Annotated in this window: 122 protein-coding genes, 1 tRNA gene and 1 pseudogene (1 of these 124 only partly in view); 57 read left to right on the top strand and 67 right to left on the bottom strand. The window is 66.5% G+C overall.

All coding sequences use genetic code 11. The annotated features are described in order from the left end of the window. The 15 genes from lysW to C5B90_RS07505 form a co-directional block, all read right to left on the bottom strand. On the bottom strand, positions 1-85 hold the start of the coding sequence (gene lysW / locus C5B90_RS07580; protein ID WP_004045057.1) for a lysine biosynthesis protein LysW. The gene continues 95 nt to the left of window position 1, outside the view; 85 of the gene's 180 nt are visible here — the first part of the coding sequence; the start codon lies at positions 83-85; the stop codon falls past the left edge of the window. Between the two features lie 326 nt (positions 86-411). Next, the gene (gene argH, locus C5B90_RS07570) at positions 412-1878 is read right to left on the bottom strand and encodes an argininosuccinate lyase (RefSeq protein WP_115880321.1); all 1467 of its coding nucleotides are present in this window, start codon (positions 1876-1878) and stop codon (positions 412-414) included. 1 nt (position 1879) lies between these two features. Next, positions 1880-3097, bottom strand: coding sequence for an argininosuccinate synthase (locus C5B90_RS07565; RefSeq protein ID WP_058568776.1), 1218 nt, complete (start codon positions 3095-3097; stop codon positions 1880-1882). Between the two features lie 484 nt (positions 3098-3581). Then, positions 3582-4796: a cation:proton antiporter gene (locus tag C5B90_RS07560; RefSeq protein WP_115880319.1), complete on the bottom strand. Its 1215-nt coding sequence runs from the start codon at positions 4794-4796 to the stop codon at positions 3582-3584. Further along, complete coding sequence (locus C5B90_RS07555; RefSeq protein ID WP_115880317.1) at positions 4796-5281, bottom strand: cation:proton antiporter regulatory subunit; 486 nt, start codon at positions 5279-5281, stop codon at positions 4796-4798. The genes C5B90_RS07560 and C5B90_RS07555 overlap by 1 nt, the downstream gene beginning before the upstream one ends. Positions 5282-5347: 66 nt before the next feature. Further along, positions 5348-5956, bottom strand: a complete 609-nt coding sequence (locus C5B90_RS07550; protein WP_115880315.1) for a dolichol kinase — start codon at positions 5954-5956, stop codon at positions 5348-5350. A 6-nt stretch (positions 5957-5962) separates the two neighbouring features. Further along, a complete protein-coding gene (gene glyS / locus C5B90_RS07545) occupies positions 5963-7747 on the bottom strand; it encodes a glycine--tRNA ligase (protein ID WP_115880313.1) in 1785 nt (594 codons plus the stop codon). Further along, positions 7740-8594 (bottom strand): CBS domain-containing protein, encoded by an 855-nt coding sequence (locus C5B90_RS07540; protein ID WP_115880311.1) that lies wholly within the window; start codon positions 8592-8594, stop codon positions 7740-7742. The genes glyS and C5B90_RS07540 overlap by 8 nt, the downstream gene beginning before the upstream one ends. Before the next feature lie 132 nt (positions 8595-8726). Continuing rightward, a complete protein-coding gene (locus C5B90_RS07535) occupies positions 8727-9305 on the bottom strand; it encodes a hypothetical protein (protein ID WP_115880309.1) in 579 nt (192 codons plus the stop codon). A 61-nt stretch (positions 9306-9366) separates the two neighbouring features. Next, positions 9367-9810 carry a hypothetical protein gene (locus C5B90_RS07530; protein WP_115880307.1) on the bottom strand — a complete coding sequence of 148 codons (444 nt, stop codon included), beginning with the start codon at positions 9808-9810 and terminating at the stop codon, positions 9367-9369. A 2-nt stretch (positions 9811-9812) separates the two neighbouring features. Then, complete coding sequence (locus tag C5B90_RS07525; protein WP_115880305.1) at positions 9813-11147, bottom strand: ABC transporter ATP-binding protein; 1335 nt, start codon at positions 11145-11147, stop codon at positions 9813-9815. Next, on the bottom strand, positions 11144-12223 hold the full coding sequence (locus tag C5B90_RS07520; protein ID WP_115880303.1) for an ABC transporter ATP-binding protein: 1080 nt from the start codon (positions 12221-12223) through the stop codon (positions 11144-11146). Before C5B90_RS07520 ends, C5B90_RS07525 begins: the two co-directional genes overlap by 4 nt. Beyond that, the gene (locus C5B90_RS07515) at positions 12220-13659 is read right to left on the bottom strand and encodes an ABC transporter permease (protein ID WP_115880301.1); all 1440 of its coding nucleotides are present in this window, start codon (positions 13657-13659) and stop codon (positions 12220-12222) included. The genes C5B90_RS07520 and C5B90_RS07515 overlap by 4 nt, the downstream gene beginning before the upstream one ends. Before the next feature lie 6 nt (positions 13660-13665). Further along, positions 13666-14715 carry an ABC transporter permease gene (locus C5B90_RS07510; protein ID WP_058568765.1) on the bottom strand — a complete coding sequence of 350 codons (1050 nt, stop codon included), beginning with the start codon at positions 14713-14715 and terminating at the stop codon, positions 13666-13668. Between the two features lie 212 nt (positions 14716-14927). Then, entirely contained in the window at positions 14928-16766 is a 1839-nt protein-coding gene (locus C5B90_RS07505; protein ID WP_115880299.1) for an ABC transporter substrate-binding protein, read from the bottom strand. 237 nt (positions 16767-17003) lie between these two features. On the opposite strand from C5B90_RS07505, the gene C5B90_RS20790 reads away from it, so the two are divergent. From C5B90_RS20790 to C5B90_RS07485, 5 genes are all read left to right on the top strand, one after another. Beyond that, complete coding sequence (locus C5B90_RS20790) at positions 17004-17171, top strand: hypothetical protein (RefSeq protein ID WP_004973981.1); 168 nt, start codon at positions 17004-17006, stop codon at positions 17169-17171. A gap of 84 nt (positions 17172-17255) precedes the next feature. Beyond that, the gene (locus C5B90_RS07500; RefSeq protein WP_004973980.1) at positions 17256-17675 is read left to right on the top strand and encodes a PPC domain-containing DNA-binding protein; all 420 of its coding nucleotides are present in this window, start codon (positions 17256-17258) and stop codon (positions 17673-17675) included. A 2-nt stretch (positions 17676-17677) separates the two neighbouring features. Continuing rightward, positions 17678-22774, top strand: a complete 5097-nt coding sequence (locus C5B90_RS07495) for a DNA polymerase II large subunit (protein ID WP_115880297.1) — start codon at positions 17678-17680, stop codon at positions 22772-22774. Between the two features lie 580 nt (positions 22775-23354). Beyond that, a complete protein-coding gene (locus C5B90_RS07490; RefSeq protein ID WP_115880295.1) occupies positions 23355-23642 on the top strand; it encodes a rubredoxin-like domain-containing protein in 288 nt (95 codons plus the stop codon). Positions 23643-23712: 70 nt separating this feature from the next. Next, complete coding sequence (locus C5B90_RS07485) at positions 23713-24609, top strand: ketopantoate reductase family protein (RefSeq protein ID WP_115880293.1); 897 nt, start codon at positions 23713-23715, stop codon at positions 24607-24609. A 23-nt stretch (positions 24610-24632) separates the two neighbouring features. On the opposite strand, the gene C5B90_RS07480 is transcribed toward C5B90_RS07485, so the two are convergent. The 3 genes from C5B90_RS07480 to C5B90_RS07470 form a co-directional block, all read right to left on the bottom strand. After that, positions 24633-26174 carry a sulfatase gene (locus C5B90_RS07480; protein WP_115880291.1) on the bottom strand — a complete coding sequence of 514 codons (1542 nt, stop codon included), beginning with the start codon at positions 26172-26174 and terminating at the stop codon, positions 24633-24635. 78 nt (positions 26175-26252) lie between these two features. Continuing rightward, positions 26253-26630, bottom strand: a complete 378-nt coding sequence (locus C5B90_RS07475; protein WP_115880289.1) for a NifU family protein — start codon at positions 26628-26630, stop codon at positions 26253-26255. A gap of 44 nt (positions 26631-26674) precedes the next feature. Next, complete coding sequence (locus C5B90_RS07470) at positions 26675-26992, bottom strand: DUF5783 family protein (protein WP_058568757.1); 318 nt, start codon at positions 26990-26992, stop codon at positions 26675-26677. 182 nt (positions 26993-27174) lie between these two features. Between C5B90_RS07470 and C5B90_RS07465 the strand changes: the two genes are divergently transcribed. Continuing rightward, positions 27175-27651, top strand: coding sequence for a DoxX family protein (locus C5B90_RS07465; protein ID WP_115880287.1), 477 nt, complete (start codon positions 27175-27177; stop codon positions 27649-27651). 177 nt (positions 27652-27828) lie between these two features. On the opposite strand, the gene C5B90_RS07460 is transcribed toward C5B90_RS07465, so the two are convergent. Further along, positions 27829-28050, bottom strand: coding sequence for a hypothetical protein (locus tag C5B90_RS07460; protein WP_004065778.1), 222 nt, complete (start codon positions 28048-28050; stop codon positions 27829-27831). Between the two features lie 405 nt (positions 28051-28455). On the opposite strand from C5B90_RS07460, the gene C5B90_RS07455 reads away from it, so the two are divergent. Beyond that, the gene (locus C5B90_RS07455) at positions 28456-29214 is read left to right on the top strand and encodes a TrkA family potassium uptake protein (RefSeq protein WP_199517446.1); all 759 of its coding nucleotides are present in this window, start codon (positions 28456-28458) and stop codon (positions 29212-29214) included. Between the two features lie 60 nt (positions 29215-29274). Then, positions 29275-30105 carry a polyphosphate kinase 2 gene (gene ppk2 / locus C5B90_RS07450; protein WP_115880285.1) on the top strand — a complete coding sequence of 277 codons (831 nt, stop codon included), beginning with the start codon at positions 29275-29277 and terminating at the stop codon, positions 30103-30105. On the opposite strand, the gene C5B90_RS07445 is transcribed toward ppk2, so the two are convergent. The 5 genes from C5B90_RS07445 to hemC all read right to left on the bottom strand — a co-directional run bounded on the left by C5B90_RS07445 (position 30102) and on the right by hemC (position 35614). Beyond that, positions 30102-31577, bottom strand: coding sequence for a DHH family phosphoesterase (locus C5B90_RS07445; protein WP_115880283.1), 1476 nt, complete (start codon positions 31575-31577; stop codon positions 30102-30104). The genes ppk2 and C5B90_RS07445 overlap by 4 nt on opposite strands. 136 nt (positions 31578-31713) lie before the next feature. Then, positions 31714-32907 (bottom strand): MFS transporter, encoded by a 1194-nt coding sequence (locus C5B90_RS07440; protein ID WP_115880281.1) that lies wholly within the window; start codon positions 32905-32907, stop codon positions 31714-31716. Position 32908: 1 nt separating this feature from the next. Then, entirely contained in the window at positions 32909-33652 is a 744-nt protein-coding gene (locus C5B90_RS07435) for a uroporphyrinogen-III synthase (protein WP_115880279.1), read from the bottom strand. Next, positions 33649-34539, bottom strand: a complete 891-nt coding sequence (gene cobA, locus C5B90_RS07430; RefSeq protein WP_115880277.1) for a uroporphyrinogen-III C-methyltransferase — start codon at positions 34537-34539, stop codon at positions 33649-33651. Before cobA ends, C5B90_RS07435 begins: the two co-directional genes overlap by 4 nt. 1 nt (position 34540) lies before the next feature. Then, positions 34541-35614 (bottom strand): hydroxymethylbilane synthase, encoded by a 1074-nt coding sequence (hemC, locus tag C5B90_RS07425; RefSeq protein ID WP_199517466.1) that lies wholly within the window; start codon positions 35612-35614, stop codon positions 34541-34543. Positions 35615-35738: 124 nt separating this feature from the next. On the opposite strand from hemC, the gene C5B90_RS07420 reads away from it, so the two are divergent. Then, on the top strand, positions 35739-36128 hold the full coding sequence (locus tag C5B90_RS07420; RefSeq protein ID WP_115880273.1) for a hypothetical protein: 390 nt from the start codon (positions 35739-35741) through the stop codon (positions 36126-36128). A 111-nt stretch (positions 36129-36239) separates the two neighbouring features. Beyond that, positions 36240-36419 (top strand): chitin synthase, encoded by a 180-nt coding sequence (locus C5B90_RS07415; protein WP_233511915.1) that lies wholly within the window; start codon positions 36240-36242, stop codon positions 36417-36419. A 36-nt stretch (positions 36420-36455) separates the two neighbouring features. On the opposite strand, the gene C5B90_RS07410 is transcribed toward C5B90_RS07415, so the two are convergent. From C5B90_RS07410 to hemB, 7 genes are all read right to left on the bottom strand, one after another. Beyond that, positions 36456-37793, bottom strand: a complete 1338-nt coding sequence (locus tag C5B90_RS07410; protein ID WP_115880269.1) for a glutamate-1-semialdehyde 2,1-aminomutase — start codon at positions 37791-37793, stop codon at positions 36456-36458. Between the two features lie 117 nt (positions 37794-37910). Then, positions 37911-38615 carry a type II CAAX prenyl endopeptidase Rce1 family protein gene (locus tag C5B90_RS07405; RefSeq protein WP_115880266.1) on the bottom strand — a complete coding sequence of 235 codons (705 nt, stop codon included), beginning with the start codon at positions 38613-38615 and terminating at the stop codon, positions 37911-37913. Positions 38616-38795: 180 nt separating this feature from the next. Further along, positions 38796-39167, bottom strand: a complete 372-nt coding sequence (locus C5B90_RS07400; RefSeq protein ID WP_004973960.1) for a P-II family nitrogen regulator — start codon at positions 39165-39167, stop codon at positions 38796-38798. A gap of 3 nt (positions 39168-39170) precedes the next feature. Further along, positions 39171-40541, bottom strand: a complete 1371-nt coding sequence (locus C5B90_RS07395; RefSeq protein ID WP_115880264.1) for an ammonium transporter — start codon at positions 40539-40541, stop codon at positions 39171-39173. Positions 40542-40920: 379 nt separating this feature from the next. Next, positions 40921-41280, bottom strand: coding sequence for a P-II family nitrogen regulator (locus tag C5B90_RS07390; RefSeq protein ID WP_004973958.1), 360 nt, complete (start codon positions 41278-41280; stop codon positions 40921-40923). Then, the gene (locus tag C5B90_RS07385; RefSeq protein ID WP_115880262.1) at positions 41277-42695 is read right to left on the bottom strand and encodes an ammonium transporter; all 1419 of its coding nucleotides are present in this window, start codon (positions 42693-42695) and stop codon (positions 41277-41279) included. The genes C5B90_RS07390 and C5B90_RS07385 overlap by 4 nt, the downstream gene beginning before the upstream one ends. Positions 42696-43039: 344 nt before the next feature. After that, positions 43040-44023, bottom strand: coding sequence for a porphobilinogen synthase (hemB, locus tag C5B90_RS07380; RefSeq protein ID WP_115880260.1), 984 nt, complete (start codon positions 44021-44023; stop codon positions 43040-43042). A gap of 103 nt (positions 44024-44126) precedes the next feature. Here hemB and C5B90_RS07375 point away from each other — a divergent pair, with 103 nt between their 5' ends. Next, on the top strand, positions 44127-44639 hold the full coding sequence (locus tag C5B90_RS07375) for a DedA family protein (RefSeq protein WP_115880258.1): 513 nt from the start codon (positions 44127-44129) through the stop codon (positions 44637-44639). Positions 44640-44717: 78 nt separating this feature from the next. Here C5B90_RS07375 and C5B90_RS20785 read toward each other — a convergent pair whose 3' ends face one another. Together C5B90_RS20785 and C5B90_RS07370 are read right to left on the bottom strand one after the other, a co-directional pair. Further along, positions 44718-44882, bottom strand: coding sequence for a DUF6757 family protein (locus C5B90_RS20785; protein ID WP_004045157.1), 165 nt, complete (start codon positions 44880-44882; stop codon positions 44718-44720). A 75-nt stretch (positions 44883-44957) separates the two neighbouring features. Beyond that, positions 44958-45752, bottom strand: a complete 795-nt coding sequence (locus C5B90_RS07370) for a PHP domain-containing protein (RefSeq protein WP_115880256.1) — start codon at positions 45750-45752, stop codon at positions 44958-44960. A 132-nt stretch (positions 45753-45884) separates the two neighbouring features. Between C5B90_RS07370 and C5B90_RS07365 the strand changes: the two genes are divergently transcribed. After that, positions 45885-46169, top strand: coding sequence for a hypothetical protein (locus C5B90_RS07365; RefSeq protein ID WP_058827939.1), 285 nt, complete (start codon positions 45885-45887; stop codon positions 46167-46169). 131 nt (positions 46170-46300) lie between these two features. Here C5B90_RS07365 and C5B90_RS07360 read toward each other — a convergent pair whose 3' ends face one another. Next, on the bottom strand, positions 46301-47308 hold the full coding sequence (locus C5B90_RS07360; protein WP_115880254.1) for a DUF5784 family protein: 1008 nt from the start codon (positions 47306-47308) through the stop codon (positions 46301-46303). A gap of 156 nt (positions 47309-47464) precedes the next feature. Between C5B90_RS07360 and C5B90_RS20780 the strand changes: the two genes are divergently transcribed. Continuing rightward, the gene (locus tag C5B90_RS20780) at positions 47465-47641 is read left to right on the top strand and encodes a DUF5786 family protein (RefSeq protein ID WP_199180556.1); all 177 of its coding nucleotides are present in this window, start codon (positions 47465-47467) and stop codon (positions 47639-47641) included. 28 nt (positions 47642-47669) lie between these two features. Here C5B90_RS20780 and C5B90_RS07355 read toward each other — a convergent pair whose 3' ends face one another. The 3 genes from C5B90_RS07355 to C5B90_RS07345 all read right to left on the bottom strand — a co-directional run bounded on the left by C5B90_RS07355 (position 47670) and on the right by C5B90_RS07345 (position 50352). Next, positions 47670-48365 carry a hypothetical protein gene (locus C5B90_RS07355; protein WP_115880252.1) on the bottom strand — a complete coding sequence of 232 codons (696 nt, stop codon included), beginning with the start codon at positions 48363-48365 and terminating at the stop codon, positions 47670-47672. Between the two features lie 76 nt (positions 48366-48441). Continuing rightward, positions 48442-49374 carry an NAD(P)H-binding protein gene (locus C5B90_RS07350; RefSeq protein ID WP_115880250.1) on the bottom strand — a complete coding sequence of 311 codons (933 nt, stop codon included), beginning with the start codon at positions 49372-49374 and terminating at the stop codon, positions 48442-48444. 93 nt (positions 49375-49467) lie between these two features. Beyond that, complete coding sequence (locus C5B90_RS07345; RefSeq protein WP_115880248.1) at positions 49468-50352, bottom strand: YkgJ family cysteine cluster protein; 885 nt, start codon at positions 50350-50352, stop codon at positions 49468-49470. 117 nt (positions 50353-50469) lie between these two features. On the opposite strand from C5B90_RS07345, the gene C5B90_RS07340 reads away from it, so the two are divergent. From C5B90_RS07340 to C5B90_RS07330, 3 genes are all read left to right on the top strand, one after another. After that, the gene (locus tag C5B90_RS07340; RefSeq protein WP_004045177.1) at positions 50470-50673 is read left to right on the top strand and encodes a hypothetical protein; all 204 of its coding nucleotides are present in this window, start codon (positions 50470-50472) and stop codon (positions 50671-50673) included. Positions 50674-50754: 81 nt separating this feature from the next. Next, positions 50755-52653 carry a helicase C-terminal domain-containing protein gene (locus C5B90_RS07335; protein ID WP_115880246.1) on the top strand — a complete coding sequence of 633 codons (1899 nt, stop codon included), beginning with the start codon at positions 50755-50757 and terminating at the stop codon, positions 52651-52653. Positions 52654-53058: 405 nt separating this feature from the next. After that, positions 53059-53253, top strand: a complete 195-nt coding sequence (locus C5B90_RS07330; protein ID WP_008091125.1) for a UPF0175 family protein — start codon at positions 53059-53061, stop codon at positions 53251-53253. A gap of 129 nt (positions 53254-53382) precedes the next feature. Here the strand turns inward: C5B90_RS07330 and C5B90_RS07325 are convergent, their stop codons facing one another. Both C5B90_RS07325 and C5B90_RS07320 read right to left on the bottom strand, forming a co-directional pair. Continuing rightward, on the bottom strand, positions 53383-54513 hold the full coding sequence (locus C5B90_RS07325; RefSeq protein WP_115880244.1) for a 60S ribosomal export protein NMD3: 1131 nt from the start codon (positions 54511-54513) through the stop codon (positions 53383-53385). Positions 54514-54590: 77 nt separating this feature from the next. Then, entirely contained in the window at positions 54591-55229 is a 639-nt protein-coding gene (locus tag C5B90_RS07320; protein ID WP_115880242.1) for a phosphoribosyltransferase, read from the bottom strand. Between the two features lie 122 nt (positions 55230-55351). On the opposite strand from C5B90_RS07320, the gene htpX reads away from it, so the two are divergent. From htpX to C5B90_RS07290, 8 genes and pseudogenes are all read left to right on the top strand, one after another. Then, positions 55352-56233: a zinc metalloprotease HtpX gene (htpX, locus tag C5B90_RS07315; RefSeq protein ID WP_115880240.1), complete on the top strand. Its 882-nt coding sequence runs from the start codon at positions 55352-55354 to the stop codon at positions 56231-56233. Between the two features lie 6 nt (positions 56234-56239). Next, positions 56240-56845: a hypothetical protein gene (locus C5B90_RS07310; RefSeq protein WP_058827930.1), complete on the top strand. Its 606-nt coding sequence runs from the start codon at positions 56240-56242 to the stop codon at positions 56843-56845. 275 nt (positions 56846-57120) lie between these two features. After that, positions 57121-57363 (top strand): annotated as a pseudogene (locus C5B90_RS07305) (IS110 family transposase); the annotation flags it as partial. Between the two features lie 75 nt (positions 57364-57438). Further along, positions 57439-58512: a hypothetical protein gene (locus C5B90_RS20290; RefSeq protein ID WP_148708207.1), complete on the top strand. Its 1074-nt coding sequence runs from the start codon at positions 57439-57441 to the stop codon at positions 58510-58512. Positions 58513-58648: 136 nt separating this feature from the next. After that, a complete protein-coding gene (locus C5B90_RS20285; RefSeq protein WP_148708206.1) occupies positions 58649-59026 on the top strand; it encodes a hypothetical protein in 378 nt (125 codons plus the stop codon). 497 nt (positions 59027-59523) lie between these two features. Then, complete coding sequence (gene radA, locus C5B90_RS07300) at positions 59524-60555, top strand: DNA repair and recombination protein RadA (RefSeq protein WP_115880238.1); 1032 nt, start codon at positions 59524-59526, stop codon at positions 60553-60555. Positions 60556-60747: 192 nt separating this feature from the next. After that, positions 60748-61893, top strand: a complete 1146-nt coding sequence (locus tag C5B90_RS07295) for an NAD(P)/FAD-dependent oxidoreductase (RefSeq protein WP_115880236.1) — start codon at positions 60748-60750, stop codon at positions 61891-61893. 10 nt (positions 61894-61903) lie between these two features. Next, on the top strand, positions 61904-62317 hold the full coding sequence (locus tag C5B90_RS07290; RefSeq protein WP_115880234.1) for a DUF1641 domain-containing protein: 414 nt from the start codon (positions 61904-61906) through the stop codon (positions 62315-62317). A 45-nt stretch (positions 62318-62362) separates the two neighbouring features. On the opposite strand, the gene sufU is transcribed toward C5B90_RS07290, so the two are convergent. The 3 genes from sufU to sufS all read right to left on the bottom strand — a co-directional run bounded on the left by sufU (position 62363) and on the right by sufS (position 64834). Further along, entirely contained in the window at positions 62363-62791 is a 429-nt protein-coding gene (sufU, locus tag C5B90_RS07285; protein ID WP_004968864.1) for a Fe-S cluster assembly sulfur transfer protein SufU, read from the bottom strand. 72 nt (positions 62792-62863) lie between these two features. Further along, positions 62864-63451, bottom strand: coding sequence for a mechanosensitive ion channel domain-containing protein (locus C5B90_RS07280; RefSeq protein ID WP_115880232.1), 588 nt, complete (start codon positions 63449-63451; stop codon positions 62864-62866). A gap of 108 nt (positions 63452-63559) precedes the next feature. Next, on the bottom strand, positions 63560-64834 hold the full coding sequence (gene sufS / locus C5B90_RS07275; protein ID WP_233511935.1) for a bifunctional cysteine desulfurase/selenocysteine lyase SufS: 1275 nt from the start codon (positions 64832-64834) through the stop codon (positions 63560-63562). A 209-nt stretch (positions 64835-65043) separates the two neighbouring features. Between sufS and C5B90_RS07270 the strand changes: the two genes are divergently transcribed. Then, entirely contained in the window at positions 65044-66090 is a 1047-nt protein-coding gene (locus C5B90_RS07270; protein ID WP_115880228.1) for a PAS domain-containing sensor histidine kinase, read from the top strand. Between the two features lie 39 nt (positions 66091-66129). On the opposite strand, the gene C5B90_RS07265 is transcribed toward C5B90_RS07270, so the two are convergent. After that, positions 66130-66432 carry a DUF424 domain-containing protein gene (locus tag C5B90_RS07265; RefSeq protein WP_004968868.1) on the bottom strand — a complete coding sequence of 101 codons (303 nt, stop codon included), beginning with the start codon at positions 66430-66432 and terminating at the stop codon, positions 66130-66132. 1 nt (position 66433) lies between these two features. Next, on the bottom strand, positions 66434-67174 hold the full coding sequence (locus tag C5B90_RS07260) for a tetratricopeptide repeat protein (protein WP_004968869.1): 741 nt from the start codon (positions 67172-67174) through the stop codon (positions 66434-66436). Between the two features lie 91 nt (positions 67175-67265). On the opposite strand from C5B90_RS07260, the gene C5B90_RS07255 reads away from it, so the two are divergent. Together C5B90_RS07255 and thpR are read left to right on the top strand one after the other, a co-directional pair. After that, positions 67266-67883, top strand: coding sequence for a histidine phosphatase family protein (locus tag C5B90_RS07255; protein WP_115880226.1), 618 nt, complete (start codon positions 67266-67268; stop codon positions 67881-67883). Between the two features lie 26 nt (positions 67884-67909). Continuing rightward, a complete protein-coding gene (thpR, locus tag C5B90_RS07250) occupies positions 67910-68464 on the top strand; it encodes an RNA 2',3'-cyclic phosphodiesterase (RefSeq protein ID WP_115880224.1) in 555 nt (184 codons plus the stop codon). A 6-nt stretch (positions 68465-68470) separates the two neighbouring features. Here thpR and C5B90_RS07245 read toward each other — a convergent pair whose 3' ends face one another. Beyond that, positions 68471-69412, bottom strand: a complete 942-nt coding sequence (locus C5B90_RS07245; protein ID WP_115880222.1) for a DMT family transporter — start codon at positions 69410-69412, stop codon at positions 68471-68473. A gap of 175 nt (positions 69413-69587) precedes the next feature. On the opposite strand from C5B90_RS07245, the gene C5B90_RS07240 reads away from it, so the two are divergent. The 6 genes from C5B90_RS07240 to ftsY all read left to right on the top strand — a co-directional run bounded on the left by C5B90_RS07240 (position 69588) and on the right by ftsY (position 72801). Continuing rightward, positions 69588-69740, top strand: a complete 153-nt coding sequence (locus C5B90_RS07240; protein WP_004045214.1) for a 50S ribosomal protein L39e — start codon at positions 69588-69590, stop codon at positions 69738-69740. Positions 69741-69743: 3 nt separating this feature from the next. Then, on the top strand, positions 69744-70022 hold the full coding sequence (locus tag C5B90_RS07235) for a 50S ribosomal protein L31e (protein WP_004045216.1): 279 nt from the start codon (positions 69744-69746) through the stop codon (positions 70020-70022). A gap of 3 nt (positions 70023-70025) precedes the next feature. After that, positions 70026-70691 (top strand): translation initiation factor IF-6, encoded by a 666-nt coding sequence (locus C5B90_RS07230; protein ID WP_004973930.1) that lies wholly within the window; start codon positions 70026-70028, stop codon positions 70689-70691. An 81-nt stretch (positions 70692-70772) separates the two neighbouring features. Beyond that, positions 70773-70949: a 50S ribosomal protein L18Ae gene (gene rpl18a, locus C5B90_RS07225; protein ID WP_004973929.1), complete on the top strand. Its 177-nt coding sequence runs from the start codon at positions 70773-70775 to the stop codon at positions 70947-70949. Next, entirely contained in the window at positions 70949-71416 is a 468-nt protein-coding gene (gene pfdA / locus C5B90_RS07220; protein ID WP_115880220.1) for a prefoldin subunit alpha, read from the top strand. The genes rpl18a and pfdA overlap by 1 nt, the downstream gene beginning before the upstream one ends. Positions 71417-71442: 26 nt before the next feature. Then, positions 71443-72801 carry a signal recognition particle-docking protein FtsY gene (gene ftsY, locus C5B90_RS07215; RefSeq protein WP_115880218.1) on the top strand — a complete coding sequence of 453 codons (1359 nt, stop codon included), beginning with the start codon at positions 71443-71445 and terminating at the stop codon, positions 72799-72801. 36 nt (positions 72802-72837) lie between these two features. Here the strand turns inward: ftsY and C5B90_RS07210 are convergent, their stop codons facing one another. Together C5B90_RS07210 and C5B90_RS07205 are read right to left on the bottom strand one after the other, a co-directional pair. Beyond that, positions 72838-73455, bottom strand: coding sequence for a LysE family translocator (locus C5B90_RS07210; RefSeq protein WP_115880216.1), 618 nt, complete (start codon positions 73453-73455; stop codon positions 72838-72840). Between the two features lie 33 nt (positions 73456-73488). Next, positions 73489-74463 (bottom strand): D-2-hydroxyacid dehydrogenase, encoded by a 975-nt coding sequence (locus C5B90_RS07205; RefSeq protein ID WP_115880214.1) that lies wholly within the window; start codon positions 74461-74463, stop codon positions 73489-73491. 99 nt (positions 74464-74562) lie between these two features. On the opposite strand from C5B90_RS07205, the gene C5B90_RS07200 reads away from it, so the two are divergent. From C5B90_RS07200 to C5B90_RS07185, 4 genes are all read left to right on the top strand, one after another. Next, positions 74563-75957: a signal recognition particle protein Srp54 gene (locus C5B90_RS07200; RefSeq protein ID WP_115880212.1), complete on the top strand. Its 1395-nt coding sequence runs from the start codon at positions 74563-74565 to the stop codon at positions 75955-75957. A 128-nt stretch (positions 75958-76085) separates the two neighbouring features. Then, positions 76086-76667 (top strand): magnesium transporter, encoded by a 582-nt coding sequence (locus C5B90_RS07195; RefSeq protein ID WP_004973922.1) that lies wholly within the window; start codon positions 76086-76088, stop codon positions 76665-76667. Next, positions 76668-77228: a magnesium transporter gene (locus C5B90_RS07190; protein ID WP_115880210.1), complete on the top strand. Its 561-nt coding sequence runs from the start codon at positions 76668-76670 to the stop codon at positions 77226-77228. It abuts the gene before it with no gap. Between the two features lie 65 nt (positions 77229-77293). Beyond that, on the top strand, positions 77294-78310 hold the full coding sequence (locus C5B90_RS07185) for a nucleoside recognition protein (protein WP_115880208.1): 1017 nt from the start codon (positions 77294-77296) through the stop codon (positions 78308-78310). Positions 78311-78354: 44 nt separating this feature from the next. Here C5B90_RS07185 and C5B90_RS07180 read toward each other — a convergent pair whose 3' ends face one another. Together C5B90_RS07180 and C5B90_RS07175 are read right to left on the bottom strand one after the other, a co-directional pair. Then, a complete protein-coding gene (locus C5B90_RS07180; protein ID WP_115880206.1) occupies positions 78355-78771 on the bottom strand; it encodes an RNA-binding domain-containing protein in 417 nt (138 codons plus the stop codon). A 2-nt stretch (positions 78772-78773) separates the two neighbouring features. Further along, entirely contained in the window at positions 78774-79343 is a 570-nt protein-coding gene (locus tag C5B90_RS07175) for an AAA family ATPase (protein ID WP_115880204.1), read from the bottom strand. Between the two features lie 137 nt (positions 79344-79480). Between C5B90_RS07175 and C5B90_RS07170 the strand changes: the two genes are divergently transcribed. From C5B90_RS07170 to C5B90_RS07155, 4 genes are all read left to right on the top strand, one after another. After that, positions 79481-79858 carry a YccF domain-containing protein gene (locus C5B90_RS07170; protein ID WP_115880203.1) on the top strand — a complete coding sequence of 126 codons (378 nt, stop codon included), beginning with the start codon at positions 79481-79483 and terminating at the stop codon, positions 79856-79858. 57 nt (positions 79859-79915) lie between these two features. Then, positions 79916-79989 (top strand) — tRNA-Arg (locus C5B90_RS07165). A gap of 347 nt (positions 79990-80336) precedes the next feature. Then, positions 80337-80612 carry a hypothetical protein gene (locus tag C5B90_RS07160; protein ID WP_115880201.1) on the top strand — a complete coding sequence of 92 codons (276 nt, stop codon included), beginning with the start codon at positions 80337-80339 and terminating at the stop codon, positions 80610-80612. A gap of 57 nt (positions 80613-80669) precedes the next feature. Beyond that, complete coding sequence (locus C5B90_RS07155) at positions 80670-80873, top strand: hypothetical protein (RefSeq protein WP_115880199.1); 204 nt, start codon at positions 80670-80672, stop codon at positions 80871-80873. 186 nt (positions 80874-81059) lie between these two features. On the opposite strand, the gene C5B90_RS07150 is transcribed toward C5B90_RS07155, so the two are convergent. From C5B90_RS07150 to eif1A, 5 genes are all read right to left on the bottom strand, one after another. Next, a complete protein-coding gene (locus C5B90_RS07150) occupies positions 81060-81473 on the bottom strand; it encodes a hypothetical protein (protein ID WP_115880197.1) in 414 nt (137 codons plus the stop codon). A 314-nt stretch (positions 81474-81787) separates the two neighbouring features. Next, the gene (thsA, locus tag C5B90_RS07145; protein WP_115880619.1) at positions 81788-83449 is read right to left on the bottom strand and encodes a thermosome subunit alpha; all 1662 of its coding nucleotides are present in this window, start codon (positions 83447-83449) and stop codon (positions 81788-81790) included. A 249-nt stretch (positions 83450-83698) separates the two neighbouring features. Next, the gene (locus C5B90_RS07140) at positions 83699-84241 is read right to left on the bottom strand and encodes a KH domain-containing protein (RefSeq protein ID WP_004973911.1); all 543 of its coding nucleotides are present in this window, start codon (positions 84239-84241) and stop codon (positions 83699-83701) included. Between the two features lie 93 nt (positions 84242-84334). Continuing rightward, complete coding sequence (rio1, locus tag C5B90_RS07135; protein WP_115880195.1) at positions 84335-85192, bottom strand: serine/threonine-protein kinase Rio1; 858 nt, start codon at positions 85190-85192, stop codon at positions 84335-84337. Between the two features lie 89 nt (positions 85193-85281). Beyond that, a complete protein-coding gene (gene eif1A, locus C5B90_RS07130; protein ID WP_004045248.1) occupies positions 85282-85572 on the bottom strand; it encodes a translation initiation factor eIF-1A in 291 nt (96 codons plus the stop codon). Between the two features lie 105 nt (positions 85573-85677). Between eif1A and C5B90_RS07125 the strand changes: the two genes are divergently transcribed. After that, entirely contained in the window at positions 85678-85857 is a 180-nt protein-coding gene (locus C5B90_RS07125; RefSeq protein ID WP_115880193.1) for a hypothetical protein, read from the top strand. A gap of 21 nt (positions 85858-85878) precedes the next feature. On the opposite strand, the gene C5B90_RS07120 is transcribed toward C5B90_RS07125, so the two are convergent. After that, complete coding sequence (locus C5B90_RS07120) at positions 85879-86697, bottom strand: alpha/beta hydrolase (RefSeq protein WP_115880191.1); 819 nt, start codon at positions 86695-86697, stop codon at positions 85879-85881. 87 nt (positions 86698-86784) lie between these two features. Then, positions 86785-87771, bottom strand: coding sequence for a tyrosine--tRNA ligase (locus C5B90_RS07115; RefSeq protein WP_115880189.1), 987 nt, complete (start codon positions 87769-87771; stop codon positions 86785-86787). Between the two features lie 20 nt (positions 87772-87791). Here C5B90_RS07115 and C5B90_RS07110 point away from each other — a divergent pair, with 20 nt between their 5' ends. After that, positions 87792-88172 (top strand): ATPase, encoded by a 381-nt coding sequence (locus C5B90_RS07110; RefSeq protein ID WP_199517445.1) that lies wholly within the window; start codon positions 87792-87794, stop codon positions 88170-88172. An 81-nt stretch (positions 88173-88253) separates the two neighbouring features. Continuing rightward, the gene (locus C5B90_RS07105) at positions 88254-88466 is read left to right on the top strand and encodes a hypothetical protein (protein WP_115880187.1); all 213 of its coding nucleotides are present in this window, start codon (positions 88254-88256) and stop codon (positions 88464-88466) included. 29 nt (positions 88467-88495) lie between these two features. Here the strand turns inward: C5B90_RS07105 and C5B90_RS07100 are convergent, their stop codons facing one another. Beyond that, positions 88496-90562, bottom strand: a complete 2067-nt coding sequence (locus C5B90_RS07100) for a DUF460 domain-containing protein (RefSeq protein WP_115880185.1) — start codon at positions 90560-90562, stop codon at positions 88496-88498. A gap of 188 nt (positions 90563-90750) precedes the next feature. Here C5B90_RS07100 and C5B90_RS07095 point away from each other — a divergent pair, with 188 nt between their 5' ends. Both C5B90_RS07095 and C5B90_RS07090 read left to right on the top strand, forming a co-directional pair. After that, positions 90751-91737 (top strand): prohibitin family protein, encoded by a 987-nt coding sequence (locus tag C5B90_RS07095; protein WP_115880615.1) that lies wholly within the window; start codon positions 90751-90753, stop codon positions 91735-91737. Between the two features lie 8 nt (positions 91738-91745). Next, positions 91746-92090, top strand: coding sequence for a hypothetical protein (locus C5B90_RS07090; RefSeq protein WP_115880183.1), 345 nt, complete (start codon positions 91746-91748; stop codon positions 92088-92090). 42 nt (positions 92091-92132) lie between these two features. Here C5B90_RS07090 and C5B90_RS07085 read toward each other — a convergent pair whose 3' ends face one another. Continuing rightward, positions 92133-93011 carry a PhzF family phenazine biosynthesis protein gene (locus tag C5B90_RS07085; protein ID WP_115880181.1) on the bottom strand — a complete coding sequence of 293 codons (879 nt, stop codon included), beginning with the start codon at positions 93009-93011 and terminating at the stop codon, positions 92133-92135. 49 nt (positions 93012-93060) lie between these two features. Continuing rightward, positions 93061-94008, bottom strand: coding sequence for a ribonuclease Z (gene rnz / locus C5B90_RS07080; RefSeq protein ID WP_199517465.1), 948 nt, complete (start codon positions 94006-94008; stop codon positions 93061-93063). Positions 94009-94149: 141 nt separating this feature from the next. On the opposite strand from rnz, the gene C5B90_RS07075 reads away from it, so the two are divergent. The 3 genes from C5B90_RS07075 (at position 94150) to C5B90_RS07065 (ending at position 96290) form a co-directional block, all read left to right on the top strand. After that, positions 94150-95175: an AAA family ATPase gene (locus tag C5B90_RS07075; RefSeq protein ID WP_115880177.1), complete on the top strand. Its 1026-nt coding sequence runs from the start codon at positions 94150-94152 to the stop codon at positions 95173-95175. Then, entirely contained in the window at positions 95176-95778 is a 603-nt protein-coding gene (locus C5B90_RS07070) for a protein sorting system archaetidylserine decarboxylase (protein WP_115880175.1), read from the top strand. 65 nt (positions 95779-95843) lie between these two features. Then, entirely contained in the window at positions 95844-96290 is a 447-nt protein-coding gene (locus tag C5B90_RS07065; RefSeq protein ID WP_115880173.1) for a hypothetical protein, read from the top strand. Positions 96291-96308: 18 nt separating this feature from the next. On the opposite strand, the gene C5B90_RS07060 is transcribed toward C5B90_RS07065, so the two are convergent. Together C5B90_RS07060 and C5B90_RS07055 are read right to left on the bottom strand one after the other, a co-directional pair. Then, positions 96309-96518: a hypothetical protein gene (locus tag C5B90_RS07060; protein WP_115880171.1), complete on the bottom strand. Its 210-nt coding sequence runs from the start codon at positions 96516-96518 to the stop codon at positions 96309-96311. Between the two features lie 121 nt (positions 96519-96639). After that, positions 96640-97596 (bottom strand): methyltransferase domain-containing protein, encoded by a 957-nt coding sequence (locus tag C5B90_RS07055; protein WP_115880169.1) that lies wholly within the window; start codon positions 97594-97596, stop codon positions 96640-96642. Between the two features lie 158 nt (positions 97597-97754). Between C5B90_RS07055 and C5B90_RS07050 the strand changes: the two genes are divergently transcribed. From C5B90_RS07050 to C5B90_RS07035, 4 genes are all read left to right on the top strand, one after another. Beyond that, entirely contained in the window at positions 97755-98066 is a 312-nt protein-coding gene (locus C5B90_RS07050; RefSeq protein WP_008091202.1) for a DUF5658 family protein, read from the top strand. A gap of 58 nt (positions 98067-98124) precedes the next feature. After that, a complete protein-coding gene (locus tag C5B90_RS07045) occupies positions 98125-98694 on the top strand; it encodes a TATA-box-binding protein (RefSeq protein ID WP_058826874.1) in 570 nt (189 codons plus the stop codon). Between the two features lie 82 nt (positions 98695-98776). Next, complete coding sequence (locus C5B90_RS07040; RefSeq protein WP_115880167.1) at positions 98777-99154, top strand: hypothetical protein; 378 nt, start codon at positions 98777-98779, stop codon at positions 99152-99154. A gap of 21 nt (positions 99155-99175) precedes the next feature. Then, positions 99176-100144, top strand: a complete 969-nt coding sequence (locus C5B90_RS07035) for a CPBP family intramembrane glutamic endopeptidase (protein ID WP_115880165.1) — start codon at positions 99176-99178, stop codon at positions 100142-100144. A gap of 29 nt (positions 100145-100173) precedes the next feature. On the opposite strand, the gene hisG is transcribed toward C5B90_RS07035, so the two are convergent. Then, positions 100174-101019: an ATP phosphoribosyltransferase gene (gene hisG / locus C5B90_RS07030; protein ID WP_115880163.1), complete on the bottom strand. Its 846-nt coding sequence runs from the start codon at positions 101017-101019 to the stop codon at positions 100174-100176. A gap of 77 nt (positions 101020-101096) precedes the next feature. Here hisG and C5B90_RS07025 point away from each other — a divergent pair, with 77 nt between their 5' ends. Further along, a complete protein-coding gene (locus C5B90_RS07025) occupies positions 101097-102197 on the top strand; it encodes a peptidase (protein WP_115880161.1) in 1101 nt (366 codons plus the stop codon). A 24-nt stretch (positions 102198-102221) separates the two neighbouring features. Here the strand turns inward: C5B90_RS07025 and C5B90_RS07020 are convergent, their stop codons facing one another. Together C5B90_RS07020 and C5B90_RS07015 are read right to left on the bottom strand one after the other, a co-directional pair. Then, the gene (locus C5B90_RS07020) at positions 102222-102734 is read right to left on the bottom strand and encodes a winged helix-turn-helix transcriptional regulator (protein ID WP_004045277.1); all 513 of its coding nucleotides are present in this window, start codon (positions 102732-102734) and stop codon (positions 102222-102224) included. Then, positions 102731-103075, bottom strand: coding sequence for a hypothetical protein (locus tag C5B90_RS07015; RefSeq protein WP_058568349.1), 345 nt, complete (start codon positions 103073-103075; stop codon positions 102731-102733). Before C5B90_RS07015 ends, C5B90_RS07020 begins: the two co-directional genes overlap by 4 nt. A 163-nt stretch (positions 103076-103238) precedes the next feature. Here C5B90_RS07015 and C5B90_RS07010 point away from each other — a divergent pair, with 163 nt between their 5' ends. Continuing rightward, a complete protein-coding gene (locus tag C5B90_RS07010; protein WP_115880159.1) occupies positions 103239-104531 on the top strand; it encodes an amidohydrolase in 1293 nt (430 codons plus the stop codon). Positions 104532-104604: 73 nt separating this feature from the next. Here C5B90_RS07010 and C5B90_RS07005 read toward each other — a convergent pair whose 3' ends face one another. Further along, complete coding sequence (locus tag C5B90_RS07005; protein ID WP_004045280.1) at positions 104605-104916, bottom strand: helix-turn-helix transcriptional regulator; 312 nt, start codon at positions 104914-104916, stop codon at positions 104605-104607. 98 nt (positions 104917-105014) lie between these two features. On the opposite strand from C5B90_RS07005, the gene C5B90_RS07000 reads away from it, so the two are divergent. Further along, positions 105015-106301 (top strand): adenosylhomocysteinase, encoded by a 1287-nt coding sequence (locus C5B90_RS07000; RefSeq protein ID WP_115880157.1) that lies wholly within the window; start codon positions 105015-105017, stop codon positions 106299-106301. Between the two features lie 43 nt (positions 106302-106344). On the opposite strand, the gene C5B90_RS06995 is transcribed toward C5B90_RS07000, so the two are convergent. Together C5B90_RS06995 and C5B90_RS06990 are read right to left on the bottom strand one after the other, a co-directional pair. Further along, positions 106345-107028 carry a hypothetical protein gene (locus C5B90_RS06995; protein ID WP_115880155.1) on the bottom strand — a complete coding sequence of 228 codons (684 nt, stop codon included), beginning with the start codon at positions 107026-107028 and terminating at the stop codon, positions 106345-106347. A gap of 60 nt (positions 107029-107088) precedes the next feature. Then, a complete protein-coding gene (locus tag C5B90_RS06990; RefSeq protein WP_115802708.1) occupies positions 107089-107421 on the bottom strand; it encodes a multidrug efflux SMR transporter in 333 nt (110 codons plus the stop codon). 121 nt (positions 107422-107542) lie between these two features. On the opposite strand from C5B90_RS06990, the gene C5B90_RS06985 reads away from it, so the two are divergent. After that, complete coding sequence (locus C5B90_RS06985; RefSeq protein WP_115880153.1) at positions 107543-108331, top strand: TrmB family transcriptional regulator; 789 nt, start codon at positions 107543-107545, stop codon at positions 108329-108331. Positions 108332-108408 lie beyond the last annotated feature (77 nt).

The following is a 108408-nucleotide window of genomic DNA, read 5'->3' as shown; positions in this document are numbered from 1 at the left end:
CGATGATTTCGCCGACTTCGACGTCGGCCGGCAGCTCGATTTCCTCTCCGCTCAGCGGGTCTTCCGCGGTGATGGTGTCGCTCATTACATCCGTGGCTGGTCGACGGATAGTATTAAAGCCGTCGAAAATTACGCGCCAAAAATTAATGTAAAGAAGTCTCTAGCGGGTGTTATCTGTCGAATCGGCCGACAGTACGGGTCGACCGAACGACGCGTCGAGCTTGGGTGCCACGCTCACTCGACGCCGGAGACGGGACCGGTCGTCGGACCGGTCGGCCCGTCCCCCGCGTCGGGCGCGGTCGTCGTCGTCGCCGCGGTTCCGGTCGGGGTCGTCGGAGGCCCGCGGCCGGGAGTCGCGGCGCGGCTGCTCGCGGTCGTCGGAGCAGGCCCGCGGGCGTCGCGCCTGTGGACTCAGACATAGCTCGAAACCTCCTCGTCGAGACCCTCGGCGGCCGCCGCGAGCGAGTCGCGCGCGTCGGCGACGGCGGCGGTGTCGTCCGAGAGCTCGTCGCGGGCCGTCGAGAGCGTCGCCTCCACGGCGGCGGGCGCGGGCCCGCCGACCGAATCGCGACTCGCCACGCTCTCGGTCGGGTCGAGCGCGGCTTCGACGGCCTCGGCTGTCACGTGTGTAAAGAGTGACTCACCTAATACGTCCGTAGCGACGGCGTCAAGTGTTGCCACGTCGGGCGTTCCCTCGGAGCGGGCGGCCGCCTCCGCGACGACCTCGTGGGCCGTGCGGAACGGGAGGCCGGCCATCGCCAGCAGGTCAGCCACGCCGGTCGCGGTCGAGAAACCGTCGCCCGCGGCCGCGGCGAGTTCCTCCTCGGGCCACGTCGCCGACCCGACTGCGCCGGCGGCCACCGCGGCCGCCTCGGCAACGTCGTCGACGGTGCGGAACGCGTGTTTGTGGGCGCGCTGGAGGTCGCGGTTGTACGCGCGCGGCAGTCCCTTCAGCGTCGTCAGGAGGCCGGTGAGTTCCCCGACGGCGTCGCCCGCGACGGCGCGGACGAGTTCCATCGTGTCGGGGTTCTTCTTCTGCGGCATGATAGAGGAGGTCGACGAGTAGTCGTCCGACAGCTCGACGAGCCCCTTGTTCGAGAATATCACGAGGTCCTCGGCGAGGCCGGAGAGCGTGACCGCGTGGGTCGTGAGCGCCGACAGCGTCTCCGCGAGGAAGTCGCGGGTCGCGGAGGCGTCCATCGAGTTCTCCATCACGCGGTCGAAGCCGAGCAGGTCGGACACGAGTTCGCGGTTCACGTCGAAGGGCGTGCCCGCGAACGCCGCCGACCCGAGCGGCGACTGGTTGATGCGCTCGTACGCGCACATGAGGCGGGCGCAGTCGCGGGCGACCGCCCGTTCGTACGAGCACAGGAAGTGCGCGACCGTCGTCGGTTGCGCGGGCTGGAGGTGCGTGTAGCCGGGCATCACCGTCTCGGTGTGTTCGGCGGCCGTCTCGACCAGCGACTCGCGCAGGGCGAGCGCCGCGTCGAGGGCCGAAAGCACGTCCTCGCGTAGGCGGTAGCGGATGCAAGTCGCCACCTCGTCGTTGCGCGAGCGGGCGGTGTGCATCTTCCCGCCGTCGGGGCCGACGATGTCGATGACGGCGGCCTCGATGGCCTCGTGGACGTCTTCGCCGCCCGAAAGCGAGTCGTGGCCCGCGGCCTCGACTTCGTCCAGCGCGGCGAGAATCTCGCTCGCGACCTCGGACTCGATGATGTCCTGCGACGCGAGCATCACGACGTGCGCCCGGTCGACGGCGAGGTCGGCCTCGAAGATGCGTTCGTCGGCCGCGAGGCTCGACATGAACCCGCGGGCGGGGCCGCCGCTGAAGCGGTCCCGGCGGATGACGCCCTCGGAGTCGCCGTCCTCGCCTGCCATCTTACTCGTCGCTACCGCCGTCTGCGGCGAGTTCGGGCTTCTGCTTCTTCGCGCTCTGGTTGGCGAGACGCGCCTGGAAGCCGTGATACTTGGCGACGCCCGTCGCGTCGGCCTGCTCGATGCCGTCGACCGTCTCCGTGTTGAAGGAGGCGGCGGACTCGGAGTAGGCGGCGTACTCGGACTCGCGGCCGACCGGGCGGGCCTGTCCGCCCTCGAACTTGATGGTCACGGTGCCCGTGACGCGCTCTTGGGTCTTTTCGAGGAAGGCGTTCAGCGCGCCCACGAGCGGGGCGTCGATGAGGCCCTCGTAGGCCTTCTGGGACCACTCGTTGTCCACGGTGGCCTTGAAGTCACGCTCTTCTTTCGTGAGGACGAGCCCTTCGAGCGCCTCGTGGGCGTTCAGGAGCGTCGTCGCGGCCGGGTGCTCGTAGTTCTCGCGCACCTTGAGGCCGAGCATGCGGTCTTCCATCATGTCCGTGCGGCCGACGCCGTGCTTGCCGGCCTTCTCGTTGAGAAGCGAGATGAGTTCGAGGGGTTCGAGTTCCTCGTCGTCGACGGCGACCGGGTAGCCGTCTTCGAACGTGATTTCGATGAGTTCCGTCTCGTCGGACGGCTGGTCGGTCCACTCGTAGATGTCCTCCGGCGGGACGTAGCCGGGGTCTTCGAGGTTGCCGCCCTCGATGGAACGGCTCCAGAGGTTCGTGTCGATGGACCAGACGCCCTCGTTGCCGCCCTGTACCGGGAGGTCCTTCTCGGCGGCGTACTCGATTTCCCACTCGCGGGTCATGCCCATCTCGCGGACGGGCGCGATGACTTCGAGGTCGGAGGCGCGCCAGACCGCCTCGAAGCGGAGTTGGTCGTTACCCTTGCCCGTACAGCCGTGGGCGATGCCGTCGCAGTCCTGCTCCTCTGCGAGTTCGAGGATTGCCTTGGCGATGACCGGACGCGCGAGCGCGGTGCCGAGCGGATAGCCCTGATAGTCCGCGTTGGCGCACACCGAGTCGAGACAGAGCTGTGCGAACTCCTGTTTCGCGTCGACGACGTAGTGTTCCAGCCCGAGGGCCTCGGCCGTCTCGTAGGCCTCCTCGAACTCCTCTTCCGGCTGGCCGACGTCGACGGTGACGCCGACGACTTCGTCGTATCCGTACTCCTCTTCGAGAATCGGGACGCAGACTGTTGTGTCGAGTCCGCCCGAGAACGCGAGTGCGACTTTCTTCATGTACTCGTCTGTGGCGGGGACATACAGATAAATTCTTTGCATTCAATCTGTGAAATTAAGTGGTAGAGATGCCTATAGGCACGAAAATGGAAGATTAGAGATTTCGACGTGTCCCGAAGGAGATGATGATTGTGGCCCTAAAGGGCCCGTCGTCGGGGTCGGACAGCCGCGGCTCGCAGCGGGGCAAAAGTGGCGAAAGTGCTGCGAGTCGCCATGGTTGTGAGACGCTACGATGTCGTCCCTATTAAACGCTTCCGGCGGCGCAAACCTTTCCTCAGTCGAGCAACTCCCCGGCGAGTTCGACCAGCAGTTCGTTGTCGACGAGCGCGACCACGAGCGCGATAATCGCGAGCGCGACGACTGCGATGATGAGCCACTCGATAAGGGTCATAGCACCCGCAACGTGACGACTCCTCGGGTAAGTGTTCTGTGGCCGGTCGGGTTGGTCGTCGTCGGTGGGCCGAAAACGCCGCGCCGGGACGAATTAGGTGCTCTCAGCCGAGGTTTCGCTGTCCGCCGCGCCGCCGCGGAAGACGAGTCGCTCCACGAGGTCCGACCGCTGCATCAGCACCGTCCCGAGCGCGCTCATGACGAAGACGTAGCCGACGGCGAACGCCGGGATGATTTCGCGCATCACCGGCGTCGTGCCCGCGGCGGCCAGCGCCGCGATGACGAGCGAGAACTCGCCGCGGGGGACCAGTCCGACGCCGACCCGGAGCGACCGGTGCGCAGAGAGGTCGTACGCCCGGCCGCCGAGGTAGCCCGAGACGACCTTCGACGGCGTCGAGAGGACGACCGCGATGACGAGCGGGACGGCGGCCGCCGCCAACAGCGTCGGGTCGGTGCCGAGGCCGATCCAGAAGAAGAACACCGCGGCGAACACGTCGCGGACCGAGACGAGCAGGTGTTCGAGTCGCTCCCGGTGGCCGCTCGTGGAAAAGCCCATGCCGACGAAGAACGCCGCGACGGCCTCGCTCACCCCGAGCGCGAGCGCCGCACCCGAGATGGGAACGACGACCGCGAGCGCCCGCAGGACGAACGCCTCTTCGTTCTCCACGTCGAGGACGCGGGCGAAAAGCGCCGTCCCGTATTGGACGGCCACGAACAGGAGTCCGAGGAAGCCGAAGGCGATGGCGAGCGACCGACCGATGGCCGCGACGCCGCCGTCGCCGCCGAGTACGAGCGAGGTGACGACCGCGAGGTAGACCGCGATAGCGAGGTCCTCGAAGACGAGCGTCCCCAGAATCGGCTCCGACTCGGGGTCCGCAATCCACCCGAGGTCGATGAGCGTCTTCGTCACGATTGCCGACGACGAGATGTAGACGATGCCGCCGAGTAGGAGCGACTCGACCGGTGACCACCCGAGGACGAGACCGATGGCGACGCCAATGGGGAGGTTCACCGCGAGGTCGATGACGCCCGCGCGGCCGATTTTCGCCCCCGACGACCGGAGTCGGTCGAGGCTGAACTCCAACCCGAGGAAAAACAGGAGGAGGACAATACCGAGTTCCGCGAGAACCGTCACGACCTCGCCGTTCGGGACGTAGGGGAGCCCGACCCGCCCGGCGACGTACGGTCCGGCGACGACACCGCCGACGACGTACAGGGGAATCACCGACAGGCCGAGGCGGAGCGCGACCGCTCCCACGACCGCGAGGACGACGAACAGGTAGCCGAATTCGAGGAGCGCCGCCGCCATCAGGTCCCTTTGACGAGCGCCGTGAAGTCGCGGCAGGCCGCTTTTGGACCGATGACGACGAGCGTGTCACCGGCTTCGACCATCGCGTCGCCGCCGGGCGAGGCGACGACCTCGTCGTCGCGTTCGATGGCGATAACCGACGCGCCGGTCGCCTGCCGGAGGTCAGACTCGCCGAGCGTCTTGCCCGCGATGTCGGAGTCCGCGCCGACCTCGACCCACTCGATGAGCGTGTTGTCGCCGAGGAGCGTCTCGATGTCCTCCGTCTGGACCGGCTGGAAGTACGCGCCTTCGAGGAGCGTCCCCACCTGTCGGGCCAGCTTGTCGGTGAGTTCGAACAGCTTTTCGGAGTCGCTGTCGGCGCTCGCGCGCCGGAACACCTCCCGCTTGCCGCTGTTGTGCGTCACGATGACGAGCCGGGAGCCGTCGCCGAGTTCCACCTCGTGTTTCTTCCCGACGCCCGGAAGGTCACTCTCGTAGATAGTCATGACTGTCCGATTCGTGGCCGACCGAAATAAAATCGCATCACGGACCGACGCCCGAACGCCGACCGCTTACGCGACGCCGACCAGCCAGAGCGTCCCCGCGATGGCGACGCAGGCGACCGGCGGAATCGAGACGTTGTCGTCGATGACGTAGCCGGCGACGACCGGCTTTACCCCGTCGGCCAGCGTCGCCCCGGCGGCCCCGGCGGCCGCGGCGAGGCCGCCCGCGACGACCCCCGAAACGGGAATCACGAACGGCGCGGCGAGGACGAAACAGACGGCGAACATCACCGCGAGCGTCCGCACCGATTTCAGTTCGCCGACCGGCGCGGAGCCCATGAGGCCGCTTATCGGGTCGCCGATGGTGAGCATGAGCATCCCCGGAATGGCGACGTGCGGGTCGAACACCAGCGCGACGGCGGTCTGGCTGTAGACGTACAGCGCGTAGCCGGCGACGTTGTCCTGTTCGTACTCGCGGGTGAGTTCGTCGTAGACGGCCCACTCGAGGCCGCCGAACAGTCGGAGCAGTTCGAGGACGCTGACGACCGCCGTGAGGAAGACGAACAGATACCCGAGGGTACGCCACTCGACCAGCCCGAGGAGGTACAAAAGCGGCATCCCCGAGCCGCTCGCGTGGACCAGTCGCCGCTTCACCTCGGCGGTGTTCGGTCGCCCCACGGCGGATTACGCCTCGACGACCTCGTTCTCGTCGAGCACGTCGTCGAACGAGGCGGTGCCGGCGCGCAGGCCGACGAGCGTTCCGACGAGGTCGTCGACGGGCAGTCGGACCTGCTTGCCGCTGTCGCGCTCGCGGATGGTGACGGTGTTCGCGCCGTCGCCTTCGAGCCCGTCGCGGTCGATGGTGATGCAGAACGGGGTGCCGACCTCGTCCTGTCGGCGGTAGCGCCGACCGATGCTACCCGAGTCGTCGTAGACGACCGCGAAACCGGCCGCGCGGAGTTCGGCGGCCACGTCGTCGGCGAGGTCGACCAGTTCGTCGACGTTGCTCACGAGCGGGAAGACGCCGACGTTCGTCGGCGCGACCGAGGGCGAAAGCGAGAGGTAGCTCCGCGCCTCGCCGTCGACCTCGTCGGTCTCGTACGCGTGCGCGAGGAGCGTGTACACCGTGCGGTCGATACCGAACGAGGGCTCGACCACGTGCGGCGTGATGTGTTCGCCCGCCTCGGTCTGCGTCTCGACCGAGAAGTTGGCCACGTCGGTGTCGACGGTGATCTCCTCGCCGTCGATGTCGAGGGTGACCTCGTCGGCGTCGAAGGCGTCGGGGTCGCGCTCAGCGAGCGTCTCCAGCGCCTCGGCCACGTCGGCGGCCTGCGCGCCGAACTCGGGGCCGAGCGTCGCCATGTCGGGGTCGACGACGGCGCGCTCGACCGTCTTCGGCTCGTCGTACTGCTGGAAGACGGTGAAGTCGTCGTCGCCGTACTCGCCGTGCTTCGAGAGGTCGTAGTCGCTCCGGTACGAGAAGCCCGCGATTTCTATCCAGTCGCCGTCGACCTCGCTCTCGGCGTCCCAGCAGTCCGAGGAGTAGTGGGCGCGCTCGCCCGCGAGGTGCTGGCGGAAGCGGAAGCGGTCCATGTCGACGCCGACCGTCTCGTACCACTCCTGGGCGATGCCGAGGAAGTAGCCGAGCCACGCGTTGCCGATGACGCCGTCCTCGACGGCCTCGCCGATGGTCGTCTCGACGTAGTCGCCGTCGTCGGCCTCCTGCTCGGTCGCGGGGTACAGAAGCACCTCTACGTCCTCGACCGCTGAGAGGTCGGCCTCGTCGCGCTCGGGGTCGATGAAGTGCTCCAGTTCGGCCTGCGTGAACTCGCGGGTACGGACGATGCTCTTCCGCGGCGAAATCTCGTTGCGGTAGGCGCGACCGACCTGCGTCACGCCGAACGGGAGGCTGTTGCGCGCGTACTCCTTGATGCGCGGGAACTCCACGAAGATACCCTGCGCCGTCTCGGGGCGGAGGTAGCCGGGCGTCGAGGAGCCGGGGCCGATGTTCGTCTCGAACATGAGGTTGAAGTCCTCGACCGACTGGCCCGCGAGGTCCGCGCCGCAGGTCGGACAGACGAGGCCGAGGTCGGCGATTTTCTCGGCCGCCTCCTCGGGCGAGAGCGTCTCAGCGTCCTCGAGGTCGGAGTTGTCCTCGATGAGGTGGTCCGCACGGTGGGACTCGCCGCACTCGGCGCACTCGACGAGCATGTCGTCGAAGCCGTCGAGGTGGCCCGACGCCTCGAAGACGGGTTCGGGCATGATGGTCGGCGCTTCGATTTCGAGGTTGCCCTCCTGGACGGCGAAGCGCTCGCGCCACGCCTCCTCGACGTTGGACTTCAGGGCCGCGCCCTGCGGGCCGTAGGTGTAGAACCCGCCGACGCCGCCGTAGGCCTCCGAGGAACCGAAGAAGAAGCCTCGGCGCTTCGCGAGTTCGGTGAGTGCGGCGGACTCGTCGCCCTCACTCATACAGCGCCTCCAGCAGGTTGATGTCGCGGACGATGCCGATGAGTTCGTCGCCGGAGACGAGCGGAATCTGCTCGATGTCCTCGCGAATCATCGTCTGGGCGGCGTCCTTGGCGGTGGCGCGCGTCGGGACGCTCACGAGGTCGTCGGTCATGAACTTCGAGACCGGTTCGGCCGGAATCTCGACGTTCCGGGTCGGGATGTAGCGGTTGCCGACCGCCTTGATGCCCTCCCACATCCACTCGTCGTCCTGGTTTGCGACCGAGTCACCGGTGCCGGCCTCGCCTTCGACGACGCGGGCGACCTCGATGATGTCGACTTCGGTCACGATGCCGGCCAGCGAGGCCTCGTCGTCGAGGACAATCGCGTAGGGCACGTTCGCGTAGAATATCTCGCGCTCGACGATGTGTAGGGGGACGTCGACGTACGTCGTGTTCACGTCGCGGGCGGCGAGGTCGCCAACCTCGGTCTCGCCGTCGATGTCGCCGCGGGCGATGGCCCGGACCACGTCGGTGACGGTGAGGATGCCCTCGATGGCGTCGCCGTCGACGACGGGGAGTCGGCGCGCGCCCTCCGAGACCATCGTCGCGGCCGCCGCTTCGAGGTCGTCGTCGGCGCCCGCGGTCGGAACCTCGCGGACGAGCACCGCCAGCTGGTCCTCGTCGGGGTGTTCGATGAGGTCCTCCCGAGAGATGAGGCCTCGGTACTTCGTCCCCTCGTCGGTCTCTTTCACCACAGGAACAGAAGAGAACCCACGCTCTTGGAGGTATTCCAGAACGTCGTCGCGCGTGCCCGGCAGGGACACCGTCACGACCTCCTCACCGCGGGTCATCGCGTCGGCTACTTTCATACACCCGCTTTCTTCCCCCCGCCTAATGTACTCTGCGAACGCTTTCGCCTCGTTGACAGGCGTCCGCCGCCGCTCGCGGGGGTCGGGTGACAGTCGATGCGCACACGGCGCAGAAGTAGAACGGCTCTCGACTCAGTTCTCGTCGCCTTCGTCCTCGTCGTCGCTGTTCGGCGCGTACCGCCGAATCGCGTCGAGATTGGGGAAGAACTTCTCGGGGTCGTCGTGTTCGACGACGCCCACGACCGTGCCGTCGAGTTTCTGGAGGTAGGTGTACATCTGTCCCTCCTCGACGGCGACGGTCGCACACTCCAGCGCCTCGCGGAGGTCCCACGCGCCCGCGAGAAAGATTGCGGTCTCGGCGTCCGGCGAGAACAGCGCCGTCACCATGTAGACGCGGCCGTCGTTCTCCGCGCGGTACACCTCGTACTCGGGGAACGACGTCGCTTCGAACAGGTCGGCGACGGTCTCGGCCTTGTCGCCGGGGATGACGTACGCGAGGCCGAACGCCCCCTCGTCGCCCTTGCCGCTGGAGGGACCGAACGGACCGCTGTCGCCCGCCGGGATGCGGACCGTCTCCCATCCGTCCGCTTCGAACTCGTCGGCCATCGCTGTCATGTCGTCGAGCGTCGCGCCCCACGCCTCGCGGCGGCGGTCCGCCTCACCGGCGATTCGTTCGACATCGGGCGTCTCGTCGTCTCCGAGTTCGGCCATACCAGTTCTGGACGACGTATATGGTAAAAGGCATCGAAGGCCACGGGGGACCCCGAGGCGGTCAGTAGTTGATGCCGAAGACGACTTCCATCGCGTACGAAGTCGCGAGGATACAGACCGACGCGAGGAGGAGCTTCACCCCGCTCGACGGCCGCTCGTCGCTGTTCGCGGGTCGCAGTCGCGGTGGGAGTACCGCGTCGAGCGCGTTCCCGACGAGCTTCTCGACGCCGACCGGTTCGTCACTCCCCGAGAACAGGCCGCCGTCGCTGCCGCCGTTTCCGTTCTCGTTTCCGCTCTTCCAAGCCGCCTTCGGGCGGACTTTCAGCGACGCGTAGCCGAACATGGCGAACCCGAGAAAGAACATGAGCCACTTCGCGCCGGGCAGTCCGTTGCCGGCGAGCGTGCTCACGAGGGCGGTCACGACGAACACCACGCCGGTGAGTGAGACGGCGTAGACCACGGCGTCGATGGTCTTGACGCCGAAGCGGCGTGGGTCGAACTCCATGGCTATTGGACGAGCGTCTCGAAGACGGTCGCCGGCTCTTCGTACTCGGGCTCGTGGCGGTGACAGAGGCTCAAGCGACCCCGGTTACCGACCGAAAGCTGGTCGGGTCGCTCGTGGTCACAGACGCTGCCGAACTCCTCGCGGAGGTAGGCCCGCGCGGCGTCCTCGTCGTCGTTTTCGGCGTAGTCGGCGGCCTCGCGGATGTGCGACATCACGTCCGAGGGCACGTCCAGTTCGCCGAACAGTTCGGGGATGATTTCGTCCATCCCGGCGCGGTGGCTCTCGCGGCCGAGCAGTTTCCGGACGCGGTCGCTCAACGAGGGGTCGGCCCGCGAGCGCTCCCGAAGAACCTCGCGGAAGACCTCGATGCGCTCCCAGAGCTCTGCGTCCATGTCTCTGTACGCCGCCGGGCGAATCTTCACCGGACAGCGCGTCGAGAACGGACAGCCCGCCGGCGGGTCGCGCGGGCTCGGCGGCGTCCCGCGGAGGGTGATGCGGTCGCGTTCGATAGTCGGGTCTGGCTCCGGAATCGACGACAACAGCGCGTGCGTGTACGGATTCGCTGGCTGGTCGAACATCTCGTCGGCCGGCCCGATTTCCATCATGTTGCCGAGATACATCACGGCGACACGGTCGCAGATGTGGCGGACGACGGCGAGGTCGTGGGCGATAAACAGGTACGTCAGCCCGAACTCGTTTTGCAGGTCTTCGAGCAGGTTGAGAATCTTCGCCTGCACGGACACGTCGAGCGCCGACACCGGCTCGTCGAGGATGATGAACTCCGGTTCGAGCGCGAGCGCGCGGGCGATGCCGATGCGCTGGCGCTGGCCGCCCGAGAACTGGTGCGGGTAGCGGTAGTAGTGCTGTTCCTGCAGGCCGACGGTTTCGAGCAGTTCGCGGACGCGCTCGCGGCGTTCGGACGGCGTCTTCCAGTCGTGCACGTCGAGCGGTTCGCGGACGATTTCGCCCACGGTCATCCGCTCGTTGAGGCTCGAATCGGGGTCCTGGAACACCATCTGTACGTCCTTGCGGAACTGCTTGAGGTCCGAGCCGGACAGCGTGGTGATGTCCGTGCCGTTGAGTTTGACCTCGCCCGCGGTGGCCTCTTCGAGGCGCATCAGCGTGCGACCGAGGGTGGACTTCCCGCAGCCGGACTCACCGACGAGTCCGAGCGTCTCGCCGCGCTGGATGTCGAACGAGACGCCGTCGACCGCTTTCACGGGGTTGCTGCCGAGGAAGCCGCCGTCCTCGTAGTACGTTTTGAGGTCGTTGACCTCGAGGATGGTGTCTCCGCGCGCCTCGGTGCTCCGCTCTTCTTCGGTGGATGTCGTACTCATCGCGTGTCACCTCCGCGCTGTCCGCCCTCGCGGTGGACGGCGACCGCCTCCTCAGTCGGGAGGTCTTCGGGGTACAGCAGACACGACGCTCGGTGGTCGTCCGCGTTGTCGCCCACGTCGACGGGGACGGGGTGTACCGTGTCGCACTCGGCGAACGCCTTCGGACACCGGGGGGCGAACCGGCAGTAGGTCGGGTCCTCGTTCGGCGTCGGCACGTCGCCCTCGATGGTCGCGAGGCGCTCGTCCTCGTCGAGCCCCTGTCCGGGGATGGAGTTGAGAAGCCCCTGCGTGTAGGGATGTTTCGGCGACTCGAACAGTTCGACGACGGGTGCGCTCTCGACGATTTCGCCCGCGTACATCACGTTGACGCGGTCCGCGATTTCGGCGATAACGCCCATGTCGTGAGTGATGAACATGATACCGAGGTCGCGTTCCTCCTGAAGCTCTTCGAGGAGTTCCAGAATCTGCGCCTGGATGGTCACGTCGAGCGCCGTCGTCGGCTCGTCGCAGATGAGCAGTTCGGGGTCGCACGCGAGCGCCATCGCGATGACGGCGCGCTGGCGCATCCCGCCGGAGAACTGGTGAGGATACTCGCGGACGCGACGGTGCGCGTCCGGAATCCCGACCGCTTCGAGCAGTTCGATGGCCTCTTTCGTCGCCTTCGACCCGCTCAGTCCGCGGTGGAGGCGAAGCGCCTCCTTGATCTGGTTGCCGACCGTGTAGACGGGGTTCAGACTCGTCAGCGGGTCTTGGAACACCATCGCGATGCTGCCGCCGCGGATGGAGCGCATCTGCTTCGGCGATTTGTCGAGGAGATCCTGGCCGTCGTACATGATACGGCCGTTCTCGATGCGGCCGGGCTTTTCGACCAGCCGCATGATAGAGCGGGCCGTGACGGACTTGCCGGAGCCGGACTCGCCGACGATACCCACGGTCTCGCCGCGGAAGATGTCGAACGAGATGCCGTCGACCGCGCGGATGACCTCCTTGTCCGTATAGAACGACGTTCGGAGGTTCTCGACGGAGAGCAGCGGTTCGCCCTCGGTGCGGGTCGAACTCGCCTGGTCGGTGCTCATGCGCCACCTCCCGTGGCCGCGGCCTCGTCACCGGTGTCTGCCTGCGGGTCGATGGCGTCGCGGATGCCGTCGCCGAAGGCGTTCAGGCCGGTCACGACGAGCGTGATGAGGAGGCCGGGAACCAGCGAGATGTGCCACGAGGGGCTCGCGACGTACTGCTGGCCGTTCGCGATGAGCCGGCCCCACTCGGGGGTCGGCGCGGTGATGCCGAGCCCGAGGTAGGAGAGCCCGGCGACGCTGATGATGATACCACCGAGACTGAGCGAGGCGTAGATGAGCATGTAGCTGAACACGTAGGGGGCCATGTGCTTGCGCATGACCTGCGTCGGCGTCTGACCGAACGACTTCGCGGCGTCAATCCAGTCCTGCTCGGACACCTGGAGCGCTGGCCCACGTATCGACCGCCAGATGAACGGCCAGTAGACGATACTGAAGATGAGGATGATGAGCACCGCGCCGTCGTACAACTCCCTCACCCAGGTGTTCTGGAAGATGACGAGCATCAAGATGAGGACCATGATGACCGGCAACGCCTGTATCGAGTCTGAGACTAACACCGTCGCCAAATCAGCCAGTCCCTTGTAGTACGCCGTTATCATGGCCAAGCCGAGGCCGATGAGGCCGGCGATTCCCATGGCGACGACGGCGATGGTCAGGGATATCCTGGCCCCGAACACCACCTGTGTGAATAAGTCCTTCCCGTTTGTCGCCGTGCCGAACGGATGGAATCTGCCGAAGTCGTCGTACGTCATCGGCGCGACGTTCTCGTCGCCCGCTCCCTGCGACCCGGAGCCGAGGTTGGCCTCGCCGACGAGGACGGTCTCGACGCTCTGGGTGTCTTCGCTCCAGTAGCTGACCTCGTAGTCGTACGGCTGGAGGATGTTCTGCTCCATCGTGGTCGGACCGAGCGCGGGCGCGAATACCGCCATGACCACAAACGTGATGACGATAATGAGCCCGAACTTGCCCCAGGAGTGACCCCGGAAGCGGTTGACCACGTCGTCCCGCGGCGTCCAGTCGACGCGGCGGTAGTGACGGCGGAACCGCTTGTAGCCGTTCCACGCCCACGCCAGCACCGCGAAGGCGTACGCGTAGACGAACGCGACGCGGATGGCCCACGCGACCGCGGGCGAGAGCCCGAGGAACGTGTTCTCGTAGCCCGTGCCGTTCCAGTAGCCCTGGTTCGGAATCACGTCGCGGGAGACGAGCGTCGGAATCGCGTCGAACGCCGCCTGCAGCGACTGGACGGCGGACGCGCCGGGGTCACCGGGGATGAGGTTGACGACCACGCCGGCGACGGCGCCGACGACTTGGAGGATAGCGCCCAGTTCGACGCCGATGAGGACTGCACCGACGGCGGCCCAAATCAGCGCGGGCTGGGGGTTCTCAGCGACTCGTTGTCGGAGCGGAATTTCGGTTTCGGTTGTCGTGCTCACTGTGATTCACCCGTCGTACCCGACGCGCGGGTCGATAATCGTGTACAGGAAGTCCTGTAGGATGTTCGTGCCGACCAGGATGAGGATGAAGATGAACATCAGCGTCCCGATGAGCGGCAGGTCCCCGTTGATGGCTGCGTTGAAGAACAGCCAGCCGAGGCCGTTGATGGCGAAGACCGTCTCGACGAACACTGACCCGCCGAGAAGCAGGAACGCCTCGCCCGTGATGATGGGCACGAGCGGGATGAGCGCGTTCCGGAAGATGTGCTTCCAGACGAGCGAGCGCCCGGAGACGCCCTTCGCGCGGGCGGTCTCGACGTAGTTCGAGTTGATGGTCTCGAGGACGGCGGTGCGGCCGATACGCATCTCGTTCCCCATCGACGCCGACCCGAGGACCAGCGCGGCCGGAGCGATCTGCTTCGTCGCTCGGATGAACGACTCGGTCCACCCGCCGGGGTCGGCGAGGAACTGCTCGACCGGTGACTGGAAGAAGCCGAGCGCCGGCGGCGTGACGACGTTCGTCCTGACGATCCACGTCTGCCACGTGAACAGGCCGTTCGTCCACGTCCCGAGCTGCGAGAGGGCCGTGACGAGCATGATGGCCAGCCAGAAGTTCGGCATCGCGCGCCAGACGATTCCGCCGAAGGAGGCGGCGTAGTCCGAGGGCGTGTTCGGGTTCAGCCCGGCGTAGAAGCCGAGCGGAATCCCGACGAACAGCGCGATGACGACCGACCAGAAGCCGAGCCAAATCGTCCGGGGCGCGTAGATCTCGATGAGTTCGTACGCGGTCGTCCCGGGCGCGATGACCCACGACTGGCCGAGTTGGAAGGTGAACAGGTCGTACATGAAGTCGAGGTACTGACTCCAAAGCGGCTGGTTCAACCCGAGGTTCGTTCGAATCTGTTCTGCCGCCTGTGGGTTGTATTGCGTCCCCAGAATCGCCGAAACGGGGTCGAGTGGCCCCAGGCGGATGAGGGCAAACGTAATTGTCGTCCCGAAGATGACGACAGGAATCGACATCAGTACCCTGCGGAGGAAGTACTGCCATCGACTCATGGCATCACCTCGCAGACCGTTCGAGCGGACATTATTGTACTGGTTTAATGAGTGGTATGGATATGTCTTGCGCTTCGAAGTCCTAATGTCGCAGTTTCAGCAACTCTACTGCCAGATTATAGTATATAGTTGGAACTAATTGTACGCTTGTCAAAAATAACCGGACGTTTCGATTGAGACGGGACGCGAGGGCGCGTCCGTACTACCCGGTCTTACCGGTTGAGGGTGACGTTGTTGAGCTTCTGGCGGCTCGGACCCATGCCACCGAACGGCTCGATGTTCACGGTGTCGTACCAGAACGTCTCGTCCTTGCGGTTGTAGATGGGCAGCATCGCGACGTCTTCCCAGTTGGCCGTCTCGATGTCGACGTAGGCCTCGTCGCGGATCTGCTGGGCCTCGTCGGTCGGGGCCGGGTTGTTGACGACCTGCTGGTAGGCGTCGGTCGCCTGCTGGTAGGCGTCGCCGTTTTCGGCCGTCCAGTTGACGTACGAGATGGGGCCCTGCTTGGACGTGTCCGTCTGCGGCGGGTTCAGGAGCTGCAGGAAGTTGTCCGGGGCCGGCCAGTCGGCGATCCAGCCGAGGGTGTACGCTTCGAGCTGACCGTTGCGGCCGCGCTCGAGGAGCGTCGAGAAGTCGGCCTTCTGAATCTGCATGTTGATGTGGGCGGACGCGAGCTGGTCGCGGAGGATGCTCGCCATCTCCTCCCACGTGTTGGAGTTGTACTGGGTCCACTGGACCTCGAACTTGTTGTCCTCACCGTAGCCGGCTTCCTCCATGACTTCGCGGGCGGCCTGGATGTCCGTCTCGTCCGCGTTGTACGGGTATTCGGAGTCGATGAGTTCGTTCGCGGCCTGCGCGCCACCGGGGAAGATAGTCGGCGGCGTGAAGAGCTGTGCGGGGGAACCGCGGCCCTTGAAGACCTCCGAGACCATCTGACCCTGGTTCAGGACGTACGCGAACGCCTGACGGACCGGCTTCGGGACCTTCTCCATGTTGAAGCCGACGTAGAAGATCGACAGCGTCGGGACGCCGACGTAGTTGAGGGTCTTCCCGTTGCGGACGGGACCGTACTTACCGATTTCACGACCGTACTCGTCGGTCGACTCGACCTGAACGAGACCGGGGTCGTACTGCGCGGTGGGCAGTCCGAAGTAGTCCGCGTTCTCGTTCATCGCGTAGTTGTAGCGGGCCGTGTCGTCCTCGATGACCTGCCAGCGGACGTTGTCGACCTGTGCGACCTGTCCGTAGTAGTCGTCGTACTTGGAGACGGCCGCGGCGGTACCCTGCTCCCAGAAGGCGAACTCGAACGGACCCGCGCCGATGGGGTTGTTCGAGGCGAACTCGGTGTACTCCATCTCGCCGTCGTAGCCCTCGACGTCGCCGAGGACGCCCTCGGGGAGGGCGGCGAACGAGGTGTAGGCGAACATCTCGAGGGTGTCGTGGAACGGCTCGGAGAGGTTGACGACGAGTTCGGTCTCGGTCTCGCCGACTTCGACGCCGAGCGAACCGGGGACGTAGCTGTCTTCGTCGTCCGTCTCGTGTTCCACGCCGACGGAGTCGAGGATGAAGTAGGCGCGGCGGCTGTTCTCGGAGGCCGCGAGGCGCTCCCACGCGTAGATGAAGTCGGACGCGGTGACCGTCTCGCCGTTGTGGTAGGTCGCGTCGGCGAGCTGGAACGTGTAGGTCGTGAAGTCGTCGGAGACCGTGTAGTCCGCAGCGAGCTCGTTTTCGACCGTCGGCAGGGCGTTCGGGTACGACATCAAGCAGTCGAAGACCTGCTGGATGATGATGCCCGACGACGTGTCAGTCGCGGCGACGGGGTCCATCGTCGTGATGGTGCCCGAGAGGATGCGGTTGAAGACCGACCCGGACAGTTCCGTGCCCGTGTCCTCTTCGGTCGTCGTCGCGGTGGTGGTCTCATCGCCACCGGATTCGGTCGTCGTCGTCTCTTCACCGTCACCGCCGGTACAACCGGCGAGGGCGGCGGCCGTAGCGGCCCCACCCGTTGCCTTCAGGAAACGGCGACGCGAGAGTTTGTTAGTGTCTGGCATTCGAACCAATCTTTCCGGGCCGCGTGGATAAACTTACCGTATTCGATTTGTTTGATATAGTGTAGCGTGGAAGGGATGTAGTTCCATACCTAAGAGGCGAAAACTGCCACGAGAATCCCCAGAGAACTCGTTTTACATTTTAAACCACTTTTCGGGACGACAGAATCGGGTAACGGGGGGTCCCTCTCGGCCCGCCGTTTCGGTCCACTTATATAGGGGTGTCACTATGTATCATACATGACGCCGGATGCGACGGCTTCCGTCGACGACTCGGGCGCCGAGGTCATGGCCTCGGTGGATCGCTCTCAGACGGGCCAGCGTCTTATTATCGCGGACATCTCCCGCGATGACGCGTGGCTCGCTGCTGACGTAGCCGACGCACTCGCACTCGACGAGTGGCGATAATCGCTCCGGCCCCGTAACCCCGCCGCCGGACGCCCGGCGGCCAGACCATTCACATTTTAGTCCGACTCGCTCGTGGTACGTTGCATGAACGCTCGAGCGGTGACGGTGAGCGAGGAGTACCTCGCCCGCCTCGAACACGGTGCGGACTGGCGCGAGGAGATCGAGGAGTTCTGCGCGCGCAAGGACATCGAGTCCGCGTGGTTCAACGCCATGGGTGCCGTCCAGGACGCCGAACTCTGGTTCTACGACCAGACGGACCAGGAGTACCAGTCCGTGACGTTCGACGAGCCGCTCGAAGTCGCCGCCTGCGTGGGTAACGTCGCGCTCCTCGACGGCGAACCCTTCGCACACACGCACGCAATCCTTTCTCGGCGTAGTGGGCAGTCGCTCGCCGGACACCTCGACTCTGCGACCGTCTTCGCCGGCGAAGTGAACCTCCGCGCCTTCGAGGAACCGCTCGAACGCGACCACGACGCGGTGACCGACCTCGACCTCTGGTTGTAACCGTGCGCGAGGAGGACTCCCGGTACTTCCGTCGCATCGAAGCCCGCCTCGACGAGGCGTTCGACCTCGCGGAGGCCGCGAAGGCGACGGGGTACGACCCGAAGACCGAAGTCGAGATTCCGGTCGCCAAGGACATGGCCGACCGCGTGGAGAACATCCTCGGCATCGACGGCGTCGCCGAGCGCGTTCGCGAACTCGAAGGCGAGATGTCCCGCGAGGAAGCCGCGCTCGAACTCGTGACCGACTTCGTCGACGGCAACGTCGGGGACTACGACTCCCGCGAGGGCAAAGTCGAGGGCGCGGTCCGCACCGCCGTCGCCCTCCTCACCGAGGGGGTCGTCGCCGCGCCCATCGAGGGCATCGACCGTGTCGAAATCCTCGAAAACGACGACGGCACGGAGTTCGTCAACGTCTACTACGCCGGCCCGATTCGCTCGGCGGGCGGCACCGCACAAGCGCTCTCCGTGCTCGTCGCCGACTACGCCCGGTCGCTTCTCGACATCGACGAGTACAAGGCCCGAACCGACGAGGTCGAGCGCTACGTCGAGGAGATTAATCTCTACGACAAGGAGACCGGTCTTCAGTACTCGCCGAAGGACAAGGAGTCGCGCTTCATCGCCCAGAACATGCCCATCATGCTCGACGGCGAGGCCACGGGCGACGAGGAGGTCTCGGGCTACCGCGACCTCGAACGCGTCGATACCAACTCCGCCCGCGGCGGCATGTGTCTCGTCATGGCCGAGGGTATCGCCCTCAAGGCCCCGAAGATTCAGCGCTACACCCGCCAACTCGACGAGGTCGACTGGCCGTGGCTTCAGGACCTCATCGACGGCACCATCGGCAAAGACGACGGCAAGGCCGCGAAGGCCGACGACGCGGGAGACGACGGCGACGAAGCCGACGACGCCGAGGGTGACCCGGACGCAGACGCCGGCGACGCCGAGGGCGACGCGCCCGACGGACCGACCCGCGTCGAACCCGCGACCAAGTTCCTCCGCGACCTCATCGCGGGCCGCCCGGTGTTCGGCCACCCCTCCGCGCCCGGCGGCTTCCGCCTCCGGTACGGCCGCGCTCGCAACCACGGCTTCGCGACCGCAGGCGTCCACCCCGCGACGATGCACATCGTAGACGACTTCATCGCCACCGGCACGCAAATCAAGACCGAACGCCCCGGGAAGGCCGGTGGCGTCGTCCCCGTCGACTCCATCGAGGGGCCGACGGTCAGACTCGCCAACGGCGACGTGCGCCGCATCGACGACCCCGAGGAGGCCGAGGAACTCCAGAACGGCGTCGAGAAGATTCTCGACCTCGGCGAGTACCTCGTCAACTTCGGCGAGTTCGTCGAGAACAACCACTCGCTCGCGCCCGCCTCGTACGTCTTCGAGTGGTGGATTCAGGACTTCGAGACGACCGAGGCCAACGTGCAGGCGCTCCGCGACGACCCCGCGGTCGACCTCGAAGAGCCGTCGGTCGAACAGGCCCTCTCGTGGGCGACCGAGTTCGACGCCCCGCTCCATCCCACCTACACTTACCTCTGGCACGACATCTCGGTCGAGCGGTTCGACACGCTCGCCGACGTCGTCGCGGCCGGCGAGGTCGTCGCCGCCGAAGCCGACGGCGGCACGGCCGCCGCGCTCGAACACGACAACGAACCCGAGCGCGGACTGCAGGGCACGCTCGTCCTCGACAACACGCCCGAGATTCGGGAGGCGCTCGAACACCTGCTCGTCGCCCACCGACAGACCGACGAGACGCTCCGGGTTCCCGTTTGGCGACCGCTCGCCCGGAGCCTCGGCCTCACTGACGACCGCGAGCGGACGTGGGAACTCGATGACCTCTCCGAGCACGCCCGCGAGTGGGACGACGGCGACAACGCCGTCGAGGCTGTCAACGAGGTCGCACCGTTCACCATCCGCGAGCGCGCACCCACCCGTATCGGCAACCGCATGGGACGCCCGGAGAAGTCCGAGCGCCGCGACCTCTCGCCGGCCGTCCACACGCTGTTTCCCATCGGCGAGGCCGGCGGGAGCCAGCGCGACGTGGGCGACGCCGCCAGACACCGCGGCGAGTCCGGCAAGCGCGGCCAGATTTCGGTCCGCCTCGGCCAGCGTAAGTGCCCCGACTGCGGCGCGTTCGGGTTCAAGTCGAAGTGCCCCGACTGCGGCGGCCACACCGAACCCCACTACGAGTGCGACGACTGCGGGTCCGTCATCGAACCCGACGAGTCCGGCCGCGTCTACTGCGAGCGCTGTGAGTGGGACGTCGAGAGCGCCGAGTGGCAGGACATCGACCTGAACACCGAGTACCGCGACGCCCTCGAACGCGTCGGCGAGCGCGAGTCGTCGTTCCAGATTCTCAAGGGCGTGAAGGGGCTCACCTCGGCGAATAAGACGCCCGAACCAATCGAGAAGGGCGTCCTGCGGGCGAAACACGACGTGTCGTCGTTCAAAGACGGCACCGTCCGCTACGACATGACCGACCTGCCCGTCACCGCGGTCCGCCCCGAGGAACTCGACGTGACCGCCGACCACTTCCGCGAACTCGGCTACGAGACCGACATCGACGGCGAACCCCTCCGGTTCGACGACCAACTGGTCGAACTCAAAGTACAGGACATCGTCCTCTCGAACGGCGCGGCGCAGCACATGATGCAGACCGCCGACTTCGTCGACGACCTCCTCGAACAGTTCTACGGCGTCAACCGCTTCTACGAAATCGAAGAGCGGGACGACCTCATCGGCGAACTCGTCTTCGGGATGGCTCCCCACACCTCCGCCGCGGTCGTCGGCAGAGTTGTCGGATTCACGACCGCCGCGGTCGGATACGCCCATCCGTACTTTCACGCCGCGAAACGTCGGAACTGCTTCCATCCGGAGACGAAGGTCTGGTACCGAGACGAGACCGACCAGTGGCGATACGACGAGGTTCGAACGCTCGTCGAGAAGCGGCTCGATGACCCGGAGACCGACGACTTCGGGACGCTCGTTCAGGAGCTGGACGGAGACGTGTACGTTCCGTCTCTAACTAGAGACGGCCGAGAGACGGTCAAACCGGTCGAAGCAGTCTCTAAGCATGTCGCACAGGACCACCTCGTCCGCATCGAGACCCGTGGCGGGAGAGAACTAACGCTCACCCCGGACCACACGGTGATTCGAGCCGACGACAGCGGATTCACGCGGATTCCCGCGCACGACCTTGACGAAGGCGACGTGCTTCCGTCGCCCAAGCGCGTCGACATCGACGCGGACCCGGCCCAGTTCGACTTGCTCGATGAGTTCCTGAACGGCGAGTCGATACCGGCCGAAGACCTGATGATTCGGGGGCTCGGTGCGGACCGAATCCGGTCGCTATTCGACGAGCATACGGAATCGAACGGCTACCTAAAACCGGTCGCTGAACTGCTCGGACGGAGCGATTCGACGGTTTACAACTGGGTCTCTCGCGACAGCGTTCCGGCATCGGTGTTCGTGGAGGTTCTCGGAGACACCGAAACGGTCGTCGACGCGCTTCCGCGTGAGATATCTCTCGGCGTTCGTCGCGATACCGCGACCGTTCCGAGAGTGCTCGATATCGACGAGGCGTTCGGAACTGTACTGGGATACTACGCCGCAGAAGGATTCACGAGAACGTCGCCTGGAAACTGCTACCAGACGACTATCTGTATTCCGGACGAACTCGCCCGCGAACGCATCCTCAATACAGTTAACGAAGCTCTCGGCGTCGACGCGTTCGAGGAAAACGAGTGGAAAGTCACGGTTTCGAGCCGACTCGTGCAGTCGCTGTTTGCGGACGTCATCGGATGCGGGTCGCGCGCCGAGGACAAACGCATCCCGGGCTCGATACTCACCGGTCCCAAGCCAGTTCTTCGGTCCTTCCTGTCGGCGTACTTCTCCGGCGACGGAAGCGCGTCTTCGGACCGTGTGGAAGTTCGCGCACACACCGTGAGCGACGACCTCAAACGCGACCTCGTTGCCGCGCTCAAACGCTTCGGCATCGCCTCGAAGACCTATTCTGAGCGCCGAACACCACAAACAGGTGCGGTGGCGGAGTTCTACGACGGAGACGGGGTCCCGACGTTCGACTCGTGGGTCCTCAAACTCACGTCGGAGAACGCGGTTCGATTCGCCGAGGAAGTCGGTTTCCACCTCCCTCGAAAGAGCGAGGCGCTGGCGAACGCTCTCGACGACACGGACATCCGAAGCCAGCGTCTCTTCTCGGACGGCGGGGACACGTGGCTCGACGAAGTCGTCTCGGTCGAATACCTCGAAAGCGATATCGACCACACTTACTCGTTGACCGTCGAAGACACCAACTCGCTGGTCGCCAACGACCTCCACGTCGCACAGTGCGACGGTGACGAAGACTGTGTCATGCTCCTCATGGACGGTCTTCTCAACTTCTCGAAAGAATACCTCCCCGACAAGCGCGGCGGGCAGATGGACGCGCCGCTCGTCATGTCCTCGCGCATCGACCCCTCGGAAATCGACGACGAGGCGCACAACATGGACATCGTGCGGCAGTACCCCCGCGAGTTCTACGAGGCGACCCTCCGGATGGAAGACCCCGACGACTGGGAAGACGAGGTCACCATCGCCGAGGAGTACCTCGGAACCGACCGCGAGTACACCGGGTTCGACCACACCCACGACACCACAGATATCGCCGCCGGACCCGACCTCTCTGCGTACAAGACCCTCGGGTCGATGATGGACAAGATGGACGCCCAGTTGTTCCTCGCGCGGAAACTCCGGGCGGTCGACGAGACTGACGTGGCCGAGCGCGTCATCGAGTACCACTTCCTGCCGGACCTCATCGGGAACCTCCGCGCCTTCTCGCGACAGGAGACGCGGTGTCTCGACTGCGGCGAGAAGTACCGACGGATGCCGCTTTCGGGCGACTGCCGCGAGTGCGGCGGCCGGGTGAACCTCACGGTTCACCAGGGCTCCGTGAACAAGTACATGGACACCGCGATTCAGGTGGCAGAGGAGTTCGACTGCCGCGACTACACGAAACAGCGCCTCGAAGTGCTCGAAAAGAGCCTCGAATCAGTCTTCGAGAACGACAAGAACAAACAGTCGGGCATCGCGGACTTCATGTAGTCTAGGTCGGTTTTTTCCTCCAGGTTTTGCGAGTCGAGCGGAGCGAGACTCGGAAAAAGTGGAGAACGAGCAGTCGGGTATCGCGGACTTCATGTAGTCTAGCGGTCGGTTTTTCCTCCAGGTTTTGCGAGTCGAGCGGAGCGAGACTCGGAAAAAGTGGAGAACGAACAGTCGGGCATCGCGGACTTCATGTAGTCTAGGTCGGTTTTTTCCTCCAGGTTTTGCGAGTCGAGCGGTGTAGCCGCTCGCGAAACCTGGCCTTCGACCCGCACAATTGGTCTCTAATGAGCTATTCCTGTTAATCTCTCTCAGTATCGTACGTCACTCGCTGACTCTGCTCACTAGTGTCCCTTCTAGTGTTTCTCATGCGCGCGCGAGACCCCAAACTACCTCGTCTCCGTTACCGCCGACCCAGCACTCGTAGCGAGGATACTGAGCCACGAGCGGCATAGATTCAATTCTATATCGCGGTATCTGGTTTATTATTTATACTCGCCCCGTGAGTGGCCGAACCTTCTGCAAGCTCTCGTCACCGGTTCGGCCGTTCCTTTTTATCCGCTTGCGCGACGAATAGTCACATATGGCTGACGAGACACAGCCGACGGTGGGAATGACGGTGTACGCGGAGGACGGAACCAAACTCGGGAGCATCCGCGGTTTCGACGACGACGGCTTCTTCGTGACGACTCGCGACGGACTCGCCGGGATGTCCGTCGAACACGAGCGCGCCGGCCACGAGTTCGGCGAGGCCGAGTTGATGTGGCGGTGCAGCGACTGTGGCGAGATGGGTGACCTCGACGGGCTCCCCGACACGTGCCCGAACTGCGGTGCCGAGCGCGAGAAACTCTACTACTGGACCGAGGACTGAGAGACGTCCTCGATTCGACCGCCGCGCCGCGAAACTCGTTATTTTTGTCGTCCGCCGAGTACGGATAGCCATGCGAATTCTCGTCTTCGGCGCGGGCAGTCTGGGCACGCTCGTCGGCGGCCTCCTCGCGTCGGTCCACGACGTGACGCTCGTCGCCCGCGACCCGCACGCGGCGCGGGTGTCGGCGGCCGGGCTCGATATCGTCGGTGCCGAGTCGGCACACGTCTCACCGGCCGCGACGACGACCGAGACGGGCCACTCGGCGGACCTCGCACTCGTTACCGTCAAATCGTTCGACACCGCAGCGGCGGCCGACGCGCTCGCCGACTGCGACGTGGGCGCGGTGCTGTCGCTTCAAAATGGGCTCACCGAGGAGACGCTCGTTTCTCGCCTCGATGCGCCGGTTCTCGCGGGGACGGCGACCTACGGGGCGCGGCTCGTCGAACCGGGTCGCGTCGAGTGTACCGGCGTCGGTCGGGTCGTCTTGGGAGCGCTCGACGGCGGGCCTGATGCACTCGCGGAGCGCGTCGGCAAGGCGTTCCGAGACGCGGGGCTCAACACGCTCGTCGCCACCGACATGCCGAGGCGGCGCTGGGAGAAACTCGCGGTCAACGCCGGAATCAACGCGGTCACCGCGCTCTCACGGGTCGAAAACGGCGCGCTCGCGGGCGACGACGCCGGTGAACTCGCACACCGGGCGGCCCGCGAGACGGCCCGAGTCGCCCGATTAGAGCGCGTGTCGCTCCCGAATCGCGTCGCCCGCGAGGCGGTCGGCCGGGTGGTCGAAAAGACCGCCGCGAACCGCTCGTCGATGTTGCAGGACGTCGCGGCCGAAAAGCGGACCGAGGTCGACGCTATCAACGGCGCGGTGGTCGATATCGCCGCCGAACACGGCTTCGAGGTGCCGACGAACCGGACGCTCGCGGCGCTCCTTCGGGCGTGGGAGCGAGGAGCAGGGATACGCTAAGCGAGTAGCCCCGGCTTCGGTCGCTATTCGAGGTAGCCGAGGTCGCGCAGTCGGTCCTGTGTCTCGTCGTCCATCTGGTCTACGGAGTCGTCCGACACGTCGGTGTCGAGCGCGTCGGTCCACGCGCCGCCGATGGCGTCTTCGAACTCCGCGAGGGCGGCCTCCGTCTCGGCGACCGCCTCATCGTCTGAGTCGGCGACGTTCTCGGTCTCGTCGGGGTCGGCGTCGATGCGGTAGGCCTCGTCAGGGACGCGGTCGATTCGGACGTACTTGGCGTCGACCCGTCGCGCCGCCCGCATCCGGGAGTAGAACCGCGAGTCCTCGGGGAGTTCGATGCCGGCGCTCGCGGCCTTCTCCTCCAACTGCTTGAGTTCGACCACCGGACGAGAGTACTCGACGAAGGCGTACTCGCCGTTTCGGCGCTGACCGGGGTCGTCGTTCGCCGCGCGCGCGAACTCCCGGTAGTCGGCCGACAGGAGCGAGCGCGTGCGGTCGAGGGCGACCGCGTCGTCGCCGGGGCTCGCGGGCTCGCCGCCCTCGACGCCGAGCGAGTCGAGGACCGTGTGGTAGAGGTCGACCAGTTCGACCTGGTCGTCGCGGCGGTCCGCGCCGAGGTCGGGGTGTTTGACCATGAGTGGGACGTTGATGAGCGGGTCGTACAGGCAGAACTCGTGGCCGTAGAGGCCGTGTTCGCCGTGGAGTTCGCCGTGGTCGGCGCAGACGACGACCATGGTGTCGTCCCAGCGGCCGGTCTCTTTCAGGTGGTCGAACAGCCGGGTGAGTTGGTCGTCGATGTGGGCGATTTCGGCGTCGTAGAGCCCGCGGATGTCCTCCCACTCGTCGTCGCCAATCTCGTAGGCTCCGGCGTTGTACTCCTTGGAGTTCTGGCAGACCTCGGTCGAATCGACGCCGGGCGCGAAGCGCTCTTTGTACTCCTCGGGCGGGTGGTACGGCAGGTGCGCGTCCATGAGGTTGACGAACGCGAAGAACTCCTCGGAGTCGTCGACGAAGTCGATGGTCTGGTCGATAACCGCGGGTGTCTTCGAGTCCGCGCCCTCGCCGCCGGCGAGATACTCGTGGGCGGTGTTGCCGAGGCTGACGAGCTTATCCGCGAGCGTCCGGAGCGCGTCGCTGTCGTTCATCGTCTTCCACGCCTTCGCCAGCGGGCCAGACAGGAACTCGCCGGGCATGACCTCGAAGAAGTTGTCCTGCTCGGCGAAGCCGTCGGTCAGGTGCGTGTAGGGCGTTATCCACGCATTCGAGGAGTAACAGGCGGTGTCGTAGCCGGCCGCCGAGAGCGTCTCGGCGAGGGTCGTCGCGCCTTCGAGGTAGGGGTTCTCCTGGTCGGCCCCGTGTTGGCTCGGGTACATCCCGGTGAAAAGCGAGGCGTGGACCGGGAGCGTCCACGGCGCGGGCGCGACGGCCTGCTCGAAGACGGTCGCCTCGTCGGCGAATCGGTCGAGCCCCGGCGTCGTCGGGCGGTCGTAGCCGTACGGCGTGAGGTGGTCCTTCCGGACCGTGTCCATGACGACGAAGAGGACGTTCTCGGGCGACTCGGCAGTCATACCCGAGGGTGGGGAGTAGTCGCCGATAAAACTCCTGTTCTCGGTCGACGACGGGACGAAACCGTCCGAAACGCCGACTTAGAACGGGGCCTGCGGGCCCTGGTCGTCTTCGATGTCGGTCGTGTCGTCGCTGGTGTCGCCGGGGAACGACGGACTGCCGCCGCGGCTGTCGCCGCCCATCCCGTCGTCGCCGCCCATGCCGGTGTCGGCGTGGACTTCGTTGATCTCGGGAATCTCCTTGACCATGCGGGTCTTGATGGCCTGGATGGTCATCGGGGAGATACCGCACCCGGAGCAAGCGCCACCGAGGAGAACGGTGACCTCGCCGGTCTCGCGGTTGAGGTCGCGGATGGCCGCGCTGCCGCCGTGCATCTGGATCTGCGGGAAGTTCCGACGGAGGAAGTTCACGACACGCTCTTTGAGGTCGTCCTCGCCGTCCTGCGTCTCCGTGCTCATGCACGCGGCTTCGAGGTGAACGTGCTTAGGCCTTTGGTTCGGGGTTACGCCTCGACGCCGAAGACCCGCCGAAGCTCGCCTTCGATTTCGTCGACGTAGCGGTCGAGGACGGCGTCGAGCTCGTCATCGTCGATTTCGACCGCAGTCAGTCGTTCGGCGGGGTTCTCGGGGAGCTGTACGGAGAAGTCGCCGTCCTCGTAGAACGGCTCGGACTCGTTGAGAATCTGCTGGTCGACCCCGTGGATGAGCGACGAGTCGAACTCGTCGTTCATCGTCTCGAAGGCGTTCTTGTACGCGCGCTGGAGTTCGGGGAAGTAGTTGGCGTACTTATCCTCGAACTTCTCGGGGTCGAAGTCGGTCATACTCGGAGCTTTCGCGCTCTGAGCAAAAAATCGGACGATTGGTCGACGCGCTTCTGAGGCCGGTCACGTCGATGTTACCTGAGACTTTTCTGTCTGTTAGATAAATATGATAATGTATGGAATTAACATACAATCTAACGTACAAAACAATCCCCCGTGCAGACCTCGGTGTGTGGTAGTCGATGGATCGGAAATCTGCTGCCACGTCGGCGACCCGGTGGAGCCCGATATTTATCCGACTCGCGCTGGGTATCCCGATGGTCGTCTCCGGTTTCGGTAAGGTCCTCGCGGTCGGGCCGAAATCGATGGGAATCCCCGGCTTTTCGGGTTTCTTAGCGAGTCTCGGCGTCCCGCTGCCGACAGTCGCAGCGTGGGGCGTCGGCCTCCTCGAACTCGTCGGCGGACTGTTCTTGCTCATCGGTCTGCTCGTTCGCGTTGTCGGCGCTCTCGTCGCCGTCAACATGACCGTTGCGACGGTCCTCGTCCACCTCCCGAACGGCTACCCGGCTTCCAGCGGCGGCGTCGAACTGACCCTCTCGCTGGCGCTGGTCGCGGTCGCAGTCGCCCTGAGCGGACCGGGCTCGTTCTCGCTCGAACGCGCGCTGTTCGACGGCGAACTGCTCACAGACGGTGCGAACCCGGCGACACAGGCGGACTAAACCAAAGACGCACCCGATTTTTCTGGTACTCCCTGCCGACGTGGACGTTGACTCGGTTGGTCACGCTCGCCACCTCCGATTCTGTATAGCAACCACTGATTTATTGCAGACGCTCGGCAGAATCACGATTCTACGAGGAGAGCGACTCAGATACAGAAATTTGAGTGACGCGGGGCGTCACTCGATGAGCGGGCTGTCCACCCGCGCGGCGGAGAGTTCGCTCGCCGCGAAGATGGACGCAAGCTCGGTTATCAGTTCGTCGTACGACTCGTCGTCCTCGCGCAGCGCGTCGAGTCGCTCGACGGTTCGACGGTCCAGTTCGACCGTCTCTGTTTGTACCTCCGGTTCGTAACCGACCGGGTAGTCGTATTCGGCCTCGTTCGAGTTGGCAGTCGCCATCGTTCACCCCACTCCGGCATGCGTGCCGGTGCCATGACATACACAACCATCCGATATGAGGATTTCGCGGATTTCGACCCTGAACCGAACGCGAGCGCAGTCTACACTCGGACGTTCCCTCCCCCATCTCTGGCTACAATAAATCGTATTCTGCTATATCGAATTGTTCTCGAATCCGAATCAGGGAGTCATAGCCAGAATATTGGGTTGTTTAAGGACAAACGATTTTATACTCGGAAGGTTGTCGAACATTGGCAAGATGTTCGAATATACATTCAAACGCGAGTCAAATATCTCTGAATGTGGACAGACTAGCAACCGAGAATCGTCAGGCCACCCGGTTCGCCGCGATTGCGGGCCGCACGAGCCAGACCGGTCGCGCTCCCACGAGGTGTCCGCGCCCCCGTGACGTACGACCGCCGCATTCTCATCGACGCGCTGGCGCACAGACCGTTGCTCCGGCGGATGGTCCGGCCACTCGTCGCAGTCGCGGCGTTCGTCGTCGCCGGCGTCGGCGGGTTCAGCGCCCTCGCCGGCGCGTCCCTCGTCGACGCGGCGTTCTGGCTGCTCGACCCGACCAGCATCGAACTCCACTACCAGACACACGAGGGGCCGGCGACGCTCGTCAAGGCGTACGCCATCGTGATTCTCACCGGCCTCATCGGAACCGGACTGTGGGCCGGCGAGACGTTCGTCTCCGCGGCCTTCGGCGGACAGATACGCGAGGAACTCGACCAGATGAAACTCCAACGAGAGATAGCGGAACTCGAATCGCACGTAATCGTCTGCGGCTACGGAACTTTCGGGAAGACGGTGGCGGCGCGGCTCCGCGAGATGGGCCGCGACGTGGTCGTCGTCGAGAGCAAGGAGACGCAGTACCAGCGTGCGCTCGACGCGGACCTGCTCGCGGTCGAAGGCGACGCCCGCCGCGAGGACAGACTCACCGACGCGGGCGTCGAACGCGCCGTGACGGTCGTCGGCGCGATTGACGACTCCAAGGTGAACATCCAAATCGCCATCGCGGCGAGTCGGCTGTCCCCCGACGCCAAACTCGTCGTCCGCGCGGGCGACCAGATGGACGAGGCGCTCGCGCGCCGCGCCGGTGCCGACGAGGTAGTCGTCCCGGAAATCGTGAGCGGCGAGCAGGTCTGTTCGGAGCTCTGAGCCGCCGCGCCGACTCCGTCTTCCCGCCTGCTATTTGTTCACAGCGCACGCAGTTCGCCTATGCCCACTGACAAACCTCGCTACAACGACGAGGGCGTCCTGAAGAAGAAAGACTACAAACGCGAGTTGAACCGCCTCCAAGAGGAACTGGTGAAACTCCAGTACTGGATAAAAGAACACGACCTCCGGGTCTGCGTCGTTTTCGAGGGCCGCGACGCCGCGGGCAAAGGCGGCGTCATCAAGCGCATCACCCGCCGGCTCAACCCGCGGGTGGCGCGGGTCGTCGCACTCGGCAAGCCCACGGAGCGAGAGCGCGGTCAGTGGTACTTCCAGCGATACGTCGAACAGCTTCCGACGGAGGGCGAGATGGTGCTTTTCGACCGGAGTTGGTACAACCGCGCGGGCGTCGAGCGGGTGATGGGCTTCTGTACCGACGAGGAGTACGAGGAGTTCCTGCGGACCTGCCCCGAGTTCGAGCGGATGCTCGTGCGGTCGGGCATCATCCTCGTCAAATACTGGTTCTCCATCAGCGACGAGGAGCAGGAACGGCGGTTCCAGAAGCGAAACGAGGACCCGAAGCGCCGCTGGAAACTCAGCCCGATGGATCTCGAAGCGCGCTCTCGGTGGGCAGACTACTCCGAGGCCAAAGACCGGATGTTCGAACACACCGACGTCGAGGACGCGCCTTGGCACGTCGTCAACGCCGACGTGAAGCGCCACGCGCGACTCAACTGTATCTCGCACTTACTGGACCAAATCGACTACGAGGACCTGACGCCCGACCCTATCGAACTCCCGTCCCGACAGGACGACACCGGGTACGAGCGGCCGCCGATAGACAGCCAAAACTGGGTGCCGGCGAGGTTCGGTGAGAATCCGGTCGACGATTAGTCCGAGTCCTCAGCCAACTGCTCGCCGACGATGCGGTCGGCCTCGGCGATGAACGCCTCGACTTCGCCCTTCGGAATCGTCGCGCCCGCGGCCACGTCGTGGCCGCCACCGTCGCCGCCGACCGACCGCGACGCCTCACGCATGACTGCCGAGAGGTCCAGTCCGTCTCGGACCATCACGTACGACCCGCGCGAGGAGACCTTCACCTCGCCCTCTTCCGTGTCGGCGAACGCGAGGACGGGAATCCCGCTTCGGGTCGCGTTGGTGCCGACGGCCATTCCGGCGACGATGCCGACGATGGTCTCGCGTATTTCGTCGCCCGCGTCGAACCACTGGAGGTTGTCTTCGACGCGGACGCCGTGTTCCTTCACCCACTGGAGGCCGTTCGAGAGGTTCTTGCGGTGGTTCCGAAGGAGCCTGCGCGCCCGGTCGAGCGCCGCGTCGCGCTCGCCGAGACAGACCGCGAGGCCCACGTCGGCGCGGTCGTAGCGCGCGGTCGCGTTCAGGAGCGTCGAGAACTCGCTCACGTCGCGGAGTTCGGTCCCCTCCTGCTCCCGAGAGAGCACGTAGGTCGTCCCCACGAGGTCGTCGATGCGGGAGGCGGGCACGCCGCTGGCGATGGCGCGGCGAATCAGGGCGCTGGCGAGCGTCTGGCGCTCGTCGCCGGTCAGGTCGACCCACCGCTTCCACTCGCCGTCGTCGTCGCGGCAGGGAACGTCGAGTTCGGTCAGGAACTCGATGGCTCCGGCCTCGTTGTTCGAGATGCCGGGGATTCGAACGTCGGTCGCGTACTGGAGCAGTTTCGGGAGCGCGCGGGTCTGGCGGCCGTAGATTCGGAGGTCGGTGCCCTCCTCGACGACGCCGGCTTCGACGCCCTCGTCGACGATGCCCGCGTTGGCCCCGCGGAGTTCGCCGTTCGTGTCCTGCATGTCGCCGACAGCGCCGACGACGGCGAGCGCGGCGAGGTCGCGGTTGTCGCCAGCGTGAGACCCCGTCTCACGAGCGGACGGGCTGTGCCCGTCAGCGCTCTCGGGTTCGAGCGCCCGCGCGAGGACGTAGCTCGCACCCGCCCCAGAGAGTTCGCTCGCGCCGTTGAGACCGAACCGAAGTGGGTTGAGGTGGTGGTCGGTCTCGACGCCCTCGGCTGGCTGGTGGTGGTCGGCGATGACTGGGTGGAAGTCGCCCGCCGCCTCGTACTCGGCGATGATGTCGAGTTGGCCGCTTCCGAAGTCCGTGAACAGCACGGTGTCGTAGTCGGTCGCCGCGATGTCGGCCACGGCGGCCTCGTCGAGTTGGCGGCAGAACACCGTCTCGAAGGGGATACCGGCGCGTTCGAGCGCGGTCGAGGCGATGCCGGCGCTCGTCAACCCGTCGGCGTCGATGTGCGAGGCGAGGAGCACCCGGTCGGCGTCGCGGAGGCGGGCCGCGCAGGCCGCCGCGTGCTCTGTGAGTTCGGGGACGGGTCCGTCCATTGGTGTGGTACTCACGCCCTCTCCGGCATAAACGCTGGCAGTTCGGGCACGGAACCCCTTCGTTTCCACTCCAGTTCGACGGCAAACATACGCGCTCTTGCCGCGGCTTCGGCGATAAAGGCTCGTCTCCCGGCCCTCAGATTCGCCGTCTGACAACGAACAGGAGGACGGTCGCCAGCACCGTCGAACCGGCGACGAGCGCCCAACCGGCCCCGTAGCCCGTCGACTCCACGACGAAGCCGAAAAGCGGCGGGGCGACGAGGCCGCCGACGTTGAGCGCGGTCTGGCCGCCGGCGGTCGCCGCGCCGATGTCACCGTCGTCGACGACGCCGCTCAGACAGGAGTAGAAGACGCCGGTCGAGCCGTGGATGGTGAGGCCGAGCGCGACGAAGACGGCGATGGTGAGCGCGAACGAGCCGCCGGTTCCGACGAGGAGCGAAAAGAGCGCGACCGCGCCGGCCAGTTGGACGAGTGCGACGGTGGCCGCGCCGCGGGCCCCGCCGAGGCGGTCCGCGAGGCTCCCTGCGCCGATGCGTCCGACGCTTCCGGTCACCTGCGTCGCGGCGAGGACGCCCCCGGCAAGGGCGGGGCCGGTCCCGACCACGTCCTGCACGTAGAGGACGGTGTAGCCGAGCATCGAGAAGATGGACGCGCCGATGAACAGCCCGGCGGCGACGAGCGCGACGTAGGCGCGGTTGTCGCCGAGCCCGGCGAGTCGGGGGCGTTCGAGCCGGCCAGTCCCCGGATTTCCGCGGTAGCGCGTCGCGAAGACGAGCGCGTAGCCGGCGGCGAAGACGCCGATGACCCAGAAGCCGACCTGCCACGCGGCGACGACGGCGACGCCGGTGACGATGAGCGACGACGCTCCGCTGCCGACGGTGACGCCGACCTGTTTCAGCCCCATGGCGAGGTTCTTGCTCCCGGCGGGCGCGGCCGCGACGATGCCGCGGTTCGACGCCGGCATCGCGGTCGAGTAGGCCGCCCCGAGGAGCGCCACCGTCACCAACAACAGGAGGTACGACGGCGGCGCGAACGTGACGCCGACGAGCGCGACCGACAGCGCCAGCAGGCCGACGACCATGACGGGCTTTTCGCCGTAGCCGTCGACGGCCGCGCCGCTGGGGAAGAGAAACACCGTGTAGCCGAGCAGCCCGGCGGTCAGGAACAGTCCGACCAGCGACTCCGAGACCGAAAACGCGTCGCGGACGAAGCCGGTCGCCGCGAAGATGGCGTAGTAACAGAGGCTCGCGGCGGTCTGCCAGCCGGCGACCGAGCCGACGTCGCGCCACGAGCCGTCTCTCGTCTCGGCTTCCGCCTCGGCTCCCGTCACGTCACTCGTGGTACGTCGGCGCGGCGGTCTCGACCGCGGCGACCGCGAGCGCTTCGAACGTCGCCTCGTCGGGGACGACGGTCACGTCGATGCCGTGGGACGCCGCGGTGTCGCGGGTCGGCGGTCCGATTGCGCCGACGACGGCGTCGTTCAGGCCGGCGATGGCCTCCTCGCGGACACCGCGCTCCGCGGCGGCGTCGAGGAAGTGTTCGACCGTGAGCGACGAGGTAAAGAGGGCGGCTTCGAGGTCGCCGGCGGCGGCCAGTTCGACCGACTTTCCGGCACCCTCGGGGCGGACGAGTCGGTAGAGTACCGTCTCGTGAACGTCCGCGCCCGCGTCGCGCAGGCCGTCCGTGAGGACGGCGCTGCCGTGGTCGCTCCGGGCGACTTCGACCGTCGCGCCGTCCACGTCGGGCGCGAGGTGTTCGACCAGTCCGGCCGAGGTGTACTCGTCGGGGACGCGGTCGACTGTCCAACCCACTTCGCGGGCGGCGTCGGCGGTCGCGGGGCCGATACAGCACAGCACCGCGTCGCCGGGGTTCCAGCCGGCCTCGTCGAGGAGTTCGACGCCGGTCTTGCTCGTCAGGACGACGAACTCGCCGGTCTCGGGCGTCGCGCCGGTCGGCTCGATTGCGAGCATCGGGTCGGGGACCGGGGTCGCGCCGAGCGAGTCGAGGAGTTCGACGGCGCGCTCGATGCGGTCGTCGTCGGGGCGGAAGACGGCCGCGCGGACCTGCTGGCTCATTCGTCTCCTCCGGCACCTCCCGCGCTCGTGTCGGCTTCAGCGATGGCGTCCGCGCCGCCGCCCTGCAGGAACTGCTTGACGCGGTCGCGGGTCGCCGCGACCTCGCCGATGACGGTAATCGCGGGCGGTTCGATGTCGGCCTCGTCGCGCACGTCGACGATGGTGTCGAGCGTGCCGGTGGCGACGCGCATGTCGGGCCACGTCGCTCGCTCGATGAGGGCGACGGGCGTGTCGCCGTCCATCCCCGCCTCACGGAGTTCGGCGGTGTACAGCGGGAGTTTGCCGACGCCCATGAGGACGACGAGCGTCCCGCCGGTCGCGGCGAGCGCGTCCCAGTCGACCGCGGACTCGTCTTTCGTCGGGTCCTCGTGGCCGGTGACGAACGACACCGACGAGACGTGGTCGCGGTGGGTGACGGGGATGCCCGCCGCGCCGGCCCCGGCGACCGCCGAGGTGATGCCCGGCACGACTTCGAAGGGAATCCCGTTGTCGGCGAGGTGTTCCATCTCCTCGCCGCCGCGGCCGAAGACGAACGGGTCGCCACCCTTCAGGCGGACCACGTCCTTGCCCTCGCGGGCGAGTTCGACCAGTCGGTTGTTCGTGTACTCCTGTGGGGTCCACTCACCGCCGGCGCGCTTGCCCACGTCCTCGCGCTTCTCGGCCGGAATCATCCCGAGAATCTCCGGGCCGGGGAGCTTGTCGTGGAGCACCACGTCGGACTCGTCGATGAGGCGGGCGGCCTTCATCGTCAGCAGTTCCGGGTCGCCCGGGCCGCTGCCGACGAGGTGGACCGTGCCGACGCCGTCGCCGTCGGTCGCGTCGCCGTTCGACTGCGCGCCGGTCGACCGCTCGTCCGCCGTTTCGGATTCCGCGTCGTCGGCCGTCATCTCACTCCTCGGCCTCCTCGCGGGCGGCATCGACTAACTGGCCGGCACCGCGGTCGCGCAGGGCCGCCGCGAACTCGCGGGCGGCGTTGGCGTGGTTGCCGACGGGGAGGTCCCGAGAGGTCTTGATTGACTCCGAGCCGTCGGTCGCCAGCACCTGCACGTCGACGTGGACGTGTTCGCCCTGCAGGAGGGCGTGGACGCCGACCGGGGCGATACAGCCGCCGCCGAGTTCGGCGAGGATGGTCCGTTCGACGGTCGTCTCGACGCGGGTCCGCGGGTGGTCGAGTTTGTCGTGGATGAGGTCGATGACCTCCGAGTCCGCGGCGGTCACGGCGATGGCTCCCTGTCCGGGCGCGGGGACGAACGTCGTCCGCGGCAGGCGCTCGTAGTTCACCTTCTCGGTGAGGCCGCTGCGCTTGAGTCCCGCCTCGGCGAGGACGATGGCGTCGTACTCGGTTTCGACCTTCCGGCCGAGCGCCTGCCGTTCGAGTTCGGTGAGTCCCTCGAACCACTCGTCTGCGGTCTCGTCGAACGCCTCTTCGTGGTCGGTCTTTCCCTTCTTTTCTTGCCGCTCTTTGTCGTTTTCGACGCGGGCCTCGTGTTCGCGCTGGAGGTGCGTCGCCAGCAGTTTCTCGATGCGGGTGTCGACGTTGCCCCGGAGGGGCTCGACTTCGAGGTCCTCGCGGTAGTTCAGCAGTTGGGCCTGCCGGCGGAGCGACGACGTGCCGACGACGGCTCCCTCCGGTAGGTCGTCGATGTCGTGGCCCTCGGCCGTGACGAGCACGTCGCCCGCCGGCGCGCGCTCGGGAACACCCGCGACGACGAGGTCGGCGGGCTTCTCGGTCGGCATGTCTTTCATCGAGTGGACCGCGGCGTCGACCTCGCCGTCGAGGACGCGCTCGTCGAGCGCGCGGACGAACGCGCCGGTCTTGCCCAGTCGGTGGATGAGTTCGTCCTGAATCCGGTCGCCCGTGGTCTCGACTTCGACGAGTTCGACGTCGAGTCGGCGGCCCGCGAGCGCCCCCTGCACGCTCGCGGCCTGCGCGCGAGCGAGCGCCGACCCTCGCGTCGCCAAGCGAAGTGTTGTAGTCATACGCGTCAGTCCGGTCCCCGCGTTGAAAAGCCCTCCAGTTCGCTCCCGCGCGTCGGGTCGAACCCGAACGGAAGACCGATACAGTCCCCGCGCGACGACCCGGACGATGTCCGCCCTCGATTCGGTCGTCCGGCAGGTCGGCGACTTCGTCGTCGTCGCGCTCCTCCTGTTCGGCCTGACCTCGGTCGTCGCGCCCCTCGACCTGTTTCTCTCGTCGGTCGGCGTCGAACCGCCGTGGTTCGCCGGCCTCGTCGCGGCCGCGCTCATCGCGCTCGCGCTCCTCCTCGCGCGCCCCCTTCGCCTCCGTCTCGTCGCCCGCGTCTGGGGTATCGGCCTCGTCGTGACCGCCGTCTGGATTCCGCTGTTAGTCCTCCTCGAACTCCAAGGAAACCCAGTCGGTATCCTCGTCTCGTGGGCGGTCTGTCTCGGCGCCGGCGTCGCCCTGACCTACCCGCCGCTGTGGCGGGCGGCCGAGGCGCGACTGCGGGCCGAGTGAGTCGCGTTCGCGCCGGGTCGCAGTCGCGCGAGCGACCGTCGCTCGCACGGCCGAACCGCGTTCGTATCGCAGTGCCGAACAGTTATCCGCCTTCGCGGCGACGCCTCCGACGTGAACAGGCCCCTCCGTCTCGCGCTCACCTTCGGCGTCGCGTTCGTCGTCGCGCTCCCGCTCGGATTCATCTTCGCGCCGGACCCGACGGGGGTCGTCCCGCTTTTCCTCACCGTCGGACTGGCCGCCGTCCTCGGACTTCCGGCGTACCTCGGGCTCTCTCGGGCGATAGCGTCGTAAAAAAGTTTCTTCGGCGGGTCGCCGGTCGGGACGCGCCTACAGCGCTTGCTTGTACGCTTCCAGCGTCTCCTCGATATCCTCGTCGGTGTGGGCGTAGGAGACGAACTGCGATTCGAACTGGTTCGCCGTGAGGAACACACCTTGGTCTTTCATCTCCTGCCAGAAGACGCGCTCCCAGCGGTCGGTCTCCGCCTTCGACACGTCCGCGCCAGTCTTCGGGCAGGCGTCGTAGTTGGGACACGACTCGACCTGCGCACAGCCGTCGGCGCAGGCGTCGGCGCGCTCGGCCGTCCCGTGGCGCGTGAACACCGTCTTGAACATCGAGTCCGTGCCGACGACGGTGTACTCGGGGGCCTGGTCTTCGAGGATGTCCGTGATGCCCGACCGAAGCTTCTCGCCGAGGCGGTTGACGTGTCCGTACACGTCGTTTTCGGCGGCGTACTTCAGGTACTCGTGGCCCGCGGCCATCGTGACCGGGTGACCCGAGAAGGTGCCCGACTGGAACACGTCGCCGCCGGGGGTGAACTGCTCGACGAGTTCGGCCTTGCCGCCGACCGCGCCGACGGGGAAGCCGCCGCCGATAATCTTCCCGAACGTCGTGAGGTCGGGCGTGACGCCGAACTTGCCCTGCGCGCACTGGAGGCCGCCGACGCGGAAGCCGGTGATGACCTCGTCGAAGATGAGGAGCGCGCCGTGTTCTTCGGTCACGTCGCGGAGGGCTTCGAGGTAGCCGTCGACCGGGTGGACGATGCCCGTGTTCGCCAGAATCGGCTCGGTCAGTACCGCCGCGATGTCCTCGCCGTGTTCCTCGAACACCTCGCGGACCGTCTCCTCGTCGTTGAACGGGACGGGAATGGTGTGGTCGGCGAACGACGAGGGGATGCCGGGCGTCGAGGGCTTCGCGCCGCCGGGGCCGCCCTCGACGAGCGTGGACTCCTGTGCGCCGTGGTAGCCGCCCTGCATGACGACGATTTTGTCGCGGCCGGTGACGCCGCGGGCGAGGCGGACCGCCGAGACGGTCGCCTCCGTGCCGGAGTTGACGAACCGAAGCATCTCGACGGAGGGGACGTGTCGCGCGACGAACTCGGCGTGTTCGACCTCGATTTCGGTCGGCGCGCCGTACATCGGCCCGGCCGCGGCGTGCTTCTGGACCGCCGACTGGACGGGTTCGGGGGCGTCGTGGCCGTAGAGCAGCGGCCCGTAGCCCAGCACGTAGTCGACGTAGCGGTTCCCGTCGGCGTCGATGACGTGCGCGCCGTCGCCGCGCTCGACGAAGAACGGGTACGGTTGCGTCGCCCGGACGGAGGAGTTCACGCCGCCGGCGAGCACGGACAGCGCGCGGTCGTACAGCGCCCTTGACTCGTCGTGGTTCATGCGCGCCGGTTCGACCGCTCGCGGGAAAGACCTTACTGGGTCGGCCGCACCTGCCACCGGCGAACCAGTAGACGACACGGCCGGCGTGAACTGTCGGGCGTCGGGACTGCGGCGGACCTACCGCGCCGTCCCGTCCGCGGCGGCCTCAGCGCCGTCGTCGTCGGCCTTCTCCACCGACCCGGCCACGAGCAACCCGACCGCGTCGTTGAGCGCGTGGATGCAGGCGAGCGCGACCACGTCGCGCACGAGAAGGTACATGACCGTCGTCAGGAGCGCGGGGACGGCGATTCTGGCGACCGCGCCGCGCTCCCAGCCGACGGCGTGGCTCGCGGTGAACGCGGCGAACGAGACGCCGCCCGCGAGAAGCGGGCTTCCGGTGAGTTCGAGGAGTCGCTCGACGGCGTAGCCGTGGAACAGCACCTGCTCCGTGACGCCGGCGGTCCCGGCCACGAAGAGTCGGTGTCTGACCGACAGCGAGGCCAGTCCGGTCATTCCCTCGTCGAGACCCCCCACGCCGAGTCGGTCGAAGACGGGCGTCGTCACCGCGTTCGCGGCGAACAGGACGAAGACGCCGCCGCCGACCACCGCGACGAACGCGAGGGGGTCCAGCGAGCGGCCGGTCATCGAGGACAGCGGTCGCCCCTCGACGACGAGGACGTAGCCGCACAGGAGGGCGAAGACGGCCCACTTGTTCGCGTCGCTGACGAGGAGGTCGGCGCGGAGGTCGTCGGGTTCGGAGAGATACCGGTCGGCGAGCAGTCCGGCGACTGCCATTCCGAACAGCGCGACGGCGAGTCCGCCGAGGACCGCGACAGTCACCACGTGGAGCCACCGCTCATCGTCACGACGCTCGGTGCGGAGCGGAAAAACGGTTTCGCGTGGGTTCGGCTCTCGCCCCGCGAGGGGCCACCGGTACGTTCGACCGAACCGATATAACCTCGTCGCCGGTCGGAGCGACGGACGCGGAGACGGTACGAGAACCGCCGACAGAGAATGAGCGGCTCAGACCGCGTCGCGTCCGGTCTTGCCGGTACGGACTTGGACGGCGCTCTCGACGGGGAAGGTGAACACCTTCCCGTCGCCTTTCTCGCCCGTGTGGGCGGCGTCGGCGATGGCGTCGACCACGTCGTCGGCCGGGATGTCGGCGACGACGCATTCGACTTTGACCTTCTGGTGGAGGTCGACGGTGTACTCCTCGCCGCGCCACTGGCTCTTCTTCGCGGGCTGAGAGCCGCGGCCGGAGACGTTGGTGACGGTGAGCGACGGCGCGCCGATTTCGGCGAGCGCGGTTTTCACGTCCGAGAGCTTGTCGGGGCGGATGACGGCCATGACGAGTTTGATGTCGCCGTCGTTCGGAAGGTCGGAATCACTCATGAGTTAGTCCTCCCGGCCCGTCGTCATGAATCCATCCCCGCTCGGGACGCCGGAGCCGTCGGTGCGGATGCCGGTGTCGGCATCGGGCGACCCGAACTCGGGGTAGGTGTCGACGCCGTGCTCGGCGGTGTCGAGGCCCTCGCGCTCGTGGTCCGAAGAGACGCGGACCTGACCGATGGCCCGGAAGCCGCCGAAGACGACCGCGGTCGCGGCGAACGTCCAGATAGCGATGACGCCGACGCCGATGACCTGCGGGACGGCGAGCGAGACGAAGGACGCGCCGTCGTGCCACAGCGGGACGGCGAACACGGGGTAGAGGAGCGCGCCGAGGATGCCCGCGGAACCGTGAACGGGGAAGACCGCGCACACGTCGTCGATGTGGAGGCGCTTTTCGACGAACTCGAAGACGACCGGGAGCTGCGCGCCGGCGAGGAGGCCGACGACAAGCGCGCCCGGCCAGACGATGTCGTCCGCGATGGCGGTGACGCCGACGAGCCCGGCGAGGAGGCCGTTTGCGACGTAGAGCGTGTCGACCTTGCCGGTCTTGTACATGGCGACCCCGCCAGCGCCGATTGCGCCGGCGGCCATGCCGAGGGTCGTCACGAGGGCGACGCGGCCCACGAAGGCGAACGAGCCGAGCGTGACCGCGCCGTCGGCGTACGCGAGGGGCGCGGCGGCGGTGCCGACGTTGAAGCCGTACCAGCCGAACGCGAGGATGAGCGTGCCGAGGACGGCGAACGTGATGGAGTGACCGGGGATGACGTTCGCCGTGCCGTCGGGCTTGAAGCGGTTCATGCGCGGGCCGATAATCCACGCCGCGGTGAGACCGGCGATACCGCCCATGCCGTGGACGATCATGCCGCCCGCGAAGTCGTGGAAGCCGAGGGCGTCGAGGAAGCCACCGCCCCAGGTGAAGCCGACGACGACGGGGTAGATGACGCCCGCGATGAGGATGGTGTACGTGAGGTACGCGCGGAGCCGGGCGCGGCCCGCCACGGCACCGGAGACGATGGTGGCGGCGGTCATGGCGAAGACGGCGCCGAAGAGCCAGTCGACCCACGCCGTCGTCGCCGAGGCGTCGGGCGCGTAGAGGCTCATGAACGCCCCGGAAATCGTCGTCGCGGGGCCGCCGGTGAAGGCGGCGACGATTGACGACACGGCCGCGCCGAGTAGGAAGAACACGATGACGCCGATACTCCACGTCAGCAGGTTCTTGGTCAGTTGGTTGGCGACGTTCTTCGCGCGGACCTGCCCGGCTTCGAGCATGGCGAAGCCGGCGTGCATGAAGAAGATGAGGAACGTGACCGTGAGGACCCACACGAGGTTCACGGCCTCGACCACCGAAGCGAGGTCGGCCTGCAGGGGTGTCAACATACGATGCCTCCGACGAACAGTTCGTGCTGTGAAGTTGGACAGTCGTTCATATTGGTGCTCGATTCGCGACCGAATGTCTCGCGAACCATGAGAGATGCTATCTACAGACGTTCATATAACGGTTCGCGTTGACAAACGTCTACAAAAGGGCGTTCTGAGAGACGTATGTCCGATATAGGATGATGTATGTGTTGTATAAGGACGTAAGGCTAGCACTCAGTAAACAAATGTTGCCACGCAATCCTACGAATGTAGTGTAGGATTAGTAATAGGAATAGTTCGGGTCGTTCGTCAAACCCCAGTCGGGTGCGCACTCACGCGGGCCGCGGCGGGAGTGGCAAACAGAGACTTCGAGTCGGTTTCGGTCGTTAGTGCGCGCTCAGACTGCCGGGTTGCCCTCCTTACCGGTGCGGACTTGGACGGCGCTCTCGACGGGGAGGACGAACACCTTTCCGTCGCCTTTCTCGCCCGTGTGGGCGGACTCGGCGATGGCTTCGACCACGTCGTCGACGGGAATGTCGGCGACGACGCACTCGACTTTGACCTTCTGGTGGAGGTCGACGGTGTACTCCTCGCCGCGCCACTGACCTTTCTTCGCGGGTTGGGAGCCGCGGCCGGAGACGTTGGTGACGGTGAGCGACGGCGCGCCCGCCTCAGCGAGCGCGGTCTTCACGTCCGAGAGCTTGTCGGGGCGGATGATGGCCATCACCATCTTGATGCCCTGTTCTTCGTCGCTCATTGGCTGTCACCTCCGTTGGCTTCGACAGCTTCGTCTTCCGCGACGCCACCGTCGGTGCGCACGTTGCTGCCGCCGTCGGTCGCCGTGGGCGAGCCGAGCGCGCCGTCGGGACCCGCGTCGCCGACGAATTCGGGGTAGACCGAGACGCCGTGTTCGCCGACGTCAAGGCCTTCGACTTCCTCTTCTTCCGAGACGCGGAGGCCGAAGGCGGCGTCCGCGATGGCGAAGACGACCGCCGAGGCGAGGATGGTCCACGCGGCGATGACGACCACGCCGATGACCTGCATCACGAGTTGCGTGCCGGAGAAGCCGCTAACTGCGAAGACCGGGATGAGTGCCGTGCCGACCGCGCCCGCGACGCCGTGGACGGCGAAGACGCCACACACGTCGTCGATTTTGAGCGAGTCGACAGTCCAGCGGTACGCCGGCAGGACGATTGCGCCGCCGAGCGCGCCGAGGATGAGGCCGCCCCACCACGTGACGTGGGGGACGGCGCCGGTGACTGCGACGAGACCGGCGAGCAGGCCGTTCGCCATCCAGAGGGGGTCAGGCTTGCCCTGGTAGCTCGTCGAGACGATCATCGCGGCGACCGCGCCGGCGCCCATGCCGAGGGTCGTCACGAGAGCGACGCGACCGAGCGCGGCACCCATGAACTCCAGACCGCCGCTTTCGGTGGTCGCGAGGACCGTCGCCTGCGTACCGACGTTGAAGCCGTACCAGCCGAACGCGAGGATGAGCGTGCCGAGGACGGCGAGCAGCATCGAGTGGCCCGGGATGGGCTGGCTGTCGCCGTTGGCGTCGAAGCGGCCCTTACGCGGGCCGACCATCTTCGCGCCGACGAGGCCGGCGATGCCGCCGCACATGTGGACGACGGTCGCACCGGCGAAGTCGAGGTAGCCGACACCGAGTGCCGCACCGATGTAACCGCTCCCCGAGAGGAGGCCACCGGACCACGTCATGCCCTGCACGACGGGGTAGATGAACCCCGTGATGGTGGCCGCGAAGACGATGTACGCGCGGAAGTCCATGCGTTCTGCGACCGCGCCGGAGACGATGGTGGCGGCGGTCATGGCGAAGACGGCTCCGAAGAGCCAGTCAATCCACGCGCCGGAGTCGCCGATGTACGAGAACGCGGCGGCGACGTCGAAGCCGCCGGGCGACGTGAGGCCGCCGACGATTGTCGCGACCCCCGCGCCGACGAGGAAGTAGACGAGCACGCCGAGCGCCCAGTCGGTCATGTTCTTCATCAGTACGTTGCCCACGTTCTTCGCGCGTACCTGCCCTGCCTCTAAGAGCGCGAAGCCCGGCTGCATGAAGAAGATGAGGAACGAGACGACGAGGATCCAGACGTAGTTGACCCCCTGCGCGATAACGCTCGGGTCGACCTGTAGTGGAATCACGACTGCCCACCCCATGCGGTCACGAGTGACCGTTCAGCTACTTTTGCTCCGTATCCGTGTGGATTCTGGTGCTTCATCACGGTTCGGCTTCATGGTGAGTTAGTACATAAAGTGTGGGGTTGATTTTGTCAAATTTAGTGGGGCGTAATACCACAACTGCACAAAATAGGCTAGAATATTACGCATATAAGGTTGTATATCGTCCAAGGATTTTGAGATTCTCAGACGTTCTGTGGACGAACGTTCAGGAAAATGTTGCCTGACAAGTGTGTTTTGGCCGTGCGCACCGCGGTATCGTGTCACGTAGTTCGGCGTTCGAACTGACGGGTTCGGGGCGTTCGACTCGCCCGGTCGTCACCTCAGTCGAGCTGCTCCGCCACGCGCTCCGCGAAGTACGTGATGATGAGGTCCGCACCCGCCCGCTTCATCGACAACAGCGACTCGCGGGCGACCTCGTCGAGGTCGAGCCAGCCCTTCTCGGCGGCGGCGTGGAGCATCGCGTACTCGCCGGAGACGTTGTAGGCGGCGACCGGGTGGTCGTACCCCTCGCGGATGGCGCGGATGATGTCGAGATACGGCAGGCCCGGTTTGACCATCAGCACGTCCGCGCCCTGTTCCACGTCGAGCGCGACCTCGCGTAGCGCCTCGCGGGCGTTCGCCGGGTCCATCTGGTAGTGCCGCCGGTCGCCGAAGGCGGGTGCGCCGTCGGCCGCGTCGCGGAAGGGACCGTAGAAGGCGCTCTCGTACTTCGCGGCGTAGGACATGATGGGAACCTCGTCGCGGCCGGCGTCGTCAAGGGCGGCGCGAATCGCGCCAACCATCCCGTCCATCGAGGCCGAGGGGGCGACCATGTCCGCGCCCGCCTCGGCGTGAGAGACGGCCGTCTCCGCGAGCAGGTCGAGGGTCGGCTCGTTTTCGACCGTCAGGGTCGGGTCGTCCTCGGCGTGGTCCTCCAGCACTCCGCAGTGACCGTGGTCGGTGTACTCGCACAGACACACGTCCGTGATGACGTAGGCGTCCGTCTCGGTGGTGATGGCGCGGACGGCCTCCTGTACGACTCCGTCTCGCGCGTACGCGAGAGTGCCTTCGGAGTCTTTCGACTCGGGGATGCCGAAGACGATGACGGCCTCGACGCCCGCCTCGCGGACCTCGGCGACGCGGTCGGCGGCCTCAGCGACCGGCACGCGCTCATGACCCGGCATGGACTCGATGGGGACGCGTTCCTCGGTCGTCGCGTCCACGAAGACTGGCGCGACGAGGTCCGTCGCGTCGAGGGTCGTCTCCGAGACGAGCGGGCGAATCCCGTCGGTTCGAAGCCTGCGGGGACGGTCGGTGAACTCCATACGCGGAGTTCGGTTGGCGGCGGCAAAATGCCGTCGCTCCCGTCGCTTCGCGCCGCGTTATCCAAACCATAATGAACACGATGCCGCTCAAAGCACACAGGACATGAGCGCCTTCACCGCCCAACTCCCCGCGTTCCTCCGGGACCTTCTCGCGTCGGACCTCGCTCTCGTCGCCCTCTTTTTCGTGTTCGTGCTGGAGGGCGCGATGCTCCTCTACGTCGCGCCGAGCGAACTACTCGTGCCCGGGGCGCTGGTGCTGGTCGGCGAGCGGCTGCTGCTTCCGATTCTCGGCGTCGCCGTCCTCGGCGCGACGGTCGGTCAGGTCGCGCTGTTCTTCGTCGCCAAGCGGGGCGGTCGCGAGTACCTCCTCTCGCGGTCGTGGTTTCGCGTCAGCGAGGACTCCCTCGACCGGTTCGACGGCTGGTTCGACCGTTGGGGGCCGGTCGTCGTCCCGCTGAGTAACGCGATGCTGTTCACGCGCGGGATGCTCACCGTCCCGGCCGGCCTCTCGGGTATGTCGGCGAAGCGGTTCGTCGCCCTCTCGGCGGCCGGAACCATCGTGTTCGAGAGTGTGCTCGCGGCGCTATACGTGTTCGGCGGCCAGGTGCTCGCGTGACCGACTGCTCCGTCGCGGAGAACGCTCGGCGTCGCGGGGTAGGAAGGCGTTAGTGGAGGGACACCTGCTGACCGGCCGCTACTTTGTTCGATTAATGTCGAGTTTTTCCTTCAGGGCGGCGAGTTCCTCGGATTCGGCGAGTTCCTCGACCCGCTTGCGGAAGTGTCGCTCGCAGAGACCGACCTTAATGTGGTCCTTCTCTGCGGCGTATGCGGCCTCACGGTCGCAGTAGTGACACTGCATACCCCCCCTTCAGTTCCGATAGGATTTAACTCTACGCCCCACGGCACATTCGGAGTTATTCACGGACTAACACGGTTAGAGACCGTCTACCGCCGCGGCGAACCGAGCGAAGTCGGCCGCCGGCGGCCCGGCGCGGCCGAGCGTCTCGTCGTGGGCGTCGCTCCCGCCCGTGGCGAGCAGGTCGTAGCGTTCGATGGCCTCGTCAACGAGGTCGCGGTCGACCGCGAAGCCGTAGGGGTAGTAGCGTTCGACGGCGTCGAGGTCGGCACAGAGGTCGAGCGCGCCGGCGGGGTCGCGGTAGCGAAACGGGTGCGCGAGGCCGACCACGTCGCAGGCGTCTCGCAGGGCCGCAACGCCGTCGTCGAACGTCGGGAGTTCGCGCGCGACGTAGCAGGGGCCGTCCGCGCCGATGAGTTCGTCGAACGCCCCTTGGTAGTCGTAGGGTGCGTCGCTGGCGTCGACGGCGCGGGCGACGTGCGGGCGACCGACGCCGTCGTGGATGTCGATGTCGAGGTCGGCCCCGGTCTCCGCTTCGACCGCCGCGACGATTTCGCGGGCGCGCTCCACGCGGTTCCGCTGGAGGCGTTCGACCGTCTCGACGAGGGCGGGCCGCTCTCTGAGACCGTAGCCGAGGAGGTCGACCCGGCGGTCGCCCGCGTCGACGCGCAGTTCGATGCCCCGGACGATGGTCACGCCGTCGCGTTCGACTACCGGGGCGTCGAGGTCCGGGTGGTAGCGGTCGTGATCCGTCACGGCCACCACGTCGACCCCGCCCGCGCGGGCCGCGTCGGGGAGCGCATCGATAGTGAGCCGGCCGTCCGAGGCGGTCGTGTGGAGATGGAGGTCCGCGACCGGCGGGCTGTCGTCCATGCCACGTGGTCGGGGCGAGGGGGAGACAAACGTTGCGCCCAGTATATCATTAAGGACGATTAAGGACTACAAAGGCACTAAACAAATACATGGAAAATCATTAAGAATAGTGACGACACAGCTGTGGGTGTAATGCGCCTGAACGGACTCGGCGACGCCATCGATCGCCACGAATACCCGATTAGCTCGACCGACTTCGCCCAACGATACGGCGACGAAGTAATCGAGCTCCAGAACGGTCAGGAGACTGTCGCACAGATCCTGGCCCGTCTCGGCGACGAGACGTACACGTGCCCGCAGGACGTGCGGGACGCCCTCTTCACCGGCGTCGGCCACGAGGCAATTGGTCGTCGATACTACAGCGACCGCGACCCGTCCCCGCTCGGTGAGAACGGCCCCGAGATGGTCTCGTTCTGAGGCCGGCTCTCGTCTCGTCTCGATTTTTTCCTTTCTGACTGCGACCCGCGAGCCACCGGCTCAGGGTCGGATTCGGCGTCCTCGACCGCGTGCCCGCGATGTGGCCGGTCCACAACCGGTCAGAACGAACGTCAGTCAGCGAGCCACGGCAGGTCCACCGGGACCGACCCCTTCGAGTAGCCTTCGACGTGCCCAGACGGGCGGAGGCGGAACACGACGGCCGGCCGGTGCCGCACGTCGGGTTTCTCGCCCATGATGGCGGACCAGTCGTCGTCGGGGAACGACGAGCAGTCGACGAACAGGGTCACGCCGCCGCCGTGTTCGGCGAGCTGCCCCTCGCCGTTGGTCTTGGTCTGCGCCGTGTCGCGGATGGCGGCGATGGGGTTGCTCACGGAGCGTCGGTTCGGCGGGAGGGGGCGCGTCACCTCGATGAGCGCGCCGCCCGCGGGGGTGTTCTCCGCGCGGAAGTCGATGGAGTGGCCGGTCGTCACGGCGATTTCGGGCGTGATGTCGTACCCCGCATCGTCGAGGAGGTACGCCACGTCGAACTCGCCCATCGCGGCGGCCATCCGTATCGGGTCGAAGTACTCCGAGGTGCCGAGCTTTCCGGCCATGACCTCGCGGTACTCGTCGAGGACGCCCGTGGCGAAGAACGACTCGTAGAACTCAAGGGCCTCCTCGCGGGTCGCGTCGGGGAAGCCCGCGGCGTGGTCGTGGAAGAACTCGCGGGTCGTCTCGCGGCCGTCCTTCGAGAGGAACACCGGGAGAAAGAACCACGAGAGGTGCGGATAGGGCTTCAGCCACGGTGACTGGTCGAACAGCTCGGCGATGAGTTCGCGCTGGGCCCACCGGGAGACCTCGAAGGGAGCCTCGTCGAAGCCCTCCTTGTCGGTCCGCCACAGCGAACTCGGCGTCTCGGTGTTGCCTATCCAGTAGGCGTGGTCGTCGGTCCACGCGAAGAGGGCGGTGTCGCCGTTGTCCATATCGAACCGACGGGCCTCGTACCCCTCGGGCGGTGCGTACCACGGTGCACCCATCTCGGCGCCGAGGTTGGCGTCGAGCGGCTGGAGGATATCGCGGGCTATGCGCGAGTCGTCCCAGCGTCCGGGGGCGTAACGAAAGCGAAGCGGGCGTGCCACACACGGTGTAGTTCGGCGATTGTTTTTACCCTTTCCTGCCTCGGGGCCCGTTTTCGGCTGTTCCCTACCCCTTCTGACCCCCGCCCGGCTGAGTATCACGATTGTGAACTTCTCCGATAGCTATATGTGCCACACTCCCACATGGTAAGTCGAACCATGTCAATGGGGGCATACGACGAAGCCGAACACGAACGCCGCGAGCGGATGACGAGCCAGGTCGAACCCGGCACCGACGACGACCGGAAGACCTACCGCGGCAGTATCGAGTACGACTCCGGCGACTCGACCGACGCGCTGCTCGAACAGTTCAAGCGGATGAAGTCGGACGACTGACCCGTAACTTCTCCTGTTCCTGCGTACCTCACGTCCTCGTTAGCGCCGCCGCCGTCACCGAGACGCCGGTCACGGCGACGACGTGCCCGCCGACCGCGAAGAGGAGCACCGGCTGGTCCGCGACGAACGGGAGCAACAGCACCTGCGCGACCGCGAAGCCGACGTTCAGGAGGTTCACCCGCCTGACCGTCCTTGCGGTCGGGCCGTCGAACCGATAGCGGACCGCTCCCCAGAGGCCGACGACCGCCGCCCACCACGACGTGCCGATTCGGTAACAGAGGTCCCAAAGGACGAGCAGCGTCAGGTAGACGACCACGACCGGCGGTTCGGGGCCGAACAGCGTCGTCATGAGCGGCGTCCCCGGCTGTCGCGGGTCGAAGACGAACAGATGCGTCACGAGCGCGACGAACGCGAGTACGCCCAGGACGACCTCGATGCTCGACCCGAACAGCAGGCGTCGATAGGGCGCTGGAACCCTCGCGGCGCGGGTCCACTCGCCCATGCGGAGCATCACGACGCTCCCCGCGGCCGCGACGACGATGGCCGCGGTGCCCGCGACCGCCGCGGTCCACAGGTCGTACACCCACGCGAAGAAGAGCACCGCGACCTCGAAGACGGCGATTTGGAGGGCAATCGCCCCCGCCTCGCCGATGTTCACGCCCGGGAGCGCGCCGACGATGCTCTCGTACACCCACGTCTCGCCGTACTCCGGGGCGTCGTTCATATCCCACCCCTACGGCCCCGCGGTATATCAATCGCCGCCGCGCTCGGGGCGCGCGGGCGGGCGGTTCGTGTCCCGCTCACGTCGGGGTCGTCGACGCCGGTTCGACGGCTTGCTCCCGCATCTCGCGCTCCTCGCGGAGCGCCCGCTCGACCGCGGCGTCGAACGGCGTCTCGTCCACCTCGACGATGTCGCGGATGCGGTCGTCGCCGACGACGACGGGGTTTTTCAGCCCCTCGATGAGCGGACGGGCGACCCCCGTGTCCACGTCGGTCACGAGACCAATCCAGTACGACGAGAGCCGCGGCGTCAACACGGGCACGGCGACGATTCGTGGCGCGTGGCCCAACTGCGCGCCGACGCGCTGGAGCATCTCTCGGTAGGTGAGCACGTCCGGGCCGCCGATTTCGTAGGTCTCGCCCGTCGTCTCGGGGTGGTCGAGGACGCCCGCGAGGTAAGCAACCACGTCGGCGATAGCGATGGGTTGGCACCGCGTTTCGACCCACTGCGGCGTCACCATGACCGGGAGACGCTTGGCGAGTTGCCGGACCATCTCGAAGCTCGCGCTCCCTGCGCCGACGATGATGGCCGCCCGGAGCGTCGTGAGGTCGGGTAACCCCGACGCGAGGATGTGTTCGACCTCGCGGCGCGACCGCAGGTGCGGCGAGAGCTGGTCGCGGTCCTCGCCGAGGCCGCCGAGGTAGACGATTCGTCCGACTCCGGCGGACTCGGCGGCGTCGACGAAGTTGCGGGCCGCGAGCCGGTCGCGCGCCTCGAAATCACCGCCGGAGTGCATCGAGTGGATGAGGTAATACGCCGCGTCGATACCCGCCATCGCGGGGGCGACCGTCGCCGGTTCGAAGATGTCGCCTTCGACCACGTCCACGTCCGGCGGACCGTCGTAGCGCGCCGCGTCGCGGACGAAGACGACCACGTCGTGGTCGGCGTCGAGGAGGAGAGGCACGAGGTGCCGGCCGACGAATCCGGTCGCACCGGTCACGAGCACTTTCATGCCGTAAGGTAGCGCCGCTCACGATGTTAACGTATCGCCCGTCCGACCGGCAATCGGCTGTCCGCGGCCCGCCCGTCGCTCGCCACCCGCGACTCAGTCGTCGCCGCGCACCACGTCCCAGCCGGGCGTTTCGGGCGCGCCGCGAGCGACTTCGACCTCGTCGGGGTCCGGTGCGTCGTCGGCCGCGCTCCCGAGGCGACCGGCGACCGCGTCCCACGCGGCGACGGCTTCGCCCGCCCACGACTCGCTTTCGAGCGTCTTCGCACGCGCCCGCGAAGCGCGGTCGTCATCGACCTCGGTCGACCCCGGGTGCGACCCGACCGCGACGCCGACGAACTCCGCGCGGTCTTCCGGGGTCAGCTCCCGCGTCTTGAGGTGCTCGATGGTCCCGGCCAGCCGTTCGGGGTCGGGGTGGACGAACACCTTCGCGCCGAGGGCGTGGGGGCCGAGGAGCAGGCCGTGGAGGTCGTCCGGGGGCGCGTCGCCGAGCAGGCGCTCGCCGCCGTGGTGTCGCTCGACGCGCTCGCACTCGGTCTCCTTTCCGAGGACGAGGTTGTGACCCGGATATTCGGCGCACTCGTCGGGATAGAACTCCGTGTCGTGGATGCGGCACTGGAGGGTATCGGGGTCGAGAAACGCGCAGGCGCGGAGCCACGTCCGCTCCAGACCGAACGGCGCGACGGGCTTCGGCGGCTTGCGCATGCCGACGAAGAACGCCGGCTTCCCGGCGATTGCGGCGACTTCGACGCCGTCGATTTCGACGCCCTCGCCCGGCGGCGCTTCCCACAGCCGCGGGGTGAGAACGTCGCCCAGTCCGGCCTCGACGAAGTCACGAACCTCGTCGCGGGTCAGCGGAACGAGGTTGTAGGTGTCGTCGAGCGGCGCGCGCGGTCCGCGGCGCTCGTGGTCGAGCGGGACCGGCGCGACCGGACGCCAGTCGATACAGCAGCCCGCACAGCCTTCGCAGTCGACGCGCATGCCACGAAAGTTATACGCCAGCCGACAAGAATCTCCCGGCGGGTCGCCGACGCCGGCCGGTTACGTTCTCGACGACGCGGCGGGGCGCTTTTGCCGCCTCGGGTCCTCGGTTCCCTCATGACCTCCGAACCGTGCGACGCCTGCGGGAAGGGCGTCCGTATCGCCGGCGGCATCGGCGACCTCTGGAACTTCCCCACCTCCTCGTCCGGCGGGATGACGCTGGAACTCGTCGACGGCTCCGAACACTTCCTCTGTTTCGACTGCATGGAGCGACTGCCGGGCGACCGCGAACCAACGGCTGAGGACGTGGCGGCGCTTTAGAGCCGCGTTTCGTCGAGCCGTCTCGGACACGACTTCACCCCGGAGCGGTGGATTTAGGCCCGTCCGAGGACTCCATCGATCGTGGACCCGTCGCGCATCATCGACTCGTTTCCGGCCCCCAGTTTCCGCGGCGCGCAGGAGCAGGCCCTGCGCGACATCCGCGACGCCTTCGCCGACGGCAACGACGTGGTCTTGGTCCGCGCGCCGACCGGGAGCGGCAAGTCGCTTCTCGCCCGCGCCATCGCGGGGTCGGCGGCGACCGTAGACGAGACCTCGCCCGCGCAGGCGACCGACGCCTACTACACGACCCCGCAGGTGTCGCAACTCGACGACGTGGCCGAAGACGACCTGCTTTCGGACCTCAAGATAATCCGCGGGAAGTCCAACTACAACTGCATCATCCGCGGCGAGGAAGACACCCCGGTCGACCGCGCGCCCTGCGCCCGCAAGCGCGGCTTCGACTGCTCAGTCCGGCACCGCTGTCCGTACTTCTCCGACCGCGCCATCGCCTCGAACCGCCAAATCGCGGCGATGACGCTCGCGTACTTTATGCAGACCGCCGGCTCCGACGTGTTCAGAAAACGCGACGTGGTCGTCGTCGACGAGGCCCACGGACTGGCCGAGTGGGCCGAGATGTACGCGACTATCGACCTGAAGCCCCGAACCGTCCCGGTGTGGGACGACATCGGCGTCCCCGACGTGGCGGCCGCGGGCGACCCCGTCGAACGCGCCTCGCGCTTCGCGGAGACGCTCGTCGGCGTCTGTAAGCGCGAGAAAGACGAGTTGCTGACGAAGTCCGAACTGACGCCCGAGGAGGCCGCCCGCCGCGACCGCCTGCAGGAACTCATCGGCGAACTGCAGTGGTTCGTCGAGGACTACCGCGACCCCCAGAGCCCGACGACGTGGGTCGTCGACCAGCACGACGGCGAGGGGTCGCCCATCGCCATCAAGCCGCTCGACCCCGCGAAGTACCTCAAACACACCGTCTGGGACCGCGGGAACAAGTTCGCGCTCCTGTCGGCGACCATCCTGAACAAGGCGGCGTTCTGTCGCTCGGTGGGCCTCGACCCCTCGAAGGTCGCGCTGGTGGACGTCGAACACACGTTCCCCGTCGAGAACCGCCCGCTGTACGACGTGACGCAGGGGAAGATGACCTACGAGCACCGCGACGAGACGCTCCCCAAAATCGCCCGCCTCGCCGTCCGCCTGATGGCGAAACACCCCGACGAGAAGGGGCTGATTCACTGCCACTCCTACGCGATTCAGGCGGAACTTCGCCGCCGCCTCGCCGAGATGGGCCTCGGCAACCGCGTCCGCGGCCACGACCGCGACGACCGAAACGTGGAACTGGAGACGTGGAAGGCGACCGACCGCCCGGAGGTGTTCCTCTCCGTGAAGATGGAGGAGGCGCTGGACCTGAAAGGCGACCTCTGTCGCTGGCAGGTGCTCTGCAAAGCGCCCTACCTCAACACGAACGACTCCAGAGTCGCCCGCCGCCTCGAAGACGGCCAGTGGGCGTGGTACCGCCGTGCCGCCCTCCGAACCGTGATTCAGGCGTGCGGGCGGGTCGTTCGCGCGCCCGACGACTACGGCGACACCTACGTCGCCGACAGCAGTCTGCTCCAACTGTTCGACAAGACGCGGACCGACATGCCCGACTGGTTCGCGGCGCAGGTCGACCGCATGACGAAACCCGACCTCCCCGAGTTCGACCCCGTCGCGGCGGGCGGCCGCGGGGGGAACGCGGACAACGCGCTTGGTGGGACCGCGAACCTCGGCGGCTCGACGAGTCGGTCGTCCGGAGCGTCGGGTGGGAGCGCTGGCTCGCGGGGCGGCTCGGGCTCTTCGGGGAGTCGCGCGGGTAGTTCCGGCGGCACGTCGTCCGGCGGTTCCGGTAGTGGAAAAAGCAGCGGCTCGTCCGGCGGCTCCGACGACAGCGGCCGGAGCAATCACCCGCTTTCCGACGTCTGGGGCGAGTGATTACAGGAAGAGGCTGGCCCCAGAGAGCAGCGCCGACCCAATCATGAGCGCGACGAGCGTTAGCGCGATAACCTGCTGTCGGTCCATAGCCGTGCGTTGGACGGCCGATAATTAACGTTTCTGAACCGGTTCCCACGAGTGATAACCAACGCCCGGTGGACGAGCCCGCCCTCTCGGTGTCATGCCATCTCGTACCGTTTGAGCGGCAAAAATCGCCATAGTGTCCAAGAGAGTCGCCGCCTCCGACACAATTCCTCAATGATTGTTAATGTGTTTAGCTGTTTGGCGAACGTGATGCGAAAATAGGCTGTCGTTTGTAAAGCTATAGTTCTCCTAATTTTGTCTTTGACACGCTTTCTCACGAAATAGTTAACACCAATGCCCCTGAATGGTGGAGTATCGGCCATGCACACCAACGCACTCGCCACGGCGATGACACTGTATCGTAGTGGGACACTCACACTCTCGCAGGCGGCCGCTCGCTCCGGCTACTCCGAAGACGACCTGCTCCTCGCCCTCCAGCGCCACGGTGTGCCCGTGCACGAAGACGACGCTCCGGCCGCGTCCCTCTCGACGGACCGGCCGGCCAGCGCCGACTGATTCTGCTCCGTCGTTCGATTATCTCCCGTTCCTGAGCGACCGCTTTTCGTATTCAGTTGTCGGTCGACCCACGATTCGTAAAAACGCAAACGTCGTCGCCACCGCGTTCTGTCTTTCCCCGCTGCGGTCTTACTCCTCGTCTTCGCTCTCGACGACTTCCTCGGGGAGGATGTACAGTCCCGACTGGCTCTTGAGGACCGGCACCATCGGCGCGTCGGGGTCGAAGTAGTCCGGCCGCGGGATGGTCTTCGCCTCGTACGTCTCGGGGTCGAGCACCTGCACGGCGTGTTCGTCCTCGACGGTGACGACGGTGGTCTCCGCCGCGTCCTCGACGGAGCCGAGGTCCTCGGCTTCGGGCCGCTCGCCTTCCTCGAACTCCGACTCGTAGGGGTCGCCCGAGGTGAGACGCGTCCCCTTGAGCCGACCGCGGTTGCTCCGCACGAGGACCGGCCCGTCGCCGTCTTCGGGGTCGATGACGTCGCCGGCGGTAAACCGCGGTAGGCGGGCGACGAACGTGACGCGGTAGACCTCGTTGCCGTCGCCGTCCTCCGTGACGAGCGTCGGGTGTTCCTCGATGGTACCGCCGAAGCGTTCGCGAATCTGCTTGGCGACACCGCTTCCCATCTTGTTGGTCGAAATCTTGATGTTCGGGCCGTTGGGCGTCCGTTTGACACTCGAGATGAACGCGTCTCGGTCGCCTTTCTCCTCGCGCTCCGCGATGTAGGACTCGGCGATTTCGATGGCCGTCTCGGCCTCGTCCGTCGTCGGCGTCCGGTCGTCGGCGCGGACCTGAACGAGGCTGGCGAAGTAGCCGCCTGCGATGCGGCCGCAGCGCTGGCAGGTCTCGCGGGCGATGCTCACCGGGACGACGACGGACTCCTCCAGCGGCGTGCCGCGGACGACGCCCGAGAAGTGGCAGTGCATCCGGATGTTGTTCTCGTCGACCTGTTCGGGTTCGACGCCCCAGCGGACCTCCTCGGCGTTGAGGTGGACGCCGAGGGAGTTCGATACCTCCTCGATGGCGATGTCGGTGTAGTCGCGCGCGCCGACGTCGATCCACCGGTTGCCCCGGTGAATCGCGCCGCACTGCGCGCAGACGCGGACCTGCACCTCGTCGGGCGCGTCCACGAGGTCGAAGTCCTCGAAGTAACACGAGTCGCAGAGCACGTCGTCGCGCTCGCGCGGCATCCCGGGGAGCGGTTCCGGCCGCTCCGGAACCGGGTCGCCGCACCGAGGGCAGAAGTCGCGGGATTCGCTCATTGGCGGCTCTAGTCCGTTCGACCGCTTAAGTTCGGCGTCACGGCTCGCCGGCGAGCACCGGCCGTCGGCGACTCGCCTCAGTCCCCGCTCGCCTCGTCGCCCAGGTACGTCGCGGCCTCCTCGTCGGACACCTGCGCGAAGTCGCGGTAGAACGCGCCGACGGCCCCGAACGCCTCCGGCGACTCGACCGCGACGACCGCGTCGCACTCGGCTTCGAGGTCCGAGAGCGTGTGCGGTGGCCCGACCGGGACCGCGAGGACGACGCGCTCAGCGTCGCCGGTGACGACCTGTCGCAGGCACGCTCGGGCGGTCGCGCCCGTGGCGACGCCGTCGTCGACGACGACCACGCGCTTTCCGGCCACGTCGGGAAGTGGGTCGCCGCCGCGGTACAGCGACACCTTCTCTCTCGCCGCTTCGGCCTCGCGCTCGCGCTCGCGCTCGAGGTAGTCCTCGCCCACGTCGAGATACGAAAGCAGGTCGTCGTTCCACCACGCGCTCCCGTCGCCGGCGACCGCCCCCACGGCGAGTTCGGGGTTGTCCGGCGCGCCGACCTTGGAGGCGACCACCACGTCGAGCGGCGCTCTGAGGCGGTCTGCGACCTCTCTGCCGACGGGGAGGCCGCCCCGCGGGATGGCCAACACGAGGTCCGCCGTCTCTTCTCGCTCGTCGAGCAGGTCCGCCAGCCAGCGGCCCGCGTCTTCCCTATCGGCGAACATGTCACCCGGAACTACGCGCTCCCGCGGCAAAACGATATGTCCCGATTCTTCACGACCGGGGCCGGCGTGCGACGCCTTCGCACTCCAACAGCGTTTATTAGCCGGATTACTAATCACGTGGTATGAACTGGAAACCGGACTGGGGACTTCGTGGGCGGATGGCGTTCACGATGTTCCTCCTGTTCGCCCTCTACATCGTCTTCGCGGGGGTGTTGTTCGCCTACTTCCAGAACCTCGCCGTCATGGCCGGGTTCATGGGCGTCTTCCTCTTCGCGCAGTTCTTCTTCAGCGACAAAATCGCGCTGTACAGCATGGGCGCGAGCGTCGTCGACGAGGACGACGGCCCGCAGGCGCGGAAGCTCCACGCGATGGTCGGTCGCCTCTCTCAGCAGGCTGACCTCCCGAAGCCCAAGGTCGCTATCGCCGACACGCGCGTCCCGAACGCCTTCGCGACGGGTCGCTCCCAGAAGAGTTCGGCAGTCTGCGTCACGACCGGCCTGATGGACACCCTCGATGACGACGAGTTAGAGGGCGTCATCGCCCACGAGCTCGCGCACGTGAAAAACCGCGACGTGATGGTCATGACTATCGCGTCGTTCCTCTCCAGCATCGCCTTCCTCATCGTCCGCTGGGGCTGGTTCTTCGGCGGCGACGACAACCGTCAGAACGCGCCGGTCATCGTCGCCATCCTCGCGTCGCTCGTCGTCTGGATTATCTCGTACCTGCTGATTCGGGCGCTGTCGCGCTACCGCGAGTACGCTGCGGACCGCGGTGCAGCGGTCATCACCGGCCGCCCGTCTGCGCTCGCCTCCGCACTGCTCAAGATTTCGGGCCGGATGGACAACGTCCCGAAGCGCGACATGCGCGACACCTCGGAGATGAACGCGTTCTTCATCATCCCCATCAAGTCGGACTTCATCGGTCGCCTGTTCAGCACTCACCCCTCCACCGAGAACCGCGTCGAGCGCCTCCGCGACATGGAGCGCGAGATGGAGACCGTCTAAGCGCCGATGGGGCTGTTCGATTCATTCCGCGCCATGCTCGGCATCAGCGCCGAGTCCGACGCGACCACCAAAGCGGACCCCGAGGACCTCTTCGGGATGAGCACGGCGTATCTCACGATGGAGGCCGACCTCCGGTTCGACTCGGCCGACGAGGCGGCGCTGTGTTTCTCCTCCGTCGATAGCACCGACTTCGCGGACACCGTCGACGCCGTGGAGGACATCCTCACCGCCGGGGGCGAGGAGACCGGCACCGAGTTCCGCCGGCACACCGACGGCCACGGCTACAACTGGGTCGTCCTCGCCGACGACGACCCCGAGGACCTCGTGACGAGCGTCCACTTCGCCGCCGACGAGTTCATCGAGCGCGGCTACGGGTCGCGCCTGCTCGCCGCCCTGTTCGGCTTCGAGCGCGACGGCGACCGCGCCTACTGGATTTACTCGTTCCGCCGCGGGGCGTACTACCCCTTCGCTCCGCAGGGCACCTCCTCGCGGAATCAGAGTCTGGAGTTCAAACTCGAATCCGTCCTCGACGGGGAACTGACGATAGAGGACGACGAGAGCTACTGGTACCCGCTGTGGCCGTCGACGCGGAACGGCCACCCGTGGGAGTGAGGGTTTGACCTGACGGCTCTGTTGCTGGTGGTTTGTTGAGGCCGTGCTGACTCGGTGGAAATTCTGCTATCCCAGCGGAGCGTGAATCAAGCATGGACGCAAGAGACTGAGCTGTATTCCGCGCCGCGGAGCGTGTGATGCTAACTGCTCCGAGCGTGAAAGAAGCCGACTTATGGGCGTCATAGCCCGGATGCCACGTGGCGCGGCATCTGGGAAATCCTGCATGGGTGAGTTTCTGATTCACGCACCGGCGTTCTCCCCCGGAGGAACAAGCAATGTACCTCAAAATCGATTTACACAAGCGGTACGCACAGGAGGCGGTAATGAACGACGCTGGCTCTCGTGCGGTGATTGAGGCGACCAGCAATTACTACCCCGTCTACGATACTCTCGCAGAGTATTTGGACGTAACCGTCGTTCACCCAGGCAAGCTGACGGTCACCGCTCAGTCGGACAAGAAAACTGACTGCGTTGACGCCAAAGAACTCGCGCGGTTGCTCCGGCTGAATTCCGCTCCGGTGAGAGTTGTTTGACAAGGAGAAAATGTCACCTAATACGAATGAATTAATTATGTTACTGTATTGTTATGTTGTGTGGTAAGAAAGCTCAGCAATATCGATAGACGAAGATTCATAAAGAACCTTAGTGCAGTTGGAATTCCACTAAGCTCAGTAGGTCTTTCCGGACTGGCTACTGCCAGTAAACAAGAGGCTACTGCGGACGAAGACGAGTGGGACTGTAACAATGGCTGCCCGCAAAAAGAGGTCAAAACCACAGCATTAGATCTCCCAGATCCTACTGGATCATCTGAAAAACTGGAGGGTGGTATTTCGATCCACTGGAAAGAATCTGGATACTCGTCGTCGAAAGGTAAGTGGTACCATATTTTCTCAGTGTCTGGTGGTGCCGCCTCAGAAACGTCCGGGGTCGCGGGAGGTCACATATACGGACAGCATTACAAATTGAAAACCTCCGACGGGGACATACAACCCTCTACGGAGGGTGATAAACACGGTCAATTCCCATGCGATGACAATGATGAATTTATCCCAGGATGGGGACAACCATTGGTGAAAGCTGCTATCGGAACTGTCAGCATCGGATTATCGTGGTTCCTTGCTGTCGATGAAGCACTTAGGTCGAAACTCGGTCATAGGCCAGACGGCTTCGACATTTTCTCGGGTGGATTCGAGTACGGTGATATGGCAACTAGCCTTACCTCGCCTTTGCCGTGGTTGCAGTCGACATTTTTCCACCGTGTTGAACTTGAGACCGATGAATATAGTCCGACAGTCAATGTCAAGATGGGTTTCTGCCACCATAGTAGTCCAGCGTCTACTTTATGGAAGGAATTCAAAGGCGAATTGGAGTTCTTCGGTAGTAGTGGAGACCCGGAGATATCACCGATGGGTGAATCGGATCCCCATCCTGACAAAATGAGTCAAGAAGCTAAAGACAAGTACGGAATCAAGGAGGTAAGTGACCAGGAGGCATCGATCTCCACACAAAGCAGTGGTGAGGAAGTGACATTCGATTACATAGCAACGAATTGCCCACTATCAGATAAGAAATCCGAAGTCATTGAGGTTGCAGAATCAGAGATGGATGAGGCACGTAGTGAACGAATTCGGGACCGCCTCGATAAGCCTGCTCCATATAGTGAATAAACACAACTAGGAGGCCTACCAGTACTGTTATTTGTCTTACAATATTTAATCTATTCAAATGACTGAACCTGATCCGACTTCACGACGACGGATACTTGCAATAATCGGGATTTCGACCTTCGGAGGGTGCTTAGGTATGACCGGTGGGGATACCGAGTCTAAACCGCCAGGCCTTGACAGCATCTACGTACGGAACCAACGTACCCAGGAAACAGAAACGTTGGTGACTGTCAGCCGAGACGGGGACATTATCTATGAGAAGTCTCACACACTTGATGGTAAATCCAATGGTTCATATGGAGAGGTTCTTATCGAAGAAGACTGGTTAGGCGAACAAACATCGTACAAAATAGAGATTTCTGCAGAGAGTGTCGGCGAAGAATCATTTTCAACGGGAGATTTTCTTGAGTATGCAGGTGGGACTGAAGGCTTTGATTGTTACGAGGTTACCGTTGTGGTTGATACAGACTTCATCGACTTCCGACCTGCTGCACGGGAAAACTGCCGAAATTAGTAGCGTTCCGATGAGGATCTGCTTGAAGGGTTACTCAATAGACCCTCCGTTCGATAGTAATGATAGAACTCACCTTTGTCCTCAATTCGGTTCTCCTGCTCCTCGGAGTGATTATGATACTGACTCCAATCTGGGCAGTAAATTTCGATAAGAAATGTTGGTCATCTCTTCCCTTCTCTCGGCCGTGGAGCCATACTGACGGGACTCAACGCTTGCTCTATCGGTTTCTAGGTGTAGTGTGGCTGCTTCAATCTATGAGCTACTTCTACTGGTAGACACACCTTCTGTATGTTGTGCGCTGATTCTGTCAGATTCTACATATCCAATCAGGCTAACCTAACCTGACCTGACTTGATTCCTTTCGTCACCACCGAACGTCTCGACTTCTAACTTCAACCTCCGTCAGACGCTCGTCATCGGGTCGCCGATGTCTCCTGATTTCACTTCCACCTTACTGTTAACGAGGGTTTATGAGGGTATAGGCGGAACGACTGGGTATGGCAGAAGACGACCTCGAAAGTCTCCCCGGCGTCGGCCCGGCGACAGCCGACAAACTCGTCGAGAGCGGTTACGACAGCTACCAGTCCATCGCGGTCGCCAGCCCCGGCGAACTGTCGAACAAGGCCGACATCGGCTCCAGCACGGCCTCCGACATCATCAACGCGGCCCGCGACGCGGCCGACGTGGGCGGCTTCGAGACCGGCTCGATGGTCCTCGAACGACGCCAGCAGATCGGCAAGCTGAGCTGGCAGATTGACGAAGTGGACGAACTCCTCGGCGGCGGCCTCGAAACGCAGTCCATCACCGAGGTGTACGGCGAGTTCGGTGCCGGGAAGTCCCAGATCACCCACCAGCTCGCGGTCAACGTTCAGCTCCCGCCGGAACTCGGCGGCCTCGGCGGCGGCTGTATCTTCATCGACTCCGAGGACACGTTCCGCCCCGAGCGTATCGACGACATGGTCCGCGGGCTCGAAGACGAGGCGCTCGAAGCGACGCTCGAAGACCGCGAGATGGAGGGCTCCATCGACGACGAGGAGACCATGCAGGCGCTCGTCGACGACTTCCTCGACAAGATTCACGTCGCCAAGGCGTTCAACTCCAACCACCAGATTCTCCTCGCCGAGAAGGCCAAGGAACTCGCCGGCGAGCACGAAGACACCGAGTGGCCGGTCCGCCTCCTTTGTGTGGACTCGCTCACCGCCCACTTCCGCGCCGAGTACGTCGGCCGCGGTGAACTCGCGGAGCGCCAGCAGAAGCTCAACAAGCACCTCCACGACCTGATGCGCATCGGCGACCTGTTCAACACGGGCATCCTCGTCACCAACCAGGTCGCGTCGAACCCCGACTCCTACTTCGGCGACCCGACCCAGCCCATCGGTGGCAACATCCTCGGCCACACCTCGACGTTCCGCATCTACCTCCGCAAGTCCAAGGGCGACAAGCGTATCGTCCGCCTCGTTGACGCGCCGAACCTCGCCGACGGCGAGGCCATCATGCGCGTGCAGGACGCCGGTCTCAAGCCCGAGTAAGCCGACGTTCGGCCGTTCGGCCGATTTCACACGACTCCACAATCCCCGTTCCCCCACCCCCTCCGTCGCACCCCACATTCTCTCCTTCTCTCGTCGCTCCGAGCGGCCGCGCCGTCGCTTGGTTCTCATAATGTTGGAAATAGCTTGCAATACTATCCCGCCGGCGACCCACCGTTTAGGTAGGTGAACTCCATGACGAACCGAATCGTAGTCGTTGGCGGTGGCACGGGTGGGACGGTGGTTTCGAACCGTCTCGCCGAGGAACTCGCGTCGGAGATAGACGACGGCGACGTGGAGGTGTCGCTGGTCTCCGACGACACGAAACACGTCTACAAGCCGGTGTTCTTGTACGTTCCGTTCGGAGTCGCGGAGCCGGAGGACGGCGTCCGCGACCTGCGGGACCTCGTCGACGAGCGGGTGAACATCGTCACCAACCGCGTCCGTCGCGTCGACACCGACGAAAAGCGCCTCTACTGTCAGGACGGCGACGAGGTGCTCGACTACGACACGCTCGTCCTTGCGACCGGCGCGAAACTCGACCCCGACGCGGTTCCCGGCTTCCGGGAGGGCGCACACCACTTCTACAGCGCCGAGGGGGCCGAACGGCTCCGCGACGCGCTCGCCGAGTTCGAGGCCGGTCGCCTCGTATTGAGCGTCGTCGGGACGCCCCACATGTGCCCGGCCGCGCCGCTCGAATTCACGCTCATCGTGGACGACTGGCTCCGGAGCCGCGGTCTGCGCGAAGACACCGACCTCGTCTACACGTACCCGATGGCGCGGAGCCACGGGAAGCCAGAGGTCGCCGAGTGGGCCGACCCGATTCTGGCCGAACGGGGCGTCCGCGTCGAGACCGACTTCGTCGTCGACGCCGTCGACCCGGACGAACGGGTCGTCTCGGCGAAGAACGGCGCGGAAGTGGACTACGACCTACTGGTCGGCATCCCGCCGCACCGCGGGGACGAACTCATCATCGACTCGGGCCTCGGCGACGCCGGTTGGGTCGACGTCGACCAGCGGACTCTTCGCGCGACCGCCGCCGAGGACGTGTACGCCATCGGCGACACGGCGGCGCTCCCAATCCCGAAAGCCGGGAGCGCGGCGCACTTCCAGGCGTTCACGGTCGCGGAGCGAATCGCCGCGGAAGTCCGGGGTCGCACGCCGACGAAGCGGTACGACGGCAAGACCGTCTGTTTCGTCGAGACCGGCCTCGACGAGGCGTCGTTCGTCTCGTTCGACTACGAGACCCCCGCGACGATGCGCCAGCCGTCGAAGCCCATCCACTGGGCGAAACACGCGTACAACGAATCGTACTGGCTGACCGCCAGGGGGATGCTCTGAGGTGAGACCAATGCAGGACCACGAACCAACCACGACGACCGAACAGCCGGTGCCCGACGAACTCGTGCGGGCCATCGAGAACAACCCCGAGGAGGTCGCCCTCCTCGTCGAGCGAATGGGTCTCGTCAACGACCTCATCGACGTGCTCGAACTCGGCGTCGGCGCGCTCGACGACGAGATGGTCCGGTCGCTCGCGCGGACCGGCACCTCGCTCGCAGAGGTCGCCGACGACGCCTCCGACCCCGACACCGTCGCCGGGATGAAGCGCCTGCTTCGCGCCGTCGGCGACGCGGAGGAGGCGGAGGCGTCGCCCGTGGGCGCGGTCGGCCTCCTGCGGGCCACCCGCGACCCCGAGGTCAAGGCGGGACTCGGCTACCTCGTCGCGCTGGCTGCGGCGCTCGGCGCGGGGACGGAAGAAGAATAGCGAAATCGCGTTCGGGTCGCCGTGCCGCCGCCGGCCGAAGGCGGCTCAGTCGTCGCCGTCTTCGGTCTTCGTCTGCTCGATTTCTATTTCGCCGTCGTGAATCTTCGCGCCGTCCTGTGCGACCTGTCGCGCGAGGACGGCGCACTTGATGCGCATCGGCGAGATGTCGACGCCGAGCATCTCGGTGATGTCGTCGGTGTCCATCGCTTCCAGCTCCGAGAGCGTCGTGCCCGGCAGTCGCTGGGTGAGCATGCTCGCGGACGCCTGACTGATGGCGCAGCCATCGCCGGAGAACGCGACGCGCTCTATGGTCTCACCGTCGTCGGCGAGCTGCACGTCCATCGTAATCGTATCGCCGCAGGAGGGGTTCTCCCCGGTGTGGGTGAACGTCGGCGACTCCAGCCGACCGTGGTTCCGGGGGTTCTTGTAGTGGTCCATTATCTGCTGACGATACATGTCTGAGCCAATGCCCATTGGTGTTCGTCGGGGCTACGCCCGAGCGCCGTAAAAGGATTCCGGGGCCGGCGATTCGGCCGAATTCGCCGCTTACGTCGCGTCGGCCGTCGACGCGTCTGCGGTCGCCTCCGCGTCGTACTTCGTCCACTTCTTTTCGACGTCCCGGTTGGCTACGACGACGGTGTCGCCCTCGTCGTTCTCGAAGCGCGTCTTCCGGAGTTCGATGGCGCTGACCGTCCCCGTCACCGGGTCCGATTTCACCCGGTCGCCGGGGTTGAAGTCAGGGTCTCGAAGCAGGTAGACGCCCGCCACGGTGTCGGCTATCATGTTCGACAGCGCGTAGGAGACGCCCAGCGCGATGAAACCGGTCGCGGTGCCGAGGCTCGCCGCGACCTCGGTCATGCCGACGATGTTCAACAGCGCGAGCGCCGCGCCGAACCACAGGAACACGCCCGCGACGGCGACGCCGAGTTCGACCACGAGGTCCTGTTCTTCGGGGTACAGCCCGTCGAGCACGCCGCGGACGACGAACAGTATCGCCTTGATGCCGACGTAGGCGAGCGCGAGGAAGACGACCGCGGTGAGCACCTTCGGCGCGGCGTCCTGCACCGTGGTCCCGAACTCCGCGACGGTTTCGCGGAGCGTCTCGACGAGGAAGCTAGTCAGCGATTGGAACATACGCTCCGACGACGTGTCAGCGGAACAAATGTATTGGGGGCGGACCGCCTGCTAACACGGGACGCGGTCGTACTCAGGCGAACTGTTGGTTGGCGGAACGATTCGCTCTCAGGCGAACAGTTCGCGAGCCGCGTCGATGGCGTCGACCAGTTTGTCGACTTCCTCCCGCGTGTTGTAAATGTAGAACGACGCCCGCGTCGAGGCCGCCGCGCCGAGTTTGTCGTGGAGCGGCTGGGTACAGTGGTCGCCGGCGCGGATGGCGACGCCCTGCTCGTTGAGGATGCTCGAGAGGTCGTGGGCGTGGACGCTGTCGAGGTTGAACGCGACGAGGCCGCCGCGGTCGTCGCCCGGCGGGCCGTAAATCTCGATGTCGTCGAACTCGCCGAGGCGGTCGTAGGCGTACTCCGCGAGCAGTTCCTCGTGGGCTTGGACGTTCTCCATGCCGATGTCGTCGAGGTAGTCCACGGCCGCGGCGAAGCCGACGCCCTGCGCGATGGGCGGCGTGCCCGCCTCGAACTTCCACGGGAGGTCCTCCCACGTGGAGTCCTCGTAGGTGACGCTCCGAATCATCTCGCCGCCGTAGAGGTACGGCTGCATCTCCTCGAGGATGTCGCGCTTGCCGTAGAGCGCGCCGATGCCGGTCGGCCCGCACATCTTGTGGCCCGAGAAGGCGAAGAAGTCGGCGTCGATGTCCTCCACGTCGACGGGGCGGGTCGGGACCGACTGCGCGCCGTCGACGAAGATGTACGACCCGACTTCGTGGGCCATGTCCGCGAGTTCGGCGACCGGGTTGACGGTTCCGAGGGTGTTCGAGACGTGGACGACGGAGACCATCTTCGTGGAGTCGTCGATGAGTTCCTTCGCGTGCTCCATGTCGAGGCGGCCGTCGTCGTCGACGCGGATGTAGCGCACCTCCGCGCCGGTCTTCTTGGCGATTTGCTGCCACGTGACCAGCGAGGCGTGGTGTTCCATCTCGGTCATGACGACCGAGTCGCCCGGCCCGAGTTCGTCGAGACCCCACGCGTAGGCGACGAGGTTCATCGACTCGGTGGTGTTCTTCGTGAAGACGACCTCCTCGCGGCCGCCGGACGCGCCGATGAACTCCGCGACGCGGTCGTGGGCGTTCTCGTAGGCGACGGAGGCTTCCTGGCTCAGGTGGTGGATGCCGCGGTGGACGTTCGAGTTGTAGCCGTGGTAGTAGTCGACGATGGCGTCGACGACCTGCTCCGGCGTGTGGCTCGTCGCGGCGTTGTCGAGGTAGACGAGCGGCGTGTCGTCGTCGTCGTGCTCACCCGGCGTCGAGATGTCGCCGCCGACCTTCCGCTGGAGGATAGGGAAATCCGCGCGGATGGCGTCGACGTCGACGGGGTACGACTCCTGCACTCTCATTGGGTATGGGTTACCCCCGTAGGCACAACACGTCTTCGGTCCGCACGCGGCTCTGCAACCGATTTCGGTTTCGTCAGCCGGCAACAGTGGCCGGTGGCGGTGACGTGACGACAGTGACGAGACGACAGCGACGGCGATAGTGACGGCGACGTGTCGGCTCCCCACCCAAACGAATCAAGTAGCGCACGTTCGTCTCTCTATTAATGTCGAACGACACCTCGTCTTCGCTCGCGTTTTCGAGCCTCGACGCGCTCCCGACGCAGCTCGCGATTCTGGACGAGGACGGCGTCATCGTCTACACCAACCGCGCGTGGCGGGAGTTCGGCAACGAAAACGACTATCAGGGCGACAGCAGTTCCATCGGTACGAACTACCTCGGCGTCTGCGACCTCAGCACCGACGCCGACGCGACGACGGCCAGCGAGGGTATCCGCGCCGTCATCGACGGCGACAGAGACGAGTTCTCCTTCGAGTATCCCTGTGAAACGCCGGAAGAGCACCTCTGGTTCACGATGCGTGCGGCTCGCTTCACCGACGACGGCGACACCTACGTCCAGGTTGCGCACCTCGACATCACCGACCGGAAGCGCGCGGAACTGGAGGCCGAAGAGCGGGCCGAGCGCCTCCGAAACCTCGCGCGAATGCTCTCGCACGACCTCCGAAACCCGCTTTCGGTCGCCGTGGGCTACGTCGAATCGCTCCTCGACGAGGAGGTCGACGCCGACCGGCTCGAACCGGTCGCGGGCGCGCTCGACCGGATGGACGACATCATCACCGACGCGCTGGTGTTGGCCCGCCACGACACGGTCGAGGACCTCTCCACGGTCGACCTCGAAACGCGCGCGGCGGCCGCGTGGGAGTACGTCGAGACCGGTTCGGCCGAACTCGCCGTCGCCGACTCCGCCGAGTTTCGGGCGGACCCGGGCCTGTTGGGACACGTGTTCGAGAACCTGTTTCGGAACTCGGTCGAGCACGGCGGGACCGACCATCTGACCGTGACGGTCGGCGTCCTCGACGGCGACAGCGCCGACGCTACGGGCTTCTACGTCGAGGACGACGGCGTCGGCATCCCCGCGGAGGAGCGCGACGAGGTGTTCGAGGCCGGCTACACCACGGGTGAGGAGGGGACCGGCCTCGGCCTGTCAATCGTCGCGCAGGCCGTTCACGCGCACGACTGGGACATCGTCGTCACCGAGGCCGAGGGCGGCGGCGCTCGCTTCGAAGTGACGGGCGTCGAGCGGTCGTCGTAGCGGCTCGACGGCCCGGAGAAACTGATTTTCGACGGCGGCTCAGCGGAGCCAGAGCAGTTGCGCGTGGAGCGTGCCGCCGACTTCGAGGACGGTCTCTTCGTCCACGAGGCCGGCGTCGATGGCGACCGAGACGGACTCCTCGCCGACGATGTTGGCGACGGTCGCGCGGGTGAGGCTGTCCACGACGGCGTCTTCGTCGGCGGTCTCGGCCTCGTCGCCGCCGTAGAAGTCCTCCGTCACGTCCAGCGAGACGCCGTCGTCGGTGTAGGTCTCGCCGATGCAGTCGGGGTCGCAGACCGAGACGAGGAGCCCCTCGGGGGTCTCCCGCTCGCGGAGGAGCATCCTAGTACTCCTCAACGAGTTCCGCTTCGGCCTGCTCGCGGAGGTCGTCGGCCTGCTGCTGGGCCTGTTCTGCTTCCTCGTCGCGCCCGAGTTCTTCGAGCGCGCGAGCCTTTTCCTCGTGGACGCCGGGGGTGCGCATCCCGAGGCGGATGGCGTTGTCGAAGGCGTTGACGGCGTCCTCGTTGAGGCCGCGCTCGTGGAGGAAGAAGCCGCGGTTGTACCACGCCTGCGGGAAGCGCGGGTCGAGTTCGACGGCGCGCTCAGCGTGGTCGAGCGCGTCGGCCGTCTGGCCGGCCTCCCAGAGCGCGTACGCGAGGTTGGTGTGGGCCGTCGCGGCGTGCTCGCTGTCGTCGTCGAGTTTGAGCGCCTCTCGGTAGGAGCCGATGGCCTCGTCCCACTCTTCGAGTTGGCCGTGCGCCGCGCCCTTGTTCACCCACGCCTCTTGGGCGATGTCGTCGTCGTCGCCGGCGAACCGAGCGACGCGCTCGAACGCTTCTGTGGCCTCCTCGAAGCGGTTTATCTGCATGTACGAGAGCGCCACGTCGAGCAGTTTCTCGATGTCGACGTCCTCGGGGTCGATGTTCCGCTGGTCGAGGATGTCGGTCAGGACGCGCGAGTCGACCGGGTCGACCTTCGTCGGGTCCACCGAGAGTTCGGGCGGGTCGAGCGAGAAGTCGGAGTAGTCCTCGTCGAACCCCTGCCCTTCCGAGAAGCGGTGGGGTCGCTTGCCGTCGTCGGTCATATAGCCGCGCTTGGGCGTCACGGCGGTTAAACGCTGCGTCAGCGGGACGACACCGACCGCTTTTTAGCCTCCCGCGGGCGAGCGTCTCCGAATGTCCGCGCTCCCGACGACGGTCGTGTCGTTCGTCCGACACGCCCACTCCCCGTACGTTCCCGACGCCGAGCGCACCCGCGGGCTCTCGCGTCGCGGCCGCCGCGACGCCGCGCGCGTCACCGCCCGCCTGGCCGACCTCGCGGACGTGGTCGCGACCAGTCCGTACGAGCGCGCCCGCGCCACGGTCGAGGGCGTCGCCGACGCGGCGGACGCCCCGCTCATCGTCGACGAGGACCTCCGCGAGCGCGAACTCGCGGAATCGCACGTCGAGGACTTCGAACAGGCTGTCGAACACCTCTGGGCGAACCCGAACGCCTCGCACCCCGGCGGCGAGTCCCACGCCGAGGCGCAGGCCCGCGGCGTCGCCGCCGTGGACCGACTCGTCGAGGCGTACCCCGACCGTCACGTCGTCGTCGGCACCCACGGCACGCTCATGGCGCTCGTGTTCAACGCCTACGACCCGCGCTACGGCCACGAGTTCTGGACGGGGCTGACGATGCCCGACGTGTACGAGGTGACGTTCGTGGACGGCGAGGCGTTCAGCATCGCCCGGACGTGGACGCCCGAGGAGGACGACCGCGCGGGCGACGCCGACCGCGACCCGGCGGAACGTTAACGTCCGAATCTGGTCAACTAGCTGCCATGCGTTGCTTTCTCGCCGTCGACCTCCCAGACTCGCTCGCGGCGGGCGTCGCCGCGGTACAGGACCGGCTTTCGGACGCGGACGGGCTTCGGTTTACTGACCCCGAACAGGCGCACGTCACCGTGAAGTTCCTCGGCGAGGTGTCGTCGGACCGTGTCGCCGAGGTGGAGGACGCGGTCGAATCGGCCGTCGAGGCCGCGGGCGTCGGTCCCTTCGACGCCTCGGTCGGCGGACTCGGCGTCTTCCCCTCGCTGGACTACATCCGAGTCGTCTGGCTCGGCGTCGACGACGGCGCGGCCGAGTTGACGCGGCTGCACGAAGCCATCGAGCACGAGACGGCAGCACTCGGCTTCGACCCCGAGGACCACAACTTCACGCCGCACGCCACGCTCGCCCGCATGGACGATGCCCGCGGGAAAGACCTCGTGCGGCGCGTCGTCGAAGGCGAGTCGCCGACTATCGGGTCGTTTCGGGTGCGCGAGGTGCGCCTGAAGAAGAGCGAACTCGGCCCCGACGGCCCCGAGTACGAGACGGTGACGCGGTTCTCGCTGTGAGGCGCGTCAGTCGTCGGTCGGCCGCCGCCCGCGACGCCGGTCCACGATACGCCGGAGTTCGCCCCGAATCACGTCGCGCTTGAACAGCAGGAAGCCCGCGAAGATGAGCGCGAAGCCGGCGACGGTGGCGCGCGTCGGCACGCGCCCGAGGACGGTCCAGTCGGCGAGCGCGGCGAAAAGCGGGATGACGTACTCGAGCAGACTCACCTCGATTGGGCCGACTCGGTCGAGAAGCCAGAAGTACAGCAGGAAGCCGCCCGCGCCGGCGACGACGGCGAGGTAGCCGGTGGCGACGAGCGTCGTCTGGGTCCACGCCGCGTCGGCGGCAGACTCCCACGGCAGGGCGACGCTCGTGACGTGGAGCGTGACCGCGCCGATGAGCATCATCCACGCCTGCACGGCGAGCAGCGACATCCCCGTCTCGCTGTCGTGGGTCAGCACCGCCCCGAGGGCGAAGGCGACGGCCGACCCGAACACGAGCACCGCGCCGACGAGGTTCGACGACAGTAGATTTCCGGGGTCCGGGTTGGCGATGACGACGAGGCCGAGAAACCCGAGGACGAGCCCGACCACTCGGTGCGGGGACAGTCGCTCGCGGGTGGCCGTCAGGCGGGTGAGCGTCGGCGTCGCGAGCGGGATGATGCCGAGGAGGACCGAGGCCACGGATCCGGGGACGTACACCTGTCCGGAGAACAAGAGCGCGTGGTGGGCCCCGATGCTGAACACGCCGCCGGCGAGAATCGGCCGCCACTCGTCGCGGACGGCGGGAACGACCCGGTCGCCGCGGGCGACGGCGACGGCGAACAACAGGAGCGCGGCCACGTCGAAGCGGACCGCGCCGAGGAACGCCGGCGGGACGGTCCGGAGGGCGATGTCGGTGGCGAGGAAGGCGCTCCCCCAGACGGCGGAGAGCGCGAGGAAGGCGACGGCGGTTCTGGCCCGACTCATTCGCGTCGGCTTTCGCGCCGATGGTACTGAATGAGTCGGTTCTGTCGCCCCCCAACCGCGCCGCCGGCCCGGGAGAACGCCGGGTTCTCGCCGATTCGGGCGTGCGGACGCCCCTCACACGCCTGAAACGCGAAGGAACAAGATTTTATGCGGAGGATGGAAAGTACAGCCCACTATGGGTAAGAAGTCGAAGTCTAAGAAGAAGCGTCTGGCGAAGCTCGAGCGCCAGAACAGTCGTGTCCCCGCGTGGGTCATGCTCAAGACGGACATGGAAGTCACGCGAAACCCCAAGCGTCGCAACTGGCGGCGAAGCAACACGGACGAGTAAGCAATGAGCGCAAACGACTTCGAGGAGCGCGTCGTCACCGTCCCGCTCCGAGACGTGCAGGCGGTTCCGGCACACGAACGCGCGGGTCGCTCGATGACGCTCATCCGCGAGCACCTCGCCAAGCACTTCAAGGTCGACGCCGAGAACGTGCGTCTCGACACGCAGATCAACGAGGACATCTGGGCGCACGGCCGGCAGAGCCCGCCGAGCAAGTTCCGCGTCCGCGCCGCGCGTTTCGACGAGGACGGCGAGTCGGTCGTCGAAGCCGAACCGGCCGAGTAAACGGTGCTTCGCGCCTCCTTCGCCGGTTCGTCCTACATCGGCGTCTTCGCTCGCGCGACCGACGACGCGTTGTTGGTCCGCCCGGACGCCGACGACTCGCTCGCCGAGCAGATGGCCGAAGAACTCGACGTGCCGCTGGTCAAGACGACCGTCGGCGGGTCGGGCACGGTCGGTGCGTTAGCGACGGGTAACGAGAACGGTCTTCTCGTGTCGAGCCGCGCGACGTCCCGCGAGAAGGAGGCCCTCACCGACGCCGTGGACCTCCCGGTCTACGAGCTTCCCGGTCGCATCAACGCCGCCGGCAACGTCGTTCTCGCGAACGACTACGGCGCGTACGTCCACGCGGACCTCTCCGACGAGGCCGTCTCGGCCGTCGAGGAGGCCCTGGAGGTCCCCGTCGAACGCGGCGACCTCGCCGACGTTCGAACCGTCGGGATGGCGGCCGTCGCCAACAACCGCGGCGTCCTCTGCCACCCGAAGTCGCGCGAACCCGAACTGGAAGCGCTCGAAGCGCTCCTCGACGTTCGCGCCGACATCGGCACCATCAACTACGGTGGACCGCTCGTCGGCTCCGGTCTCGTTGCCAACGAGGAAGGGTACATCGTCGGCGAGGACACGACCGGTCCCGAACTGGGTCGCATCGAAGACGCCCTCGACTACATCGACTGAGGGCCTCGCGTCCCCCCGTTTCTCGCTTCAGTTTCGCTCCGAGTAGGAAGACCTTTCCCGCTCGCCACCCGACCGACGTGCATGAGCCAGTTCATTATCGCGGGCAGCTTCACGAGCCGTGGCGTCGTCCACGAGTTCACGAAGACTGTGGAAGCACCGAACGAGAACGTCGCACAGGAACGCGCCTTTTCGCTCATCGGGAGCGAGCACGGAATCAAGCGCACGAAGGTCGAGCTCAACGAGGTGTCCGCAGCATGATGGGTGGCGGTCAGCAGCAACTTCAGCAGCTCTCCCAGGAACTGCAGGCCCTCGATGAGGAAATCGAATCCCTCGAAGGCGAGGTTTCGGACCTGAACGACGAGAAAGACGAAATCGACGAGGCCGTCGAAGCCATCGAGACGCTCGAAACGGGCTCGACGGTACAGGTCCCGCTCGGCGGCGACGCGTATCTCCGCGCCGAAGTTCAGGACATCGACGAAATCGTCGTCTCCCTCGGCGCGAGCTACGCCGCCGAACAGGAACAGGGCACGGCCATCGAGACCCTGCGACGCAAGCAGGACGCGCTCGACGAGGAAATCGCGAGCATCCGCGGCCAGATCGAAGAGCTCGAAGAGGAGAGCGACGAGATCGAAGAGCAGGCGATGCAGGCCCAACAGCAGATGCAGCAACAGCAGATGCAGCAGATGCAGCAGATGCAGAGCGAGGGCGACGGCGACGACGAGTAAGGTAACCCCCACCTCCTACTATTCAGATGTTCGACGGACTGAAGAAGAAACTCAACCGCTTCCGTAACGACGTTGAAGAGACCGCCGAAGAGAAGGCCGAAGCGGCGGCCGACGAGGCCGAGACCGAGGCCGACGCGGAAGCGGAATCAGCACCAGCAGACGCGGCGGTCGAACCCGAGGCGTCCGAACCTTCCGACGCCGACTCCGTCGGCGACGCGGACGCTGATTCCGAAGCCGATGCGGTCGACGACGCTCCTGCGGACGCCGAGCCGGCGACCGACGCGGACGCCGCGCCCGAGCAGGCCGCTGCGACCGCGGAGGTTGACGCCGAATCTGCCGCCGCGACCGCGGCGGTTGACGCCGAGGCCGAACCCGCGGCCGATGCGGAGGCGGTCGACGAACCCGAAGCCGAAGAGGCCGAGCCGCGCGAGTCGCTCGCCTCCGACGCCGCGAAAGCCGCGCTGGCGGAGGAAGACGAAGACGGTTCGTCCGGCCCCGGCCGACTCCGCCGCGCCGCCGCGTTCGCCACGGGGAAAGTCGTCATCGAGGAAGAAGACCTCGAAGACCCCCTCTGGGAACTCGAGATGGCGCTCCTCCAGAGCGACGTCGAGATGCAGGTCGCAGAGGAGATTCTCGAGACCATCCGCGAGAAGCTCATCGGCGAGACGCGAAAGCAGGTCCAGAGCACGGGGCAACTCGTCTCCGAGGCGCTCCACGACGCGCTCTACGAGGTCATCAGCGTCGGGCAGTTCGACTTCGACCAGCGCATCGCCGAGGCCGACAAACCGGTCACGCTCATCTTCACCGGCATCAACGGCGTCGGGAAGACGACGACCATCGCCAAACTCGCGAAGTACTTCGAAAAGCAGGGCTACTCGACGGTGCTCGCCAACGGCGACACCTACCGCGCCGGCGCGAACGAGCAGATCCGCGAGCACGCGGAGGCGCTCGGCAAGAAGCTCATCGCCCACGAGCAGGGCGGTGACCCGGCAGCCGTCATCTACGACGGCGTCGAGTACGCTGAGGCCCACGACATCGACATCGTCCTCGGCGACACGGCGGGTCGACTCCACACCTCGAACGACCTGATGGCGCAGTTGGAGAAGATAGACCGCGTCGTCGGCCCGGACCTCACCCTCTTCGTGGACGAGGCCGTCGCCGGACAGGACGCGGTCGAACGCGCCCGACAGTTCAACGACGCGGCCGCCATCGACGGCGCGATCCTGACGAAGGCCGACGCCGACTCCAACGGCGGCGCGGCCATCTCCATCGCGTACGTGACGGGCAAGCCCATCCTGTTCCTCGGCGTGGGACAGGGCTACGACCACATCGAGAAGTTCGACCCCGAACAGATGGTCGAGCGCCTGCTCGGCGAAGACGAATAATCGTACTCGGTCCGTCGTTCCTTTCTTTCGGACGCCTCACTCCAGTACGAGCACGACTCCGAGCAGCAGCATCGTCCCCGCGCCGACGTAGTTCAGCGCGCTCGCGACCCGTGTCTCCGCGAGCCTCGACCCGAGTCGGTTCGCGCCGAGCGCGACGACAGAGAGGTACAGCGCCGTGAGAGCGGCGTAGGTCGCGCCCAGACTCGCCATCCGTATCCCGGTTCCCGCGCCCTGTCCGGCGAAGCCGGGGAGGAACGCGAGGAAGAACAGCGCGACTTTCGGGTTGAGCGCGTTGACGAGGACGCCCCGACGAAAACTCGCCCCGCCGTCGGTCTCGACCGAGGGGTCGAACTCGTCGTTCCGGAGGGCGGTGACGCCGAGGTACACGAGGTACGCCGCGCCGACGTACTTGAGCGCCGCGGCGGCCTCGGGGACGGTTCGAAAGAGTGCCGCCGCGCCGACCGTCGCGAGGAGCGTGTGAAAGAGGACGCCCGTGGCGATGCCGAACGCCGACCGGACGCCCGGCCCGCGACCGTCGAGGCCGCGGGCGAGGACGTACATCGTGTCGGGGCCGGGCGCGAGGATGAGCGCGACCGCCGCGCCGCAGAACGCGAGATAGGTCGCAGCGTCGAGTCCGAACGCGAGCGTCGTCATCACTCGGTCGTACGATTCGCCGCGGCAAGTACCTCAGGGGTTCGGGCTCGGAACGACCTGATTGCGGAGCGTTGGCGTTTCGCCGTCCGACGCCGACGCCAGTCGCTCGACGTTCTCCGCGAGGATGTCGGCGACCCGCGTCCAGTAGTGCGGCGTGTGGCCGGAGACGTGCGGGGTGATGTAGACGTTCTCGAAGCCCCAAAGCGGGTGGTCCTCGGGAAGCGGTTCGGGGTCGGTCACGTCGAGCGCGGCGGCGCGGAGGCGGTTGCTTCGGAGGTGCGAGACGAGGGCGTCGGTGTCGACGATACCGCCGCGCGCGACGTTGACGAGGACGGCGTGTTCGGGGAGCGCGCTCAGCGCCCGCCGGTCGATGAGATTGCGCGTCTCGTCGGTCAGGGGGCACGCGACCACGAGGAAGTCGGTGCGGACGAGCGCCGATTCGAGGTCGTCGAACCCGAGCACCTCGTCGGTCGGGCCGCCCTTTTCGGGCGTGTAGCGGACACCGATAGTCTCGACGCCGAACGCGTCGAGTCGCTCGACGACCGCTTGTCCGATGGCACCGAGGCCGACCACGGTGGCCGTCGAGCCGTGCAGCTCACCGTGCGACTGGAAGTGTCGCCACTCGCGGCGTCGCTGGCGGCGGAGCCCCTCGTCCAGCCGGCGGGTAATCATGAGCAGGGTGCCGAGGACGTGTTCGGCGATGTTGGGGCCGTGGACGCCGGAGGCGTTGGTGACGCGGACGCCGCGCTCGCGGAGTGCGTCCAGCGGGAGGTGGTCGTAGCCGGCGGCCGCGCCGGCGAACAGTCGAAGGTCGTCGGCGGCGTCGAGCACCTCGTCGGGGAGCGACGTGCTGGTGATGACGGTCGCGTCGCGCGCGGCGTCGAGCGTCTCGGCGGTCGTCTTCGGGTGGCGGACGGTCGCGTCGGGCAGGCGTTCGCGGAGGGCAGCGGCGTACTCCGACGCCGGGATTCCGTGCGTGGGGCGGTCGAGGACGAGAATCGTGGTCATCAACTGCGTTGTCGGCGCCTCGCGCGAAAGGTCTTCGGCCCGCTCGCGCTCAACGCGACGGATAAAGCCTTTACCGACGCGACGGCGTAGGAAGGGACAATGGTACTCGACAATCTCGGGAGTTCCCTCCGCGGCAGTCTCGATAAGCTGCGCGGGAAGTCCCGCCTCGACGAGGACGACGTTCAGGAGATCGTCAAGGAGATTCAGCGCTCCTTGCTCTCCGCCGACGTCGACGTCAGCCTCGTCATGGACCTCTCGGACTCTATCAAGACCCGCGCGCTCGAAGAGGAGCCGCCGGGTGGCACGAACGCCCGCGACCACGTCCTGAAAATCGTCTACGAGGAACTCGTCGAACTCATCGGCGAGTCGACGGAGATTCCGCTCGAATCGCAGACTATCATGCTCGCCGGTCTTCAGGGGTCGGGGAAGACGACCACCTCCGCCAAGATGGCGTGGTGGTTCTCGAAGAAGGGGCTTCGCCCCGCGGTCATCCAGACCGACACCTTCCGCCCCGGCGCGTACGACCAGGCCAAGCAGATGTGCGAGCGCGCCGAGGTCGACTTCTACGGCGACCCCGACTGCGACGACCCGGTCCAAATCGCCCGTGACGGCCTCGAAGCGACCGATGACGCCGACGTGCACATCGTCGACACGGCCGGTCGCCACGCGCTCGAAGACGATCTCATCGACGAAATCGAGGAGATAGAGGGCGTCGTCCAGCCCGACCTGAACCTGCTCGTCCTCGACGCGGCAATCGGGCAGGGCGCGAAAGAACAGGCCCAGCAGTTCGACGAGTCCATCGGCATCGGCGGCGTCGTCATCACCAAGCTCGACGGGACGGCGAAGGGTGGCGGCGCGCTGACCGCCGTCAACGAGACCGACTCGTCTATCGCCTTCCTCGGCATGGGCGAGACGGTTCAGGACATCGAGCGCTTCGAGCCGAACGGCTTCATCTCCCGTCTGCTCGGGATGGGCGACCTGAAACAGCTCTCCGAGCGCGTCGAACGCGCCATGTCCGAGACCCAGGCCGAAGACGAGGACTGGGACCCCGAGGAGATGATGAAGGGGAACTTCACCCTCAAGGACATGCAAAAGCAGATGGAGGCGATGGACAAGATGGGGCCGCTCGACCAGGTGCTCGACATGATTCCGGGCTTCGGCGGCGGCATCAAAGACCAGCTTCCGGACGACGCGATGGACGTGACGAAAGACCGGATGCGCTCGTTCGAGGTCATCATGGACTCGATGACCGAAGAGGAACTGGAGAACCCGCGGAAGGTCGGCGCGTCTCGCGTCAAGCGCATCGCGCAGGGGTCGGGACAGGACGAGGAGACGATTCAGGAACTGCTCGAACAGCACCGCATGATGGAACAGACCATCAAGCAGTTCCAGAATATGGGCGACGGCGACATGCAGCGGATGATGAAGAAGCTCCAGAATCAGGGCGGCGGCGGTGGCGGCATGGGCGGTCTCGGCGGCATGGGGCCGTTCTAACCCCGCGTTCAGTTCGCTTCGCTTCTCCGTTCGTTACGGTTCTTATTCCACGATCCTGCGACTGCGCGGTTCTCGCGGCTCGCCGGGATACCGCCGACTTTTAACGCTCGGGGCCGTCGCACCCCACAATGACCGTGCGAGACGTGGCGGTCGAGGCCTACAAGGAAGCCTTGCCCGCGCTCGCGGCCAGCCTCGTCGGCGGTCTCATCGCCGGTGTCGTCCTCGGGGGGATGCGGGCCGAACTCCGGGCCGTGCCGGGGCTTCTCGTGCTCGTCCCCGCGCTCTTGGCGACCCGCGGCAACGTCTATGGCTCGCTCGGCGCTCGCATCGCTACCGCGCTCCATCAGGGGCTCATCGAACCCCGCGTCACCGGCGGCGACGAGCGCCTCCGGGCCGCCGCGACGGCCGCGCTCGCCAACGGCGTGCTTACGAGCACGTTCGCCGCCGTCGTCGCGTACTTCCTCCTCACGTTCCTCGGCAGTCGGGTCGCCCCGCTCCCGATTCTCGTCGGCGTCGCCATCGTCGCCGGCTTGCTGTCCGGCATCGTCCTGACCGTCGTCGTCGTCAGCGTCGTCTTCGCGGGCTACCGCCGCGGGCGCAACCCCGACACCATCGTCGGCCCGGTCGTGACGACCACCGGCGACGTGTTCGGTATCCTCTTTCTGCTCATCGCGGTCCGAACCGTCCTCGCCGTCGCGGGGGTGTTCTGAGTGCCGACGGAGTGGACCGTTCGCGCCATCACGCGGGCGATGCTCCCGGTGCTGCTCGTGCTCACGCTCGTCGAACTCGGGAGCGGCCTCGTTCTCGGGAGCTTCGAGGCGCAGTTGCTCCGCTACCCGTCGCTGCTCGTGCTCGTCCCCGTCACCATCGGGACCGCGGGGAACCTCGGGAGCGTCCTCGCGGCGCGCCTTTCCACGTCGTTCCACCTCGGGACGCTCTCGTTTTCGCCCCGTGACGACGAACTCGCGGGCAACGCTGTCGCTACGGTCGCCCTCGCGGTGACGGTCTTCCCCGTCATCGGCGTGGGCGCGTGGGTCGCCACGCTCCTCGTCTCCGGCGACACGTCGCTGGCCCTGCAGAAGGTCGTCCTCGTCGCCCTGTCGAGCGGGATTTCGCTGGCCGTCCTCGCGGTCATTGTGACGTTTTCGGCGACCTACGTCGCCTACCGGTTCGGCCTCGACCCCGACGACGTGGTCATTCCCGTCGTCACCAACGTCTGCGACGTGCTCGGCGTCGTCGTCCTGTTCGGGGTGGCGCAGGTACTCGTCTGACCCGACGTTCGAACCGCCTCCCGCCGACCGACGCCGATTAGTTCGCTCGGCACCGACCGTCGGTCGTGCAGTCGTCGGCCGTCCTCCCGGTGCTGTTCGAGGTGCTCCCGCGAGTTGCGCGCATCGCCGCCTACATCGCCGTGGGCGTCTTCGCCGCGAACCTCGTCGTCGCCTTCGGCCTCGTCGAGCGCATCGCCGGCCTCTCGCGGTATCTGACGAGTCCCGCGAACCTCCCGGACGAGGTTGGGACGGCCATCGTCACCACCGCCGCCTCGACGACGGCGGGCTACGGGATGCTCGCGGAGTTCCGCGAATCGGGCGTCCTCGACGACCGGGCGACCCTCGTCGCCGTCACCATCAACACGTTCTTCGGATTCGTCCAGCACATCTTCACGTTCTACTGGCCGGTGCTTATCCCCATCCTCGGTCGCGAGGTCGGCTTCATGTACGTCGGCGCGCGGGCGGCCATCGCGCTGGCCATCACCGCGACCGGCGTTGTCGCCGGCGCGGTGCTCCTTTCTGACCGCAACACGACCCCGGTCGCGGTCGCCGAGACCGACGGTTCGGGCGGCGCAGTCAACGCGGTCGATTCGGCCGCCGACGCGAGCACCGACGACGCGGACGACACCGACGATTCGCTCCGCGAGACGGTCGAAGACGCCGCGCGGAGCACGTGGACGAAACTGCGGCGCATCGTCCCGCGGCTGGCCGTCGTCTACGTGGCCGTCACGCTCCTCCTGCGGACGACCGACCTCGAATCGTTCGCGGCGCTCGCCAGTCCGCTGACGAACCTCGTCGGCCTGCCGGGCGCCGCCGTCCCCGTCGTCGTCGCCTTCGCGTTCGACACGACGGCCGGCGCAGCAGCCATCGCGCCGGCCATCGGCGAGACGTTCACGCCGAAACAGGCCGTGGCGACGATGCTCATCGGCGGCATCATCTCCTTCGCCGTCTCGACGTTCAAGCGGTCGATTCCCTTCCAGTACGGCATCTGGGGCCCCGAGTTCGGCTCGAAGGTCATCGCCGTCAACACGGGGCTGAAAATCGTCTTCATCGCCGTCGCGGTGGCGCTGCTGGTCGCCTGAGTAGACGAGAAAAACGCCATCTCAGTCTCCGCTTTCGGCTCCCTTTAGCGGTCGTTCGGGTCGACCGGTCTTCCGTCTTCGGTCGGCGGCGCGATGTAGTCGATGACCTCGTCGACGGAGGGGTCGCGGACGGTCACGTGGACGTCGATGTCGCCGAGTTCGTCGGGGTTGCCGACGGAGAAGTTGACGACGCCCTTGAACGCGGCCTGTTTTTTCAGCGCGAACGAGAAGCCGTCGTCGTCGCGGCGCTTGGCGAACTCGCGGCGGGCGGTGTCGAGGATGGCCTGCTCGTGGAGGCGCTCGGAGAACCGCTCCAGTTCGTGGGTCTCACCGACGAGTTTCCCGGGTTCGTGGTCGAGTTCGACGCCGGGGAAGATGTTCTCGACGGCGTCGCCGACGCGGTTCGTGACCTCGGTGTCGCGGACGGGCGCTTTGATGCGGACGTCGACGCTGTAAATCATGCTCACGCGTCGGCCTCCGCGACCGCCTCGGGCCCTTCTTCGAACAACTTCGTGATGGTCTCGCGGTACTCCGCCAGCGTGCCGGTGTTCTGAATGACCACGTCGGCGCGGTCCATCGCGTCGCCCATCCCGAAGTCGAGTTCGCGGCGCTCGCGCTTTTTCAGCGCCTCCACGTCGGTGTCGCTGTCGTCGCGGTCGCGGTCGAGCAGGCGCTCGGCGCGCGTCTCGAACGGCGCTTCGACGCTCACGAGGACGAAGTCGTCGCCGAACGCCTCGCGAAAGCGGTCGAGTTCGACGCCCGACCGAAGGCCGTCGACGAGCACCACGTCGTTCGATTCGAGGTGCTGTTCGACCATCGGCAGGGACCGCGCGGCGATGGCGTCGTCACCCTCCTCCTCGCGGAGCGCGGTCGCTATCTTCCCGTGGTCCGTCGCGGGGTCGAGGCCGCGGTTGCGACACTCCTCGCGGATGACGTCGCCCATCGTCACGACGGGCACGCCCGCTTCGCGGGCCACCTCGGCGAGTTCGCCCTTGCCGCTTCCCGGCAGGCCGACCGTCCCGATGACTCTCATAGCCGGTGTTACCGCGTTGGCGCTGTTAAAGCCTCCCTTCACGTCGCTCCGGGTGGCGGGTTTCGCCGCTCTCTCGTCGCCGACTCGGCGCACCCCGGCACCCCGTCGCTTTTCGCCTCGGCCCGCGTACTACGTGTATGTCTCAGCGTTCGTTCGTCGTCCGCGCCATCTGGTTCGTCTTCGTCGGCTGGTGGGCGACGCCCGCCGTCGTCAACGTCGCGTGGTTCCTGAACGCGACCATCATCGGTATCCCGCTCGGCGTCGCGCTCATCAACCTCGTGCCGACGGTGCTCTCGTTGAAGGAGCCGAAATCGCGGCTCGAACCCGACTCGTTTCGGGGCCAGCGGTCAATCGTCGTTCGGGCCGTCTACTTCGTGTTCGTCGGCTGGTGGCTGAGTTGGGTCTGGGCGAACGTGGCGGTGCTGTTCACGCTCACCATCGTCGGCCTCCCGGTCGGCATCTGGATGCTCAACCGGCTCCCGGCGGTCACGTCGCTGTACCGGTTCGACGGGTAGGTCGAGACGGGTAGAACCCGATTCGTTTTTCTTGCAGGGCCGGTTTGTGGGCATCGAGGGCGCGTAGCTCAGTCGGACAGAGCGTCGGACTTCTAATCCGATGGTCGCGGGTTCGAATCCCGTCGCGCTCGCTCGTCGCCTTCGGCTCCTCGCTCGCGCGACGGACATCGCAAACGCTTCGCGTTTGCTCAATCCCGTCGCGCTCTTTTCGTTGTGGGTGACTGGCAAACGACGACAAAGCCGGAACGCCACGCGCGGGTTCGAATCAAAAAGTAGTTTGTTACGACTTGGGTCCACATCCCGTCGCGCTCTTTTCGTTGTGGGAGACTGGCGAGCGACATCGTCGGTCGGTCTCGCCTTCTCCAGCCCTGAACGGTCTCTGTTCTCGACGACTACCGGGGCCTGCTCTCGGATACGCGTGAGCCAATTAAGTTAGAACGACGACATTTTCTTGGTCGGACGGCACGACACTCCTCGCATGGACGTTCTCGGCATCGTCGCCGCGGCAGTCGTCTTCGGCGTCGCCGCCTACAATTTCGCGACGAGCCTCGGCGGCCGGTTCGCGAGACCTCTGTTCGGTAGTCTGGGACTCGTCGCCGCGACGCTCTACGTCATCGACAGATTCGGCATCGCGGCGTCGCTCGGATTGGACGTCGCCCGCGGCCTCCAACTCGTCGCGGCCCTGCTCGTGGTCTCGGCGCTAGTCGATTTCCTCGCTCGTCGTGCGGGTGCAGACGCTTCCGAGTCGTCGTGAACGTCGCGTTCGCGACTCCCCACTATTCTCATTACGTGTCGCACAGCTGTCTCTTGTCTGGTCTTCGCGTCCGACTCCCCGTTCGGAGGTCGGTTCGAACAGACGATAGACGATGCAGTCGTCTACGGCGACGCCGAGATGGAGTCCCTGCTTCACGAGGGGCCGGTCCGCGTGCTCGTCAACGGCTGGGTCGAGGTTCCGGGCGGCCGGTATCTCTCCCCGAACGCGGTCCACCATATCGACGCGCGAGTCTCCGAGTGACGCCGGTTCTCAGACGACCCCCAACTCCCGGCCGCACTCGGGGCACTCGTCGTCGACGATAGTCACCGGCGCGTCGCAGTCCGGACAGAACTCCCGGTAACACGCCCTGTCTCCCATACGCACCGCTACCACGGGAACGGTGGTGAACGTTGGGGCGAACCGGAGGGGCGAGCGTCGGACGACCCGTCACTCGTCGTCGACGTCTTTTCCCGGGCCGGCGAAGTTCGCGCCCAGTTCGGTACCGTAGCGCCGGGCGTAGACGCCGGGGACCGCGAGGAGGTCGTTCGGCGCACCGGACTCCACCACGACGCCGCCGTCGGCGACGTGGACGCGGTCGGCGTCGCGGACGGCGGCCGCACTATCGGTCGCCACGACGAGCGGGGCGTCCGGTCGCCGCATCGCGGCGAGGGTCGCGCGGAGGTTCGACGGGGAGGAACTACGGGGCGCGCGGACGAGCGGGCCGGAACCGGGGAGGAGCGTTCCCGCGAGCACCGCCGCCTCGGAGATGCGGGGCGCGACGACAGCCAGAAACGGCGGCCGATTCGCGGGCGTGGTCGCATCCGAGGCGGCGGCGTCCGCCGAGGGCTCGGGAGAGGACATACACGCTGACAGAGGCTGTCACGGGAGATAAGTATAGAGACGAGTACCGGCGTTTCACGAACCGTCTCGGACGTTTTATAGAGATTCGTCAACTTCTGTTGCGAATCAGTCACCGATACGACCGCCGTCTCGTGGCGTCAGACGACGACGTGGCGCGGACGCTCGATTAACGGCGTCCCAACCGGTGCGCGAGCGGACAAAGCAGCGGCTAACGGGCGTGAATCCGCAAAAAACGTCGTGAATTCGGCCGAGCGATTCGAGTCGATGCGAAGTCAGGGTGTGGGTGTGAGTGGTGTAGGCCTATCTGGGGGTGCTCACATCGCACCGCCCATGCCGCCCATACCGCCCATGCCACCCATGCCACCCATGCCGCCGCCCATGCCGCCGGGCGCGCCGCCGTCGTCGTCGTCGCTGCCGGTCTGGCCACCGGAGAGGTCGCCAGCCGCGATGACGTCGTCGATGCGGAGGATCATGACTGCGGCTTCGGTCGCGGACTCGATAGCCTGGGTCTTGACGCGGAGGGGCTCTACGACGCCCTCTTCTTCCATGTCGATGACCTCGCCCGTGTAGGCGTCGAGGCCGGCTGCGAACTCGCCGCCGTCGTGGCGCGAGCGCAGGTCGACGAGAGAGTCGATGGGGTCGAGACCGGCGTTCTCGGCGAGGGTGCGCGGGATGATGTCCAGCGCCTCGGCGAACGCCTCGACGGCGAGCTGCTCGCGGCCGCCGACGGAGTCGGCGAACTCGCGGAGCTGCAGGGAGAGCTCCGTCTCGGGAGCACCGCCGCCGGGGAGAACCTTCCCGTCTTCGAGCGTCGTGCGGACGACGCCGAGGGAGTCCTCGATGGCGCGCTCGAGCTCGTCGACGACGTGTTCCGTGCCGCCGCGGAGGATGAGCGTGACGGACTTCGCGTCTTCGACGTCCTCGACGAAGATGCGCTCGTCGCCGCCGACGTCCTTCTGTCCGACGGAGCCGGCGAAGCCGAGGTCATCGGCCTCGATGTCGTCGAGGCTGCTGACGACGCGGCCGCCCGTCGCGCGGGCGAGACGCTTGAGGTCGGAAGACTTGGCGCGGCGGACCGCGAGGATGCCCTCCTTCGCGAGGTAGTGCTGCGCCATGTCGTCGATGCCGTCACCGACGAAGACGGCGTCGGCGCCGACCTCGACGAGCTGGTCGACCATCTCTTTCAGCTGCTTTTCTTCCTGGTCGAGGAACTGCTGAAGCTGGTCGGGGTCCGTGACGTTGACTTCCGCGTCGATTTCGGTCTCGCGGACTTCCAGCGCGTCGTCGAGGATGGCGATGTTCGCGTCCTCGACGGCGTAGGGCATGTTCTCGTCGACGCGCTCCTTGTCGACGATGACGCCCTCGACGAGTTCGGAGTTGTCGATGGTGCCGCCGACGACCTTCTCGATGGAGACGTTGTTCGTGTCGATGCCGTCGTCGTCCTTGACTGCCAGCACGGCGTCGACGACGAGTTCGGAGAGCAGGTCCTTCGCGGACTCCGCGCCCTTCCCGGTCATCGCCGTCGCGGCGATCTTCGTGAGGGTCTCGCGGTCGTCCTCCGTGACCTCGATGGCGTTGTCCTCGAGGACTTCCTTGGCCTTCTCGGCGGCCTGGCGGTAGCCCTGCGCGATGGTCGTCGCGTGGACGTCCGATTCGAGGAGCTCCTCGGCCTGGTCGAGGAGTTCGCCGGCGATGATGACGGCCGTCGTCGTACCGTCTCCGACCTCGTCCTCCTGGGTCTCGGAGACTTCGACGATCATGTTGGCCGCGGGGTGGTCGATGTCCATCTCCTTGAGGATGGTGACGCCGTCGTTCGTGACGACGACCTGCCCGCCGGAGTCGACGAGCATCTTGTCCATCCCCTTCGGGCCGAGCGTGGTGCGTACGGCCTCTGCGACGGCCTTCCCGGCCGTGATGTTCATCGACTGCGCATCCTGACCGGATGTGCGCTGCGAGTCCTCACCCAGAATGATCATGGGCTGACCCTGCTGCATTCGCTGGCTCATAGTCATCGCCTGATTGTTTGTGATTCTATAAAAAAGCATCGTTTATTGGTATGCCAAAACGCAACACGGTGGGGCGGTCGAGACCCGGAGACGGCGGTCGATTATGCGGCTTTATCTGTGGCGTTCGGCGGGGCGGTCTCGCCACTCTCGAAGCGGGTGCGGTGAAAAGACGATGCGGGCGAGTGCCGTGTCGGCGGTGGACTCGTCGGCGGTGGCGTCTCAGTTGTTCTGCCGGACGTTGAAGCCCTGCGTCAGGTCGTTGTGCTTCCGTTCGAGGAAGGAGTACACCGCGCCGTGGGGCGCGCCGTCGAGAATCATCTCGACGGCCCGGCGGACGACTTCGACCTCTTCGGGCTGGCCGATGATGCCGAGCGTCGAGCCGTAGATAACCACGTCCGCACCGGTCAGCTCTTCCATGAGTTCGCGGGTGCGGCCGTTCTCGCCGATGAGGCGACCCTTCTGTCGCCGCATGTCGTTTTTGTTTCGGGTGTGCCGGTCTATCTCGATGAGTTCGAACATCATCATGTCGTCGTCGAGGAGCGCCATCGCGTCCTCCGGGGCGAAGCCGCGGCCGACCGCTCGAACCACGTCGGGAGCGACCATGCCGAGTACGGGGTCGCCGACGCTGTCGATGGCGACGCTGCCGTTTTCCGAGTCAACGTCGAGTCGGACTTCCGCGCGACTCTCTATCTCTCGGAGCGTCGAGCCACCTTCGCCGATGAGAACACCGATACGGTCCTGCGGCACCTTGACGTGCTGCATATCACCCGATACCCGTCGGAGTGGTTTAAGCGTTCGCTCGGCGGGTCGCCGCGTGTGTGGGTCTCACACCCGCCTCGCGGCGGGTCTGTGTTTCTACTCGTCTTCGCTCTCGTCGGCCGTGACGAACTCGAACAGCGAGTCGCCGTCGGCGTCGGCACCCTGCCGCCGGAAGAAGTTGGCCACGTTGCGGCAGTCCCGCCGGAGGAACTCCTCGGCGTTGGGGTGGTGGACCGTCACCGCCTGTCCGAGGTCGATGACGACGAGTTCGCCCTCGTGGATGATGAGGTTGTACTCCGAGAGGTCGCCGTGGACGAGGCCGGCGCGGTGGAGTCGGCGCATGTACTCGCGGACGACTTCGTAGGCGGTCTGGGGGTTCTCGACGCGCACTTCCGAGAGCCGTCGCGCTCGGTCGTCGACGACGCCGACGAGTTCCATGACGAGGACGTTCCGCTGGACCGCGATGGGCTTCGGCACGCGCACGCCGGCACGCTGGGCGCGTTCGAGGTTAGCGAACTCCTTTCTGACCCACGCGCGAACGACCTGTCCCTTGTCGTGGCCGATGTTCTCGAAGCGCGGGTCGCCTTCGAGGTAGTCGCGCATGTGCCGGAAGTCGGAGGCGTTGATGCGGTATATCTTGACCGCCACGTCCGAGTCTTCGCCGAGCGCCTCGAAGACGTTGGCCTCCTTGCCGGTCGAAATCGGCCCGCCGAACGCGTCGATGTACCCGTCTTGGACGAGTTTGTAGATGGCGGCGAAGGTCGCGTCGTCGAACACCGACTGCTCGACTTTGAACTGGTCGGCGTCTTTCAACCGCATCCGGAACTCGTCGAAGTCGCGGTCCTTGCGGCGCGCGATACGGTCCGCCTCGTCGTCGGAGACGTCTATCTCCTCCCACTCGTCGCCGAACGCCTCACCCTCCTGGGGTTCGACCATGCCGAACTCGTCAGTCATTGGACTAGGGCTACGGGAGGCGAGATGAAAAGGGCACAGGCTCCGGCTTCGGTGTCACTCGGCGAGCAGTCGACGCTGTCTCGAACGCGTTACTGGATGTGGCCTTCGCGGCGGAGCTGGTCGGCCTCGGACTTCTCGTAGCGCCACGACACGTCGGCCTTCTCGTCCTGCCAGTCCCACGGTTCGACGAGCACCACGTCGTCCTCTCGAATCCAGATTCGCTTTTGCATCCGTCCGGGAATGCGAGCGGTCCGCTCGACGCCGTCGGCACAGCGGACGCGAATACGATTGGCCCCGAGCATGTTCGTCACGACGGCGAACACTTCGTCGTCGTTCGGCATTCGAAGGTCTCGGCGGCTCTCGTTCTCGTCGTCGCTCATGCGCGAGCGTTCGACGTGGGAATGGTTAAATCCGCCGACGTTCGACCGGTAGGAAGCGTCGGACGGAACGACGCGTTTAGGGCGCTCCCGACCCGCCGTCGTCGTATGCTCGACAAACTCGGCACGAAGGGTATCGCCGGCGTCGTCTCGCTGCTCTTGGGTATCGGTATCGTCGCCTATCAGGCACCCATCGTCGCGGCGGGGCTCGCGTTCGTCGTCGCCGGTCTTGGACTCGTCGCCAGCGGCCTCGCCGAGGGCGTCATGAAGATGTTCGGCATGGCCTGAGAGCCGCCGATATCCCCTGTCTCACAGCGCTTCACGGAGGAACGAGAACACCTGTTTTCGCACCGCGGGATAGTGGTACGACGAGTGCAAGAAGACGTGGTCGGCCGCGGCGACGGCGTCGTACTCGACTTCGTTTCCGGCCGCTTCGAGCGCGTCCGCCAACCGGGCGCTCTGGTCCGGTGCGACGACCGAGTCCTCGCTCCCGTGGAGCAACAGCGTCGGCGGCGCGTCGGCGTCGGCGTCGGTGTCGTCATCCACGTAGGTAATCGGCGAACACCGACGCAACTCGGCTGCTGACGGCCGGCCATCGAACAGCGGGGGCGACTCGCCGGCGCGCTCGTGGTCGTCGGCTCGGAGGTCGTAGACTCCGGAGACCCCGACCGCGGCGTCGATATCGGTCCGCCGGCCGAACTCGTCGTCCGAAAGCGCCGCCAGCAACGCGAGGTGCGCTCCCGCGGAGTGACCGACGACGGCGACGGCGTCCGGGTCGATGCCGAACTCATCCGCGCGGTCCGTCAGCCAGTCGATACCCTCGCACACGTCTTCGATTTGCGCGGGAAACGGCGCTTCGTGCCCGAGTCGGTACGACACCTCGGCCGCGACGAATCCCTCCTCGACGGCGTCGAGCGCCCAGCGGGCGAACTGGCCGGTCGAACCGGTCTCCCACGCGCCGCCGTAGACGAAGACGACGAGGGGGCGGGCCGGTTCGGTCGTCTCGGCCGGGTCGCCCGTCCCGGTCGGCGGGGAGTCGGGGCCGTACACGTCCGCGGTCAGCGTGCGCTCCTCGCGGTCGGCGATAGTGCGGTTTCGATAAACGAGAACGTCGGAAGAGCGGGGCATACCGACTCGTCGGGCCGGCGGGACCCTATTGGTTTGGGCGGCGGCGAGCGACGAACGGCGGGCCGGTGCGGCGGGTCGGTGCGGCGATTACTCGGCTATCTTCGCGCGACCGGGCTCGATGAGTTCGTCGAGGTAGTCCGCGAGCGCGCCCTTCGCGTCGGCCGGGTGGAGTTCGCCGGATTCGAGGTCGGCCTCCAGCGTCTCGTAGTCGTCGTAGTCGAGGTTCCCGCCGTACTGTTCGGGGCGCTCGACGACGACCCGCTCGAAGCGCGGGAAGACGTGGTACTCGAAGATTTGGAGGACGGGGTTCTCGCGCTCGTCACCGTCCTCGGTCGGGTCGGGGTCGGCCGTCGGCGGGCAGAACGCGCCGTTGACCTTGTCCTCGATGTCCTCGGTGGTGTCCTCCATCGAGATGGTGACGCCCTCGGAGGAGGACATCTTGCCGATGCCCGTCCCGAGGTCCGCGATGAGCGGCGTGTGCATGCAGGTCGGCGACTCCTCGCCGATGCTCGGGAGCGTGTCGCGGGCGAGCATGTGGACCTTGCGCTGTTCCATCCCGCCGATGGCGAGGTCCACGTCGAGGTAGACGATGTCGAGCGCCTGCATAATCGGGTAGACCGCCTGCGCGACGGTGACGCCGTCGCCGCTTTTGATTTCGGCCATGGCGCGCTCGGCGCGCGAGAGCGTCGTCTCCAGTTCGAGCGCGTGCAGGTCGAGGACGTAGCTCTCGTCGAGTTGGTACTCCGAGCCGAGGATGAACTCCGTCTGACTCTCGTCGAGGCCGTAGGCGATGAACTGCGCTTTCATCCGCTCGGCCGTCTCGCGAATCTCCTCGAAGGTGCCCTTGCCGTTGAGGTAGGCGTGTACGTCGGCCAGAAGCACGACTACCTCGAAGCCCGCCTCTTGGAGGTCGATGAGCTTGTTGGCGGTGAGCATGTGACCGATGTGGAGGACACCGGAGGGCTCGTAGCCCACGTACGCTCGCTTGCCCTCGGGGTCGTCGGCCAGCGCGCGCACTTCGTCCTCCGTGACCACTTCGGAGGCGTTCCGAGTGATCAGGTCGTATGCGTCCATATCTGTTCGGTGTCGGGGATGTGGGATATGACTTCTGGAAGCCGCTCGCGGGCGAAACGGACAACACGAACCGGTCCCAACTCCGGGTGATGTCCGACTCAGGAAACACGACGCGTGCGCCCGTCATCATCTTCGCCGCGCTCATCCTCGTCGTCTTCGGTCTGCTCGCGGCCATGTGGGCGTCGGTCCGCGGCGGCGACCTCCTCCCGTACATCCTCGGCTTCGCGGTCTACTTCCTCGCGTTCCACATCTACCTCCCCTATCGGGTCCACAAGGACGCGACGTTCAAGGGGCGAAACGCGACGTTCTGGGCCGCCTTCGCGTTCTTCGTGCCGCTCGTCGGCGCGGCGCTGTACTTCGTGGTCGCCGTCGTCGTCGGCCACGACGCGACCGCGGAGTAATGTCCCTCGGCGGCCGCGGCTCTCGTCACGGTCTTCAGTGGTGCCAGAATCGATTTACGAACAGCCACGCATCCCGTCGATATGCCCTCCGCCGACGCGACACCAATCCGTCGATGGCTCATGGTCATCTCGCTGTTTCTCGCCCTCCTCACGTACCTCGTCTCGTCGAGTACATCCGGAGTCTACCTCGACAATGTCATCCATCTCGTCTCTGGCGGTGCCGCGTTAGTTATCGGCCTCCTGTTGGCCGTCTCGCTCGTTCGAGCGTGGCCGCGGGAGCGAAATCGCGAATGAGGCCCGTTCGCGCGTCTCGCTTCGACTGGTCACCGCCGGTTCTCGGCGCGGTGTTCGGAGATAATCTGGTCCACCATCTCCTCGCGCTGTTCCTTCTGTCGCTCCTCGGCGCGGTCCTCCCAGTCGTCGATGGCGGCGGCCACTTCGGACTCCTTCGCCACGGCGAGTTCGTCTATCTCCTGAATCGTCACGCCATCGGCGGGCGCGACCGGAATTTCGGCTTCGAACAGCACCTCGTCGGCGACTTCCGAGAGGTTGCCCGACCGGAGGACGACCCGCGGGTCGAACTCGGCGAGTCGCTCGGCGGTGGTGCGTCCGGCCCCGCTGGCGTCGCGGAGGTAGACCACGTCGCCCGCGGCGATGCCGTACTCCTCGATAGTGTGGTCGAGCGCGCCGTTGGTGAACTGTTCGACGATTTTGACGGGCACGAGATTTCCGCCGGATTCGTTCGCTTCGCTCTCTCTTCCGGCGACTTCCCACTCGCTGTCGCTCGTGAGAATCCCGTTCGTGTTCACGTCCGCGAAGTTCGAGTGGTCGAGCTTCCACAGCGACTTCAACTGGTCGAGCTTGTCGGCGAGTTCCGCCTTGTCGGATTCGAGCGATTCGACTTTCCGCTCTAACCGACCGTTCTCGCGTTCGAGTCGGGTGACTTCGCGGCGCTCGCGGGCCTCGCGGCGCTCCTCGCGGCGGGCGTCGGACAGTTCCTCTTTGTACTCCTCGATGGTCTCGTCTTTCTCCTCGATGGTCGATTTCAGGTCTTCGACGTGTGATTCGAGGCGCTCGACCCGCGACCGCAACTCCCGAATCTCGCGTTCTTCGGGCGTGAGTTCGGGCTCCTCGTGGGATTCCTCGTCGGCGTCGTCGGGGTCGCCCCCGTCGCCGTCGTCGGCCATCTCGCGGAGAACGGCCTCGACCGACTCCTCGCTGGCGAGGACGCGGGCGATGACCTCCTCTCTGTCCACGTCGGCGGGCACCTTCCGGGAGATGCGCTCGAACTGGTCTTCGTGGTCGTCGAAGGCGAACAGCGCCGCGGCGAGGGCGTCGCGCTCGTGGTCGTTGTCGTAGTCGATGTCGCGGGTCCGGTGGAGTTTCTCGTCGACGGGGATGTCGCTCGCGGGGGCCCACCCGGCGGCGTCGAAGCTCCGGCGGAACTTCTCGACCGTCTCGGGCATCGGCTGGACGTCGGCGGCGACGAGACTGGGTCGCCCGCGCTCGATGAGCCATTCGATGACCGCGGCGGTGTCGGCGGTGCGCGTCGAGTGCACGTCGAGGACGCGCCCGTCGAGGCTGACGACGGCGACGGCGGTGGTCGTGCCGGGGTCGATGCCGACGATGACGCGGTCGCGGCGCTTCACGAGGGGTTCGAACTCGATGCCGTCGCGGCGCTCGCGCTCGATTTCGACACGGGTGTCGCCCGAGCGATGGGTCGATACGGGGATGTCCTCGGGCCGCACTTCGACGGTAAACAGCGCCTGCGAGTAGCCGCCGTACTTCTCGGTCACGTCCCGCTCGTAGTCGAGGTTGGCCTCCTTCAGCGCGGATTCGACCTCGCGGGACTGCTGTTTGACCGACCCGTGGATGCGGCGCGTGTAGCGGTCCTGACTCCACCCGCCCTTGCCGGTCGAGCGGCCGCGAGAGACCTTCACGGTCGTCGTGTTCTCGAAGGCGGCGACCTCGTAGCCGACGTTGGCGAGGGCGAGCCGGGCCGCGGCCTCGGCCTCCTTCATCGGGTCTTTGCCGTAGGGGACGCCGTGACGCGAGGCGACCCGCGAGAGCGGTTCCGGTCGCTCCGCGCCGGTCACTTGCACCAACTGCGTCCCGTGGGGGAGCCACCGCAGGAAGCGGACTAAGTCGTCCTTGTCGGACGCCAACTCGTACATGTTGTCCGTGGCGACGACGCGCGGTTCGTCGCGCTCAATGAGTCGGCGTAACTTTCGGAAGGAGACCACGTCTCGTTCGATTCGGACCTCGTCTGACTCGGTGTCTCGGGTGTCCAACACGACCAGCGCGTACGACGGCGAGTCGCCGCGGATATCGCCGCTCTGGATGTCGACGCCGAAGACGACCGAGTCGAGCGCACTCGTCCGGTCGTTCACGACGGCGACTAGGGCCGCGCCGAATATATACTCCACGCCGGTCGCAGATGCCGACTCGGTCGGGTGTCGCGTTTGCAAGGCTCGGCCGCCGACCGCTGCCACCGCCGACCGCTGCCACCGGCGACACTGCCACCGCGACCGACGTTTGACACGAAACAAACAAGTCTCGGCTATTTGAAATGGGACTGATGAGTTCTGATATCCCCGACCCGCCGTCGGTGACCTCCCGGTCGCTGACGCGCATCGCCCTCATCGGTGTCGTTGCCCTCCTCCTTATCGCCGCCCCCATCGCCGGGCTCCTCGCGTGGGAACCCGTCGAAGAAGGGAACGTCAAGGTCGTCAAGAAGTGGGGCGCAACCACCGGTACCGTCTTCGAACCCGGCGCGCACTTCGTCAATCCCGTCTCGCAGTCGACTTCGTCGCTGTCGGTTCGACCGCAGTCGTACACGATGTCGTCGTCGACGAGCGAAGGCGACAGACGGGGTGACGACGCCATCACCGTCCTGACCGAAGACGGTCTCCGGACGGACATCGACGTGACCGTCCGCTACCGCATCGACGCCGGACAGGCGGTCGAGTTCTACCGCAACTACCGGACGCTCGCCACCGCCGAAGAGCGGCTGATTCGCCCGTCGATTCGGTCGGTGCTCCGGACCGAGGCCGGTCGACTGCCCGTCACCGTCATCTACACCGGCGAGGGCCAGACCCAGTTGAAGGCCGCCGCCGAGCGGGAACTCGCCGAGGAGTTCGCCGACGACGGTCTCATCCTCGAAGCGGTGCAGGTCCGCAACGTCGAACTCCCCGCCGAGTACGCGCAGGCGGTCGAACAGAAGGAAATCACCGAACAGCGCCGCCAGCAGAAGCAGGACGAACTCGCCGTCGAGGAACTGGAGGCCGAGCGCAAGCGCATCGAGGCACAGGGGCAGGCGGACGCCAACCGCATCCTCGCGGAGTCGCTGTCCGACGAGGTGTTGGCCCAGAAGTACATCGAGAAACTCGACGAGACGGACACCGTCTACATCCCGGTCGGCGACGGCGGCTACCCGCAGTTCGTCCGGTCGCTCGATAGCGACGGTTCGTCGTCGAGTTCGTCCGCCGGTTCGTCGTCGGACACTACCTCGGCGTCGTCGAGGTCGTCGTCCTCGTCCGGTTCCGAAAACGAGACGAGCAACTGACGCCGTCGATGCGTCTCCTCCGTGAACTGGCCGCCGCGGTCATGTTACTCGTCATCGTCGGCGTCCTCGCGCGCTCCGGCGTCGGCCGGTTCGTCCTGCCGGTCGTCGGCCTCGCGGTCGCCGCGGCGCTCGTGGTGCTCCTCTCAAAACAGCCGGCGTACGCACGGACAACCGTCGGTCCACGGACGAGAATCATCGAGTCGGCCGTCGAATCGGCCGACGCCGTCTGCGTCGAGTGCGGGTCGCCCGCGACGACGCGCCGGCGCTACGTCAGCGAGTGGGTCGTCCTCGGGGTCCCGGTCGTCCTCCTCGACGACGGCGAAAACCCGGTCTGCGACGCCCACCGCGACTGACCCGACCTCGTTTTTTGGCTCGACGGCCCCTTCAGCGGCCGCTCAGACGAGCCTGCCCGTCGAGACGAACTCGACGCCTCCGCCGACGCGGACCGCCACCTCGTCGCCGCGGTCCTCGGCTTCGAGGTGGAGGTGGGACGGTCGGCCCATCTCGTAGCCCTGCTCGACCGTGACCTCGATTTCGTCGTCGCCGAAGTAGCGGTGGCGGGCGAGATAGCCCGCGAAACAGCCGTTCGCGCTCCCGGTCGCGGGGTCCTCGGCGACGCCGTGGCCGGGCGCGTACATCCGCGCCGCGAAGTCGTTCGCGTCGTCGCGGGGGTCCGGACAGAACAGAAAGAGGTTCTCGACGCCCACGTCGTCGAAGAACGACCGGTACGCCGGAACGAACACCTCGCTCCGGGCGAGGGCGTCGCGGTCGCGGAGCGGAATCATCACCGCCGGGAGGCCGGTCGAGATGACCTGTATCGGCCAGTCGGCGTCGAAGTCGGCCGTGTCGAGCGACAGCACCTCTGCGAGCGTCTCGCGGTCGAGTTCCGCGCCGAACGTCGGCGCGTTCTGCGTCATCCAGTACTGCTCGCTGTCGCTTTCGTCGGACCGAACCTCGACCGAAATCGGACCGACGCCGAGATTCAGCGTCACCTCGTCGCCCGCGCCGAACTGCTCGCGGAGGACGGCTGCCGTCCCGAGCGTCGGGTGTCCGGCGAACGGAATCTCGCCGTCCGGCGTGAAGATACGAACGTCGTAGCCCTCGTCGGGTGAGCCGCCCTCGATGAACGTCGTCTCCGAGTAGTTCATCTCGTTGGCGAGCGCGGCCATCTGCTCGGAACTGAGCGCGTCCGCCCCCTCGAAGACGGCGAGTTGGTTTCCGGCGTACTTCGCCGTGGCGAACACGTCGACGGTGTGGAAGGCGTTCTGCGGCACACCGACGGGTGCGCGCGGGCGGGGGAAAAGCGTACCGCGGCCCCGCGTGCTACTCGCCGGTCTCGGCCCCGCCGCCGTCGCTGTCGGCGTACGGGACCTCCAGTTTCTGGCCGTCTTCGGCGACGAACGCCTCGCCGTCGTAGACCTCGCGGGCCTGTTCGAGAAGCGGGCTCGGGTCGGCGGCGTACCGGGCGGAGATGTGTGTCAGCGCGAACCGCCGAACGTCGGCGTCGCGGGCGATTCGGGCGGCCTCGCGGGCGGTCGAGTGCGCGGTCTGTTTCGCTCGCTCCGCCTCCTCGTCGGTGAACGTCGCGTCGTGGACGAGCAGGTCGGCGTCGCGGGCGACCTCGACAGTCGATTCGAGCGGGCGGGTGTCGCCGGTGTAGACGACGGTTCGCCCGGGTCGGGGGTCGCCGACGACCTGCTCGGAGCGCACGACCGTCCCGTCTTCGAGTTCCACGTCCTCACCGGCGTGGAGGCGGCCGAACGCCGGGCCGACGGGGACGCCGAGTTCCTCGGCCTTCTCGCGGTCGAACCGGCCGGGGCGGTCGTCCTCGACGAGGGCGTAGCCGACGGAGGCGGTCCGGTGTTCGGTGTCGAACGCACGGACCTCGTAGTCGTCGGCGCGGTAGGCGACGTTCCCGGGGCGGACCTCGTGGACGGAGACGTGGAAGCCGGGCTGGTAGCCGCCCGCGTGGACGAGCTTTTCGAGGTGACGCTTGCTCCCCGGCGGGCCGTGGATGGCCAGCGAGTCGTCGCGGTCGTTGAAGTCGAGCGTCTGAATCAGGCCGGGGATGCCGAGGATGTGGTCGCCGTGGAGGTGGGTGACGAACAGGTGGCTGACGCCGAACCCGGTCCCGTAGCGCATCATCTGGCGTTGGGTGCCCTCCCCGCAATCGAACAACAGGCGCTCGCCGTCGCGGTTCACGAGGAACGCGCTCGGCGCACGCGCCGTGGTGGGGACGGCCCCGCCGGTCCCGAGGAAGGTCGCGCGCATGGACATGCACCACAATGATAGCGGCGGGACTAAACGTGCGTCGAATCCGTCGCGGCCTCGGGGCTCGCCCACGGGAACCCCGAGTCCACCCGACGCCCCGGACCGACCGATTCTTACCCGACCGTCTGCTACCGGAGTCCAATGGACGCGCCGCTGTGGACCGAGACGCACGCGCCGGGGCTCGAAGACCTCCCACAGCCGGAGGTCCGCGACCGCCTCCGACGCGCCGTGGACGAACCGATGAACCTCGTCGTGCAGGGCCCGCCGGGCGTCGGCAAGACCGCCGCCGTCCGGGCGCTGGCGCACGAGGCGCATTCGGACCCCGAAAACGACCTCATCGAACTCAACGTCGCGGACTTCTTCAACCGGACGAAAAAGCAGATTCGCGCCGACCCGCGGTTCGAGCAGTTCCTCGACGGCCGCAGTCGCATGGCGAAACGCGACATGATAAACCGCGTGCTCAAGGAGTCGGCCAGCTACGCCCCGATGTCCGGCGAGTACAAGACCATCGTCCTCGACAACGCCGAATCCATCCGCGAGGACTTCCAACAGGCGCTTCGCCGCGTGATGGAACAGCACCACCGGACCACGCAGTTCGTCATCACCACGCGCCAGCCCTCGAAGCTCATCCCGCCGATTCGCTCGCGGTGCTTCCCGGTTCCCATGCCCGCGCCCGACGACGACACCCTCGAAGCCCTCCTCGCCGACATCCTCGACGCCGAGGGCGTCGACTACGACGACGGCGGCCTCCAGTTCCTCACCGACGCCTCCAACGGAAACGTCCGCAAGGCCATCCTCTCGGCCCAGCGGACGGCAACCGAGGCCGACGAGGTCACCATGTCCACGGTCCACGCCGCCCTCGGCGACGTGGGCTTCGACGACGAACTGAAGACGCTCCTCATCAACGCCCGCGAGGGCGACATCAAGGACGCCCGTAAGACCCTCACGACGCTCCTCGACGACGAGGGTTACGAGGGACAGGAACTCCTTCGAGACATCCTCCGCGTCGCCGACTCGACCCCCGAGCGCTTCGCCGACGGCGAACTCGCCCGCCTGCACGAACTCGCGGGGCAGGTCGACCTCGACATCTCGACGGGAATCGACGACCGCCTGCACATCACCCATCTCCTCACGAGTTGGGGAGCCGAAGTCCGCGGCGAGGCATAGATGCAGTTCGCACCCGGTTACCGACGGTTCGCGCTCCCCGCCTTCGTCGGCGCGGCGGTCGCGGCGGTCGTCTTCCCGCCTCTCGGAGCGCTGCTCCTCGCAGTCGGCGCGTTCGTCCTCTGGTTCTTCCGCGACCCCGAGCGCTCGCCGCCCGACGAACCGGGAATCGTCTCCCCCGCCGACGGGCACGTCTCCGTGATTCGCGTCGAGGATGGTCGCGTCCGCGTGGGCGTGTTCATGAACGTCACCGACGTGCACGTCAACCGCGCGCCGGTCTCCGGCGCGGTCCGAACCGTCAGCCACCGCCCCGGCGCGCACAAACCGGCGTTCTCGAAGGACTCAGACCGCAACGAGCGCGTCGATATCGAACTCGATACCGACGAAGGCGACCACGAGGTGTCGCTCATCGCCGGCGCGTTCGCCCGCCGGATTCACTCGTACGTCGCGCCCGGCGACGAACTCGTTCGCGGGCAGAAACTCGGCCACATCGACTTCGGCTCCCGGGCCGACGTGCTGTTACCCCCGGAATACGGCTCCGAGGACGTTGTCGTCGAGAAGGGCGAGTCGGTGCGGGCGGGCGAGACGGTTCTGGCGCAGCGATAGGCCGGACAAGCGGCCCGGGCTCCCGCCGACACAAGACATTTGTTCTGACTGCGAAACTACATTTCATGCAGCGCAGACGGGTCCTTGCGTCGCTCGGTTCGCTCGCCCTCCTCTCCGGGTGCCTCGGTAGTCCCTCCGCATCCTCGTCTGAGACGACGACCGAGACGACAACCGCTCCCGACTCAGAGACGACCGAGTCCGGGCAGACCGCGACCACCACGGACGAGTGTGGCTGGCCGCAGTTCTGCGAGGGTTCGGAACTCGTTCGCGTCCGGGTCAGCGGCGGCTTCTCCGGCGAAGTCGTGCTGAAGCCCGCGTGCCGCGAGGGTGATATCGAACTCTCGCCGGGCGAGACGGAGACGCTCACCCGGCAGGTCGACGCCGAGACCTGCGACGTGAAACTTCTCGTCGACAGCGAGGTGGCGTACGACAAACGAATTCATGACTACGAGTTCGTGACGTTGCGCGTCGGCTCGAACGGCGAGGTCACCGTCGAAGGAGTCGAGTTGTAGCGGTCTCGTCCACCCCGACTACTGGAGCGTCTCGACGGCGAGCATCGCAACCGAGACGACGAGTGAGAGGACTGCCACCACGAGGGCGAACAGGTAGTACGGGTTCGAAACGTCCGGGGACGACAGGAGCGAAAACAGCAGGAACGACGACCCCATCGCGACGATGACCATCGCTCGTGGGTCGGGGTCGTACGCTTCCGCGAGAACCTTTCGAACCGTGCGCGACATGCCTTCGCTTCGGCGTGCTTGCGGATAGTCCTGTCGAGCAATTGAATAGAGCACGAACGACCGCGACGCGGTGGTGGCCGCGACCTGCGACCGAGGCCGCCGACACCCCCGCCGATTCCGACTACCGATGCAGCAGATGCACGTACCGCACCAGCGACCGGTGGACTCGGCGCTCGAACACCCGTTCGACCTCCCAACCGGCGTCCTCGGCCTCTTCTGTCCACGACCGGTCGGCGACCATCACGCACTCCGGGGCGACCCGGCGGACCTCCGCCAGCGCGCCGCCGACGAGGTCCGAAAGCGAGTGCCGGGCGATTTTCGACTGCCGGCCGTAGGGGGCGTCGAACACCGCGCCGTCCATCGAATCGTCGCGGAGGGGGAGCGCGGTGGCGTCGCCATGGATTACGTCGCCCGCGCCGACGTAGTGACGCAGGTTCTCCCGCGCGCCGCCGACCATCTTCGCCTGGGCGTCGACGCCGACCACGTCGGCACCGACGAGACCGGCTTCGAGGAGGACGCCGCCGGTGCCGCACATCGGGTCCAAAACTCGGGCACCGGGCTCCGCGCCGGCCATGTTGACGAAGGCGCGGGCGTCCACGGGGGCCATGCTCCCGGGCTGGAAGAACGGTCGGTCGGTCGGTTTCCGGTCGGCGAAGTCGCGGACGGCCTCGACGGCGGTCCAGCCGACGAGACAGGCGTCCTCGGAGAAGTAGACCCGAAGCTCGTGGTCGGGGTCGTCTAAATCGACGCCGAAGCCGCGCTCGACGAGCGCCGACCCGAGTTCGCGCTCGGCGTCGGTCGTGCTGACACCCGTCAGCCCTCGCACGTCGCGGGCGCGGACGGCGACGGCCCCCTCGCGGTCGAGGTTCGCGGCCGCGACGACGGCGCGGGCGGCCTCGATGTCGGGGGCGCAGCGCCCGACCAGTTCGACGACGCGGCGGGTGTAGGCGAGTCGCCTCGCGCGCTCCGGTTCGACGCCACGGGCGGTGGCGAGGCCGGGGGCGACGACCGTCACGCCCGTCGCGGCCGACTCGGCCTCGCGGGCGGCGAAGGCGTCTTCCTCGCCGGCGAGTTCCAATCCGTACACGCTCGGACCTGACGGGCCGCGGAAATGAGGGTATCGGTCGTCGTCGCACCCGCGAGCGTGGTGACGCACACGCCGACCGATGGCGATGACGCCGAACGTGACAACCCGGCGACGACGAGACTTATAGTGGCCGCTCCGAATCCACCCGCATGGCCTCTCTCGACGCCATCCTCTGGGGCGCAGCGGCGCTCGCCTACGGCCTCGGCGACTACGTCACGACCGTCCTCGGTGTCAGGATGGCCGGCGTGCAGGAAGGAAACCCCGTCGTGCGACTCATCTCGGGTGGCGACCCCGGACCCGGCTCGTTCGCGGTGTTAAAACTCGTCTCGGTCGCTCTGTTCTTCGCCGCCTACTGGGTGCTCAGACCGGCGGTCGCGCGCCTCGCAGTTCCCATTTCATTGACATTACTCGGTGCGGTTGTCACCGTCCGGAACGTCCGGATTATTCGTCGTCGCGCGTAAGCTGTCAATTCCTTGCACCAATCTTTTTAAACCTTAAATACGTGCCTTAAATCGTTACATGACCGACCCCAAGGACACAATCAACATCGAAAACGTCGTCGCCTCCACGGGAATCGGCCAAGAGCTCGACCTCCAGAGCGTGGCGATGGACCTCGAGGGCGCCGATTACGACCCCGAGCAGTTCCCGGGACTCGTCTACCGAACCCAAGAGCCGAAGTCCGCGGCGCTCATCTTCCGGTCCGGAAAAATAGTCTGCACCGGCGCGAAGTCGACCGCCGACGTACACGAGAGCCTCGAAATCGTCTTCGACAAGCTCCGAGAGCTTCAGATTCCGGTCGACGACGACCCCGAAATCACCGTTCAGAACATCGTCACGAGCGCGGACCTCGGCGAGAACCTGAACCTCAACGCCATCGCCATCGGCCTCGGTCTCGAAAACATCGAGTACGAGCCCGAACAGTTCCCGGGACTCGTCTATCGCCTCGACGAACCGAGCGTCGTCGCCCTTCTCTTCGGGTCGGGCAAACTCGTCATCACGGGCGGGAAGAAGCCGGAAGACGCCGAAGCGGCGGTCGACGTCATCATCTCGCGCCTCTCCGAACTCGGTCTCCTGAACGGGTCGTTCTAACCTCGTCGGTTCCTCCCGACCGCGCCGCGTAACCGGGACCCGAATCGACCGAATCTAAGTCAGTCGCGTCCCTCGGACCGATATGGACGCGCTCACCTTGCAGACGGCCGCCGGTGCGCCGGTCACGGCCGTCGCCGGAACGTTCGCGCTGTTCGCGCTGTTCCTCTCTCTCACCGCCCACATCGCCGCGCGGAACGTCCTCGGCGACGTGGAACTCAAGAAGGCGTTCGCCGTCGGGCCGGTTCCCGCGGCCATCGCCGTTGTCTTCACCACCTTCGGCTGGAACTCCTTCGTCGCGCTCGCGCTCGCAATCGGACTCGACTTCGGCTTCGTCAAGTACCTCTACGGCCGGTCGAACCGCCTGTCGGCGTACGTGGTGACCATCCACTTCGTCGTCTCGGTGCTCCTCGGCCTCGTCCTGTTCGGGCTCATGGTCATCCTGACGACAGCTCCTTTCTGAGGTCGCGCTCGCCGTACTTTCATGCCCGCGGCCGCTGAACCACCCGTCGTGTCTCCCCGTCGCCTCCTCTGGAACGACATGGAACGCCGGCCGCGAGCCCCGATTCGGCTGCTCGCGACGCCCGTCGTCTTCGTCCTCGTCTCGCTCGTGGTCGCCGTCTCACTCTCGGCCGCCCTCGGCGGTCTCGCCGAATCCAGTCGACTCGTCGCGCTCGTGGTCTCGCTCGTCTCTGTCGGAGCGAGCGGGCTCGCCGCCCTCGTCGTCGGGCGGTACGTCGACCGGCGGACCGTCGCGGACCTCGGTCTCCGGTTCGACCGCGAGTGGGCGGTCGACCTCGCGTTCGGACTCGCGCTCGGAACGGGGCTGATGACCGCTATCTTCGTCGTCGGCGTCGCCGCCGACTGGATTGCAGTCTCCCCCGCCCCGCTCGGCGTCGACCGACTGCTCGGCGTCGGCTCGCTCCTGGCGTTCTTCGTCGTCGTCGGCATCGCGGAGGAACTCCTGCTCCGGGGCATCGTCCTCACCGACGTCGCCGAGGGGCTTCGCTGGCGGTTCGGCCCGGACGTAGCGGTCGCCGGCGGCCTCGCGGTCTCGTCGGCGGTGTTCGGCGTCGCCCACTACGCCAACCCGAACGCGGGGTTCGCCAGCACGACCAGCATCACGCTCGCGGGCGTCATGCTCGGCCTCGGCTACGCGCTCACCGGCGACCTCGCCATCCCGACGGGAATCCACATCTCGTGGAACTTCGTGCAGGGCGGCGTCTTCGGCTTCGCGGTCAGCGGCCTCGACTTCGGCACGTCGCTCGTCGAGACGACCGAGCGGGGCCCCGACGTGATTACCGGCGGTGCGTTCGGCCCCGAGGCCGGCCTGCTCGGCATCGGCGCGATAGTGCTCGGCGCGGTCTGTATCGCGGCCTACGTCCGGGCGTGTCGCGGCGACCTCGGGTTCGACCCGTCGGTCACGGTGCCGGACCTGCGCTGGAAGAACTGACGGATGCGACGGGCACGCGGCCGCGTCGCTTACTCGACTAACCGCTCGATTTCGGTGACGAGAATGCCGCTCGCGCCGACGTTCTTCAGGTCGCTGACGACCTCGAACACGTCGCGTTCGTTCACGACGGCGTGGACGGCGACCGTCGAGTCGCCGGCGACGTCCATCACGGTCGGCCCGCCGAGGCCGGGGATGACCTCTTTCACCTCGTCGAGTTTCTCGCGCGGCGCGTTCATCATCAGGTAGCGCTTGCCCTCCGCGGAGCGGACGGATTCGAGCGCCATGAGCAACTGCTGGACCTTCGGGTCGTCGACCACGTCGGGGCGGGCGAACAGTCGGACCGACGACGACAGCACCTCGTCGATGACCGCGAGGCGGTTCACCCGCAGGGTCGTCCCGGTCGAGGTGATGTCGATGATGGCGTCGGCCATCTCGACGTGCGGCGTCAGTTCGGTCGCGCCCGTAACCTCGACGACCTCGGCGTCGATGCCCTCCTCCTCGAAGTAGGTCCGCGCGATGTGCGGGAACTCGGTGGCGACGACCTTGCCCGACACGTCTTCGACGGTCTCGATGTCGCCGTCCTCGGGAGCGGCGAGGACGAGCCGACACTTGCCGTACTCCAAATCGAGCAGGTCTTCGAGTTCGTGGCCCGACTCGCGGACCTGGTCGAGGCCCGTGACGCCGACCTCGGCAGCCCCGTCGCGGACGTACTCGGGGATGTCGGCGGCGCGGGCGAACAGCACGGTCACGTCGGGGTCGACGGTCCCGGCGTAGAGTTTGCGTTCGGCACCGTTGTCGAGGTGCAGTCCCGCACGCTCCAGGAGTTCTATCGTCGGTTCGTGCAGGCGGCCCTTGTTGGGCACGGCGATTCGCATACCTCTCCGTCACGTCCCGGAGGTAATTGACTTTCGCAAGCCGGAACGGTTTTTGACACGTCTTCGAAGTGTCATCTATGGCTCCCGTCACGTTCGCCGGCGCGCTCGTCGGCGTCTCCCTCCTCGGTGCCGGCTGGTCCCGGCTCAGCGCCGGCCGTCTCGAACGCCGAGACGCGTCGGTCCAGCGGTTCAGACAGCGAGTGCGAAGCAACTGGCTCTACGCCGCCATCCTGTTCGTCGGCGTCGTCTGGTGGACGAACGCGGACCGGGCGCTCCTCGCGGCCGTCGGCCTCCAGACCGACTGGCCGTGGGCGGTTCTCGGCTGGGCGCTCATCGGCGTCGGTGCCGCGGTCGTGGCGACCGTCTCGTACATGGGCGCGTTCCCGGTGGCGAGGCGCGTGCGAGACGCCGATATGGGCGCGGGAGCGGCGGCCGCGAAGATGTTCCGCTATCAGCTCTTCATCGCGGCGCTCGTCTTCTGCGTGGTGACCGTGTTACAAGTCGAATTCCGGGTCTTGGAGACCAGCGGCCTGCTCACCCTGCTCGCGTTCGCAGCCGCCGCATACGTCTTTTCGGCACCGCTCGTGGGCGTCTCGCAGACGACGACGGTCCCCGACGACGCGACGCGCGAGCGCCTCGACCGCCTGTGCGACCGCGCCGGTCTCTCGGTCGCTCGGGTTCGCCTCCTCGACGGCGGCGGCCACCGCTCGGACCATCTCGTTCGCGGTCCAATCGGTCGAAAAACGCTCTTTCTCACCGACTCGCTGCTCGACCGCTACGACGACGAGACGGTCTCGGCGCTCCTCGCGGTCGACGCCGCGCGGGCCGCTCGGTACGTCTACGGGCTTCGGCTGTTCACCGTGACCGCGGTCGGCGCGTTTGTCTTCTGGGGCGTCACGTGGTCGCCGTTTGGGTTCGCCCTGTCGTTCTTGGTCTTCGCCGGAATCGGCGTGATACTCCTCGTGACCGGCGAGTACGCGAGCAAGCGGCTCATCTATCGGGCCGACGAGGCGGCGGCAGAACGGGTCGGTCACGCGGCCGTCGCCGACGCGCTCGACGCGACCGCCGACGAGGTCGATACCGGCCGCGCGGGGTCGCGTCTCTCGTTCGAGCCGTCGCTGGCGTCGCGCATCGAACGACTCCGAGACGGCACCGGGGCGGACGAGACGGACGCGTAGGAACGCCGCTCCGCGGACCCGCGACTACCCTTCGACGAGGTGGTCGAGCAGGCGGTCGAACCGGTCGACGAATCGCTCGGGGAGCGACGGCGACACGTCGTCTAACAGTCGGGTCGTCCGCTCGGGGTGGGTGAGGACGAGCGTCACGCGGTTGTGCAGGTCGCGTTCCTTGCGGACCACGTCGCGCTCGACGAGGTGGTCGAGGTGCCACTCCAGCGTGCTGCGGGCGACGCCGATGTCGTCGGCCACGTCGTCGGGGCGGGCGTCGCCGTGTTCGAGGAGATGGCCGAGGATGTCGCGGGCGGTCTCCCGGCGGACGAGCGCGAGCGCGCCGCGCTCCCACGCGTCGAACTCGGGGGGGAAGTAGTGCGTCCGCCCGTAGAACTCGGAGCGGCGGACCGTCTCGTCGGAGAGCAGTCTGCGGACGTGGTGTTGTACTTGGCCGGGGGCGAGGTCGAGTGCGCGAACGAGCTCGTTGAAATGGACTCCCGGGTTGTGCTTGATGTGGTCGGCGACGCGGGTTCGTGTCTCACTCATGGGTCGTTGACCCCCGCCTCGCGCTCGATGCTCCGGGCGTAGTAGATGGCCGCGAGGACGAGGCCGGCCATCACGAGGTCCAAGAGGTGTTCGACGACGTGGTGGTCGAACTCGGAGAGGACGCCGCCGAGCGTCAGCGCCGCGACGGCCGCCCGCGACGCGAACGCCAAGAGCGCCAGCGCGACGAGCAGGTGCGACCGCGTCCGCCGCCGGAGGAAGACGGCGACGCCGAGCGCGGCCAGCGTGACCGACGAGACGCCCGCGAGGACGACGACCGCGGTCATCCACGGACTGCCTTGGACGTGCCCCGGAACGAGCGCGAGGTTCGACGGGGGCTCCATATCCCCCCATACTGGGGGTTCGACCCTAAGAGGGCGTGCTCGTTCTCGATTTTCGGGAATCGGACTACCGCCGGTATTCGGCCCGCTCAGAGCCGGAACGGGCGATCGTCCCTCGCGGCCGCGAGACGGTGGATTCACCACCCCGCCGACCCGAACGAGCGACATGAACACGCTCCGAATCGCGGGCGGACAGGTGCTCCGTCCCGACGCGACGGTCGAGGACGCGGACGTACTCGTGGACCGAGACGAGGGAACTATCCTCGACATCGGCGCGGACCTCGACGCCGAGGCCGACGAGACGCTCGACGCCGAGGGCTGTCTCGTCACGCCCGGTCTGGTGAACGCCCACTGCCACGTGGCGATGTCGCTCCTGCGCGGCTACGCCGACGACAAGCCGCTCGACGCGTGGCTCCGCGAGGATATCTGGCCCGCGGAGGGCGCGCTCACGCCCGAGGACGTGCGCGTCGGCGCGGAACTCGGCCTCGTGGAGATGATTAAGTCGGGGACCACCGCGTTCGCGGACATGTACTTCCACGTCCCCGAGGTCGCCGACGCGGTCGAGGAGGCCGGCCTCCGCGCCCGCCTCGGCCACGGCGTCGTCACGCTCGGCAAGGGCGATGAGGACGCGCAGGCCGACATCGATGAGAGCCTCGACGTGGCCCGCGAGTTCGACGGCGCGGCCGACGGCCGGATTCGGACCGCCGCGATGCCGCACTCGCTGACGACGGTCGCGGAGGAGTACCTCCGCGAGTTCGTCGCCGACGCGCACGACGAGGGCATCCCGGTCCACTACCACGCCAACGAGACGACGGACGAGGTCGACCCCATCGTCGACGAACGCCGCGAGCGCCCGCTGTCGTACGCGAAAGACCTCGGCATGCTCACCGCCGACGACTTCCTCGCTCACGGCGTCCACGTCGACGACGCGGAAATCGACCTGCTCGCCGAGGCGGGCACCGGCGTCGTCCACTGCCCGGCCTCGAACATGAAACTCGCCTCCGGCATGGCTCCCGTCCAGAAACTGCTCGACGCGGGCGTCACGGTCGGCCTCGGCACCGACGGCGCGGCCTCGAACAACGACCTCGACATGTTCGACGAGATGCGCGACGCCGCGATGCTCGGCAAACTCGCCGCGGACGACGCCAGCGCCGTCGCCGCCCCCGACGTGGTGCGGATGGCGACCGCCGGCTCCGCCGACGCCATCGACCTCCCCGGCGGCGCGCTCGAAGTCGGCGGCGCGGCCGACCTCGCCGTCGTCGACCTCGACGCGCCGCACCTCACGCCCGCGAACGACCTCGTGAGCCACCTCGCGTACGCCGCCCGCGGCTCCGACGTTCGCCACACGGTCTGCGACGGCCGGGTGCTGATGCGGGACCGCGAGGTGCTGACGCTCGACGAGGACGCCGTGATGGCCCGAGCCCGCGAGGCGGTCGCGTCGCTCCGCGAGCGCGTCTGAATCGCCGTCTTCGACCCCGCCGCCTCCGACTCGCCGCGTTCGCCGCCACTACTGCCGCCACTTTCCGACCTCGCTACCCGGCCAACTCGATGCGCAGTCCGTCGTCGGTCACGCTGACCTCCATGCGCTCGAACGTCCGGTGGTACTGCGCGACGTGCCGCCCGTCGCTGTGGTCGACCATGATGGACTTCTCGAACAGCGACGCCTCGTGGAGTCGCTTGACCTCCCGGTAGGCCGTCGACAGCGGCACGTCGGCCCGACAGCTCAGCTCTTTGACCGTCAGCGGCTCGTCGGCGACGCGGAGGAGGTCCGGAACCGCGGGGGCGCTCATCAGCGCGAACAGCTCCTGTTCGGCGAGCGTCTTGCCGTTATCTATGACGAGCATCGGCCCTCGGCGGTACAATCTCTCCGTTGACACTTGTAGATTCGGGGGCGGCGACCGCCTTCGGTAGGGTTTTCGGACCCCTCTCCGAACCCACGGGTATGAGCGAACACTACGCTCCCGTCTCCGAGCACCTCGACGACGTCGAGGCCGCCCGGACGGAGGGACGACGCAAGATGGACTGGGCACTCCAGCACATGCCCATCCTGCAGGAGCTCCGCGAGCAGTTCGAGTCGGAACAGCCGCTCGACGGCGAGGTCGTCGGCATGGCGATGCACGTCGAGGCGAAGACGGCGAACCTCGTCGAACTGCTGGCGCTCGGCGGCGCGGAAGTCGCCATCACCGGCTGTAACCCGCTTTCGACCCACGACGACGTCTCGGCGGCGCTCGACGCCAACGACGACATCACCTCCTACGCCGTCCGCGGCGTCGACGACGAGGGCTACTACGCGGCCATCGACGCCGTCATCGCCCACGAGCCGACCGTCACGGTCGACGACGGCATGGACATGGTGTTCACTATCCACGAGGAGTACCCCGAACTCATCGACACCATCGTCGGCGGGGCCGAAGAGACCACGACCGGCGTCCACCGCCTCCGCGCGATGGACGAAGACGGCGAACTGAACTACCCCGTCTTCGCCGTCAACGACACGCCGATGAAGCGCCTGTTCGACAACGTCCACGGCACGGGCGAGTCGTCGCTGGCCACTATCGCCATGACGACGAACCTCTCCTACGCCGGGAAGAACGTCGTCGTCGGCGGCTACGGCTACTGCGGCAAGGGCGTCGCCAAGAAGGCGTCCGGCCAGAACGCCGACGTCATCGTCACCGAGGTCGACCCCCGCCGCGCGCTCGAAGCCCACATGGAGGGCTACGACGTGATGCCGATGGAAGAGGCCGCGAAGGTCGGCGACGTGTTCATCACGACCACCGGCAACCGGGACGTCATCACCCGCGAGGACTTCGAGAACATGAAAGACGGCGTCCTCCTCGCAAACGCCGGCCACTTCGACATCGAAATCGACCTCGACGCGCTGTCGGACCTCGCCGTCGACGAGTACGAGGCCCGCGACGGCGTCGACGCCTACGAACTCGAAGACGGCCGCCGCCTGAACGTCCTCGCCGAGGGCCGCCTCGTCAACCTCGCGTCACCCATCGCGCTCGGCCACCCGGTCGAGGTCATGGACCAGTCGTTCGGCGTGCAGGCCGTCGTCGTCCGCGAACTCGTCGAGAACGGCGACGCCTACGACGCCGGCGTCCACGACGTGCCCGACGAACTGGACCGCGAGGTCGCCGAAATCAAACTCGAAGCCGAGGGCATCGAGTTCGACTCGATGACCGACGAACAGCGCGAGTACATGGGTAGCTGGGCCCACGGGACGTAAGCCGACTCACGCTCCCCGCGCTCTCTCTCGTTTCTCACAGCCGTCAGCGACCGCGTTCGGTCCACTCGCCCGCTCGCCAGACGCACGCGACGCCGCCGATCCACGCCGCGAGTCGCATCGCCTCGATAGCCGCGTCGGAGGGCGCTTTCCACCCCCAGCCGGTCGGGACGCGCTCGCTTTCGGCCGGTTCGACGATGTAGTACCGGCCCTCGAACGCGACGTAGTGCGTCTCCGGCTCGTACAGTTCCTCCTCGGTCACGGTGCTACTGCCGTTTCGGACGGCCTCGCGGACGTACCGCGGCGACTCGTCGAGGTCCTCCGAGAGGTTGCGCTTGACCGTCTCGGTCGAAACCGGCTGGAGCGAGAGCGTGAGGGTGCGCCCGTCGAGCGTCGCGTTCGGTTCGAAGTAGCGGCCGTCGGTTCTGACGTAGTCGAACGACCAGAACTCGGGGTCGACGTCGCGGTCCGGGTCCAACTCGAGTTCGACCGGGTCGCCGCGAGCCATGTCGATGATGCCGGCGCACTCCGCCGACTGGAGGGGGTTCCAGCCGCACGATTTGACCCGGTAGAACGCGTCCGAAGTGTGCGGCAGGTAGTCAATCGCCGACGCCTCGTAGGTGTACGTCTTCTCGTAGGAGACGTCGTCGGGATAGAGGAAAAGCGGGTTCGCGAGGAGGGCGACCCCGAGAACGAGGAGGACGACGGCGTGCCAGTTCTCGCGGTTCATACGAGCAGTATCTGCCAGCCGATGGATAGCTCTGGTGGCGCGTCCGCTTCGACGCCGGCGTCAGTGCGCGGCCATCTCCGAGAGGACGTTGACGCAGTAGATTCCGGCGAGGATGAGAAGCAGGCCGACGACGCCCGTCAGGTCGACCGGTTCGTCGAACACGACGACGCCGATGGCCGCGACGCCGACGATGCCCAGCGCGGCCCACGTCCCGTACACCACACCGATGGGGAGCTCTTCGAGCGTCAGCGAGACGAGGTAGAACGCGAGACCGTAGCCGACTACCACGCCGAGGCTCGGCACGGGCTTGGAAAACCCCGCGGACAGTTTGAGCGCGGTCGTTCCGACGAGTTCCGACGCGATTGCGCCGGCGAGTAACACGTACGGGTTCATGTCCGTCGGTCCCGCCACGACCCGGATGAGCGTTCTGCAATCGCCCGCCACTTGCGGTTCGTTGCTCGCGGCCGGCCAAGAAACATCAAAATACTAACTTGTGGGCGAGGGAGTCCCGCCTATGACCGAACTCGGGGAACTCGGCCTGTCGAACTACGAGGAGAAGGTCTATCGGACGCTCCTCGTCACGGGTGCCGCGACGGCCGCGACCGTCTCGGACGCGAGCGGCGTCCCGAACGGCCGGGTCTACGACGTGCTCAACGGGCTTCGGTCGCGCCGGCTGGTCCGCACGCAGTCGACCCAGCCGACGCGGTACGTCGCCGTCGCCCCGGCCGCGGCGGTCGAGCGACTGCTGGCCGAGCGCGCCGCGGAACTGCGCGAGGAGTGGACACGGTATCGCGACGTGGCCGACGCGGTCCGGTCGAACCTCTTGCCGACACCGCCGGCCGACGGGAGCGTCTGGCTCGGCCGCCTCGGGGGCGACGAGATGCGGACGGCGATGCACGAACACGTGCGGTCGGCGACCGAGTCCGTCTCGGCCGCGGTCGGTCCGCCGTACGAGCGGGCCTCGTGGGAGACGCTCCGCACGGAGTTCGACGCGTTCTTCGAGGGCGCTCGCGACGACCTCGACGTATCGTTGCTCCTCAGCGACGCCGTGCTCGACTCGCTCCCCGACGAGTTTCGGGAACTCGTGGCGTCGAAGCCGCAGACGGTTCGAGCCCGGACCCTGCCGCAGCTGCCGGTCTCGTTCGACGTCGTCGACGGGACGGTCGCGTCGGTCGATATTCCGCACCCACAGTCCGCCGCCGACCGCCTCGGCGTCGTCGTGGTGACGGACGCGGGCGTCGTCGGCGAGTTCGACCGCCAGTTCCGGGCGCTGTGGGGAGAGGCCGTCCCGCTTTTCGAGTGACACCGCGCCGTGCCGGGGCAACTGCGCTCCCGGACGCCGGTCGTCCCATTTATCACCGCCCGCGGCCGACTCCAGAC

It is taken from the genome of Haloferax sp. Atlit-12N (genome assembly GCF_003383095.1).
Lineage (GTDB): Archaea > Halobacteriota > Halobacteria > Halobacteriales > Haloferacaceae > Haloferax.
Note: the sequence above shows the minus strand (reverse complement) of the source record. Positions and strands in the feature narration are given on the sequence as shown.

What these genes read in the sequence shown, in the direction of transcription:
- argH (WP_115880321.1), bottom strand. Translation starts at nt 1,878, where the DNA reads ATGGCAGGCGAGGACGGCGACTCCGAGGGCGTCATCCGCCGGGACCGC.
- C5B90_RS07565 (WP_058568776.1), bottom strand. Translation starts at nt 3,097, where the DNA reads ATGAAGAAAGTCGCACTCGCGTTCTCGGGCGGACTCGACACAACAGTC.
- C5B90_RS07560 (WP_115880319.1), bottom strand. Translation starts at nt 4,796, where the DNA reads ATGGCGGCGGCGCTCCTCGAATTCGGCTACCTGTTCGTCGTCCTCGCG.
- C5B90_RS07555 (WP_115880317.1), bottom strand. Translation starts at nt 5,281, where the DNA reads ATGACTATCTACGAGAGTGACCTTCCGGGCGTCGGGAAGAAACACGAG.
- glyS (WP_115880313.1), bottom strand. Translation starts at nt 7,747, where the DNA reads ATGAGTGAGGGCGACGAGTCCGCCGCACTCACCGAACTCGCGAAGCGC.
- C5B90_RS07540 (WP_115880311.1), bottom strand. Translation starts at nt 8,594, where the DNA reads ATGAAAGTAGCCGACGCGATGACCCGCGGTGAGGAGGTCGTGACGGTG.
- C5B90_RS07535 (WP_115880309.1), bottom strand. Translation starts at nt 9,305, where the DNA reads ATGGCCGAACTCGGAGACGACGAGACGCCCGATGTCGAACGAATCGCC.
- C5B90_RS07530 (WP_115880307.1), bottom strand. Translation starts at nt 9,810, where the DNA reads ATGGAGTTCGACCCACGCCGCTTCGGCGTCAAGACCATCGACGCCGTG.
- C5B90_RS07525 (WP_115880305.1), bottom strand. Translation starts at nt 11,147, where the DNA reads ATGAGTACGACATCCACCGAAGAAGAGCGGAGCACCGAGGCGCGCGGA.
- C5B90_RS07520 (WP_115880303.1), bottom strand. Translation starts at nt 12,223, where the DNA reads ATGAGCACCGACCAGGCGAGTTCGACCCGCACCGAGGGCGAACCGCTG.
- C5B90_RS07510 (WP_058568765.1), bottom strand. Translation starts at nt 14,715, where the DNA reads ATGAGTCGATGGCAGTACTTCCTCCGCAGGGTACTGATGTCGATTCCT.
- C5B90_RS07505 (WP_115880299.1), bottom strand. Translation starts at nt 16,766, where the DNA reads ATGCCAGACACTAACAAACTCTCGCGTCGCCGTTTCCTGAAGGCAACG.
- C5B90_RS20790 (WP_004973981.1), top strand. Translation starts at nt 17,004, where the DNA reads ATGACGCCGGATGCGACGGCTTCCGTCGACGACTCGGGCGCCGAGGTC.
- C5B90_RS07500 (WP_004973980.1), top strand. Translation starts at nt 17,256, where the DNA reads ATGAACGCTCGAGCGGTGACGGTGAGCGAGGAGTACCTCGCCCGCCTC.
- C5B90_RS07490 (WP_115880295.1), top strand. Translation starts at nt 23,355, where the DNA reads ATGGCTGACGAGACACAGCCGACGGTGGGAATGACGGTGTACGCGGAG.
- C5B90_RS07485 (WP_115880293.1), top strand. Translation starts at nt 23,713, where the DNA reads ATGCGAATTCTCGTCTTCGGCGCGGGCAGTCTGGGCACGCTCGTCGGC.
- C5B90_RS07480 (WP_115880291.1), bottom strand. Translation starts at nt 26,174, where the DNA reads ATGACTGCCGAGTCGCCCGAGAACGTCCTCTTCGTCGTCATGGACACG.
- C5B90_RS07475 (WP_115880289.1), bottom strand. Translation starts at nt 26,630, where the DNA reads ATGAGCACGGAGACGCAGGACGGCGAGGACGACCTCAAAGAGCGTGTC.
- C5B90_RS07470 (WP_058568757.1), bottom strand. Translation starts at nt 26,992, where the DNA reads ATGACCGACTTCGACCCCGAGAAGTTCGAGGATAAGTACGCCAACTAC.
- C5B90_RS07465 (WP_115880287.1), top strand. Translation starts at nt 27,175, where the DNA reads ATGGATCGGAAATCTGCTGCCACGTCGGCGACCCGGTGGAGCCCGATA.
- C5B90_RS07460 (WP_004065778.1), bottom strand. Translation starts at nt 28,050, where the DNA reads ATGGCGACTGCCAACTCGAACGAGGCCGAATACGACTACCCGGTCGGT.
- ppk2 (WP_115880285.1), top strand. Translation starts at nt 29,275, where the DNA reads ATGCCCACTGACAAACCTCGCTACAACGACGAGGGCGTCCTGAAGAAG.
- C5B90_RS07445 (WP_115880283.1), bottom strand. Translation starts at nt 31,577, where the DNA reads ATGGACGGACCCGTCCCCGAACTCACAGAGCACGCGGCGGCCTGCGCG.
- C5B90_RS07435 (WP_115880279.1), bottom strand. Translation starts at nt 33,652, where the DNA reads ATGAGCCAGCAGGTCCGCGCGGCCGTCTTCCGCCCCGACGACGACCGC.
- cobA (WP_115880277.1), bottom strand. Translation starts at nt 34,539, where the DNA reads ATGACGGCCGACGACGCGGAATCCGAAACGGCGGACGAGCGGTCGACC.
- C5B90_RS07420 (WP_115880273.1), top strand. Translation starts at nt 35,739, where the DNA reads ATGTCCGCCCTCGATTCGGTCGTCCGGCAGGTCGGCGACTTCGTCGTC.
- C5B90_RS07410 (WP_115880269.1), bottom strand. Translation starts at nt 37,793, where the DNA reads ATGAACCACGACGAGTCAAGGGCGCTGTACGACCGCGCGCTGTCCGTG.
- C5B90_RS07400 (WP_004973960.1), bottom strand. Translation starts at nt 39,167, where the DNA reads ATGAGTGATTCCGACCTTCCGAACGACGGCGACATCAAACTCGTCATG.
- C5B90_RS07395 (WP_115880264.1), bottom strand. Translation starts at nt 40,541, where the DNA reads ATGTTGACACCCCTGCAGGCCGACCTCGCTTCGGTGGTCGAGGCCGTG.
- C5B90_RS07390 (WP_004973958.1), bottom strand. Translation starts at nt 41,280, where the DNA reads ATGAGCGACGAAGAACAGGGCATCAAGATGGTGATGGCCATCATCCGC.
- C5B90_RS07385 (WP_115880262.1), bottom strand. Translation starts at nt 42,695, where the DNA reads ATGGGGTGGGCAGTCGTGATTCCACTACAGGTCGACCCGAGCGTTATC.
- hemB (WP_115880260.1), bottom strand. Translation starts at nt 44,023, where the DNA reads ATGGAGTTCACCGACCGTCCCCGCAGGCTTCGAACCGACGGGATTCGC.
- C5B90_RS07375 (WP_115880258.1), top strand. Translation starts at nt 44,127, where the DNA reads ATGAGCGCCTTCACCGCCCAACTCCCCGCGTTCCTCCGGGACCTTCTC.
- C5B90_RS20785 (WP_004045157.1), bottom strand. Translation starts at nt 44,882, where the DNA reads ATGCAGTGTCACTACTGCGACCGTGAGGCCGCATACGCCGCAGAGAAG.
- C5B90_RS07370 (WP_115880256.1), bottom strand. Translation starts at nt 45,752, where the DNA reads ATGGACGACAGCCCGCCGGTCGCGGACCTCCATCTCCACACGACCGCC.
- C5B90_RS07365 (WP_058827939.1), top strand. Translation starts at nt 45,885, where the DNA reads ATGCGCCTGAACGGACTCGGCGACGCCATCGATCGCCACGAATACCCG.
- C5B90_RS20780 (WP_199180556.1), top strand. Translation starts at nt 47,465, where the DNA reads ATGTCAATGGGGGCATACGACGAAGCCGAACACGAACGCCGCGAGCGG.
- C5B90_RS07355 (WP_115880252.1), bottom strand. Translation starts at nt 48,365, where the DNA reads ATGAACGACGCCCCGGAGTACGGCGAGACGTGGGTGTACGAGAGCATC.
- C5B90_RS07350 (WP_115880250.1), bottom strand. Translation starts at nt 49,374, where the DNA reads ATGAAAGTGCTCGTGACCGGTGCGACCGGATTCGTCGGCCGGCACCTC.
- C5B90_RS07345 (WP_115880248.1), bottom strand. Translation starts at nt 50,352, where the DNA reads ATGCGCGTCGACTGCGAAGGCTGTGCGGGCTGCTGTATCGACTGGCGT.
- C5B90_RS07340 (WP_004045177.1), top strand. Translation starts at nt 50,470, where the DNA reads ATGACCTCCGAACCGTGCGACGCCTGCGGGAAGGGCGTCCGTATCGCC.
- C5B90_RS07330 (WP_008091125.1), top strand. Translation starts at nt 53,059, where the DNA reads ATGCACACCAACGCACTCGCCACGGCGATGACACTGTATCGTAGTGGG.
- C5B90_RS07325 (WP_115880244.1), bottom strand. Translation starts at nt 54,513, where the DNA reads ATGAGCGAATCCCGCGACTTCTGCCCTCGGTGCGGCGACCCGGTTCCG.
- C5B90_RS07320 (WP_115880242.1), bottom strand. Translation starts at nt 55,229, where the DNA reads ATGTTCGCCGATAGGGAAGACGCGGGCCGCTGGCTGGCGGACCTGCTC.
- htpX (WP_115880240.1), top strand. Translation starts at nt 55,352, where the DNA reads ATGAACTGGAAACCGGACTGGGGACTTCGTGGGCGGATGGCGTTCACG.
- C5B90_RS07310 (WP_058827930.1), top strand. Translation starts at nt 56,240, where the DNA reads ATGGGGCTGTTCGATTCATTCCGCGCCATGCTCGGCATCAGCGCCGAG.
- C5B90_RS20285 (WP_148708206.1), top strand. Translation starts at nt 58,649, where the DNA reads ATGACCGGTGGGGATACCGAGTCTAAACCGCCAGGCCTTGACAGCATC.
- radA (WP_115880238.1), top strand. Translation starts at nt 59,524, where the DNA reads ATGGCAGAAGACGACCTCGAAAGTCTCCCCGGCGTCGGCCCGGCGACA.
- C5B90_RS07295 (WP_115880236.1), top strand. Translation starts at nt 60,748, where the DNA reads ATGACGAACCGAATCGTAGTCGTTGGCGGTGGCACGGGTGGGACGGTG.
- C5B90_RS07290 (WP_115880234.1), top strand. Translation starts at nt 61,904, where the DNA reads ATGCAGGACCACGAACCAACCACGACGACCGAACAGCCGGTGCCCGAC.
- sufU (WP_004968864.1), bottom strand. Translation starts at nt 62,791, where the DNA reads ATGGGCATTGGCTCAGACATGTATCGTCAGCAGATAATGGACCACTAC.
- C5B90_RS07280 (WP_115880232.1), bottom strand. Translation starts at nt 63,451, where the DNA reads ATGTTCCAATCGCTGACTAGCTTCCTCGTCGAGACGCTCCGCGAAACC.
- C5B90_RS07270 (WP_115880228.1), top strand. Translation starts at nt 65,044, where the DNA reads ATGTCGAACGACACCTCGTCTTCGCTCGCGTTTTCGAGCCTCGACGCG.
- C5B90_RS07265 (WP_004968868.1), bottom strand. Translation starts at nt 66,432, where the DNA reads ATGCTCCTCCGCGAGCGGGAGACCCCCGAGGGGCTCCTCGTCTCGGTC.
- C5B90_RS07260 (WP_004968869.1), bottom strand. Translation starts at nt 67,174, where the DNA reads ATGACCGACGACGGCAAGCGACCCCACCGCTTCTCGGAAGGGCAGGGG.
- C5B90_RS07255 (WP_115880226.1), top strand. Translation starts at nt 67,266, where the DNA reads ATGTCCGCGCTCCCGACGACGGTCGTGTCGTTCGTCCGACACGCCCAC.
- thpR (WP_115880224.1), top strand. Translation starts at nt 67,910, where the DNA reads ATGCGTTGCTTTCTCGCCGTCGACCTCCCAGACTCGCTCGCGGCGGGC.
- C5B90_RS07245 (WP_115880222.1), bottom strand. Translation starts at nt 69,412, where the DNA reads ATGAGTCGGGCCAGAACCGCCGTCGCCTTCCTCGCGCTCTCCGCCGTC.
- C5B90_RS07240 (WP_004045214.1), top strand. Translation starts at nt 69,588, where the DNA reads ATGGGTAAGAAGTCGAAGTCTAAGAAGAAGCGTCTGGCGAAGCTCGAG.
- C5B90_RS07235 (WP_004045216.1), top strand. Translation starts at nt 69,744, where the DNA reads ATGAGCGCAAACGACTTCGAGGAGCGCGTCGTCACCGTCCCGCTCCGA.
- rpl18a (WP_004973929.1), top strand. Translation starts at nt 70,773, where the DNA reads ATGAGCCAGTTCATTATCGCGGGCAGCTTCACGAGCCGTGGCGTCGTC.
- pfdA (WP_115880220.1), top strand. Translation starts at nt 70,949, where the DNA reads ATGGGTGGCGGTCAGCAGCAACTTCAGCAGCTCTCCCAGGAACTGCAG.
- ftsY (WP_115880218.1), top strand. Translation starts at nt 71,443, where the DNA reads ATGTTCGACGGACTGAAGAAGAAACTCAACCGCTTCCGTAACGACGTT.
- C5B90_RS07210 (WP_115880216.1), bottom strand. Translation starts at nt 73,455, where the DNA reads ATGACGACGCTCGCGTTCGGACTCGACGCTGCGACCTATCTCGCGTTC.
- C5B90_RS07205 (WP_115880214.1), bottom strand. Translation starts at nt 74,463, where the DNA reads ATGACCACGATTCTCGTCCTCGACCGCCCCACGCACGGAATCCCGGCG.
- C5B90_RS07200 (WP_115880212.1), top strand. Translation starts at nt 74,563, where the DNA reads ATGGTACTCGACAATCTCGGGAGTTCCCTCCGCGGCAGTCTCGATAAG.
- C5B90_RS07195 (WP_004973922.1), top strand. Translation starts at nt 76,086, where the DNA reads ATGACCGTGCGAGACGTGGCGGTCGAGGCCTACAAGGAAGCCTTGCCC.
- C5B90_RS07180 (WP_115880206.1), bottom strand. Translation starts at nt 78,771, where the DNA reads ATGATTTACAGCGTCGACGTCCGCATCAAAGCGCCCGTCCGCGACACC.
- C5B90_RS07175 (WP_115880204.1), bottom strand. Translation starts at nt 79,343, where the DNA reads ATGAGAGTCATCGGGACGGTCGGCCTGCCGGGAAGCGGCAAGGGCGAA.
- C5B90_RS07170 (WP_115880203.1), top strand. Translation starts at nt 79,481, where the DNA reads ATGTCTCAGCGTTCGTTCGTCGTCCGCGCCATCTGGTTCGTCTTCGTC.
- C5B90_RS07160 (WP_115880201.1), top strand. Translation starts at nt 80,337, where the DNA reads ATGGACGTTCTCGGCATCGTCGCCGCGGCAGTCGTCTTCGGCGTCGCC.
- C5B90_RS07150 (WP_115880197.1), bottom strand. Translation starts at nt 81,473, where the DNA reads ATGTCCTCTCCCGAGCCCTCGGCGGACGCCGCCGCCTCGGATGCGACC.
- thsA (WP_115880619.1), bottom strand. Translation starts at nt 83,449, where the DNA reads ATGATCATTCTGGGTGAGGACTCGCAGCGCACATCCGGTCAGGATGCG.
- C5B90_RS07140 (WP_004973911.1), bottom strand. Translation starts at nt 84,241, where the DNA reads ATGCAGCACGTCAAGGTGCCGCAGGACCGTATCGGTGTTCTCATCGGC.
- rio1 (WP_115880195.1), bottom strand. Translation starts at nt 85,192, where the DNA reads ATGACTGACGAGTTCGGCATGGTCGAACCCCAGGAGGGTGAGGCGTTC.
- eif1A (WP_004045248.1), bottom strand. Translation starts at nt 85,572, where the DNA reads ATGAGCGACGACGAGAACGAGAGCCGCCGAGACCTTCGAATGCCGAAC.
- C5B90_RS07125 (WP_115880193.1), top strand. Translation starts at nt 85,678, where the DNA reads ATGCTCGACAAACTCGGCACGAAGGGTATCGCCGGCGTCGTCTCGCTG.
- C5B90_RS07120 (WP_115880191.1), bottom strand. Translation starts at nt 86,697, where the DNA reads ATGCCCCGCTCTTCCGACGTTCTCGTTTATCGAAACCGCACTATCGCC.
- C5B90_RS07115 (WP_115880189.1), bottom strand. Translation starts at nt 87,771, where the DNA reads ATGGACGCATACGACCTGATCACTCGGAACGCCTCCGAAGTGGTCACG.
- C5B90_RS07105 (WP_115880187.1), top strand. Translation starts at nt 88,254, where the DNA reads ATGCCCTCCGCCGACGCGACACCAATCCGTCGATGGCTCATGGTCATC.
- C5B90_RS07095 (WP_115880615.1), top strand. Translation starts at nt 90,751, where the DNA reads ATGAGTTCTGATATCCCCGACCCGCCGTCGGTGACCTCCCGGTCGCTG.
- C5B90_RS07090 (WP_115880183.1), top strand. Translation starts at nt 91,746, where the DNA reads ATGCGTCTCCTCCGTGAACTGGCCGCCGCGGTCATGTTACTCGTCATC.
- rnz (WP_199517465.1), bottom strand. Translation starts at nt 94,008, where the DNA reads ATGCGCGCGACCTTCCTCGGGACCGGCGGGGCCGTCCCCACCACGGCG.
- C5B90_RS07075 (WP_115880177.1), top strand. Translation starts at nt 94,150, where the DNA reads ATGGACGCGCCGCTGTGGACCGAGACGCACGCGCCGGGGCTCGAAGAC.
- C5B90_RS07070 (WP_115880175.1), top strand. Translation starts at nt 95,176, where the DNA reads ATGCAGTTCGCACCCGGTTACCGACGGTTCGCGCTCCCCGCCTTCGTC.
- C5B90_RS07065 (WP_115880173.1), top strand. Translation starts at nt 95,844, where the DNA reads ATGCAGCGCAGACGGGTCCTTGCGTCGCTCGGTTCGCTCGCCCTCCTC.
- C5B90_RS07060 (WP_115880171.1), bottom strand. Translation starts at nt 96,518, where the DNA reads ATGTCGCGCACGGTTCGAAAGGTTCTCGCGGAAGCGTACGACCCCGAC.
- C5B90_RS07050 (WP_008091202.1), top strand. Translation starts at nt 97,755, where the DNA reads ATGGCCTCTCTCGACGCCATCCTCTGGGGCGCAGCGGCGCTCGCCTAC.
- C5B90_RS07045 (WP_058826874.1), top strand. Translation starts at nt 98,125, where the DNA reads ATGACCGACCCCAAGGACACAATCAACATCGAAAACGTCGTCGCCTCC.
- C5B90_RS07040 (WP_115880167.1), top strand. Translation starts at nt 98,777, where the DNA reads ATGGACGCGCTCACCTTGCAGACGGCCGCCGGTGCGCCGGTCACGGCC.
- C5B90_RS07035 (WP_115880165.1), top strand. Translation starts at nt 99,176, where the DNA reads ATGCCCGCGGCCGCTGAACCACCCGTCGTGTCTCCCCGTCGCCTCCTC.
- hisG (WP_115880163.1), bottom strand. Translation starts at nt 101,019, where the DNA reads ATGCGAATCGCCGTGCCCAACAAGGGCCGCCTGCACGAACCGACGATA.
- C5B90_RS07025 (WP_115880161.1), top strand. Translation starts at nt 101,097, where the DNA reads ATGGCTCCCGTCACGTTCGCCGGCGCGCTCGTCGGCGTCTCCCTCCTC.
- C5B90_RS07020 (WP_004045277.1), bottom strand. Translation starts at nt 102,734, where the DNA reads ATGAGTGAGACACGAACCCGCGTCGCCGACCACATCAAGCACAACCCG.
- C5B90_RS07015 (WP_058568349.1), bottom strand. Translation starts at nt 103,075, where the DNA reads ATGGAGCCCCCGTCGAACCTCGCGCTCGTTCCGGGGCACGTCCAAGGC.
- C5B90_RS07010 (WP_115880159.1), top strand. Translation starts at nt 103,239, where the DNA reads ATGAACACGCTCCGAATCGCGGGCGGACAGGTGCTCCGTCCCGACGCG.
- C5B90_RS07005 (WP_004045280.1), bottom strand. Translation starts at nt 104,916, where the DNA reads ATGCTCGTCATAGATAACGGCAAGACGCTCGCCGAACAGGAGCTGTTC.
- C5B90_RS07000 (WP_115880157.1), top strand. Translation starts at nt 105,015, where the DNA reads ATGAGCGAACACTACGCTCCCGTCTCCGAGCACCTCGACGACGTCGAG.
- C5B90_RS06995 (WP_115880155.1), bottom strand. Translation starts at nt 107,028, where the DNA reads ATGAACCGCGAGAACTGGCACGCCGTCGTCCTCCTCGTTCTCGGGGTC.
- C5B90_RS06990 (WP_115802708.1), bottom strand. Translation starts at nt 107,421, where the DNA reads ATGAACCCGTACGTGTTACTCGCCGGCGCAATCGCGTCGGAACTCGTC.
- C5B90_RS06985 (WP_115880153.1), top strand. Translation starts at nt 107,543, where the DNA reads ATGACCGAACTCGGGGAACTCGGCCTGTCGAACTACGAGGAGAAGGTC.